Genomic DNA, 115,343 nt, shown 5'->3' with positions numbered 1-115,343 from the left:
TGGCGTTCGTCGGGCGGCGCAAACAGGGCTTGATGCAAACGTTCGAGCGCGACAGCGATGCCGTGGAACTGGCCATCCGGGCGGCCGAACATTTTGGCTGCGATGGCATCGTCAATGTGCAAACCCGTGATGACGCCAGCGGCCAGCCGCATTTGCTGGAGATTAATCTGCGTTATTCAGGTGGTATCGGTTACACACGAGAAACCGGCGTCAACCTGCCGGGAATTTTCGCCACCCGACGTCTGAATCTGCCGCAACCATTGGGCGTATGGCGTGACGATGTGCAGGTCAAGGCCATTACGGTGGCCGTTTCGGTTCGTGGGGAAGAGCTGTTAAGGTGAGCGCCTCTCATTAAGCGTACTGGCACAGGGGAATCAAGGAAGATGAAATTGATGCCGGGAGGCAATGCGCCTCTGCAATCGGTGCGTTGTGAATTTAACCTGGTTTGCGCGCGGGCCGGGGCGCTGGGCGATTACGCCGGGCTGGCCTTGCTGGCGCTGGATAACCAGCGTCAACTGGTGACTGAACCTGCGCTGCTGCATCAGCCCCAGCCCTGGGTGCAATGGCACGACACCTGTGGCCTGGCCAAGTTTGGCCTGGCGCTGGATCAACTGCCCGCCACCTGCGAGCGCGTGCTGCTGGTGTTGTATGTGTACGGCGCGCTGGGGCCGCTGCGTGAGCTGGGTTCATTTGAGCTAAGCGCCGAAGATCAGATCGAACATGGCCTGTCGCTGACTGATTTCGGCGACAGTGCGATGGTGATTGCCGAGGTGTACCGTCGCCAGGATCAATGGAAACTTCGCGCACTGGTTGAAGCATCGGCTTACGGTTTGAGTGCATTTGTCCGACGCCTGGGCAGCAGTCTGGATGATCGCCACCCGCAACGGGTCAGCACCGATGCGCCTGCCACAGACGCTCGACAAAGCGCGACTGGCACCGGGTTTGCGGTCAGTGCGCAGCATATTCTGACGTGCGCCCACGTGATTGAAGGTTTGAACCATTTGTACATCGCCTCGTTCGAGGGCCGTTTTCAGGCAGAAGCCGTGGTGGTGGATCGCACGAATGATCTGGCGCTGCTGCGGGTCAGTGGTGCGCCGCCTTTCAACCCGGTGACGTTTCGTGACGGCATTGGCTGCGAGCTGGGCGAAAGCGTCGTCACGTTGGGCTTTCCGCTGGCCGGGCTGGCGGGCGGCGGGGTGCAAGTCTCCCAAGGTGTGGTATCGGGGCTGTTCGGTCTGCGCGATGATGCCAGCCTGATGCAGTTCACCGCACCGATACAGCCGGGCTCCAGTGGCAGCCCGGTGTTTGACCCGTACGGTCTGGTGGGCGGGTTGGTCACGTCCAGCATGGCAGATGCGCAGAACATGAATTTTGCCGTGAAGGCTGCGCTGGTGCTGGCGTTTCTTGAGGCCGCCCGCGTACCCGCTCAGCGCGGGGGCAGTGAACGCGCGTTGAGCACACCCGAGCTGGTTCGGGCAGCGCAGTCCGGTTTATGGCGGATAGACGCCAGCCATCTCCAGTAACGATTTCGTGCTTGTCATAACCCGTTGACTCGCGAATCGTCTCTCACTTTTTTTGTATTTCCAGGTAATCAATTTTAATGAATAGCGGTAACCCCCTGACCGGCTCCAAGGCTTTGCATGCAAACCTTAAGCGTGGTCGTCTTGAGGTAGAGGTCAATGCATCGACCTTTGACCCGGAGGCACTTTTTAGTTTCGCTGAACGTCGTAATCCCAAGCGCGCTTTTTTGTTTGTTTCCCGTGTGCTCGGTCGCCATATACCGGCGCGTCCTTCGTTGATGGCTGACAGTTTCAACGCCCTTGCGGCAAAAATTCCTGCGGACTTACCCGGGCCAGTGCTAGTGATCGGTATGGCTGAAACAGCCGTCGGCCTTGGCGCCGGTGTGCACAGAGCCTTGAGCCAGACTCGCGATGACACCGTGTACCTGGTCAGCACCCGTCACCCGACCGGCAGTCAATTGTTTGCCCGCTTTGAAGAAGAGCACAGCCACGCCAGTTCGCATTTGCTGCACCTGCCCGCTGATGCGGTCACCCGTGAGCGGATGATGGCGGCGCGCTCGCTGGTGCTGGTGGATGACGAAGCCTCCACTGGCAATACCTTTATCAACCTGTCCAAAGCCTTGGTGGATGCCGGGCTTACGCGCATTGAGCGTCTGGTGACCGCGACCCTGACAGACTGGTCGCAAGACGCCGTGCGTCACGCGATGGGCGATCAAGTGACCAGTGTCTCGTTGCTCGACGGTCGCTACACGTTCCACGAAGATCCCACCGCTGATTTGCCGGACATGCCTGAAGTGGGCAGTGTTGCCCAAGGTGACTGGCCGCTGGACCCGCGTCGCGACTGGGGCCGCATGGGGGTGAGCGAACACCGCGATACGCTGGCGCCCGACCTGCACGTCACACCCGGCGAGCGCATTTTGGTCGTGGGCACCAGTGAGTTTGTGTGGCGTCCCTTTTTGCTGGCCGAGCGCCTGGAAAAGGCGGGGGCTGATGTGCATTTCAGTTCCACCAGCCGTTCGCCGATTGCCCTGGGCCATGCCATTGACCATGCGCTGTCTTTTTCCGATAACTACGGGCTGGGCATTCCTAACTTTTTGTATAACGTCGCCCCCGGCCAGTTCGACCGGGTGCTGATTTGCAGCGAAACGCCGGCCGCGGCCGTCGACCCGGCGCTGGTCAGCGCGTTGAATGCGCAGGTGATCGTTGATGACAACTAATCGTCCGCTGGTGTTCGTCGATCTTGACGACACCCTGTTCCAGACCGCCCGCAAAATGGGCGATGAGCCCCGTTTTACCGCCACGCTCGACGTTGACGGGCAGCCTAACGGCTTTATGAACGCCACCCAAAAGAGCTTTGTAGAGTGGCTGTTGGCCACCTCTGATGTGGTGCCGGTGACGGCGCGCAGCATCGAAGCCTATCAGCGGGTGCAGTTGCCGTTTGCCCATGGCGCGGTGTGCGCCCACGGAGGCGTGATCCTTGCCGCCGATGGGTCGCTGGACGCCGCCTGGCATGCACGCATGGGCGACTTGCTGGCGCAGGAACAAACCCGTTTGCACCAACTGAGCGAGCACACCCTGGCCATTGGCGCCGAACTGGGTTTTTCGCTGCGCGGCTGGGTGGTGGAGGAACAGGGGCTGGCCCATTACGTCGTCACCAAACACAACAACGAAACCGACGACGCGCTGCTGGCCGTGCTGGCCGAGGTCAAGGCGCGGGGTTTGCTGGACGGTTTGTATGTGCATGGCAATGGCAACAATCTGGCGTTTCTGCCGCTGGCGCTGCAAAAGCGCGAAGCCGTACGCGAATGGATTCGTCGCGATCAGGCGGTCAATGGCAAGCGGCCGATGCTGGGTTTTGGCGACAGTGTGTCGGACCTGGGGTTTATGGCCGAATGCGACTGGTGGGGCACGCCCCGTCGTGGGCAACTGGCCAGCCATGTGATGGCGAGTGTTGACCATGCGTGACGCGTTTGACGGTTTAACCACGGTAGGCAGTGGCAGCTATGCCCCGGATGACGTGCATTTCCTGTTGCGGGCGATGGACATCGACGTCACCGACGTAGAGGAAAAAGAGCGTCTGATACAGACCCGACAGCGCCACTATTCGGAAATGATCAGTCAGGAACACCCGCCGTCTGACACCCACAAAAGCCTTTACCTGCAAGCGCTGGCGCAAAACGGCGCACGCATGGCCGCCGATGTTCAGTCATTGGCCCTGGCCCTGAATGAGCGGTATCAGGGTTCCTCGATTGCGCTGGTGTCGTTTGTGCGCGCCGGGTTGCCATTGGGCGTACTGCTGCGTCGGGCGCTGGTTGACATGGGTCGCGACGCGCGGCACTACGGCATCAGCATCATTCGTGACCGTGGCATCGACAGCGTGGCACTTGAAGCTATCATCAAGACCCACGGCGCCGAGAACATCGTGTTCGTGGACGGCTGGACCGGTAAAGGGGCGATCAGCGGTCAGATTCGCGACAGCCTGGCGGGTGATGCGCGTTTCCCGTCCGAGCCGCGTCTCGTGGTATTGGCCGACCCGTGTGGTCGGGCGTGGTTGTCGGCATCCGCCGAAGACTGGTTGATCCCCTCGGGCATCCTGGGGGCCACCGTGTCGGGGCTGGTTTCGCGCTCCATCTGGCCAACTGATCCGGGCCTGCACGGGTGTGTGGTGTATGGGCATTTGGCCGAGCACGACGTGACGCAGGCATTTATCCACAGCATCGAACGCGAGCGCGCGCTATTGACGCCTCAGGCACCGGCCCTGCCGTGGACCTGCGAGCAGGCACATGCGTTGCAACACTCAGCCGTGGCTGCGGTCGAACGTATCTCGACGCGGTTCGGGGTAACCAACCCCAATCGCGTCAAACCGGGCATTGCCGAAGCCACGCGCGCGGTGATGCGCCGCGTGCCGGACCACGTGCTGGTACGCAGCCGTGACGATCAGGATGTGCAATTGCTGATGCACCTGACCCGTCAGGCCAACATTGACGTCGAAGAGGCAGGCGATGAGCTGGGGCCTTATCGGGCCGTGACCGTGATCAGGAGTGTTCGTTGATGATCAGACATTCCGCTTATGCCTTGGGCGCCACGCTGTATATGCCCGCCACCCGTGCGGACATTCTGGATGTGGTGTTTGGCGAGAAGATTCAAGGGTTGCGCTCATTGGTGGTGTGCCTTGAAGACGCTGTCGCCGAGACCGACGTGCAGCAGGCGCTGTCCAATCTCAAGCATCTGTTATTGGGGATAGAAGCCCGGGGCGGACGACCGTCCGGCGGGCCGATTCTGTTTGTTCGCCCGCGGGATGCGCAAATGGCGGCGGTGCTCAACGAGTGGTCGCTGATGCGTCACGTCGATGGCTTTGTGGTGCCCAAATTGCGCCTGAGCAACATTCGTCAATGGCAACAGGCCGTTACCCGTCACGAACTGATGCTGATGCCGACGCTTGAAACCCCGGAGGTGTTCGATCCGGGGGCTATGGTGGAACTGCGTGACGCCATGCTGGAACAGTTGCCGGGACGTATCATCGCCCTGCGCATTGGCGGCAATGACCTGATGGGCTGCCTGGGCTTGCGGCGCAGCCCGGCCCTGACGCTTTACAGTACGCCCATGAGTTATGTGATCCCGATGTTGTGCGGGGTGATGGGCGCGGCGGGTTTTGCGCTGACGGCGCCGGTGTTTGAACAGCTCAATACACCGCATCTGCTGGAGCAGGAGCTGGCATTGGACATGGCGCACGGGCTTGTGGGTAAAACCGCGATACACCCGTCGCAAATCACGGTTATCCACAAGGCGTTGCAAGTCACCCTTGAAGATTTGAACAGCGCACGCCAAATACTCAGTGAGTCGGCGCCCGCGGTGTTCAAGTTCAACGACGCCATGTGCGAGCCGGCAACACATTACAAATGGGCGCAAACCGTTATCGAACGCGCTCATTGGCAAGGGGTTCGCACAGAGTGCGGTAATCCTTCCGACACTTTTGGAGGCAGCCTGAGATTGGCTGAATGGGTAGGTTGAACAACGTTTTAAATAAACCGGTTACAAATAAACAGGTGCTGTCGGCGTTCGACTTCGACGGCACGCTGACGTATCACGACAGTTTTGTACCGTTTTTACGCTTTGCGTTCGGCAATCGGCTGTTCGCCATGCGTCTGTTCCGGATGATTCCAGCGACGCTCAGCTACTTGCTGGGTCAGATTTCCCGCAACGACCTGAAGGAAAAGCTCATCACGGTCTATCTGACAGGTGCCAAAGTCGCGTGGGTTGAAGAGCGTGCTGAAGCATTTTGTGACGTTTCGTGGCAGCGGTTAATGCGGCCTTTGGGCTTAACATCTGTCGCCCATCAACAAGAGCAGCAAGCGCTCGTGACCATTTGCTCGGCATCGCCTGAGTTGGTACTCAAACCGTTCGCCAAAAAATTGGGTATCGGCTTGATCGGCACTCAACTGGAGGCGGTAAACGGCGTGCTGACCGGCGAAATCAGCGGCACTAACTGCCGGTGTGAACAAAAAGTCATCCGTCTGGAGGCGCAATACGGGCCTTTGGACCAATACACATTGCGCGCCTGGGGTGACACCCGGGGCGATGAACAAATGCTCGGCGCCGCTCAAGAGCCCCACTGGCGTGAATTTCATGCGCTGTGGCGCCGCAAGCGGCCGCTTGACGTGTGCTTGCGTGAAGAACTGTAAGCACTGCTCGTCATATACAGGCGTTAGATTAGGTTAAACAGCACGTTGTGCATCGATGCAGACAAGGAGACGCTTCATGGCCATTTCGCTGTCCAAGAACCAAACCATTTCCCTCGAAAAAGAAGCCGGAACCGGTCTCAAGAAAATCCGCATGGGCCTGGGCTGGGACCCGGTCAAACCCAGCGGTTTTTTTGCCAAGCTACTGAATAGTGACAGCGCCATCGACCTGGATGCGTCGTGCATCGTGCTCGACAGCGACAAGCAATCGCTGGACCTGGTGTGGTTTCGCGAACTCAAGTCCAAGGATGGTTCCATCGTCCACTCGGGCGACAACCGCACTGGCGAGGGGGACGGCGACGACGAGTCGATTCAGGTCAACCTTGAGAAATTACCCGCCAACGTCAAGCACCTGGTGTTTACCGTGAACTCGTTCACCGGGCAGAACTTTGAAGCGGTCGAGAACGCCTACTGCCGTATCGTCGACGAAGTCAGCGGCAAAGAGCTGGCGCGTTTTGTTTTGTCGGAAAAAGGCCGTCACACTGGCCTGGTCATGGCGAACCTGAGCCGCACCTCTGCAGGTTGGGACTTCACCACGCTCGGAACCGTGGCCAATGGCCGTACTGCACAGGATCTGGTTAACGATGCAGCCAGGGCGGTGCGCGCATGAGCACATTGACGCCGGGTGCCAACACGTCCGTTTCTACGGGCGTGCAAACCGTCACCATCACCTACACCCCGGTTGCGGGCGCTGACCTGGACGTGTCGGCGTTCTTGCTCACCGATACTGGCAAGGTGCGTGGCGACAACGACATGTGTTTCTTCGGCCAGCAAAGCGTCAACAACGGCGCTGTCAAACTGGTCGAATCAGCGGCGGGGCGCACGGTCTTCAGTTTGAACCTGGAGGCGATCGATCAGGCCGTCGAGAAGGTCGCCCTGACGGCCACCATTTACGAGAACAAGGCCAAATTCGCGGCGTTCCCGGTTTTGAACGTGTCGGTCAGTGGCGGCATCGAAGCGCCGATCCCGACCCAGGGCATGCAAGAAACTGCCTTGATCCTGGGTGAGTTTTATCGTCGCCAGGGCGCGTGGAAGTTCCGTTGCGTGGCACAGGGCTTTGCGGGCGGGCTTGCCCCTCTGGCTCAGCACTTCGGGGTGGACATCGCGGCGCCTGCTCCGTCAGCAGCTCCGACCCCCGCACCTGCGCCCGTTGTCCCCCCTGCAGCCCCGGCGCCCGCGTCGAAAGTGAACTTGTCGAAAATCACCCTCGACAAACAGCGCCCGTCGATCAGCCTTGAAAAGAAAGACGGCGACTTCGGCGAGATCAAAATCAACCTGAACTGGAACCGCAGCTCTCAAAACAGTGGCGGCGGCGGTTTCTTTGCCTCGTTGCGCGGCAAGTCGGGCGGTATCGACCTTGACGTCGGTTGTCTCTATGAGATGGAAAACGGCAGCAAAGGCGCGGTACAGGCCCTGGGCAATGCGTTTGGCGATTTCCGTGACGCACCGTTTATCCAACTGATGGGCGATGACCGCACGGGTTCGGTCAGTGATGGCGAATGGCTGCGCATCAACGGTAAGGAATGGCGCCAGATTCGTCGCGTGCTGGTGTATGCATTCATTTACGAAGGCGCACCTAACTGGCAGGCGACGGATGGCGTCATCACCTTGTATATCCCCGGCGAAGCCCCGATTGAGGTGCGCTTGAGTGAAGAGGGTGGCAGCAAAGGCATGTGCGCCATCGCTTTGCTCGAAAACGTGGGTGGTAGCGTGCGGGTCAACCGCAAGGTGGAATTTTTCAAAGGGCATTCAGACATGGACAAAGCCTTTGGCTGGGGCATGCGCTGGGCTGCCGGATCCAAATGAGCGTTCTGTGAATGGCCGCCTGCCGGAGCAGGCGGCGCTCCCTCAATTTCTAACAAGGTAACTCCCATGCTCGAATGGCTGAAAACCAACGCGACGGCTGCCCGCGACAAACTCTCGGCAGAAGTCAGCAAGTTCAAGAACCGTGAATTCATGGAAGCCGTGGTTTCCGGGTGCGCGCTGGTGGCCGCTTCCGATGGCGACATCAGCAGCAGTGAAAAGCAAAAGATGGTCGGCTTTATCCAGAACTCGAATGAGCTGAAGGCATTTGACGTGAAAGACGTCATCAAATCCTTCAACGCCGTGTGCGAAAAATTCGAATTCGATCAACAGATCGGCCGTGCCGAAGCACTGAAGTCGATCGGTCAATTACGTAAAAAAGAAGATGCTGCGCGTCTGCTGGTGCGCGTGTGCTGCGCCATCGGCAGTGCTGACGGCAACTTCGATGAAAGTGAGCGGGCTGCTTGCCGCACCATCTGCAATGAGCTGGGGCTGAACCCTGGCGATTTTGATCTCTGAGGACATCATGGAAAACACGGCAATTGGCTTTCCGCCAACGACCATCGCGGTATTTGTGGCTTTGGCGGTCATTGCTCTGGCAATTGACCTGTTCACGCACAAAAGCGATAAACCAGTCACGCTGACCAATGCGGCCGTCTGGTCGATCTTTTGGGTGCTGATCTCCCTCGCGTTTGCGGGTTACTTGTACTACGCCCACGGCCCGAGCGTGGCCAGCCTGTTCGTGACCGGTTACGCGCTCGAAAAAGTGCTCAGCGTCGATAACCTGTTTGTGTTCATGGCGATTTTTGCCTGGTTCAAAATACCGGACGCGCTGCGTCACCGTGTTTTGTACTGGGGGATCATCGGCGCCATTGTCTTCCGTCTGATCTTCGTGGCTATCGGCACGGGCTTGCTGGCGTTCGGCCCATGGGTCGAAGTGCTGTTCGCCGTGGTCGTGGCCTGGACGGCGATCATGATGCTGCGTGGGAGCGAAGACGACGAAGACGAGGATTATTCCCAGCACATTGCTTACCGGTTTGCGAAAAAACTCTTCCCGGTTTGGCCGAAGCTGCACGGGCATAATTTCTTTGTTTCACGCACAGAGCTTGAAAAAGAGATCACGAAGCCGCAGAACAAGGGAATGACCCTGGTGGGCAAGGGTGCTTTGTTCGCAACACCGTTGTTTTTGTGTGTTGTGGTGGTTGAGGTGTCGGACATCTTGTTCGCCTTCGACTCCGTACCGGCCGTGATCGCCGTGAGCCGCGAACCGTTGATCGTGTACTCGGCCATGATGTTTGCGATTCTGGGCCTGCGGACCATGTACTTCGTACTCGAAGCCCTGAAGCGCTACCTCGTTCACCTGGAAAAATCGGTTATCGCGCTGTTGTTCTTTATTGCCGGCAAGCTGGCCCTGAACGCTACCGATCACCTGTTTGGCCATGGCATCAGCATCGATCCGAACACCAGCTTGATCGTTGTATTGGTGGTATTGGCCATAGGTATCGTGGCCAGCGTCATCTTTCCCGGTAAAGATGAAGAGCAATCTGACGTCAAAAACGACACGAACGCTTGATCGCATATTTATTAAGGAGAATCACTCATGGCACTTTCCCTCTCTAAAGGCGGCAACCTGTCTTTGACCAAAGAAGCCCCAGGGATGACCAAGGTCCTCGTTGGACTGGGTTGGGATGCCCGTTCCACGGATGGCCAGGATTTCGACCTGGATGCCAGCGCCTTCCTGCTCAAGGCTGACGGCAAGGTACGCGCCGATTCCGACTTCATTTTTTATAACCAGCTTAAAAGTGTTGATGGTTCGGTAGAGCACACCGGCGACAACCGTACCGGCGAAGGCGACGGTGATGACGAGGCGATCAAGGTCGACCTGTCAAAAGTGCCGGCTGAAATCGACAAAATCGCGTTTACGGTGACCATTCACGAAGCTGAAGCCCGGCGTCAAAGCTTCGGTCAGGTGCGCAATGCGTTTATCCGCATTGTGAACCAGGACACCAACGTCGAGGTGGGACGTTATGACTTGGCTGAAGACGCCAGCACCGAAACAGCGATGATTTTTGCCGAGCTTTATCGCCACGGCACCGAATGGAAATTCCGTGCGGTAGGCCAAGGTTTCAAAGGTGGCCTTAAGCCTCTCGCTGAAAGTTTCGGTCTGAAATTTTAATTGTCACCCCACCAACTCTCTCTATAAGGGTCCACGAACATGGCAGTAAGTCTGAGTAAAGGCGGTAACGTTTCCCTGACTAAAGAAGCCCCCGGTCTAACCGAAGTGGTTGTAGGTCTGGGTTGGGATCCACGTGTAACGGATGGTACGGAGTTTGACCTCGACGCCTCGGTATTCATTCTGGGTGAGAATGGCAAAGTGCTGAATGACGGCAGCTTTGTGTTTTACAACAACAAGACGTCGCCGGACGGCAACGTTGTGCACCAGGGTGACAACCGTTCGGGCGCGGGCGATGGCGATGACGAACAGGTCAACGTGAACTTGGCCGGCTTTGCACCGGAAACCAAGAAGCTGGTGTTCGCCGTCACCATTCACGACGCCGATGCACGCAAGCAGAGTTTTGGTCAGGTTTCGAACGCGTATATCCGTGTTCTGAACAAAGCGGATGGTAAAGAAATTGCGCGCTACGACCTGAGTGAAGATGCATCGACCGAAACCGCGATGAATTTCGGCGAGCTGTATAACCATAATGGCGAGTGGAAGTTCAAGGCCATCGGCCAAGGCTATGCGGGTGGCCTGGCGGCCCTGGCCTCAAGTTATGGCGTTAACTTGGGCTAAAGCGTTGAGTTAATTAAAAGGCTCTTTCCGGAAACGGAAAGGGCCTTTTTTATGCGGTCGCGAGGAGGGTGTCATCGGCTTGGTCGTGGGTGTCAGTCAATCAATGACTTCGGGTGTAGGCGTCTTGAACGCTCAAACGTAGCTTCTTCGACATCCCTCATTTGCGCAACTTTTCGTACTGCAAACCGGCTGTTTTTTACCGGCCTCGAGTTCGTCGAGTCTTTATAAACAGGGCCTGCAGCCTGTTGCGCCATTAATTGCAGAGGAGTGAGCCAATAGTTGCGCAATCGAAGGCATCAAGCGTCTGTACATATGAGTTTTTAGTTGCGCACAGCTTTGAAACCCCCGATGCATAAGGGGGTCAGCTGTTCTGGCACAAGTCTTGGATTACAGGGGCACCTGCAAACAGTATTCGCAGGTTTACCCTATGGATCCCAAGGAGAGAGTTATGGCTACGCCAGCGTATATGTCCGTCACCGGTGAAAAACAGGGGTTGATCACCAATGAAGCCTTCACGGCAGATTCAGTGGGGAACTCCTATCAGGAAGGGCATGAAAACCAGGTCATGGTCCAGGCGTTCAGTCACCAGGTCATCATTCCCCGTGACCCTCAATCGGGTCAGCCAACCGGGCAGCGCGTTCACAAGCCTGTGTGTGTTACTAAGGTTTTCGACAAGGCTTCTCCATTGCTGTGGGCGGCACTGACATCAGGTGAGCGCATGAGCGAGGTTGTCATCCAGTGGTACAGAACGTCTGCCAATGGCACTCAGGAGCATTACTACACCACCAAGCTTGAAGACGCGATCATCGTTGAGATCAATGGGTACATGCATAACTGTCAGGACCCGGAAAATGCTCATTTCACGCACCTGGAGGACGTGCATTTCACGTATCGCAAAATCACCTGGACGCACGAAGTGTGCGGCACTTCGGGTTCGGATGACTGGCGCTCGCCGAGTGCCTAAAGCTCGGGCTTCGCTCTAGCTTGTTATCGGCCCGTACAAGGGCCGATAACTGCCTCAAAATGGATGTCATGTTTTCACACCAGCGGTTCAATCAGCATCCTGAGACAGGCCCTCTCAAAGCCCCCCCCTTTTTTCGGTCAATCCCCTCCGATAACCTGTTGAATTGGCATAAAAAGAAGCCGACCCACTACGTTGCAGGTATCCTGCCTGCCGCACCTCAATGGCTCTGTGTTTCGCAGGATTCTCAGCAGCCTCGATTTTTTTATCGATTTTTTCAGCGTTACAGGTTGCGACAACGTCGCAGTCGGCCATTGTGTATTAGGCTTACCGGCACGCAATGCCCAGTGAGTCGTCCTGTGGATCGCTGGAGGGGACGCGACTTGATGTCCGCAAGGATCCTCTCGTCGAGGCTTGGCATTCGACAAGATGGTGTGGGACGGATGCTCACCGAATGTGTAGGAATTAAACATGCTCAAGCGTAAAGGGATCATTTTGGCTGGCGGATCTGGCACCCGCCTTCATCCGGCGACATTGGCTATTTCAAAGCAGCTATTGCCGGTTTATGACAAGCCGATGATCTATTACCCGCTCACAACACTGATGTTGGCCGGGATTCGCGATATTTTGATCATCTCGACGCCGCAAGACACCCCGCGTTTCTCTCAATTGCTGGGCGATGGCAGTCGTTGGGGCCTGAACATAGCGTATGCCGTGCAAGATTCACCCGACGGCCTCGCACAAGCGTTCATCATCGGCCAGGACTTTATTGGTAATGACCCATGCGCCCTGGTGTTGGGCGACAACATCTATCACGGGCACCAGTTCAATGAACTGCTGCACAGCGCCATGCTGCGTGAGACAGGCGCCAGCGTGTTCGCTTACCACGTAAAAGACCCGGAACGCTATGGCGTGGTGGAGTTCGACAAGCAGGGCAAAGCCATCAGCCTTGAAGAAAAACCGCTCCAGCCCAAGTCCAACTATGCCGTGACAGGCCTGTATTTCTACGACCAGCAAGTGGTGGACATCGCCAAGAGCATCAAGCCGTCAGCCCGTGGTGAACTGGAAATTACCGATGTCAATCGCATCTACATGGAGCGGGGCGAAATGTCGGTTGAGATCATGGGGCGCGGTTATGCCTGGCTCGACACCGGCACGCACCAGTCACTGCTCGAAGCGAGTCTTTTCATTGCCACGCTGGAACACCGCCAGGGCCTGAAAGTTGCCTGCCCTGAAGAGGTGGCGTTTCGACAAAAGTGGATCAGTGCCGAGCAACTTGAAGCGCTCGCTGAGCCGCTGTGCAAAAACGATTACGGTCATTACCTGAAACGCCTTCTGCTAGAGAAGATCTACTGATGAAAACCACCCCTCTGGACATACCCGACGTCGTGCGATTCGAACCCAAGGTCTTTGGGGATGATCGCGGGTTTTTCTTTGAAAGCTTCAACCACCGCCAGTTTGAAGACGCCATCGGGCGCTCGGTGCAATTTGTTCAGGACAACCACTCCCGCTCCGTGAAAGGCGTTCTGCGCGGCCTGCACTATCAGCTTCACCGCGCCCAGGGCAAATTGGTACGTGTGGTTCACGGCGAAGTATTCGACGTGGCCGTGGATATCCGGCGCAGCTCGCCGACGTTCGGCAAATGGGTAGGCTCGTACCTTTCCGCTGAAAACAAGCACCAGTTGTGGGTGCCAGAAGGGTTTGCCCATGGTTTTGTCGTGCTGTCCGACAGCGCAGAGTTCCTCTACAAAACCACAGACTATTACGCGCCCGAACACGAGCGTTGCATCAGTTGGAATGATCCTCAAATCGGCATCGACTGGCCCCTAAAGTGCGAGCCGGCATTGTCCGGTAAAGACCGTCAGGGCAAGTGCCTGGCGGACGCAGACGTTTTCTAGGATCGCCCCAAGGTTTAACCGCGGTCAGCCGCCGGTGGCGAGCCGGGAGACGCTTGTTTAACCAAGTCCCCCGGCTTCCACGTCTGATCAAAAAACGCCTGTTGCGGGCCGCACAAACGCACGATGACCAGAAAACCTTTATCCGGCAGGGTGCGAATCCAGTTTTTACCTGGCCCCGGCGCCTACCACATTCATAGCCCTGCCCGGGCTGTCCGAATAGACAGAAGTTAAAGAACCCCACGCGTTGTTCCAGATTGGTAAATGTGCCGCTGGACTGGAACTCATTGATGCGTCGGGACAGTCGCTTCACCGTCACTAGGCTGCCTTTGCCTTCGATGGGGCGAAGGCCCTTGATGATCATGGGGGAGGTGACGTCTGCGAGGGCAATGGTGTTGAGGCTTAGAAAACTATGCAGGGTGAGCGCGTGCCTGATGTCTTCGGCGTAGGCTGGGGTGACCAAGTGTTTGTTCAACTCGAACTTGGCAATAGCCACATTCTCTGACGTGTGTTCCGACTGTGCTCGCTTGGCTTCGTTATCTGCCCTGCGCTGGCGGTCGGCCAGGTGGTGGGTTTACGCAGGCATGGAGAGCTACTTCTGACACCGTTGTGGTATTCCAAACATTGGCACCAGCACGCTTGGGATACCAAAAGGAGCGGAACTCAAATGGCCTCTCTTGAAGCCAGTAGCCCCGAAGCTCTTGATTTTTCTGGATTCCAGGCACAAAAAAAGACGTCCGTGGACGTCTTTAGATGATGAAGTTGTGGGCCGGGGTAATTTGAATCCGTTTTATAAGTTATTGGTTTATAAGAATTTATATGGGTTTAAATTTTATTTTGGAATACCAATCGGAATGCGGAGTTCCGCTTGACCACCTGTTTGCATTCGATCTGACCAGCATAGGCCGGGGATGTCTACCGGAGCAGGGGTAGTCCAATCTGCCAATACATCGAGTACTAGCAAACCGCATGATGCATGGGCGGTAGAGGTATTCGCAGCCTGGCAGTATTAGAGATATCTCACGCCGACACAGCTTGCACTAACCCACCTCATCGCCCCTTGCCACCACGCCAGGGGCCCCCTGCTCAGTGATCTCCAGTACACTTACCCCCATCTCTAGCCTGCCCCAAGGCAGGCTACCCGAACGGCTGCACAAGATTTTTAAAAATGACCCTGATTAAGCTAAAAGACCTTGAAGCTCACCTATGGCACGCCGCTCATATCATCACCGGCCCCATCGACGCATCTGACTACAAGACCTACATCTTCCCGATCCTGTTCTTTAAACGGATCTGCGATGTCTACTACGAAGAGTTTCAGGATGTACTGGCCAAAGTCGGTAGTGCTGAGCTGGCGCGGGAGAAGATCTTCCACCGGATTCAAGTGCCTTTGGGCTGTCATTGGGATGACGTTTTCGCCAAATCCCACGACATCGGCAAGGCGCTTAAAGATGCCTTCCTAGGCATTGAGCAGGCTAACGCTCCGTTACACGGCATCTTCGGTGACGCCAACTGGACAAATAAAGATCGGCTGCCCGATGAATTGCTCGCCACACTGCTCAACCACTTCAACCAGGTCAATCTTGGGGTGGCCAGCGTTCGTAACGACGACATGGGCCGCGCTTACGAATACCTGATCAAACGCTTCGCCGACAAAGCCAACAAGAAAGCCGGTGAGTTCTATACCCCGCGCACCATCGTGCGGCTAATGGTCAATATCCTCGATCCCAAGGCCGGTGAAAGCGTTTATGACCCAGCCTGCGGCACCGGTGGCATGTTGTTGGAGACCATCCACCACGTTCGTGAAAACGCTGGTGATCCCCGCTTACTGAAACTCAAGGGTCAGGAAAAAAACCTGACCACCGAAGCCATTGCCCGCATGAACCTGTTTCTCCATGGCCAGGAAGACTTCGAGATCGTGCGCGGCGATACCCTGCGCGAACCCAAGTTCCTGATCTACGACCGGCTCGAAACCTTTGACTGCGTGATCGCCAACCCACCATTCAGCCTCAGCGAGTGGGGTCATGAGCAGTGGGCAGCAGACGCTTACAGCCGCAACAAATATGGCCTGGCACCGAAGACCAACGGTGACTTCGCTTGGGTGCAACACATGTTTGCCTCCCTTAACGGCAACGGGCGTATGGCAGTTGTGTTGCCCCATGGCGTGCTGTTCCGTGGCGCGGCAGAGGGCAGAATCCGCACCAGCCTGCTCAAGGAAAACCGCATTGAAGCCATCATCGGCGTAGCCCCCAATCTGTTTTACGGCACCGCTATCCCGGCGTGCATCCTGCTACTGCGCAAGCAGCGTCCTGATGAGCATCGTGACCATATTCTGGTCATCAATGCCGAGGAAATATTCACTAAAGGCCGTGCGCAGAACACCCTGAGCAACGCCCAGGCGGATCAGATCTACCAGACCTATCTGGAGCAGTATCAGCAAGGCCCTAGTGCCAAAGCACTGGACGGCGTGGCACGCTGGGTGCCATTGAGCGAAATCGCGGAAAACGACTTCAACCTGAACATCGCCCGCTATGTGCAAAAGCCGCTGGAAGAAGAGACCATCACCGTCGAAGAGGCGCTGAAGGACTTCCAGCAGAAGCTGGCTGCATTGGAGCAGGCTGAACAGGAACTTGAAGAACTATTGATCAAGGAAGGGTTTGAGCTATGAGCACGGATGATGCCGACAGCAACACCTCGCAGTTCATCATCTACCAGAGCGAAGACGGCAAAACCCGGCTGGATGTACGCTTTGTCGATGAGACGGTTTGGCTCACCCAGGCCCTGATGGCAGACCTATTCAGCACCACGCCAGAAAACGTGCTGATGCACCTGAAGAACATCTTCAGCGAAGGCGAGCTTGATCAAAATGCAACCACTAAGGATTTCTTAGTAGTTCGCCAAGAAGGCACGCGCCAGGTAAAGCGCAGCCTCAAGCACTACAACCTGGACGCCATCATCTCTGTGGGATACCGCGTGCAGAGCCACACGGCCACTCGCTTTCGCCAGTGGGCTACTCGGCAACTGCGTGAATACATCGTCAAAGGCTTTGTGCTCGATGACGAGCGCTTGAAAAACCCCGATCAGCCCTTCGACTACTTCGAAGAGCTGACGCGGCGCATCCAGGATATTCGCACCAGCGAAAAACGCTTCTACCAGAAGATCACCGATATCTACGCTACCAGCGTCGATTACGACCCCACCCAGGACGCCAGCATCAGCTTCTTCAAAACCGTGCAAAACAAGGTGCACTGGGCGATTACCGGGCAAACCGCAGCCGAGCTGATTCACCACCGCGCCGACAGCAGCAAACCGCATATGGGCCTCACCAACTGGCGCGGTGCAAAAGTGCGCAAGCAGGATATCGCCAACGCCAAGAACTACCTCACGGCAGACGAACTCAGCGCCCTCAATAACCTGGTCGAGCAGTACCTAGTATTTGCCGAGGGCCAGGCCATGCGCCGCATTCCCATGTCCATGGCCGACTGGGTGAAAAAGCTCGATGGTTTTCTGACCCTGAACGACCGCGACATTCTCGACAACGCCGGCAAGATCTCCCACGACATGGCCAAACAGCATGCCGAGACGCAGTACGAGCTGTTTCATCAGCAGCGCCAGCAGCTCGATACCGCTAACGCGGATAAACGCCTTGCCGACCTGAGCCAACTCGCTCACCAGCTATCAGACAAGACCCGCAAAAATGATTGAGCAACAAAAACACCAGGCTTCCCGCCTAGGCAAAAAGAAACTCGAAGACCTGCTCTGGGGAGCCGCCGAGTTTCTCCGCGGGCAGATCGATGCTTCCGACTACAAGCAGTACGTGTTTCCGCTGCTGTTCTACAAACGCCTGTCCGACGTTTACCTCGAAGAGTATGTCGAGGCCCTGGAGGTCAGCGAAGGCGACGTGGACTACGCGGTTATGCCCATGTTTCACCGCTTCCATATTCCCCAGGAAGCGCGCTGGGAGAAGGTGCGCCACACCAGCAAGAACATCGGCGAAGCGATCCAGAATGCCCTGCGCCTGATCGAGACCCACAACGAACGCCTGCACGGCGTATTCGGCGATGCCCAGTGGACGAACAAAGAGCGCCTGCCCGACCACCTGCTGGCTGACCTGATTCAGCACTTCAGCAAGATCCCTCTGGGCATCAAGTCCGTGGCTCAGGACGACCTCGGCGAAGCCTACGAATACCTGATCAAGAAGTTTGCCGACGACTCCGGTCACACTGCCGCCGAGTTCTACACCAACCGCACCGTGGTGCACCTGATGACTCGCATCATGGGTTTGAAGCCAAGTGAAACCGCCTACGACCCCACCTGCGGCACTGGCGGTATGCTGCTTAACGCGGTGATGGACCTGCGGGACGAAGGTAAGGAATGGCGCAGCGTCAAACTCTATGGTCAGGAAGTGAACCTGCTCACCTCCGCCATCGCCCGAATGAATATGTTCCTGCACGAGATCGAAGAGTTCGACGTGCTACGCGGCGATACCTTGGCCGAGCCTAAATTTATCGAGGGTGATCAACTCAAGCAGTTCGACGTGATCTTCGCCAACCCGCCGTACTCCATCAAAAAATGGAACCGCGACAAGTTCGCCGCCGATCCCTATGGTCGCAACCTCTATGGCGTACCGCCCCAGGGCTGCGCGGACTACGGCTTTTACACCCATATCATCAAAAGCCTGAAACCCGACACCGGCCGCGCGGCCATGCTCTGGCCCCATGGTGTGCTGTTCCGCGACTCCGAGCAGTCCATCCGTAGGCAGGTGATCGAGTCCGACATTATTGAAGCCGTGATCGGTCTCGGCCCAAACCTGTTTTACAACTCGCCGATGGAATCCTGCGTGGTGGTGCTCAACTGCAACAAGCCAGCCGAGCGCAGAGGCAAGATTCTGTTTATCAATGGCGTTGAGCATGTCACCCGTGAACGCGCCCATAGCCGACTCTCGGACGATGACCTCGCCGTGTTATCCGAGGCCTATTTGGCACCTGACAAGCATCCGGCCATTACCGCGCTGGTAGATGTCGAAGCGATTCGTGAGAACCAGCACAATTTGTCTATTCCGCTTTATGTGCAGGCCCGCATTGATGAAGAAGTGCACGATGTTGAACATGCCATCGAGGTCTGGAAAATCAGTCGAGTTCAGCTGAAAAAGCAGACCAGTAAATTGTTTAAAAGCCTCGCAGAGTTGGGGTATGAGGTGAGTAGCACATGACAGCGCAGCAGTTACCCGAAGGCTGGCAGATGGTGAAGTTTGGTGAAATTGCTAACCACATTTCCAAGCGCGTAGAGCCCAGTGAAACCGAACTGGATATTTATGTGGGCTTGGAGCATTTGGACCCAGATAGCTTAAAAATCAAACGTCACGGCGTGCCCAGTGATGTAGCCGGGCAAAAGCTGCTGGTAAAAAAGGGGCAAATTATTTTTGGTAAGCGCCGGGCTTATCAACGCAAGGTTGCAGTAGCGGATTGGGATTGTATTTGTTCTGCGCATGCGATGGTCTTGGAGGCGAACCGCGACAAGGTACTTCCAGAATTCCTTCCATTCTTTATGCAGTCCAATGCATTCATGAACCGTGCGGTAGCCATTTCAGAAGGATCTCTTTCTCCTACGATTAAATGGAAAGGCTTAGCAGATCAACTCTTCCTCATTCCTGACTCTGACGGACAAAAAAGCCTAGTAACTGTCATGAAGGCAAGATTGCACGCCATTGGTGCTGTGGAGAATGCTATCAATGATGCCAAGAAACTTTTAGAAACCCTGCTAAAAGATTGTGTGTGCAACGGGGTTACCGAAAGAAAATCGGAAAATCTCAAAGTTGATGGTTGGTCTCTAAAAAAATTAACTGACATCGCGAGCTACCAACTAGGCCGTGCGTTTCCGTCGACTGACTATGCAGGCTCTGGAATTAAATTGCTTCGCCCCGGAAATCTTTATGAAACGGGAATAGTTCAGTGGTCTGATTCCGACACCACATATCTGCCAGAAATATATAAGACAGAAAGTGTCGATTATATTGTAAGAGGCGACGAGATAGTGATGAATTTGACAGCACAGAGCTTGGATGATGGATTTCTCGGCAGGGCCTGCATTACGCAGCCAGGCGAAGAGTGTCTACTAAATCAGCGGCTAGCAAGAATTTCACCAAAAAAAGGTATTGACAGAAAATATTTGTATTGGGCGCTTCAGAGCAGGCTGGCTCGCGAGTATCTACATCGAGTCCCAGTCGGGACTAAAGTTAAACATCTATACAACTCAGAGCTTGAAAATATCCCTCTATTTGTCCCTGACTGCGAAGATATTCAGCGAGGCATAGCGGAGAGTATGAGCGGCCTTGCAAACTCCATAAGCCTTCTTCTGGAGAAAAGAAAAAAACTAATGAACCTTATGTTTTTCGATAAATAAATACTGAGGATGACATCTGGTGTTTAACGAACAAACCGTCACCGAAAATGGAATTATCGACCGCTTAAAAAACTTAAGCGGGGTAAAGTGGACTTACTGCCACGGCGAGAGCCTGCCGAAGGAGGCGCAGGATATCTTTGTCGATGAGTGGCTAAAAGACGCGTTATGTTCGTTAAACCCAGCGATTGGCCAGCAGCCGGATTATGCCGATGAAGTGATCCACAAGCTGCGCGGCGTGCTATTGGAGGCTCCGCATAGCGGCCTGGTGCGGGCCAACGAGAATTTCCAGGCTTGGCTGCTGGCCGAAAAAACCTTGCCCTTTGGCGAGAACGGCGAACACGTCACCATCAACCTGATCGACTTCGAACATATAGAGAGCAACCACTTTGTGGTGGCCCAGCAGGTGCACTATGTGGCAGCGGGTGAGGTGTTCTTCGATATCGTGCTGTATGTAAATGGCATTCCGCTGGTAGTCGGCGAAGTCAAAAGCGCCACCCGCCCCAGCGTTAGCTGGCAAGACGGCGCTGCCGACTTTATGGGCGGCAAGAAGCACTACTGGCAGCATGTGCAGGCCTTCTTCGTACCCAACCTGCTGTGCTTCGCCAGTGAGGGCAAAACCTTTGCCTACGGCGCGATCAATGCGCGGGTCAAAGATTGGGGCCCTTGGCACCACACCGACCAGCGCGAGGATATTCCCGCCACTCTGGCCTCCGTGCTGGCGAGTGCCGAGGGGCTGCTGAACCCGCAAACTCTGCTGCAACTGCTGACCTCATTTGCGCTGTTCTCGACTCATAAAGCCGGTAAAGACACACCGCCCAAGCGCATCAAACTGCTGCCGCGCTACCCGCAGTTCGAGGCCGCCAAGCAGATCGTTGAACGGGTGAAAAAGGGTTACCCGAAGAAAGGCCTGATCTGGCACTTCCAGGGCTCCGGCAAGTCGCTGCTGATGCTTTACGCAGCGAAGATGCTGCGAGCCGATAAGGATCTGAAAAACCCTACCGTACTGATCGTGGTCGACCGCCGCGACCTGGACAGCCAGATCAGCGAGACCTTTGGCGGCGCCGACGTAAAAAACCTGATCAAGGTACAGAGCTGCAAAAAGCTCGGGGCCCATATCGAACAGGACAGCCGTGGCATCCTGATCACCACCATCTTCAAGTTCAAGGATGTCGAGGTTGATGAACACAACCCGGACGGCTTGAACAATCGCGACAACATCATCGTGCTGGTGGACGAAGCCCACCGCACCCAGGAAGGCGGCCTGGGCGAGAAGATGCGCTGGGCGCTGCCCAATGCCCACTTCTACGGGCTGACCGGCACGCCGATCTCCGGTATCGAGCGCAACACCTTCAAACTGTTCGGCGCCGAGGACGATCCCGGTCGCTATATGAACCGCTACAGCTACAAGCAGTCGATCCGCGACGGTGCCACCAACCCGGTGAAATTCGAACCACGTCTGGCTGAACTGCGGGTCGACCGGGAGGCGATCAACCAGGAATTCGAGCAACTGGTTAAAGACAACAACCTGGACGAAGATGAGAAGACCGCTCTGTCCAAGCGTGCCGGCAAGCTGGCGGTGATGCTCAAGGCACCGAAACGCATGGAGGCCATCAGCGCCGATATTGCCGCGCACTTCACCAGCCATGTGCAGCCGAAAAAGATGAAAGCCATGGTGGTGGTCTATGACCGCGAAACCTGCGTGCAGATGTACCACCTGCTCGGCAGCAAGCTCGGTTTCGACGCATTAGAAGTGGTGATGAATGTCGACCAGGCCCAGGTCAAGGATGAGAACGGCAAGATCAACAAGGACTGGATCCGTTGGCATGCAGAGCTTGGACTGCCAATCAAACAAGCCGATTTTGAGCGTTGGCAGAAATTTGATGGTGACGAGCAGGCGCAGAAAAACCTGCTGGAAACCTACAGAGACCCGAAGCAGCCCCTGCAACTGCTGATCGTCACCGCCAAGCTGCTCACCGGCTTCGATGCCCCCATCTGCTACTGCATGTACCTGGACAAGCCCCTACGCGATCACACCCTGCTGCAGGCCATGTGCCGCACCAACCGTCTATATGAGGCGGATGGTGTGGTCAAGCGTATGGGCCTGATCATCGATTACCTGGGTGTATTCGAAAACCTGCGCACGGCGCTGGCCTACAACCCGGAAGAGATCGACGGCATTGTCGAGGGCATCGAGAAATTCAAGGAACTGCTGCCGGAACAGCTGAAGCAGTGCCTGGCCTTTTTCCCGAATGTGGACCGTACCCTGGAAGGCTTCGACGGCATCATCGCCGCCCAGGAATGCCTGCCTAACAACAAGAAGCGCGATGAATTTGCCGCTGCCTTTGGCGTGCTGGCCAAGCTCTGGTCGGCCATCAACCCAGATCCGTTCCTGACGCCCTACCGCCAGGACTACAAATGGCTGGCGCAGATTTATGAATCCGTGCGCCCGGTCGGCCAGACGGGAGCGCTGGTCTGGGCCGCTCTGGGCCCGGAGACCATCAAAATGATTCACGAGCACACCGATATCAAGCGCATCCGCGATGACATCGATGAGCTAATCATGGATGAACATGCGATCTTCACCCTCACTGAGAAAGAGCAGGAGAAGCGCGCCCGCCGCCTGGAAATCGACCTGATGGGACGCCTGCGCGGCAGCGGCGAACCTGTATTCGTCGAGCTAGGCGAACGCTTAGAGAAGCTCCGCCGAGACTATGAAGCCGGTGTAATCAAGGCCATAGATTGGCTCAAAGGTTTGCTCGAAGCGGCCAAAGATACGGTGCAGGCCGAGCGCGAAACCGGCGAGAAGGTGGTGACAGAGGAAGACAACAAGCAAGCGCTGACCAAGCTCTTCCTGGAAACCCGCCCGGAAACCACCCCGAAACTGATTGGTGATGTGGTCGAGCAGATCGACAAGATCGTGAAAGCCACCCGCTTTGAGGGCTGGCAGAACTCCAACAGCGGCCCGCGTGAAATCCAGAAAGCACTGATGCTGACCCTGGCGCAGTTTGGCCTAAGCAAAGACAAGGACCTCTTTGAAAAGGCATACGCCTACATTGAAGAGCATTACTAATACGAATACCTGCGAGCGGAACAACCGCAGCTGGGGCGCTCCAGTTTTTAAACTGGGAGCTTTCAGTAATCGATGACCCGCAGTGGCCGAGTTAGAGCGCCTGGCAATGCTTTCGCCCACTGCTGCTTACTTTCGGTAATATCCGGGATATCTCAGGATTGCCGAAGGTTAAGAAATGGACGTCACCCAGATGTCGGTATCGCTGCACGATCTCGGCCTTGCCTACCGCAAGGCCAAGGTTGATCTCTACTACTCAACCAACCCCTCGCTGTTCGACATCGCCAACTATGAAGACGACCTGAGCCAAAACCTCACTCGCCTGAAAGAACAGATCGAAGCCGCGAGCGAGGATTGGGTGAAAGGCCCTGCATTTCTCGGCACTTGGACGCTAGCCCCCAAAGAAATCCAGACAGTAAAGGGAGAGCAGGACCAAAGCCTGATCTTCGCCTCACCGGAAGCAGAGTGGCTAAGCGCGACTGAAGCCGGTAACCACCCCACAGCCGTATTCCGCCTAATGGCCCGCTGCAGCATCGACTTTCACGTGCTGTCATCGCTATGGATGATGGAAGTCGGCGATCTCTTCGACAAGCAGCTCAGCAGTAACGTCTTTGGCAGCCGCCTGCGCCGTAACCGGCACGACGAGATCAACACGTGGGCCCTTGGCTCCTTCAAGCCTTACCTCAGACCATTTCGCGAATGGCGTGACGGTGGCATCAAGGCGATGCGCTCAGCCCTGAGCGAGAAGAAAAAAGTATTGGCCCTGACAGCCGATGTGAGCAGTTTCTATCACGAGCTAAGCCCGGGCTTTATGCTCGACGACGGCTTCCTTAAATTAGCCAAAATTGAACTGAGCGAATCGCAGTCAAAACTTAATCGCCTGTTCATCTCTGCCCTGTTGGCTTGGGCAAAAGAAACGCCACTGAAAAAAGGTTTACCTGTAGGTTTGCCCGCGTCGGCTGTTGTCGCAAACGCCGCGCTGCTCAAACTCGACCAATTCATCGAGCAACAAGTAGTACCGCTGTACTACGGTCGTTATGTAGACGACATTCTGCTGGTCATGGAAAACGCTAGCGACGTCAAAACTACTGAGCAGTTTTGGGAGTGGGTCTTCAGTCGCGACGGCGGCAAGGATCTGCTCAAAAAAGATAAAGGCAGCATCCTGTTCAAGCCTGACTATCTCAAAAAAGACCGCATCGCTTTTGAAAACAGCAAAAACAAGCTGTTCATCCTTGCAGGCTCTGCAGGCACCGCTCTGGTCAATGCCATTTCCGAACAGATCAACCAACGTGCAAGCGAATGGCGCGCCCTACCTGATCTGCCCAACTCGCCCTACACCGTGGCCACGGACCTGCTCAAAGCTACCAACCTTGCAGGTGAGCAAGCAGATAATCTGCGCAAAACAGATGCCCTGACGCTACACCGCGCCGGCTTTGCTCTCAGCCTTCGCAACTACGAAGCCTTCGAGCGCGATATTCCCCCAGGGGATTGGCAAGCACATCGTCATGCCTTTTTCGCCGCAGTCATCGAGCACCTGCTCACGCCGGTTAAGTTCTTCGAACTGGCTCAATACCTGCCACGCATCATCCGCATGGCTACCGCCTGTGAAGATTTTGAGTACCTAGACAAAATCATCAATGCACTGGGCGGACTAATCAACAACGTCGAGAAGGACTGCATTCTGGGGATCAAAAGCCTGGCCGCGGCTGACGTGCCAGCCGAAGCCCGCCATTTATGGAAACGATCCATCTGGGAAGTTACAACGCAGAGCATCGTCTCAGCGTTCCCTTCCCGCCTCAGCAAGACGGGAGCTACCGCCTGGAAGAACCAGATGACCATCCATATGGAGAGCCTTGCCAGCATCCTATGGGGGAGCCTTCTGGACAGTCCGATGAACATAACCAGCCATCACCTTCAGAAGCTCCACGCACGCCTGTTCAGCTTCGACCTCGCCCATATTCCCTTGCGCTTTGCAGGCCTTCCTAAGGAAATGGTCAGCCAGCGCGGTATTCCACTCCGTAAAAACCTCACAACTACTGACTTAGAGAAACTGCTGCCTGATGAGATGACCGACGGCATCGCCACGCTGGCGAATTGGCTCAGGTTTAAACGCGGCACCCCGGCTGGACTAACCTTCGCCACTCGCCCATTCAGCCTCAATGAGCTCTACCTCATAGCGCCCACCCCTTTTGCCGCCACCAGCCGCCAAACGCTGGGGCTGGTGGTGCAGGCACTACGAGGCTTTGAGCTGACTGAGCACAAGATGCCGCACCTCGACAAAAAGCAGGTTTTGCATATCCCCGACGGAGAACCCAAAGCCAAGCAGACTATCGCTGTAGCCAGCTTGGAAACCAAAGATGAAAGCTTTACCGCCGCCATCATGGGGTTGCCCGACCCGGACGGCCTGCACCGTTACCAACGGATCAATCGCCTGATCAACGAACTGATCTCTCGCCCTGACGGCGCTGGTTACTTGATCCTCCCGGAAGTGGCGCTACCACCCCAATGGTTTATGCGTATTGCCGATAAGCTCAAGGGCCGTGGCATATCTTTGATCACCGGAGTGGAGTACCTCCACGCGCCGAAAAAACATGTACGCCACCAGGTTTGGGCGTCGCTGACCCACGATGGTCTTGGATTCCCTTCGCTGATGCTCTACCGCCAAGATAAACAGCGCCCAGCATTCCATGAGGAGCAAGAACTCTTTCGCCTGGCCGGCCTGCAGATGCAGCCCACCCAAGAGCAGCAGTGGCAAAAGCCCCCGGTCATCCAGCATGGTGACTTCCGCTTTGCCATCATGATCTGCAGCGAGTTGACGAATATCCGCTACCGCGCTGACCTACGCGGCCAAGTCGATGCGCTGTTTGTTCCAGAGTGGAACAGCGATACCGACACATTCAATGCGCTGGTGGAGTCTGCAGCGCTGGATATTCACGCCTACATCATCCAATGCAACAACCGCCGATTCGGTGATAGCCGTATCCGCGCACCCTACAAGGACCGCTGGAAACGCGACATATTGCGCGTCAAGGGTGGCAACCACGACTACTGCATTACAGGTGAAATCGACGTATTGAGCCTGCGCCAGTTCCAGTCTAGCCACCGCTCGCCGGCATCAGGTTTCAAGCCGGTACCAGATGGTTTTAACGAGGATATGGCAGCGGATCGGAAAGTATTGCCCAAGGCATAAATCAGAAAATGAGTAGGTATAGAGAGCAACGCTTTGCACTGCTGGTGGCACGATAGATTTGTCGAGTCTCATCAGTTCAACGCACTACATTCGCCGGCACTCGGATAGTCGGCCTTAGCCGCAGGGAAAGGGAGAACGCCTTGAGCGTGAAGATTAGCTTCGACGATGAATTGGCAGTTGCCAGCATACTGTTGGCCGATTGGGCTCCGGTGCTGGTCGAGTATCTGGGACGATACTTTGACGTCCGCGAGGGCACGCTTCGGCTGGACTACGCCCACCTGCCCGACGAGTGCATTGTCGATGCATTCGATTGGCTATCGAGTGTGCTATCTGTTCGTCAGCGCTTTGTGTACCACCTCGAGAGCGTCGCAAAGGAGGGGCCGATTGCAATGGTCCTCACATTGCTCGGGCACGAATCTACCGAGATCAAGGATTCATCGTCCATTCTGGACCAAGATGCCTACCGGTCTGCGGTGGAGGACTTCAGGACGAATATACTTCAAGGCGACTTGCCGGCCTTACGCGAAACCATCCTGGCGGACATAGCTCCCTGTGCAATATGGATGAGTTGGCTGCTAGATGCCGACCGGGATCGTTTTCTGGACGATCGGGAGATCATGGCGGCGCTGGTGGCCAGCACGTCGGGGGACGATTGCATCCATGGCCTTGAACTAGTCGCCCCCCGTCCCGGCCAGAATAATTGGGCTTTCGAGCAGCTGGTCGAGAAGCATTGGCAGCATGTACGCCACTACCTAGAGACCCATCTCGGCATCTCCGCGGGCAAAGTGCCTGATCTCGTTTTCTCGCTGTTTGCGATTTCGCCGACGGTCCAGGCGTCCCGGTGGGCCTGTGAGCAGGTTCTTAGTCGAGCCAATCCAACGGTCTTTCCTCGGCTGATCCAACATTGCAGCGTGATTGAGGCGGGCGATGTGCGCAGCCTGTTCCTGCGCTGGCACAGCCGTCCGAAGACAGAGAAGAAAGACGACTTCAGGGAATGCGTTGCCAAAGCCTGCTCGACGCTTGCTACCTTGTTGACCGATACCATGCCCTCGGACCTCGCGCTTGCTGCGATCTGGCACAAGTTCGTGGCCCCCGCGCGGCTCGTCCAGCAAAGCATTGCTGAAAGCCTCAGAGAATTACCATCCGGGGCGTGGGACCGAGAGGCTTTGTGGTACCAACTAGGCCCTGCAGCCCGCGAGGCCTGGCGGCAGGATCTTTTTGGCCAAGTAAAGGGAGAGCCGGAGTTAGCTCAGGGTCTGCTCTATTTCGCTTGCCTTTGGCTCGAGCAGACTGTGTTCGCCGAAGTAGAGCCGGTACTGCTGCGATTGTTGGATGACGAGGATAACCTGGCTTTTACGAACCGGTTCTCCGGCACAGGTCCAAGGCAGATGCAACTGAGGGCCAACGGGCTGGTGCGGTCCAGGCAAGGTGCACCGGACTTGGAGGGCGCAGTAGGCCAGGCCGACGACGCCACTGCGCTGCCCAGCGTCGGCGCCCAAACCTGGCTGGGCGACGCGTCCGTGGAGCGCGTCATCCATAGAGCGCTCAGCCAGATTGAGGAAAAGTTTTGTCGCGAGTATTCGGTGACCTGGGGTGAAGACGAGGAGGCCCATACAGCGCGCCTCCTGGCCCTGACGCAGGAGGCAGTTGGCAACGCGAGTCACCAGTTGCGCCAGCTATCGGCCACGACCCGGGCGACGTATCCGTGCCTCTCGGTGAAGGTACGCCAGCCCAGCAAGCGGGAGGAAGGTGCTCGCACGCCTGCCGGGGCTCCGCTGGGAGCGGATGTGCTATTCCTGACCCGTATCGTGGACGAGGGCAAAACGGTGATCGAGCGAGCTACCCTTGTGCAGGTGAAAAAGCGCAGCGGCACTGGATCGGGGAGGGGCTTCAGTTCGACGATAGGCGTCGACCTGCAGCAGTGCGAGGACATGCTCAAGCAGTCAGAGCATGCCTACTACCTGTTCGCGACGCCGGCCTCGCCGCGCCCGACGCTCTGGGTTGCCCCGGCCCGGCTCGTCAGGAACTTGACCCAGCTGCACACGAGCAAAGCCTCGGTCGTGGCGATTCAGGTGCGGGACGCTAGTTGCTCCTATGCGGATTTTTTCCTGCACGACCTAGTCGGCCTGTGGGCTGGCGACGAAGATGAGGGCGTCGTCGCCATCGCCAACGGCGATCCCCGACGTGGGCGAACGCCTCGTCACATCGTCGACATCGAGGTTCGCCGCCAATCTGAGGTAGGCGATCTGCACTGAGCATCTGCTGAAGGAAGAACATATCGTTGCCCAAAGCGACCGTGTGGCCGGCTTCGGTTACGCAGTGATCTTCAACAGGTCGGCAGGATGGTAGGCGGGCCGGCCTGTTTCAGCCGGGACGACCCCCTCAAAACCCAGTTGGCCAAGGTCGAGTTCATCGACGAAAACATCGATCACCCGCACCGGGTTGGTGTCCGCCACATAGTCATCCAGGCTCTCGGGAAGCAGCGCGCTTTGGCCTCGGTGCTCTCCCTGGATAAAACGCTTCATTGGTGTCCCCTGCTAATTTCGAATCCATCAAATCATAGCGAGGTCGATGCCAGCGTTTTTACACAGCCTGGGCCGAAACTAGCCCTTCGAATCTCTGTTGCATAGGGTCAGACGAAAAGGGGGCTAGACGAAAAGGGGACGGTTTTATTTATAGGGTAGATCGCCCGCTCTTGGCCGATTGTTGCCTGTCGCGAAAAGCCGAGATGGGCGGTTTTTTGCCATTGCTGCGGCAGTTATCGAGCAGCTTTATCCGCAGGCGAATATCCACGCTGAGATAGATGGAGGCGGGTAAGCGAGCCTGTAGGGTGTCTAGCCACGATCCGAGCGTTAGATCAGCCTTTCTCGGTCATGCCCTAATCGTTTCCAGATCAATAGGGTGGTGAGGCGATAGTAGTACCGGCTGGCGTCGGAATGGTCTTTCAGGTACTGAGTGAGAAACCAACGCACGTGCTTGAGCTGCCAGGTCCAGGGGTTATCGCGTTGCCATCGCTGTTGAATGGCCGCTTGCATGATTCGGGCTTGGCGTAGGTGGCGTTGCTGCGTGGCCGTCGAACCGGTCAGTACGCCGCTCAGGAACAGCGCCATATCAAAGGGCTTGGTCACTCCCGACCTCCTATGTAGGCCGAAACCACATCGATCCGGTTATGCCCGAGCTCAAGGCTGATCTGTTGGCGCGCCTGTTGATCGAGGTCGCGGTCGATGCGATGGCAGTGGCCGCCATTGACGGGGGCTGCGTGGCCCGTGAGCTGCTCATAACGCTTGCAGGCGTAGGCCGCGCGCAGTTCATGGAAACCTTTAAGCCCCTGTTCATGCAGCGTTTCGCGGGCGGGTCGCACGGTCTGTTGCAGGAACGCGGCGTAGCTTTCGCCTCGGGCCAGCAGGTTGCGGCTGCCAGTCGGCGCCGCCTGACGAGCCGACCGCAGCGCCGTTTTCACTTCTTCATTGGCCGCGATCCAGCGCGGTGCCGAAGCCCCCGAACGGCCGCCTTTGGTGCCGTCCTGGATATTGATGCGGCCTAAGCGTTCGGCTTCGCGTTGCAAGCGGGGCAGGTCGGCCAGGATCGCTTCGCGCAGGCGCATGCCGGTGGCTCGGGTCAACAGGACAATCGCGGCCACCCGCTCGTGGTGCTGTTCGCCAAGCCGCTCAAGCACGCGCTGCAGCTGTTGACGATCCTGGCCATCCGGCGCATGGGTGCGCACGTTCGAACGCTGTAGTCCTAACGCCTGGCTCGGACTGGCAAGCCTCACCTGCTGATCACCGCGCAGCGCCGCGAGGGTGCGGTTGACGCTGCTCAGGCGGTTCTGCGCGGTGGCGATGCCGAGTTCACCTTGCTGGATCTGCTGGCGCAGGTACGCAGCGTAGGCTTGCAGCGTCTGCCGATCGATCTGGCGCGCATCGTTGTAACCGGGGCCGTCCTCTGACCGACACCAACGCACGAACGCTTGCCAGCGATCGCTATGCGCTTTGACCGTGGCGAAGTGGCCACCGGCAAACAGGTCCTTGAGCGCTTGCGGGCCGGCGTAGCTCAGCTGGCGGCCGTAGCCGAAGTTGCGACCATCACGCCGACCGACCAAGGCCATCGTCATCACCGTTTTTGTTTGTTTGCAGAAAGAGCAGCAAGGCTTTCCAATGAGGTCTGAGCCTGTCCAGCTGCTGCCAGTGTGTCGGGCGGATCAGGAGGGAGTTCTCTTGGTGTTGCAGCAGTGCCCCTTCCTCCCGCAGTTGCTCAATCAGCAGGGCGAGGTTGGTAGGCTCCTGGGGTGGGGCGGCGACAGCGGCGACAGTGGCGACAACCCGCGTCGTTTCTGGCCTGGGGCGTGGCGACAGGGTGGCGACGGAGGCGGCGACACGTCGCGATTCTGGTTGCGATTGATATTGCGCCTGGTAGCGGCGCACCGCGTCATTGAGGCGGAACATGGCGTACCTCGAAGGTTCTTCCATCGCGACTGCTCAGCCAGCGATGAGTGATCAGTACGACCAATAAAGAGGCGGTATGGTCAGCGCTCTTGCGGGCAAAACGAGGGCCGTTGCGATTGACGTCTCGGATGCTGAAGTGGGTCCAGCCTTTCTGCACCAGCCAGCGCAACAGCCGATCCGCCTCTTCGCGTCGGCTATTGACTGGCTCCTGTTCGGTCAGGCGCTGGATCTCGGCCAGGTAGTAATCCATCAACGTGGAGGCGCGCTGGATGTGTGCTTCATCCAACTGACTGGCCTCTTCAACCATGGCCAGCACGCCCGCGATGCGCAGCACATTCGCCGGGGCTTTGCCCGCGAAAGGCTGGACGCCGGCTAGCTCGCCGAACTCGCCAGACTGGCACTCGATGGTGTCGTGAATATCAATCCAGGCACGACGGGCACGGGCGGTCAGTTCGAGCGTGGCGGGATTGAGTGAGCCATCCTTGTGAAGCGACCAGGGCTTTTGCAGCAGGGCGGTGATCCGCTGTTGGTAGCCCTGGACTTTGGCATCTCGGGTCAGGTCGATTGCCTTGTAGAGTCGCTGGCCAGCCAGGCGCTCGGGCCAACTGATCAGGCAACGGCCGAGGATGCCTTGGCCATTGATCACCGGGTCTTTGAACAGTTGGTTGGCCAGGTAGGGCTGCAGCATCAGATGCAGACTGAGGCGGCGGTCATAGGCGCGCAGGCTTTCTCCGGCCATGGAACGCGCCCGGTCGATCGGGCTGCCATCCCACAGGGTCGACAAGGTGGTGATCGCCTTGAGCAGATTCTCTTTGCTCATGGTGCTGCTACCCAGGAACTGACCCCCTTCATCATTGAACAAGCCCATGCTGGGCAGGCCATGGCACAGGCTTTTGACCAGGGCCTCAATGGTGGGCTCGGCAATGATCAGTCTCGGCGGCACCGGTTCGGATAGCTCAGCGCCTTCCGCCTCCGAGGGTTTCTTTGAGGTTTTGGCTTTGCTCATGATGCGGGTCGCGGCGCGATAAGCTTTGAGCTTTTCCGCATACAGGGTCCACTGCTGTCGCTCCCAATCGCGCGCCGCCTTCAGTGCCAGCTGATCCACCGCGCTTTTGCGATCACCCGAGGACGCCACCGTCAGCAGGTAGAGGGACAGCGGATAGGTTCGACCGTCAAGTTGGACATTGGCATGACCCTGGCTCACCAGAGCAGCGCTGGCCAGCACCGACTGCGCGGCCATGGCGCAGGGCACGCCGATCACCTCGGCCAGTCGCTCGACCGCGGGGCCCAACAGACCCCCGAGTGCTTCGACCGGATAGGGCAGTGGCGCCTGTTGGTGTTCGAGCAAGGGTTGCGGTGGCTTGAACGCTTCACACGGTTGCATCGCCATTCTCCTGAACTTGTCGACTTCGCCCTCACTCATCCCGCCATGGTTGTTGAGTGTTGTCAGGGATCAAGGCCCCTGCGGCCTGTGAGGGTTGTCCACTGACGCGGGACTGGCGGCTCTTTACGACCGGGAGCTTGGGCATCTCATGATCTGGCCTCCTGAACACCGATAGCGGTGGGCGGGTGGAGGCTGCACCGGCTGACGAGACCGGCGCCGCGAGATCCTGAGTCAGGTGAAGGCAGCGATGCGATGACCAGGGCATGCCTGACTGTCAGTCAGGTGCAGTCCATTCCGTGGGCTGCGGCACCATCATCGGTATCGCTGTTGCGGGTGACTTCGGCGTTTGTCACGCCGATTGTCACGCGGGGAATTGCCGCAATGCCTCGTACTGCGTGGGTTGCAGCAATAGTGGGAGCGCCCGTCTCTTTCCGGGGAGAAAGAGACGGGCGCGGGTTTGCGCAAACTTAATGGCCAATTGGATAGGTTGCTGCAGAACAGCTGAGCAGGGTATGTGCTGCCGCAATGGGCAAGATGTGAAGTAGGCATCCATCACCCGGGAGGAGTGATCGTGCGAGCTTCCGAACGCTAATCGCACTTGGGCAGAACCACCACCGTGTGGCGTAGCCTTAAAGATTCTGGCTACCTGGGTTGCTGTCAACGACAGCGCTTTGCGGCTTCTTTCTATCGCCCGCGTATGGCTGGGGTCAACCGCGTTGCGCGCAGTCGCTTGCGCCAATCAGCGGTGCTGGAAGACCTTGGTCGTGTGTGGTATTGGATAGATGAGTAGCCGTCCGTCGTCTTTTTAATGTGAGCCCCTGAACATGGGAATGCGGAGCCTTCCCATGTTCAGGGGCTTGGCCGGAGGAGCGCGGGCATTCAGGCGATGCGGCGACAGCCGCCACTTCTGTCGCCATGCTGCACGCCACCTATTACGGGGTTGTCGCCGGTGTCGCCGCAGTCGCCAGGGCGCGATACAGGCCTTCTTGAAGAGGGGGTGAATAAATCAGCGTATTGGGAAGGTTTTCCTGTCTCGGCTTTCATTGACAGCGGTTACGAGCAGGCTGCCGGTAGCCGCTTTTTGAATGTAATCGCTCCACCAGGCCATCATGGGGCGTCGGCGCTCAATGTACTCCGCTCGGTTGTAGGCGCTCCGAACCTCGTCTTTGTCGACGTGAGCAAGGGCAACTTCGATCAACTCCGGCTCCCAGCCGTTCTCGTTGAGAATGGTACTCGCCATGGAACGCATGCCATGGCTGACCAATCGACCTTCGAAGCCCATGCGTTTCAGTGCCATGTTGGCTGTTTGGCTATTGGTGTGGGTTCGCGGATTTCTGTCTGCCGGGAATACATATTCCCTGTGGCCGCTGTAGGGCTTCATGACCTCTAGCAGAGCGAGCGCCTGCTTAGTCAGCGGGATGCTGTGAGCGCGTCTTTTTTTCATGCGCTCTGCTGGAATCGTCCAGATGTTCCTCTCGAAGTCGATGTCTGCCCAACGAGTTGTGGCGGCCTCTGCAGGGCGTGTCATGGTGTGGAGCTGCCATTCGAGTAGACAGCGTGTGGTTCTTTTAATGCTGGCATTGGCGATTTCCACCATGAGCTCTGGGAGTTCATCGGTAGGTAGCGCAGCCATATTTTGTTTTTTCGGTTTTTTGAAGACGGCCCGGATACCGCTGAGGGGATTGGCAAAAATCAGTCCCGAGTTAACGCCATAGGTCATGATCTCGTTGAGACGTTGGGCCAGCCGCTTCACGGTTTCTAGGCTGCCTTTGGTCTCAAGGGGGCGAAGAAGCCTGATTACCATGGGGGCGTTGATGTGCGAGAGCGGCGTTGTTTTTAAATCTGGAAACACATGCAGTGTGAGCGAACGCCAGATGTCTTCGGCATAGGCGGGCGTGACGGAATCCTTCTTCAGCTCAAACCAGGCGGTGGCTACGTTCTCGAAGGTGTATTCGGTAACGGCCCTTCTGGCTTGCCGCAACATATTGCGTTGTTCTTTGGGATCGATGTCCTGTGCCAGGAGCTCTCTGGCTTCAACCGTCCTCTTCCTGGCTTGGGTAAGCGAAGTCGCGGGGTAGGTGCCGAGTCCCATGTTGATGCGCTTCTTCGTCACGGGGTGCCGGTAGTTGAAATTCCAGTGCATCGAGCCATTGACCCGTACCCGCAACTGCAGCCCGTCGCCATCGGTGAGAACGTAATCCTTGCCTCTTGCTTTGACAGCCTTGAGCTGTAGATCGGAGAGGCGGGTGGCCTTGGCGCGCATGAGAAGTACTCCATGACACTATTTTTGGTATTCCTAAAAATAGCATGGAGCGCAGGACATGCTAACTGGAATACCAAATTGGCTAGATCTTGGAAAACGTCTGTAGACGCCAATAGCGCTTAAGTGATTGAGTTTACTGGATTTCAGGCACAAAAAAAGACGTCCGTGGACGTCTTTAGATGATCAAATGGTGGAGCCGGGGGGATTTGAACCCCCGTCCGCCAGTACTCCGCTGTCGGTACTACATGCTTAGCCGTTTCTATTAAGTTAACCCTCAGCGACCCGAAGGGCAGGGTGCTTTGGGCGAGTTGTGTAAGTTTTAGCCGCTTCGTCCACAACGTACTGCACGGCGATCCTGTTCTATATGACAATCACTTCAGGTTTACAGGCATCCCCTAGTGATTGCTGGACCCGAAGGTACCAGGAGGATGGCTAAGGCAGCTTACGCTGCGAGAGCTTGACCCTCGTAGGTTTCGTCATTGGCAACTATAGAAAGTTGCAACAGTGGATTTACGAGTTCTGTTACCAACTCGGCATGCACCTAGAGTTTCGCAACCGGCGTCGAATCCTAAACGGCCCCGATGCTTGCTGTGCATAACCAGCAAGCTTGCGGAGTCTACGCCAATCTGACGCAGAAGGCCAACCTCAAGGCTTATTTGCTTGCGCCACCCTTGTTGATGTCCTGGATACGCTGGAGCAATTGTGTGGTGGTGGCGATGCAAGCCTCATTGTCACCCTTGGCTTGTTCGGACTTTGCTTTCTCTATGCCCGTCTTGATGTCGTCGCTGGTGTTTTCGCTGGTTTGCCCAGAGGTGGCCATTGCATCGTTGATTTTTTGCAGATTGATGGCACACAGGTCATCTTTTGCGGGCTCATTGGCGAACACCGGAGAGGCCAACATTGCAGCAGCCACAAACAGGCCAGCAAGCGCGGTACGTTTCATGGGGAAAACTCCTTGTGCAGACGTTAGGCCCGGTGGCTCCGGGCTCGGTTATAAGCCCAAAACAATGGGGCTCAAGCCAATTGACTATAGCCGTGCTCAAGGGTTCTGCTTTTAATTGGCCATCATGGGATTATTTTTTTGTCCTGCGGTGAGCGACGGTGTGAGGGCGCGATCATGCGTGACTTCGCAGGCACCCGCAGACGCTGAAATTGAGGGTTTCGTAGGCCTCATCCCTTTCATTCCGTCGAAACTTCCTAGAAAATCCCGTTCGCTTGCGCCAGTCCAGTTCAGGGCATAGTCTCGGCCCATCGCTGCTCATCAGCGGTCGGGTTTAGTAGCCTGGCTTTCAAACTTGGCGCAAGGCGCCACCTTCCAGAGGCGCTTTTTTTGGCCTCCGCGTTATGGTGGCCGTGCGCAGGGCGCCTTCGGGTGCGCCGGTTTCCAAGTTTGCCGGTCTACTAACCTGCGTACGGCTGCCACCCCCAATCGTTTAGTAGCGACTGTTGGCAGCTCCCTAAATTTGGAGAGCCCCATGAGCAAGATCACCCCTGATCCACCCCTGTTTCCCCTGCAAGATGCTGCCCCGTGCGATTCACAGTCGCTGGACCGGGCCGCCGCCGAACGCGCCCTTCGTTATTACCGGCTCGACCTTAAGCCCACGTGGCACACGGGCACGCACCCGTATGCCGCCCCCAGCAGTGTCAATTTAGAAGCGGCTTTGGCCCAAGCGTCAGACTTGTTGCGCTGCGCGGGCGCTTCGGCGAGTGAGGCGGGGAATGGTTTGAGCGGGCACACGCGCCATTTGGTGTTGTCGGTCATGCACCTGGTGGAGCTGGCCAGGGAGCATGTCGACAAATCGCTGGACGGTTTGACGACGCACTGAGCAGGACGCGCCTGAGTGCAAGCAGGCGCGTCACATTGACCGAACGCCCTAAGGCTGTAGCGCTTTAGCCGTGGTGACCCGATCCACCAAATACACCAACCCGTGGTAGTCGATACCGCCGTGTTGCGTGAGTCCAATCTCGCACGTGCGGCTGGTGGAAATGCCTTCACTGCAGTGCTGCACGGCGTCTTTCAAGCTGCGCAGCGAGTGGGCATTGAGCTCCGGCGTGGTAAAGCCTTTATCTCCCGCAAAGCCACAACAGTGAATGCCTTCTGGGATGACCACTTCCTGGCTGCATAACCGCGCAATATCGATCAGTGCCTGACTTTCGCCCAAGTGCTGCGTGCTGCACGTGACATGCACGGCAATCGGCGCCGGTTGCGGGGTGAACCGCAACTTATCCACAAGGTGGGTGCGAATGAAGCGCACCGGGTCGTACAGGTCGAGGCGGGTGTCGCCCAGGTCTTGCACCAGTCGCAGGGTGCACGGGCTGGTGTCGCAGTAGATCGGGTCAAGCCCGCCACGGCTGGCGTGCAGCAAGGCGCCAATCAGTTCCTGACGCTTGTGTTCTGCCTGTTCGGCATACCCTTTTGAAGCAAACGGCTGGCCGCAACACAGGCTGTCCAGGTTGTCGGGGAAGACGACTTGGTAACCGGCTTTTTCCAGCAGCCCCCGGGTTTTGTCCGACAGGGACATTTGTTCGCGGTCGCCTGCTGCGGGGCCCATGACACGGGACACGCACGCCGCCAAGTACACCACGCGCGGGCGTGCATCGTTGATCGGCGGGGTGAAGCGTATCGCCCGCTCAGGTTGCGGCATGGCGTTGGTCCACTGGGGCACGCGCCCTTTACTGGCCTTGGTCAGGGTGGCAGACAGCCGGGCCAAACGCGGCGCGCCCAAGAGCATGCGCGCGCCATTGGCCACATGCAGCGTAAAACGCGCCCCTTGCAGCGTGGTTGCAAAGTGATTGCCCAGCCAGTCGGCCGTTTTGACATGATCGGCGTTGCGGGCGCGCAGTTTCTTCACCAGTTCGCCGGTGTTAATGCCGACCGGGCAACGTTGCGCACACAAACCGGTCGCCGCGCAGGTGTCGATGCCTTGGTATTCGTAGGCTTTTTCCAGCTCGCGGGTGTCCACCCCGGCGCGTTTTTTAGCCTGAATGTCACGCCAGATCACGATTCGCTGGCGCGGGCTAAGTGTCAAACCCTTGGCCGGGCACACCGGTTCGCAAAACCCGCACTCAATGCACTTATCCACAATCTCGTCGGCGGCGGGCAGGGGTTTGAGGTGTTTGAGGTGGATCTGTGGGTCGTCGCTGAGTACGACGTCCGGGTTCAGGATGCCTTGTGGGTCGAGCAAACGCTTGAGCGACCACATCAGTTGATAAGCATCGCTGCCCCATTCCAGTTCCACGAAGGGCGCCATGTTACGGCCGGTGCCGTGTTCAGCCTTGAGCGAGCCGCCGAATTCCACAGCGACCAACTGGGCTACGTCATCCATGAACGCCTGATAACGTGCGACTTCTTCCGGGCTGTTGAAGCCTTGGGTGAAGACGAAGTGCAGGTTGCCCTCAAGCGCGTGTCCGAAAAGGATCGCTTCGTCGTAGTGATGTTTGTCAAACAGCTCAATCAGGCGGTTTACGCCGATGGCCAATTGTTCGACGGGGAAGGTCACGTCTTCGATGATGACTGTGGTGCCGGTTTTGCGCACGGCGCCCACGGCGGGGAAGGTGTCTTTGCGGATGGCCCACAGCTTTGCGTTTTCGACCGGGTCTTCAGTGAAATCGACTTGTTTCTCGATAGGAAATGCCGACAGCGAGCCCATGATGTGCGCCAGTTGTTCGTGTAACAACGTCTGCGTGGCCGCCCGAGATTCGATCAAGAGTGCGCAGGCATTGGCCGACAGTTGCTGTACGAAAGCAGGCATGCCGGGCTTGTCCTGCACAGAACGCAGGCTGCGCCGATCAAGCAGTTCAACGGCGGACACCGGTTGGCTTTTCAACACCGTCACGGCGGTACAGCAGGTTTCCACGTCCGGGAACACGATCAGCGCCGAGGCTTTGTTGGGGTGGTCGATGACCGTGTCGTAGGTGACCGAACTGATAAAGCCCAGGGTGCCTTCACTGCCCACCAACAAGTGGCTGAGGATATCCAGCGGGTCGTCGAAATCCACCAGGGCATTGAGCGACAGGCCGGTGGTGTTTTTCAGACGGTATTTGTGGCGAATTTTTGCTGCCAATTCAGTGTTTGCGCGGGTCTCGCGGGCCAATGTCGCCAGCTGTTCGAGCAGTGCGCTGTGGCTTTGACGAAACGCGGCTACGTTGGCGGCATCTTCGGTGTCGATACGTGTGCCGTCAGCCAGCACAACTCGCATGCCCGCCAGCGTGTGGTAGGTGTTTTGAGCGGTGCCGCAGCACATGCCGCTGGCGTTGTTGGCCACGATGCCGCCAATCTTGCAGGCGTTAATCGAGGCCGGATCCGGACCGATTTTGCGCCCGTACGGCGCCAGCCATGCGTTGGCTTGGGCGCCAATCACGCCCGGTTGCAAACGGATTTGCGTGCCCTGACCGCGAATTTCTTTAGCGTTCCAGTTATCCCCCAGCACGATCAGTACTGAATCACTGATGGCTTGGCCGGACAAACTGGTGCCCGCTGCGCGGAAGGTCACCGAGACGTTGTCGCGCCGTGCCAGACGCAGCAGTTCAACCACTTCGTCTTCGGACTCAACCCGCACCACCAGTTTCGGGATCAGCCGATAGAAGCTAGCGTCGGTGCCAAAGGCCAGGGTCGACAGGGCGTCGGTGAAACGCCGGTCTTGCGGGATCAGGCGTTCGGCGTCGCGCAGAAAAGCAGCGGGCAGGCTCATGCGTCCTCCAGGATTAACACCACCAGGTCTTTCGGGCCGTGGGCGCCGTAGGCCAGAACTTGCTCGATGTCGGCCGTTTTTGACGGGCCGGACACCAGCAGTGCATTGGTCGGCATGCCGGCGGCCCAGTTCATTTCACGTTGCACCTGATAGAAGTTGTCGCGGATCTCACTGGCCTTGAGCAAGGCGAAATGCACCGGCGGGACGAGGCTCATCAAGCGGGGTTCTTCGGGGGTCGGCCACAGGATCAGGCTACCGGTGGCGGCGATGGCGCCCAAGGTGGTGGTCAGGCTGGCAGGCGTGTCATTGAACAGTTCGTCTTTCCAGTCTTCAACCCGGCGGTCGTAGGCTTTAAGTGCTGGTAGCGCAGGATTTTGCGCCCAATGCGCCGTCACTTTTTGCCCATGAGGGGTCGTCGGGGCAATCAGCAGGCTAGGCAGTTGCCGGTCCGTGACCAGTTGCGCCAACAGGGCAGGCCAACCGTGCTCGCTGCTGAGGTGAATCTCGGTGTGTACGGCTTCCATCAGCTTGCGCAATTGCGGGATGCGTTGCTCCTGGGTGTAGGTCCAGGGTTGCGTCACCAGCACTTCGTCAAAGTTGTCAGCCACAGGCGTTGTGCCCGTCAGACTTTTGCGCAGTTTGTTGAGGATATTGTGTTTGGCGCTCATCACTGGTCTCCCGACTTTTTCGCCAAATGCTCGCGGGCCATGTCGTGCAGCGAACGGGCGGCGGGTTTAGGGGCGCTGTGGTTTTGGGTCCACGGTCCTACGTTGCTCGGGGTCAAACCGCGCAGGCGGGTGGCGGCTTTCAAGAACAATCGATAGAGGTTGGGCGAGCTGTTGAGCTTGGCCCAGGCGTTCCAGATGAAACGCTCTTTGCGTGAATACTTGCTGCCCTGACCGCGCATGATGCGCGGCTGGGTGTCGGGCGCTTTGACGTTTTCTTCGCGCAGTCGGCGCAGCAACGCCGGGATCGGGATTTTGACCGGGCAAACTTCGCCGCAGGCGCCGCAGAGCGAGGACGCGCTTGGGTGATCCGGGACGTTGGCCAGCCCGACCATGTGCGGTGTGATGATCGCGCCGATAGGACCGGGGTAGACCTCGCCGTAGGCATGGCCGCCAATGCGCGTGTAAACCGGGCAATGGTTCATGCAGGCCCCACAGCGAATGCAGTTCAGGGTCTGGCGCAGTTCGCTGTCGGCAAACGCTTGGCTGCGGCCGTTATCGAGCAAGACCAAGTGCACTTCTTCAGGGCCGTCGAGTTCACCGGGTTTGCGCGGGCCGGAGATCATGTTGACGTAGGTGGTGATGGGTTGGCCGAGGGCGGAGCGGGTCAGCAGTGATACCAGCGGCACCACATCGCGCAGGTTTTCGACGACTTTTTCGATGCCGGTCACAGCGATGTGCACGGGTGGCACAGTGGTCGACATGCGGCCGTTGCCTTCGTTTTCCACCAGCAGCAAGGTGCCGGTTTCAGCCACGGCGAAGTTGACGCCGGAGACGCCGATGTCGGCTTCAAAGAATTTTTGCCGCAGTACGCGACGACCGATCTGGATCAGTTGGTCGACGTCCTTGGTGTATTCCACGCGGAGTTTTTCGTGAAACAAGTCGGCCACTTGCCCGGCGTTCTTGTGGATCGCGGGCATGATGATGTGGGAAGGCTTTTCGTTGTCGAGCTGAACGATGTATTCGCCCATGTCGGATTCCAGGCATTCAATGCCTTGGGCGCCGAGCACGTGGTTCATTTCCATTTCTTCGCTGACCATCGATTTGCCTTTGATCACTTGCTTGGCCGCGCGACGGCGAGCAATCGACAAGACAATTTCGTTGGCTTCTTCGACGGTCTCGGCCCAATGGACCTGCACGCCGTTACGGGTCAGGTTGGCTTCCAGTCGTTCCAGCAAGTCGGGCAGTTTGGACAGGGCGCGGGCGCGAATGGCGTTACCCAAGGCGCGCAAGTGCTCGCGCTCGTGGGCATCACTGAAGGCCACGGCGCGTTTGGTCATCAGAGAATCCATGGCACTGCGAAAGTTATTTCGCAGTTGTTTGTCAGCCAGGGCTTCGTGGGCGCGTTCGCGGAAGTCTTCTTCGACGGCGACAGTCGGGATCAGTGTGCTGGTGCTCATTGTTCACCTCCGGTGCGCTGCCACAGAAAACTGGCCAGATGCTGGCCGCGCAGTGATTGCTTCTGTTTTTCCAGCGAGCCGTTGATGTTCATCAGGCAGCCGCAGTCGGCGGTGAGCACTTGGTGTGCGCCGGTTTCGATCAGGGACCGGGTCTTGTCGGCCACCATGGCGCCGGAAATGTCCGGCATGCGTACGCTGAATGTCCCACCAAAGCCGCAGCATTCACTTTCGTGGCTGTGGTCGATGCGTTCAACGTTGCTCAACTGGGCCAGCATTTCGCGGCCGTGCAGGTGGGTGTTCATTTCGCGGCGGGCGGAGCAGGAGGTGTGCAAGGCGACTTTGACCGGGGCGCCGTGGTCCTTGAATTGGACCTTGCACACGAACAGCAGGAATTCGGTGAGTTCGTAGGTGCGTTCGGCTAGGGCGTGAACGCGCTTCAGGGTGTCGGGTTCGTCTTTGAACAAGTCTTCATAGTGCTCGCGCAGCATGCCCGCACAGGAACCGGACGGCACCACGACCGGGTAGTCCTCGGCAAACAGGGCCAGTTGCGAGCGAGCGACATCGCGCGCCTGTTGGGTGTAACCCGAGGTGTAGGCCGGTTGGCCGCAACAGCTTTGCCCTTGCGGGTAGTCGACTTCGATGCCTTCGCGCTCCAGCAAATGGATCGCGTCCATGCCGGCTTCGGGGAAGAACAGGTCGACCACGCACGTGCCAAACAGGTAAACCTTGGCTGGTTTTTGCGTGGGATACATACGTGGCACAGGCAGGGGCGGGGCGACACGGGTCGCGTTGGGCACGGCGTTGTAGAAAAGCTCGCTCATCAGGCGTCTCCGGGTGGTCCCGGTTATGTGTCCGCCAGGCGTTGAGCCAGGCAGACCGGGTCGTGAATGGCTGTCGCCGGGGCGAACCCCGGCGATTTTAACGTGCGATAACCATAGACCTATTAGTGCACCAGCATGCCGGTGAACCAGTAGGCTTGAGCCAGCGTGATCAACCCCACGATGGTGGCGAAGAACAGGCTGTGTTTCAGGGTGAAGCGGAACAGGTCGGATTCTTTACCCACCAGGCCAGTGGCCGCACAGGCGACGGCGATCGACTGCGGGGAAATCATTTTCCCGGTCACGCCGCCGCTGGTGTTGGCGGCCACCATCAAGGTGTCGCTGACGCCGATCTGGTGCGCGGTGGTGGCTTGCAACGAGCTGAACAGGGCGTTGGACGATGTGTCGGAGCCTGTCAGGAATACGCCCAGCCAGCCCAGGAACGGCGAGAAGAACGGGAAGGCTGCGCCCGTACCGGCCAACACCAGTGCCATGGTCGAGGACATGCCCGAGTAGTTGGTGACGAAGGCGAAGGCCAGCACCATGCCGATGGACAGGATTGGCCAGCGCAGCTCGTAGAAGGTCTCTTTCAAAGTGGTCAGACCAGTCTTGACGTTGATTTTCAGCACCAGCATCGAGATCAGCGCCGAGAAGAAAATCGCAGTGCCGGTCGCGGATATCGGGTCGAGCTTGAACACGGCCGCAATGGCAGTCGGTGCGTTGACGATGGGAGCCGTCTTGATGACCAGTTGATCAAGGTGCGGGATTGCAAAGTTGAACACCCAGCCGTACATCGAACCGCCTGGCGAAAACATGGCCTTGAACGGTTTGAGTGTCCAGATGGTGACCAGTACGGTCAGGATCAGGAACGGGGACCAGGCTTTCAGAATCTGCATCAGGCTGTAAGGCGATGCCATCAGGTTGCTTGGCTTGCCGAATCCACCTGCGCTGGCGGTGACGATTACGTCTGAGGTGACGCCCGCAATCTGCGCGCCTGCGGTGCGTTTTGGCTGCCAGACTTTCAGAAACAGGGTCAGGCTGACGAGGCTGGCGAGGGCCGATGTGATGTCCGGCAGCTCGGGGCCAATGTAGTTGGAGGTGAAGTATTGGGTGATGGCGAAGCTCAAACCGGCCACCAGTGCTGCGGGCCAGGTTTCACGCACGCCACGCAGGCCGTCCATCATGAACACCAGCCAGAACGGCACGAACAGTGACAGCAAGGGCAGTTGGCGACCGGCCATGGCGCCGATTTTGAACGCGTCGATGCCGGTGACCTGGCCTGCCACGATGATCGGGATACCCAGTGCGCCGAATGCCACCGGTGCGGTGTTGGCGATCAGGCACAGGCCAGCGGCGTACAGCGGGTTGAACCCCAGGCCTACCAGCAGTGCGGCAGTAATCGCGACCGGGGCACCGAAACCGGCTGCACCTTCGAGGAAAGCGCCGAAGCAAAAACCAATCAACAGCACTTGCAGGCGCTGGTCATCGGTGATCGACAGGACGGAGCTGCGGATGATTTCGAATTGACCGCTTTTTACGGTGAGTTTGTAGAGGAACACCGCGGCCACGATGATCCATGCAATTGGCCAGAGGCCGTAGGCAAATCCATAGCCCGCTGCTGCGAACGCCATGTCGACCGGCATCTGGAAGGCAAAAATCGCCACCAGAATCGACAAGGCAAGGGTGATGCTGCCGGCGACGTGTCCTTTGAGACGGAACACGGCCAGGGCCAAAAAGAAGAACACGATCGGGATGACGGCGGCGAGTGCGGACAGGCCGAGGCTGCCGAGCGGACTATAGAGCTGTTGCCAGGTTTGCATATGGGGTGGCCCCTAATTGTTATTGGTCGTTGCTGCTGGTCGCGCTTGGCTAATTGGTATTACCAATTTACAACCGCTGTCGGCTAGGTTAAAAGCCTTATGAGGCATGTGTCAATTTGCCGCCCTAAATCTTTTGTCTGACAAAACGTCGGCATGGCATCTGATGGGGTGTTTGCGATTGCGTCTGGCAGGTGTCTGAAGCGCGCTAATCAGCGAGAATGGCGGCCCCGGCGCGTGGTCGGGAAGGGTGGAGAGGGTTATGGGGTTTGATCAGATTCGTCAGCGCCGTTTGTCTGACGATATTGTCGAGCAGCTTGAGGGCATGATCCTTGAGGGCACGTTGAAGTCGGGCGAGCGGTTGCCTGCTGAGCGTGCACTGGCTGAACAATTCGGGGTATCGCGCCCGTCGTTGCGCGAGGCGATCCAAAAGTTATCGGCCAAGGGGTTGTTGGTCAGTCGCCAGGGCGGCGGCAATTATGTCGCCACGTCACTGGGGTCGACCTTCAGTGATCCCCTGTTGCAACTGCTTGAAAGCAATCCCGAGGCGCAACGCGACTTGTTGGAGTTTAGGCATACGCTGGAAGCGTCCTGCGCGTTTTATGCCGCCTTGCGCGCCACAGACGTGGACCGCGAGCGGCTGCGCCTGGCATTTGAACGGTTGCAGGATTGTTACGCGCGGGTCGATGAAGTCAGTCGTGCCGAAGAGGGCGAGGCGGACGCGAGTTTTCACTTGGCGATAGCCGAGGCGAGCCATAACGCGGTGTTGTTGCACACGATTCGCGGGTTATTTGATTTGCTCAAACGTAACGTGGTGACGAATATCGGCGGGATGTACAAGCAGCGCAGCGAAACGCGAGACATGCTTATCAGTCAGCACCGGGAGTTGTACCTGGCGATTATTGAGGGGCGTGCTGAGGATGCGCGGGAAGTGGCCAGTCGCCATCTGATGTATGTGCAGGAAGTGCTGGAGGAGGTGCGCCAGGAGGTTCAGCGAACGGCGCGTGCTGAGCGGCGCAATGGTTTGTAGGGGTAAAACCTTCAGCAACAGCAATGCTCGCGATTGAGATCACCCCAGTCATCGGGTTGAACTCATCGCGAGCAGGCGGGCAGCAGGAGAGGTTAGTCTTCCTTGCCCTTGTTGCGTACCGCGCGTTGCAGCTCGCGATCGGAGTCGCGCTCGCGTTCGGTATGACGCTTGTCGTATTCCTTTTTGCCTTTACCGAGGGCAATTTCACACTTGATCAAGTGCTTGCTCCAGTAAAGGGAGAGGCAGACGCAGGCGTAACCCTTCTGCTGCACCGAGGCAAACAGCTTTTCAAGCTCGCGCTTGTTGAGCAGCAGTTTGCGGCTGCGCGTCGGGTCGGCAATAACGTGCGTGCTGGCGGTCGTCAGGGGGGCAATGTGGCTGCCGAGCAACCAGGCTTCACCGTCCTTGAGTAGCACGTAGCTGTCGACCAGCTGTGCCTTGCCTGCACGCAGACTTTTTACTTCCCAGCCGGCCAGGACCAGACCAGCCTCGAACCGATGTTCGATGAAGTAATCGTGTCGCGCTTTTTTGTTCTGCGCGATGGTCCCTGTTGGGTGTTTCTTCTGTTTAGCCATAGGGGCGGCATTATAGGCAGTTGCGAGCAAGTCGGCTACGGGCACCTGCGTGCTTGAGCACGTAGGTTGAATCCCGGACAATGCGCCCTCTTTTTTATCGGTTGGGCGTAGTAACGATGTCGACAGACAAGGTTTCTGTCCACGGCAGTTGGGCAAGCCGTTGGGTCTTTATTCTCGCTGCGACCGGTTCTGCCGTGGGTTTGGGCAGTATCTGGAAATTCCCCTACATGGTTGGCGTCTACGGTGGTGGCGCGTTTGTGCTGGTGTTTTTGGCGTGCATCGCGTTGATCGGTGTGCCGGTGATGCTGGCTGAAACCTTGATCGGACGCCGTGCGCGGCTCAGCCCGGCAAATGCCTTGAAGGTGCTGGCGGTAGAGGCGGGTCATTCGGCGCGGTGGTCCTGGTGGGCTTTCGCCGGGATGATTACGGCACTCCTGATTCTGTCTTTTTACAGTGTGGTCGGCGGCTGGTCGCTGGATTACATCCTCAATATGGGCAAGGGCGACTTTCAAGGGGCGACGGCCGATCAGGTCGGGGCGTACTTCGGTCACGTCATCGCTGACCCGTGGCGCCTGACGTTTTGGCATACCGCGTTCATGGTGTTGTCTGCTTTTGTCATCGCCAAAGGCGTGGTGGCGGGGCTTGAACGCAGTTTGCGCATCATGATGCCCATTTTGTTTGTGCTGCTGCTGGTGTTGCTCGGCTACAGCATGACCACTGGGCATTTCATGGAAGGCGTGCATTTTATGTTCGACTTCAACCCGGATCGGGTCATGGACGGTCTACTGGCGGCGATGGGCCATGCGTTCTTCTCTCTGAGCGTGGGTGTGGGTTCGATCATGATCTACGGCGCGTACATGCCGAAGAATGCGTCGATCTCCGGTACGGTTGTAGGCGTTGCGCTGATCGATACCTTTGTCTCATTGCTGGCGGGCCTGGCTTTGTTTCCAATTGTGTTTGCGTCGGGATTGAACCCGGGTGAAGGGCCGGGCCTGATGTTTGTGACCTTGCCTTTTGCTTTCGGCAACGTCGCATTTGGCCAGTTGATGGGTGTGGTGTTTTTTGTGCTGGTGGCTGTCGCGGCCTGGAGTTCGGCGATTTCGTTGCTTGAACCGATGGTGGCTTATCTGGTTGAGCGCACCAAAATCCGTCGGTTGTGGGTCACCTTCTGGTTGGCGTTCAGTTGCTGGTTTGTCGGTCTGGGCACGGTGTTCTCGTTCAATATCTGGAAGCAGGCCAAATTTTTCGTGAACGAAGAATCCGGTTTCCACCTCTACCAATGGGGCGCGGAGCAGGGGCTGGACTTCTTTGGTGTCGTCGATTTCCTCACCTCGCGTATCATGCTGCCTTTGGGTGGACTGTGTTTCGTAGTCTTTGCGGGCTGGATCATGGGCCGTGGTGCTGTACGCGACGAGTTGTCGATGCGCAGCCCGGTGTTGTTCGCCTTGACTCTTTTTTTGATGCGCTATGTGGCGCCACTCGGCATCCTGATCGTGTTTGCCGCCCAGCTGTGGAAGTAACGCTGACATGACTACCCATATCCAACGCTCCGCCTTGCTGCCTTATCCTGCGCAGGCTTTGTATGACCTGGTCAATGATGTGGCCAAGTACCCCGAGTTTTTGCCATGGTGCTCATCGGCCGAGATACTTGAGAGTACCGAAGTGCTGATGCGTGCCAGTCTTGGCGTGGCCAAGGGCGGCTTGAGCCAGCACTTTGTAACGCGCAATACGCTGGTGCCGGGCCAGTCGATTGAGATGAATCTGGAGGAAGGCCCGTTTACCAAATTGCATGGTGTATGGGTGTTCAAGCCGTTGGGCGAAAAAGCCTGCAAAATCAGCCTGGACATGACGTTTGATTATGCGGGCGCGATTGTGAAAGCCACGCTGGGGCCGTTGTTCAATCAGGCGGCCAATACGTTGGTTGATGCTTTTTGCCAACGTGCCAAGCATTTGTATGGCTGAGCCAATGATTGCCATTGAGGTGGTGTACGCCTCGGTTGAGCGTCAGCGTTTACTGACGATGACCGTTCCTGAGGGTACCAATGTGCGTTCAGCTGTTTTGGCATCGGGTTTGGGTGAGGTGTTTCCAGAACTGGATTTGACGAGTTGCCCGGTCGGCATTTTTGGTAAACAGGTCAGTGATTCTGAAAACCGTCTGTTACAAGCCGGTGATCGCATCGAAATTTACCGACCGCTGCTGGCTGACCCCAAAGAAATTCGTCGCCAACGGGCGGCGAGAGCCGCTGAGGCCAAGCGTCTTAATCCTTAAGCCTGGTTTTTCGCAGGCAACAAAAAGCCCGGCATGCCGGGCTTTTTTGTACCGAACGTTTATTGGTCGGTGGTATCCAGAGGTTCTGGTGTCGGGACAGGTACTGTTTCGACCCCGTCGACATCCTTCTGGATCTGGTCGAGCAATGATCCAGGCTTGGCCGGAACTTCGCTCTTCTCGGTCGGAGCAGCCGGTGTGGTCACATTTGCGCCACCGTCTTTGCCGAGAATGGCTTCGTCTTTGCTGACGCCAGGCATGAAGTCACCTGACAAGCTGACGAGCTGGTCGTTTTCATTGAAGAACACGCTGACGCGTTCCTGTTGGCGTTCACCGCCGCCTGGTTGGAGGCTATACAAATAATCCCAACGATCCGGATGGAATGTATCGGTCAGCAGGGCGTTCCCCATGATAAACCGCACTTGCCGGCGGGTCATTCCCGGGCGTAACTGGTTTATCATGTCCTGCGTGACGACATTGCCCTGCTGGATGTCGATTTTGTAAACCCCGGGGAATGAACAACCGGCGAGTGCGAGCAGTCCCACAAAGGTGAAACTGGTTAGCAAGAGCTTGGTGTTTTGCATCGGTGGGCGACTTCCACTATCTTGGCTGGGACAACGTAAACGCCGATCATACCCGTATTAAGAGAAGCTGCGAAGCGGCTTCCGCGAGAAAGCTAACCATGGTTGAAAATAGCGAACTACGTAAGGCCGGACTTAAGGTGACTCTGCCACGAGTCAAAATTCTACAAATGCTTGATTCTGCTGATCAGCGTCACATGAGTGCCGAGGACGTTTACAAGGCGCTTATGCAGGCAGGCGAGGACGTCGGTCTGGCCACGGTTTACCGTGTGTTGACCCAGTTCGAGTCAGCCGGGCTGGTGATCCGCCATAATTTCGATGGCGGTCATGCCGTGTTTGAGCTGGCCGACGCAGACGGTGGTCATCACGACCATATGGTCAACGTTGAAAGCGGCGAAGTGATTGAGTTTTTCGACGAAGACATCGAAAAATTGCAGCATGCAATTGCCGAGAAGCACGGCGTTGAGCTGGTGGATCACAACTTGGTGCTCTACGTACGTAAGAAAACCAAGTAAGCAGGTCACGCGAATTTCGGTTTGCGAAACGATCGAAGGCGACCTTAGGGTCGCCTTCGTGCTGTCTGCTGAATGACCGTTCGTCGTTAAGCGGTCTGATTCTTGGCTGAAACGACCATTTTCTTCGCGTGCGCCAAAGACTCTTTAGTCAGGTCGATGCCGCCGAGCATGCGCGCTACCTCTTCCACACGTTCTTTTTGGCTCAGTTTGGATACTGCTGTGCGGGTAGCCTCGCTGTCTCGAACTTTGTGCACGAACAGATGCTGGTGGCACTGCGCAGCGACTTGAGGCAAGTGTGTCACGGTCAATACCTGGCCGCGATCGCCGAGGCGGCGTAGCAGTTGACCCACGATCTCGGCTGTTGGGCCGCCGATACCGACATCCACTTCATCGAATACCAGTGTCGGAACGCGCGAGGTTTGTGCGGTGATCACCTGAATCGCCAAACTGATACGTGACAGCTCACCACCGGACGCTACTTTAGCCAGTGCTTTGAGCGGCTGTCCGGGGTTGGCGCTGACCAGCAGTTCGACGTGTTCCAGGCCGAAAGGCTGTGGGTCGGAGCTGTTTTGCGGCTTTAACTCAATGACGAAGCGGCCTCCCGGCATGCCAAGGCGCTGAATTTCTTCTTCTACAGCGCTGCCCAGACGCGTAGCGGCCTGAGTGCGAATGTTGCTGAGTTCGCGCGCGCACTCTTGATAATGACGTGCAAACGCTGTCAGCTCGTTGGCCAGCCTTTCGATGGATTCATCATTGGCGTTCAGCGTTTCAAGCTCATCCATCAATTTTTGTTGCAGGGCATAGACCTCGGTAGGCTGAACGCGATGTTTGCGTGCCATGGTGTAGATCGAGTCGAGACGCTCCTCCAGGTACTGCAGGCGCCGCGGGTCAGCATCGAAATGATCGAGAAAACGATTGAGCTCACCGACCGCTTCTTCAACCTGTATCTGGGCACTGGCAAGCAAATCCGAGGCTTCATTCAGTGCGCTGGTGTTGTTATTGACGCTGGCCAAACGATTAAGGCTGCCGGTCAGGGTGTTGAGCACGTTGCCTGCGTCGCTTTCACTGCATTGCTCAACCACTTGGCGGCAAATTGAAAGTAACGCTTCAGCATTAGTGAGGCTTTTGTGTTCCTGCTCCAGTTCTTCCAGTTCGTTTTCAGCAAGCGCCAGGTTGTCCAGTTCTTCGAGTTGATAGCTCAATAACTGATGGCGAGCTTGCTGTTCATCCCCGGAATTGGAGAGGTGCTCGAATTCTTGTTTGGTTTGGCGCCAGCGTTGTGCCGCCAGCTGGACTTGCCGCGCCAGGTCGGTGGCGCCGGCATATTCATCCAGCAGTCGGCGGTGCGTTTCGGGCTTTAGCAGCGACTGGTGTTCGTGCTGGCTATGAATGTCGATCAACAACTCGCCAAGGGCTTTGAGATCGCCTTGGGGGCAAGGTGTGCCGTTGATATAGCCGCGAGATCGACCTTCGCTGGTAATGACGCGGCGCAGAATGCAGGGCCCGTCGTTCTCAAGATCCCGTTCGGCCAGCCATGCCTGGGCTTCTGGAATTGCCTGCAGGTCGAAGGTGGCTAGAATGTCTGCCTTGTCGGCACCAGGACGTACAACGCCACTGTCCGCACGGTCGCCCAGCGTTAACCCCAGCGCATCGAGCATGATCGATTTACCGGCGCCGGTTTCGCCAGTGATTACACTCATACCGCGATCGAGTTCCAGATCGAGATGTTCAACGATGGCGTAGTTGTGTACGGACAGGTGCACCAGCATGGGGGCCGCTCCAAAACGTAATGTCTGGTTATTTATACAGTGTTTTTGAGCGGGCTGACAATGGGCAGTCTTAGTTCGATTTACACCCGAATTCCTGTTTTTTAGCTCGTTTTGTTTTTTGTGATCGAAAGCACCGGGTCGAGATAACTCATGTCTTCCGTTTTTTTGGCTCTTGAACCTGAGAATTGCGACCCCATATACCTTGGCACAAGCGCGAACTTGAATTCGCGGACAAAGTTTGAAAGGAGAAATCTATGGCAGACGAACAGACTATGGATACGCAGAACCAAGACGCTAATCAGGCCGCCGATGCATCAGGCGAAGATCTGGTAGCCCGCGTGCAGGTGCTTGAAGAGCAACTGGCAGCCGCCAATGATCAGGCTCTGCGCGTAGCTGCCGATCTGCAGAACGTCCGCCGCCGTGCCGAGCAGGACGTTGAGAAAGCACACAAATTCGCTCTGGAAAAATTTGCAGGCGATCTGCTGCCAGTGATTGACAGCTTGGAGCGTGGTCTTGAGCTGTCGAGTCCTGATGACGAGAGCATTCGTCCGATGCGTGAAGGCATCGAACTGACGCTCAAAATGTTCCAGGACACCCTTAAGCGTTATCAGCTGGAAGCCATTGATCCGCACGGCGAACCGTTCAATGCCGAGCATCATCAGGCAATGGCGATGCAGGAAAGTGCTGACGTGGAGCCCAATAGCGTGCTCAAGGTGTTCCAGAAGGGTTATCAGCTCAATGGTCGCCTGCTGCGCCCGGCGATGGTCGTGGTAAGCAAGGCGCCAGCACCGGTTTCGCCTTCAATTGATGAGCAGGCTTGAAATCGGTCGCAAGGCCCCCATTTAGAAGTCAAGCGTTTAAGTAATGCCGCAGTTGGTCATTACTGCTGCGGCAAAAAAATTCAAATTTAGGGAGAGTTAACATGGGCAGAATTATCGGTATTGACCTGGGCACCACCAACTCGTGTGTGTCGGTTCTGGAAAACGGCAAGGCAAAAGTTATTGAAAACGCAGAAGGCGCGCGCACTACGCCGTCGATCATTGCGTACGCCAACGATGGCGAAATTCTGGTTGGCCAATCGGCCAAGCGTCAGGCAGTGACCAATCCGCATAACACCCTATACGCGGTGAAGCGTTTGATCGGTCGTCGTTTTGACGAAGAAGTTGTACAAAAAGACATCCAGATGGTGCCTTACAAAATCGTCAAGGCAGACAATGGTGACGCTTGGGTTGAAGTGAACGGCCAGAAAATGGCACCGCCACAAATCTCGGCTGAAATTCTGAAAAAAATGAAGAAAACCGCCGAAGATTACCTCGGCGAGCCAGTGACCGAAGCTGTTATTACAGTTCCGGCTTACTTCAACGACAGCCAGCGTCAGGCAACTAAAGACGCAGGTCGTATTGCCGGTCTGGACGTTAAGCGCATCATCAACGAACCTACCGCGGCTGCTCTGGCTTACGGTATGGACAAAGCGAAGGGCGACCACACTGTCATCGTTTATGACTTGGGTGGTGGTACGTTCGACGTGTCGGTCATCGAAATTGCTGAAGTGGATGGCGAGCATCAGTTTGAAGTGTTGGCTACCAACGGTGATACGTTCCTGGGTGGTGAGGACTTCGACATCCGCCTGATCGACTACCTGGTTGACGAGTTCAAGAAAGAAAGCGGCATGAACCTTAAAGGTGATCCGCTGGCGATGCAGCGTCTGAAAGAAGCTGCTGAAAAAGCCAAAATCGAACTGTCTTCGAGCCAGTCGACTGACGTGAATCTGCCTTACATCACTGCAGATGCCACCGGTCCTAAACACTTGAACGTGAAGATCTCTCGCGCCAAGTTGGAATCGCTGGTTGAAGATCTGGTTCAGCGCACGATCGAACCTTGCCGTCTGGCGCTGAAAGACGCCGGCATTGATGTGGGTGCAATCAACGACGTCATTCTGGTGGGTGGTCAGACCCGTATGCCGTTGGTGCAGAAGCTGGTAACCGAGTTCTTCGGCAAAGAAGCACGTAAAGACGTGAACCCGGACGAAGCGGTTGCCATGGGTGCTGCTATCCAAGGCGCGGTACTGGCTGGTGATGTTAAAGACGTGCTGTTGCTGGACGTAAGCCCGCTGACTTTGGGTATCGAAACCATGGGCGGTGTAATGACGCCTCTGATCGAGAAAAACACCACGATTCCTACCAAGAAATCGCAAGTGTTCTCGACAGCTGACGATAACCAGGGCGCAGTAACAATTCACGTGCTGCAAGGTGAGCGTAAGCAAGCGGCTCAGAACAAGTCGTTGGGCAAGTTCGACCTGGCTGACATTCCACCTGCTCCACGTGGCGTGCCTCAGATCGAAGTGACTTTCGACATCGATGCCAACGGTATCTTGAACGTAAGTGCGAAAGACAAGGCGACTGGCAAGTCTCAGTCCATCGTGATCAAGGCTAACTCGGGTCTGTCCGAGGAAGAGATTGCTCAGATGGTGCGTGATGCTGAAGTCAACGCTGAAGAAGATCGCAAGTTCGAAGAGCTGGCAGCTGCGCGTAACCAGGGTGATGCACTGGTGCACTCGACCCGTAAAATGGTCGCCGATGCGGGCGATAAAGTAACCGAGGAAGAGAAAGCTGCGATCGAAGCTGCTGTAGTGGCTCTGGAAGCTGCTGTTAAAGGCGACGACAAAGCGGCTATCGAAGCCAAGGTTGAAGAGCTGTCCAAGGTGTCGGCTCCGGTTGCTCAAAAGATGTACGCTGAGCAGGCGAACCCTGCGGACGCAGCGTCCAAGCCAGCTGATTCGGCTGAAAAAGCGGATGACGTTGTCGACGCTGAGTTCGAAGAAGTTAAAGACAACAAGTAATCAGCTTGTTTGTCGGCCGGTTGACCGTGTGTAAGCGGTGACTGGTAGGATGTCGCCGCGCGGGAGCTAGCTCCCGCGTTGGCGTGTCTGGAGTTGAAGAATTTTTACAGCATGCGACAAGGTCGGGTGCTGGCGGTCTGGTTCGAAACTTTCTTGTATTTCGGCCTGAAGTGACCGCTCCTGTCAGCCAATGCTTTGGCTGTTAATCAGAAACCAAAATCGTTGAAAAAGACGTGAGTCGAGACTGATCTCTATCGGGCTTGGCGGGTTTGGTGAGGCTCGGGAGGGTTTTGCCGAACGTCCTTGAGAGTGCAAAGAATTATGGCAAAGCGCGACTATTACGAAATTTTGGGTGTTGAACGCACCTCTACCGAGGTGGAGCTGAAAAAAGCTTATCGCCGTCTCGCAATGAAGCATCACCCGGATCGCAATCCGGATGACAAAGCTTCTGAAGAGCTCTTCAAGGAGGCCAATGAGGCCTATGAAGTGCTTTCGGACTCAAGCAAGCGTGCTGCTTACGACCAGTACGGCCATGCTGGCGTAGATCCGCAGATGGGTGGCGGCGGCGGTGGTTTTGGTGGGCAGAACTTCTCCGATATTTTCGGTGATGTGTTCAGTGATTTCTTTGGTGGTGGTCGTGGCGGCTCCCGGGGCGGTGCTCAGCGCGGTAGCGATTTGCGCTATACGCTGGAGCTGGATCTGGAAGAGGCTGTTCGCGGTACAACCGTCAATATTCGTGTTCCGACGCAGGTTAATTGCAAGCCGTGCGACGGGTCGGGCGCCAAGAAGGGTTCTTCGCCGGTCACGTGCCCAACGTGCGGCGGCATTGGTCAGGTGCGTATGCAGCAGGGCTTCTTCGCCGTGCAGCAGACCTGTCCGCGTTGCCATGGTCAAGGCAAGATCATTTCCGACCCTTGCGACAGCTGCCATGGTGCGGGTCGTGTCGAAGAGTACAAAACCCTCTCTGTAAAAGTGCCTGCTGGCGTTGATACGGGTGACCGCATTCGTCTTTCCGGTGAAGGTGAGGCGGGGGTTCAAGGGGGCCCTACCGGCGACCTGTATGTTGTGATCGATGTGCGTGAGCACGCGATTTTTCAACGCGATGGCAAGCATTTGTTCTGCGAGGTCCCAATCAGCGTGGCGGACGCGGCACTTGGTGCTGAGCTTGAAGTGCCGACGCTGGATGGTCGGGTGAAGCTGAAAATTCCGGAAGGTACTCAGACCGGCAAGCAGTTCCGTTTGCGCGGTAAGGGTGTTGCGCCCGTGCGTGGCGGTGGTGCGGGTGATTTGATGTGCCGCGTTGTGGTTGAGACGCCTGTCAAATTGAGCCGTCGTCAGCGCGAGCTGATGGAGGAGTTCCGCACAACGCTCGAAGGCGATAGCAGTCATTCGCCGAATGCCACGGGCTGGTTTGAGGGCGTCAAGCGCTTCTTCGGCGATTTGTAAGGGGCGAGACATGCGACGTATAGCTGTGATGGGCGCTGCCGGGCGCATGGGTAAAACGCTGGTCGATGCCGTTCAGCAGCGCTCGCCGCTGGGTGGGCTTACGGCGGCTATCGTTCGACCGGGGAGCACGCTGGTGGGTGCCGATGCTGGCGAACTGGCATCTCTTGGGCGCATTGGTGTGCCGTTGTCGTCTAGCCTGGAGGCGGTCATTGACGAGTTCGATGTGTTGATCGACTTCACGTTGCCGGAGGTAATGCTAAAAAACCTCGAAATGTGTCGTCGCTCGGGCAAAGCCATGGTGATTGGTACGACCGGGTTGACACAGGCTCAAAAGAACTTGCTGGCCGAGGCGGGTAAAGACATTCCGATCGTGTTTGCGGCGAACTTCAGTGTGGGGGTCAATCTGTCGCTCAAGCTGCTGGATATGGCGGCGCGAGTGATGGGGGATGATGCGGATATTGAAATCATTGAAGCGCATCATCGTCATAAAATCGATGCGCCGTCGGGCACTGCGTTGCGCATGGGTGAAGTGATTGCGGATGCACTGGGGCGTGATTTGGAGAAGGTCGCGGTTTACGGTCGCGAAGGTCATACCGGTGCTCGTGAGCGTGAAACCATTGGCTTCGCAACCGTGCGTGGTGGCGATGTGGTGGGTGATCACACCGTGTTGTTCGCTACTGAAGGCGAGCGACTCGAAATTACCCACAAGGCTTCCAGTCGCATGACCTTTGCAAAGGGTGCCGTTCGCGCTGCGTTGTGGCTGGAAGGGCGCAAGCCCGGTCTCTACGATATGCAGGATGTGCTCGACCTGCGCTGATTCCCCCCTGTAAAATCCGGCTGTTGCTGTACCAACAGCCGGATTTTTAACCGCTAAGCGATTTCCTGTCGCATTCCCCTGCCTTTAAGGCTTTTTAGCGGTAGACCAAAAAAGCATTTTTCTGTAACCTACAGCTTTAGTGTGTCCACTAAAAGCGCGCAGATAATTCGATGAAGAAGCGGGGTGACGTGTCCATACGTCACTCCGCTTTTTTACAACCTGCGATCGCCCTTTCAGGCTTTATTTACGGGAGGTCTTCTTGACTAAGCAAGCCATACTCGCCCTTGCTGATGGCAGCATTTTTCGCGGCGAAGCCATTGGAGCCGACGGTCAAACCGTTGGTGAGGTCGTTTTTAACACCGCAATGACCGGCTATCAGGAAATCCTTACCGATCCTTCCTACGCTCAGCAAATCGTTACCCTGACTTACCCGCATGTAGGCAATACCGGTACTACTCCGGAAGATGCCGAGTCTGATCGTGTCTGGTCCGCAGGTTTGGTTATTCGTGATCTGCCTTTGGTTGCGAGCAACTGGCGTAACACGATGTCGCTGTCCGATTACCTGAAGGCCAATAATGTTGTGGCGATTGCAGGCATTGATACCCGTCGCCTGACCCGTATCCTGCGCGAGAAAGGTTCGCAAAACGGCTGCATCATGGCGGGCGATAACATCTCGGATGAAGCGGCCATTGCAGCTGCGCGTGGTTTCCCGGGCCTGAAAGGCATGGACCTGGCGAAAGTCGTCAGCACCGAAAAAACGTACGAGTGGCGCTCCAGTGTCTGGAACCTGGCGACCGACAGTCACCCGACTATCGACGCCTCCGAGCTGCCTTATCACGTTGTGGCATACGACTACGGCGTGAAGTGGAACATTTTGCGCATGTTGGTAGAACGCGGTTGCCGCGTAACCGTCGTGCCGGCTCAGACCCCTGCCAGCGATGTACTGGCGTTGAATCCGGATGGCGTGTTCCTGTCCAACGGCCCGGGCGATCCAGAGCCTTGCGATTACGCAATCAAAGCCATTCAGCAAGTGCTGACAACCGAAATTCCAGTATTCGGCATTTGCCTTGGTCATCAACTGTTGGCGCTGGCCTCCGGTGCGAAGACGGTGAAGATGGGTCATGGCCACCATGGTGCTAACCACCCGGTGCAGGATCTGGACACGGGCGTTGTGATGATCACCAGTCAGAACCACGGTTTTGCGGTGGATGAAGCGACGTTGCCTGCCAACGTGCGTGCGATCCACAAATCGCTGTTTGACGGCACGCTGCAGGGCATTGAGCTGACCGACAAAAGCGCATTCAGCTTCCAGGGACACCCTGAAGCGAGCCCGGGCCCGAACGACGTAGCACCGCTGTTCGACCGTTTCATCAACGAGATGGCCAAGCGCCGCTAATCCTTTTCCCAAGGTGAAGTCGTCCAAGGCGGCCCCGAATACCGGCGGCCCTTGGAGGCTTCAGGAAAAAGACTACCGGCTTGCCCACTGACCTGCGGATTTGAGTGACAAACCCATGCCAAAACGTACAGACATAAAAAGCATTCTGATTCTCGGCGCTGGCCCGATTGTTATCGGTCAGGCGTGTGAGTTCGACTACTCCGGCGCTCAGGCCTGCAAGGCACTGCGTGAAGAGGGTTACCGCGTCATTCTGGTGAACTCCAACCCGGCCACCATCATGACCGACCCGGACATGGCCGATGCCACGTATATCGAGCCTATCAAGTGGCAAACGGTCGCCAAGATCATCGAAAAAGAACGTCCTGATGCCCTGTTGCCGACCATGGGTGGGCAAACGGCGCTGAACTGTGCATTGGACCTGGAGCGCGAAGGCGTTCTGGAGAAATTCAATGTAGAGATGATCGGTGCCAATGCGGACACCATCGACAAGGCTGAGGATCGTTCGCGTTTCGACAAGGCGATGAAGTCGATCGGCCTTGATTGCCCGCGCTCCGGCATTGCTCACAGCATGGAGGAGGCTAATGCCGTTCTCGAGAAGCTGGGCTTCCCGTGCATCATTCGTCCGTCCTTCACCATGGGTGGCACGGGTGGTGGTATTGCTTATAACCGCGAAGAATTTGAAGAGATCTGCTCCCGTGGCCTGGACTTGTCTCCAACCAAAGAGCTGCTGATCGACGAGTCGCTGATCGGCTGGAAAGAGTACGAGATGGAAGTTGTCCGCGATAAAAAGGACAACTGCATCATCGTCTGCTCGATCGAGAACTTCGACCCGATGGGTGTGCACACCGGTGACTCGATCACTGTTGCGCCTGCACAGACACTGACGGACAAGGAATACCAGATCATGCGTAACGCCTCGCTGGCGGTACTGCGTGAGATCGGCGTCGAAACGGGCGGCTCCAACGTTCAGTTCGGTATTTGCCCGGATACTGGCCGTATGGTCGTCATCGAAATGAACCCGCGCGTGTCTCGTTCGTCCGCGCTGGCCTCCAAGGCCACGGGTTTCCCGATTGCGCGTATCGCTGCCAAGCTGGCGATTGGCTATACCCTTGACGAGTTGCAAAACGAAATCACGGGTGGCAAGACGCCAGCCTCTTTCGAGCCTTCTATCGACTACGTCGTGACCAAGATGCCTCGCTTCGCCTTCGAGAAGTTCTCCAAGGCTGATGCGCGACTGACCACGCAAATGAAGTCTGTTGGCGAGGTTATGGCCATTGGCCGGACTTTCCAGGAGTCTCTGCAAAAGGCGTTGCGTGGCCTTGAAGTCGGTGTGTGCGGTCTGGATGAAAAACTGGACCTGAGCAACCCGGAAAGCATGGCCGTGCTCAAACGCGAGCTGACAGTGCCGGGCGCCGAGCGCATCTGGTACGTAGCTGACGCGTTCCGTGCGGGCATGACGGTCGAAGACATCTTCGGCATGAACATGATTGATCCTTGGTTCCTGGTGCAGATCGAAGACCTGATCAAGGACGAAGAGAAAATTAAGACGCTGGGTCTTGCCAGCATCGACCGCGACATGATGTATCGCCTCAAGCGCAAGGGTTTTTCGGATCAGCGTCTGGCCAAGCTGCTGGGTGTTACTGAGAAAAACCTGCGTCGCCATCGTCACAAGCTGGAAGTGTTCCCGGTTTATAAGCGGGTTGATACCTGCGCGGCTGAGTTCGCCACCGACACCGCCTACATGTACTCGACCTATGAGGAAGAGTGCGAAGCGAATCCTTCGGGTCGCGACAAAATCATCATTCTGGGTGGTGGTCCGAACCGTATTGGTCAAGGTATCGAGTTTGACTACTGCTGCGTACACGCGGCTCTCGCGTTGCGTGCTGATGGTTACGAAACCATCATGGTCAACTGCAACCCGGAAACAGTTTCGACGGACTACGACACTTCGGATCGTCTGTATTTCGAATCTGTCACTCTGGAAGACGTTCTGGAAATCGTACGGGTCGAGAAGCCAAAAGGCGTGATTGTTCAGTACGGTGGCCAGACGCCACTGAAGCTGGCGCGTGCACTTGAAGAAGCTGGCGTGCCGATCATTGGCACCAGCCCGGATGCAATCGACCGTGCAGAAGATCGTGAGCGCTTCCAGCAAATGGTCGAGCGTTTGAACTTGCGTCAGCCGCCAAACGCAACCGTGCGCAGTGAAGATGAAGCCATCCGCGCGGCTAGCAAAATCGGTTACCCGCTAGTGGTTCGTCCTTCCTACGTGCTGGGCGGCCGTGCGATGGAAATCGTGTACGAAGAGGAAGAACTCAAGCGCTACCTGCGTGACGCGGTGAAGGTGTCTAACGACAGCCCGGTTCTGCTGGATCACTTCCTGAACTGTGCCATCGAGATGGATGTTGACGCGGTTTGTGATGGTACGGATGTCGTGATCGGCGCGATCATGCAGCACATTGAGCAGGCAGGCGTTCACTCGGGCGACTCCGCTTGCTCGTTGCCTCCTTACTCGCTGCCACTGCACATCCAGGACGAGATGCGCGAACAGGTCAAGAAGATGGCGCTGGAGTTGGGTGTTGTCGGCCTGATGAACGTTCAACTGGCACTGCAAGGGGAAGACATCTACGTAATTGAAGTGAACCCGCGCGCTTCGCGCACCGTTCCTTTTGTCTCCAAGTGCATTGGTGTCTCACTGGCAATGATTGCTGCGCGCGTCATGGCAGGTAAAACCCTGAAGGAAATCGGTTTCACCAAAGAAATCATTCCTAACTTCTACAGTGTGAAAGAAGCGGTGTTCCCGTTCGCCAAATTCCCGGGTGTTGACCCGATCCTTGGCCCTGAGATGAAGTCCACCGGTGAAGTGATGGGGGTAGGTGATACCTTCGGTGAGGCATTTGCGAAGGCTCAAATGGGCGCGAGCGAAGTATTGCCAACTGGCGGCACCGCCTTTATCAGTGTGCGTGATGACGACAAGCCTTTGGTGGCAGGTGTTGCGCGTGACCTGATCGCTTTGGGCTTTGAGGTGGTTTCCACGGCGGGCACGGCCAAGTTTATTGAGGCGGCAGGATTGAAAGTGCGCCGCGTCAACAAGGTGACCGAAGGTCGCCCTCACGTTGTCGATATGATCAAAAATGACGAAGTCACGCTGATTATCAACACGACCGAAGGTCGTCAGTCGATTGCTGACTCTTATTCCATTCGTCGTAACGCCTTGCAGCACAAGATTTATTGCACCACGACCATTGCTGCTGGCGAAGCGATCTGTGAAGCGCTTAAATTCGGCCCTGAAAAAACCGTACGTCGCTTGCAGGATCTACACGCAGGATTGAAGGCATGAGCATAACCAAATACCCAATGACGGTTCAGGGCGCCAAAGCCCTCGAAGAAGAGCATGCGCACCTGACGAAGGTTGTTCGGCCCAAGTTGAGCCAGGACATTGGCACGGCACGGGAGCTGGGCGACCTGAAGGAAAACGCTGAATATCATGCAGCTCGTGAACAGCAAGGCATGGTGGAGGCGCGCATTCGTGACATCGAAGGCCGCATGCAGAACGCAGTCATTATCGATGTGACGACCATTCCGCATACCGGAAAGGTCATCTTTGGCACGACGGTTGAAATCGCTAACGTCGAAACTGACGAAAGTAAGACTTACCAGATCGTTGGTGAAGATGAAGCTGACTTCAAACTCGGAAAGATCTCTGTCGGGTCGCCGCTTGCTCGCGCCTTGATCGCCAAGGAAGAGGGCGATGTGGTGGCTGTGAAGACGCCAAGCGGTGTGATTGAGTACGAGATTGTTGAAGTTCGCCACATCTGAACACAGGCGCCCGCTTCGAGCGGGCGCACTGGTTTGGCAGCTAGCCCAGGTGTTGTGGGTTGGCGGTCTGTGGTTGATGCATTTAGGATTGATGCCGGTGCTGGCCCAAATCGGACTGGCGCCGTTGTTGGTAGAAGAGATCGGCAATACGCTTGAAGTGCTGCTGGTCATGTTTTCAGCCGTCTGCGTGTTTGTGCAGGCGCTGGTATTGGCCAGGACTGAGGGCGTTGAGAGTATTTGGCGCGACCTGCGTGGGCAGCTGTTGCTGATGGCGCTGGTCGGTTGTGCGTTGTATCTCGCAGGGCATTCATGGCTGACTGAAGCATTGCACTGGCAGTCGTTTTTTTACTGGTTGGCTGGCTTTTCGGGTTTGATTCTGGTGCTTCAGCCTATTCCGGGTGAGAGTATCAGGGCGCGCTTTGCACGCCCTTGACCCTTGTCGACATTACTTGAAGCGGTGGATGTTCGACAGTTGCTTGTTTACATTGACGTTCTTGCGGTACAGAAGCGCCATTTTGCCAATCACCTGAACCAGTTCTGCTTTGCCGCTTTTGCAGAGTTCTGCAATGGCAGCCAAGCGAGATTCGCGGTCCAGGATGTTGACTTTGATTTTAATCAGCTCGTGATCGCCCAATGCGCGTTCGAGTTCGGCTAAAACACCTTCAGTCAAACCATTGTCAGCCACAGTCAATACTGGTTTCAGATGGTGGCCAATGGATTTGTACTGTTTCTTCTGCTCTTGAGTGAGCGGCATAATCTGACCCCTGTGTCTGATCTTGTAAAAAGCGGCGGCCAGTTTACCCGAGCGAGTCCCAGACCGCCCAGTTAATCACGACCCGTTTATATTTTTTGAGGTGGCCCGTGGCCCGTTCCAAAACTAGCCTGAATTGGCTGAAAGAACATTTCAACGATCCTTACGTCAAAATGGCGCAGAAAGACGGATACCGTTCGCGTGCCAGCTACAAGCTGTTGGAGATCCAGGAGCGTGATCGGTTGATTCGCCCCGGCATGACGGTGATTGACCTGGGCGCAGCTCCAGGTGGATGGTCGCAAGTGACCAGTCGTCTGATCGGTGGTCAGGGGCGCTTGATTGCTTCCGACATCCTGGAAATGGACAGCATCCCTGACGTGACCTTCATTCAGGGGGATTTCACTCAGGACGATGTGTTGGCCCAAATACTGGAGGCCGTCGGAAATACGCAGGTAGACCTTGTGATTTCAGATATGGCCCCCAATATGAGTGGATTGGCCGCTGTTGATATGCCGCGCGCGATGTTCCTGTGTGAATTGGCACTGGATCTGGCAGGGCGCGTATTGCGACCAGGTGGTGATTTTCTGATCAAGGTCTTCCAGGGCGAAGGCTTCGACCAGTACCACAAAGACATCCGCAAGCTGTTCGAAAAAGTGCAGATGCGCAAGCCATTGTCATCGCGTGACAGGTCCCGGGAGCAGTATTTGCTGGGTCGTGGCTTCCGCGGTATTGAAGGTTCTGCCAGCGATGAGCGTCTCTGACCAGGGCGATAGTTTTATTTGTATCGCTTTACAGATCTGGCATAACGAATATTGTGTAGTCAAAGTTTCACAAAGGGTTACAGACGGAGCCTGCAAGCCTTGTAGGCAATGTAGTAAGTTATGCCGGTGAATATCATGCGAAGCACGCTTTCAGTAGCGGAGCTTGCTTCAGAGGGTAGCTAATTGAACGATATGGCAAAGAATCTGATCCTGTGGTTGATCATCGCCGCTGTCCTTGTGACCGTGATGAACAACTTCTCCAGTCCAAACGAGCCACAAACCCTCAACTATTCCGACTTCATCCAGCAAGTTAAGGATGGCAAGGTCGAGCGCGTAGCGGTTGACGGCTACGTGATTACCGGCAAGCGCAGTGATGGCGATACCTTCAAGACCATTCGTCCGGCAATTCAGGACAACGGTTTGATTGGTGATCTGGTGGATAACCACGTCACTGTCGAAGGCAAGCTGCCAGAGCAGCAAAGTATCTGGACGCAGCTTCTGGTTGCGAGCTTCCCGATTCTGGTGATCATTGCGGTTTTCATGTTCTTCATGCGGCAGATGCAGGGCGGCGCTGGCGGTAAAGGCGGCCCGATGAGCTTTGGCAAGAGCAAAGCGCGGTTGCTGTCTGAAGACCAGGTCAAAACGACCTTGGCAGATGTTGCGGGCTGCGACGAAGCCAAAGAAGAAGTGGGCGAACTGGTTGAGTTTCTGCGGGATCCGGGGAAATTCCAGCGCTTGGGCGGTCGCATTCCGCGTGGTGTGCTGATGGTAGGCCCGCCTGGTACGGGTAAAACCCTGATTGCCAAGGCGATTGCTGGCGAAGCCAAGGTTCCATTCTTTACGATTTCAGGCTCTGACTTTGTCGAGATGTTTGTAGGTGTGGGTGCAAGCCGTGTTCGCGACATGTTTGAGCAGGCTAAAAAGCACGCACCGTGCATCATCTTTATCGACGAGATTGACGCGGTAGGTCGCCATCGTGGTGCTGGCATGGGTGGCGGTCACGACGAGCGCGAGCAGACGCTCAACCAGTTGCTGGTTGAGATGGATGGCTTTGAAATGAACGATGGCATCATCGTAATTGCAGCGACCAACCGTCCTGACGTGCTTGACCCGGCTCTGTTGCGTCCGGGGCGTTTCGACCGTCAAGTGGTGGTAGGTCTGCCAGATATCCGTGGTCGTGAGCAGATTCTCAAAGTTCACATGCGCAAAGTGCCGATTGGGGATGATGTTCAGCCAGCCGTCATTGCGCGGGGTACGCCCGGCTTTTCAGGGGCTGACCTGGCTAACCTGGTGAACGAGGCTTCGCTGTTCGCAGCTCGCACCGGTAAGCGTGTTGTGGAGATGAAAGAGTTCGAATTGGCCAAAGACAAAATCATGATGGGTGCCGAGCGCAAATCCATGGTGATGTCGGACAAGGAAAAGCGCAACACGGCTTACCACGAAGCGGGTCACGCTATTGTTGGTCGTGTAGTGCCTGAGCATGACCCTGTTTACAAGGTTTCGATCATCCCTCGTGGTCGGGCATTGGGTGTCACGATGTTCCTGCCTGAAGAGGATCGTTACAGCCTGTCCAAGCGTGCGCTGATTAGTCAGATTTGTTCGCTGTATGGCGGTCGTATTGCAGAAGAAATGACGCTGGGGTTTGATGGTGTCACCACAGGTGCATCCAACGACATCATGCGTGCCAGCCAGATTGCCCGGAATATGGTTACCAAATGGGGCCTTTCCGAAAAACTGGGTCCTTTGATGTATGCCGAAGACGATGAGTCCTATCTGGGGCGTGGCGGCGGTGGTCAGGGTGCCAATGTTTCGGGTGAAACAGCCAAGTTGATCGACTCGGAAGTGCGCAGCATCATTGATCAGTGCTACGGCACGGCCAAGCAGATCCTGACCGATAACCGCGACAAGCTGGAAGCCATGGCTGATGCCCTGATGAAGTACGAGACGATCGATGCAGATCAGATTGACGACATTATGGCGGGTCGACCTCCGCGTGAGCCGCGTGATTGGGGTGATGGTTCGGGCACACCGACAGCGCCGACGCTGGATAAAACCGAGCGTCCGGAAACACCGATCGGTGGTCCGGCAGCAGATCACTAAGGCTTGAAATGACTTCTGTAGAGTCCTCGACCCGGTTGCCTTGCGGCAACCGGGTTCTTGATTTGGCCCGCACGCACGTGATGGGCATTCTCAACGTAACCCCTGACTCTTTCTCTGATGGTGGCCGGTTTGCGCGCCTGGATGCGGCTTTGCGTCATGCGCAGGCGATGGTTCAGGCGGGAGCAACGCTCATCGATGTGGGTGGCGAGTCAACCCGTCCGGGTGCGCGTGCCGTCACAGCACAGGAAGAGTTGGAGCGTGTTGCGCCTGTTGTTGAACTCATCAGTCGTGAGCTCGATGTCATTATTTCTGTGGACACCTCCACGCCTGTCGTAATGACCGAGTCGGCGAGTCTTGGTGCCGGCTTGATCAATGATGTGCGTTCATTACGCCGAGAGGGTGCGCTGGAGGCGGCCGCTGCAACAGGATTGCCTGTGTGTCTGATGCATATGTTGGGTGAGCCCGGCGACATGCAGAATGACCCGCATTACGGTGATCTGGTGGGCGAGGTATCCGCATTTCTTGCGGATCGAATGAAAGTTTGCGCTTCAGCCGGCATTGAGGTTGAGCGGATCATTCTTGATCCGGGGTTTGGCTTTGCCAAAACCCTTCAGCACAATTTGAGCCTGTTCAAGCACATGGAGGCATTGCATGCGTTGGGGCGGCCCTTGCTAGTGGGCGTATCGCGCAAAAGCATGATCGGGCAGGCCTTGAATAGGCCTGTTACAGATCGCTTGTCCGGCAGTCTGGCGTTGGCGGCATTGGCAGTGACCAAAGGTGCGCGTATCTTGCGTGTCCATGATGTAGCCGAAACGGTTGATGTGGTACGGATGATCGCAGCGGTAGAGTCCGCCGACCAAGAATGATGGAGCAAGTATGACGAAGAAATATTTTGGTACCGACGGCATTCGCGGTCGGGTCGGCGTTTACCCCATTACCCCTGATTTCATGCTCAAGCTGGGCTGGGCGGCGGGTATGGCGTTTCGCAGTATGGGGGCTTGCCGGATTCTGGTCGGTAAAGACACGCGGATTTCCGGTTACATGTTTGAGTCTGCACTAGAGGCCGGGTTGTCGGCTGCAGGGGCGGATGTCATGTTGCTGGGGCCGATGCCTACACCGGCAATCGCATACCTGACACGCACCTTTCATGCGGAGGCCGGGATTGTAATCAGCGCTTCACACAATCCTCATGATGATAACGGCATCAAGTTTTTCTCGGGTGAGGGTACCAAGCTCCCTGATGAAGTCGAGTTGATGATCGAAGAGTTGCTTGATGCGCCGATGACTGTGGTTGATTCCGGTAAGTTGGGCAAAGTCTCGCGCATCAACGACGCGTCAGGGCGATACATCGAATTCTGTAAGAGCAGTGTCCCGACAAGCACCAATTTCAATGGTCTGAAGATCGTTGTCGATTGTGCTCATGGTGCGACTTATAAAGTTGCGCCCAGTGTGTTCAAAGAGCTGGGTGCCGAGGTGACGGTGCTATCAGCTCAGCCGAATGGTCTCAACATCAATGACAATTGCGGCTCGACCCATATGGGGCAACTGCAAGCAGCCGTACTCGCTGAGCATGCGGACCTGGGCATTGCCTTTGATGGTGATGGCGACCGGGTGCTGATGGTCGATCACACGGGGGCGATCGTGGATGGTGATGAGTTGCTATTCATCATTGCGCGAGATCTGCATGAGCGTGGCAAGTTGCAAGGTGGTGTGGTCGGCACGCTGATGAGCAATCTCGGGCTTGAGTTGGCCTTGGCTGATCTGGGTATTCCTTTTGTGCGTGCCAATGTGGGTGACCGTTACGTTATTGCGGGTCTTCAAGAGCGCGACTGGCAAGTGGGTGGCGAAAACTCGGGTCATATTGTCTGCTTTCAGCACACAACGACCGGTGATGCGATCATTGCTGCGCTTCAGGTGTTGCTGTCTTTGCGTCGTCGTGAGGAAAGCCTTGCCCAGTCGCGTCAGGCCGTTCGTAAATGCCCTCAGGTTTTGCTTAATGTTCGGTTCTCGGGCGGGGTAAATCCTGTCGAGCATCCGGCCGTCAAGGAGGCCTGTGCGCAAGTTACGGAGGCGATGAAAGGCCGCGGCCGTGTGCTTTTGCGTAAGTCGGGTACAGAGCCATTGGTGCGGGTCATGGTCGAAGGCGACGACGAAATCATGGTCCGTGGCTATGCAGAAGAGCTGGCAAAACTTGTAAGTGAAGTTTGTGCTTGAATTCGGCTTGCCAGCGCGGATGTGGTTGGGTAACATCTGCGCCCACTTTGACCGACGAGGTAAAGCATGCGCCGCAAGATGGTAGCTGGTAACTGGAAAATGCACGGTACCCGCGCCAGCGTCGCAGAGCTGATCGATGGTCTGCGTAAGCTGGACTTGCCGAGTGTTGTTGAAACTGCAGTTTTCCCATCTGACTTGTTTATTGAACGTGTAATCAATGGCTTGAAAGATACGCCAATCTCGGTTGGTGCTCAGGATGCAGCGGTAGATGCAAAGCAAGGTGCGCTAACTGGTGAGATATCTTCAAGCCAGTTGGTGGATGCGGGTTGTAAGCTGGTGCTGATAGGGCACTCTGAGCGCCGCCTGATTTTGGGTGAGTCGGACGAGACGCTGAATCGCAAGTTTGCAGCTGCTCAGTCTTCAGGTTTGACGCCAGTGCTGTGTATAGGGGAGACCCTGGAGCAGCGTGAAGCAGGGCAAACGCTTGAGGTTGTAGGGCGTCAGCTGAACGCTGTGATTGATGAGTTCGGTATTGATGTTTTTGCAAAGGCAGTGATTGCGTACGAGCCGGTCTGGGCCATTGGCACCGGGCGGACCGCAACACCGCAGCAAGCGCAAGATGTGCATGCGGCCATTCGCGCACAGCTGGCGCAGAAGAATTCTGAAGTGGCACAAGGTGTGCGGCTTCTATACGGCGGCAGCGTGAAGGCGGCCAATGCGGTCGAACTGTTCAGCATGCCGGATATCGATGGGGGGCTCATTGGTGGGGCTTCCCTGAATGCAGATGAGTTCGGTGCGATCTGTCGCGCCGCGGGAAACTGAGAAAATGCTGGAAACAGTCGTAGTCGTTTTTCATCTGTTGGGTGCATTGGGCGTCATTGCTCTGGTATTGCTGCAACAGGGTAAGGGTGCGGATGCTGGAGCATCTTTCGGAGCAGGTGCTTCAAATACTGTGTTCGGAAGCCAAGGTTCCTCTACCTTTCTTAGTAAGTTTACTGCTATACTTGCCGCAGGTTTTTTCATAACCAGCTTAGGGTTAGGTTACTTTGCTAAAGAGAAAGCTCAAGAGCTGACTCAAGTAGGTTTGCCAGATCCAGCGGTATTGGAAGCACCAAAGCAACAACCGGCTTCAGATGATGTGCCGGTGCTTCAAGAGCAAAAGTCGGCTTCTCCAGCGACTGACGTACCTCCAGCTCAAGAGCAAAAGTAAAACGGGTTTCATGATGTAACGTAGTATTGCCGAGGTGGTGGAATTGGTAGACACGCAACCTTGAGGTGGTTGTGCCCATAGGGTGTAGGGGTTCGAGTCCCCTTCTCGGTACCAATTATCAGGAATGCCCGCAATAGCGGGCTTTCTTGTATGTGGAAGGTTGGATTGACCCTGAAAGGGATCAACCGTATACTTCCGCTCCAGCTTTGTCGCGGGATGGAGCAGTCTGGTAGCTCGTCGGGCTCATAACCCGAAGGTCGTCGGTTCAAATCCGGCTCCCGCAACCAGTTTTAGCGGAGCCCCTAATTCAGGGGCTTTTTGTTAACTGGACACTTTATAACGTCGGTATTCAACGGCGTTTCAGGGATGGGCGCTTCGCCCATTTTTTTATTCTGCATAGCATGCACAAACATGCACTAGGGGGTTCAGGTGTCGAGCAAGCTAGAACAGTTGCAGGCCTTGTTGGCCCCGGTGGTCGTGGCCCTTGGCTATGAATGCTGGGGTATTGAATTTTCGGCTCAAGGCCGCCATTCAATGTTGCGTGTGTATATCGACAAGGAAGGCGGTGTATTGGTGGACGATTGCGCCATCGTGAGCCGTCAGATCAGTGGCGTACTGGATGTTGAAGATCCTATCGCCGTTGAATACACCCTTGAAGTTTCCTCTCCTGGCATGGAACGCCCGCTGTTCACGCTTGAACAGTTTGCCAAGTATGCCGGTGAGCAAGTGAAGATCAAGCTGCGGTCGCCATTCGAAGGGCGTCGCAACTTTCAGGGCCTTCTGCGCGGCGTAGAGGAACAGGATATCGTGGTGCAAGTTGAAGACCATGAATTCCTGCTGCCGATCGATATGATCGACAAGGCCAACATTATTCCCAGTTTTGACTGAGACGCGGATCCCGCGGATCCAATGGCTTGCGAAAGGCGAGGCGTACGATGAGCAAAGAAGTACTGCTGGTTGTTGAGTCGGTGTCCAATGAAAAGGGCGTACCGGCAAACGTTATTTTTGAAGCGCTGGAGCTGGCTCTGGCCACTGCTACCAAAAAGCGTTTTGAAGACGAAGTCGAACTGCGTGTGGAGATCAATCGCCACACCGGTAACTATGAGACGTTCCGTCGCTGGACCGTGGTCGAAGACGAAGATCTGGATGATCCAGCAATCGAGTTGGCGGTTGACCAGGCGCAGGCGAAACAGCCAGGCGCGGTGGCCGGTGACATTATCGAAGAAAAAATCGATTCCATCGAATTCGGCCGTATTGCTGCACAAACTGCCAAGCAGGTTATTGTGCAAAAGGTCCGCGAAGCTGAGCGTGCTCAAGTCGTTGATGCCTATCGCGAGCGTCTTGGCGAAATTATTTCCGGCACTGTCAAGAAAGTAACGCGTGACAATGTGATCGTCGACCTGGGCAATAACGCTGAAGCGTTGCTGGCCCGTGAAGACATCATTCCGCGTGAAACTTTCCGTGTTGGCGTAAGACTTCGTGCGTTGTTGAAAGAGATTCGCACCGAGAACCGTGGTCCTCAGCTGATCCTGTCGCGTACCGCGCCTGAAATGCTGATCGAACTGTTCCGGATCGAAGTACCTGAGATCTCCGAAGGCCTGATCGAAGTGATGGCGGCCTCCCGCGATCCTGGATCTCGCGCTAAAATAGCCGTTCGTTCCAAAGACAAACGCATTGATCCGCAAGGTGCTTGCATTGGTATGCGCGGCTCGCGCGTCCAGGCAGTGTCCGGCGAATTGGGCGGGGAGCGAGTGGATATCGTTCTGTGGGATGAGAATCCGGCGCAGTTCGTGATCAACGCAATGTCGCCTGCTGAAGTGGCGGCAATTATTGTCGACGAAGATGCCCATGCAATGGACATCGCCGTTGGCGCAGACAATCTGGCCCAGGCGATTGGTCGCGGCGGTCAGAACGTACGTTTGGCTAGCCAGTTGACTGGCTGGACCCTGAACGTGATGACCGAATCGGACATCCAGGCTAAGCAGCAAGCAGAGACCGGTGACATTCTGCGCAACTTCATCGAAGAACTCGAAGTTGATGAAGAGTTGGCGCAGGTGCTGGTTGATGAGGGCTTCACCAGCCTGGAAGAGATTGCCTACGTACCGGTGGAGGAGATGCTCAACATCGACGGTTTTGACGAGGATATCGTCAACGAGCTTCGCGCTCGGGCCAAGGATCGTTTGTTGACCAAAGCCATCGCTACTGAGGAAAAGCTGGCAGACGCCCATCCGGCCGAAGACCTGCTCTCGCTTGAGGGTATGGACAAGGATTTGGCGATGGAACTGGCGGTGCGCGGCGTAATTACCCGCGAAGACCTGGCCGAGCAGTCTATTGACGACCTGCTCGACATCGACGGCATTGACGATGATCGTGCCGGCAAGTTGATCATGGCCGCCCGAGCCCATTGGTTCGAGTAATTAGGCGCGGCCTGAGGAGAGAAATGCATGACGCAAGTCACGGTGAAACAACTGGCCGATGAGGTCAAAACACCGGTTGAGCGCCTGTTGCAGCAGATGCGTGAGGCAGGTCTGCCGCACACCGCCGCCGAGCAGAATGTAACCGACAGTGAGAAGCAAGCTCTGCTGACTCACTTGAAAAGCAGCCACAAGGCGAAAGTGGAAGAACCGCGCAAAATCACTTTGCAGCGTAAAACCACCAGCACCCTGCGTGTAGCTGGCAGCAAAAGCATCAGCGTTGAAGTACGCAAGAAGAAAGTCTTCGTACAGCGCAGCCCGGAAGAAATCGAAGCTGAGCGCAAGCGTGAGCTGGATGAACGCCGCGCAGTAGAAAATGCTGCACGTCAAAAGGCTGAAGAAGAATCCAAGCGTCGCGCCGAAGAAGAAGCGCGCCGTCAGCCTGCCTCGACTCCGGCCGCCGCGGCACCTGCCGCGCCTGCTCCGGCGCAAGCTGCTCCTGCAGCAGCGCCAGCACCTGCGCCAGCCGCCGATGCACGTAAGCGTGATGAACAGCGTCGTCCGGACAAACCACGCGCAGACGACAACAATCGTCGCGGCAGTGGTGATGGCGAGCGTAAAAATGCTCCTCATCGTGCATCGGTTAAAGAAAAAGCCCCTGCACCACGTGTTGCTCCGCGCACTTCTGACGAAGAAAGCGATAGCTTCCGCCGTGGCGGTCGTGGCAAAGGCAAGCTGAAAAAACGTAACGCTCACGGTTTCCAGAGCCCGACCGGCCCGGTTGTTCGTGACGTACAGATTGGCGAGACCATCACTGTCGGCGATTTGGCTGCGCAGATGTCGGTCAAGGCTGCTGAAGTCATCAAGTTCATGTTCAAGCTGGGTACTCCGGCCACCATCAACCAGGTTCTGGATCAGGAAACTGCCCAGTTGGTTGCTGAAGAACTGGGCCATAAAGTGACGCTGGTCAGCGACAACGCCCTGGAAGATTCCCTGGCCGAGTCCTTGAAGTTCGAAGGCGAGTCGTTCTCCCGCGCTCCGGTTGTGACCGTAATGGGTCACGTTGACCACGGTAAAACGTCCTTGCTCGACTACATTCGTCGTGCCAAGGTTGCGGCTGGCGAAGCAGGCGGTATCACCCAGCACATCGGTGCATACCACGTTGAAACCGAACGCGGCATGGTCACGTTCCTCGATACCCCGGGTCACGCTGCGTTTACCGCAATGCGTGCACGTGGTGCCAAGGCAACTGACATCGTGATTCTGGTTGTGGCTGCTGACGACGGCGTCATGCCGCAAACCATCGAAGCTGTACAGCATGCGAAAGCAGCTGGCGTGCCGCTGGTGGTTGCAGTGAACAAAATCGACAAGCCAGGTGCTGACCTCGATCGCATCCGCAGCGAGTTGTCCGTCCACGGCGTGACCTCGGAAGAGTGGGGTGGTGACACTCCGTTTGTTTCGGTCTCGGCGAAAATGGGTACTGGCGTTGACGAGTTGCTCGAAGCTGTCTTGCTGCAAGCTGAAGTTCTGGAACTCAAAGCCACTCCATCGGCTCCAGGCCGTGGCGTAGTTGTCGAGTCCCGTCTGGACAAAGGCCGTGGCCCTGTTGCGACCGTGCTGGTTCAGGACGGTACCCTGCGTCAAGGCGACATGGTTCTGGTCGGTTCCAACTATGGCCGTATCCGCGCCATGCTCGATGAGAACGGTAAGGCCATCAAGGAAGCCGGTCCATCCATCCCTGTCGAGATTCTCGGCCTGGACGGTACGCCAGACGCTGGCGACGAGATGAGCGTAATGACTGACGAGAAGAAGGCACGTGAAGTTGCCCTGTTCCGTCAAGGCAAGTTCCGCGAAGTGAAACTGGCGCGTGCTCATGCAGGCAAGCTGGAAAACATCTTCGAGAACATGGGCCAGGAAGAGAAGAAGACGCTTAACATCGTCCTCAAATCTGACGTCCGTGGTTCGCTGGAAGCTCTGCAGGGCGCCCTGAGCGGCCTGGGTAACGACGAAGTGCAAGTGCGTGTAGTGGGCGGCGGTGTCGGTGGTATCACCGAAAGCGACGCAAACCTGGCACTGGCCTCCAACGCTGTATTGTTCGGCTTCAACGTGCGTGCTGATGCTGGCGCTCGCAAGATTGTCGAGCAGGAAGGCCTGGACATGCGTTACTACAACGTCATCTACGACATCATCGAAGACGTCAAGAAAGCCCTTACCGGCATGCTTGGCAGCGATGTCCGCGAGAACATCCTGGGTATTGCTGAAGTTCGCGACGTATTCCGTTCGCCGAAGTTTGGTGCCATCGCAGGTTGCATGGTGCTCGAAGGTGTTGTTCACCGTAACCGTCCAATCCGCGTACTGCGTGACGACATCGTTATCTTTGAAGGCGAGCTGGAATCTCTGCGCCGCTTCAAGGATGACGCTGCCGAAGTGCGTGCCGGCATGGAATGCGGTATCGGCGTCAAGAGCTACAACGACGTTAAAGTCGGTGACAAGATCGAAGTGTTCGAGAAGGTCCAGGTTGCTCGCAGCCTCTAAATCGCGAGCCTCAAGAGCCAGGACGTCCCGCGGCATACCCATGCACGTGGCCCGTCCCGGACTCTAAACGCAACGCCCGGTCCGGCTTCTGTCTGGCCGGGCGTTTGCCGCTTTCAGAACGCATGGGTTTCCCATGGGTGAGTAACAGGTAACAAGACATGGCAAAAGAATACAGCCGTACCCAACGTATCGGCGATCAGATGCAGCGAGAGCTGGCACAGCTGATCCGTCGTGAAGTCAAAGATCCGCGTGTGGGTCTGGTCACCATTACTGCTGTTGAAGTCAGCCGTGACGTTGGTCACGCCAAGATCTTCATCACCGTAATGGGGCAGGACAACGCTGAAGATATCGCTCAGACCATCAAGGTACTGAACTCGGCGGCTGGTTTCCTGCGTATGCAACTGGCGCGTGAAATGAAGCTGCGCAGTGTTCCTCAGCTGCACTTCCACTACGACGAAAGCGTCGTGCGTGGCGCGCACCTGTCTGCGTTGATCGAGCGTGCAGTGGCTGAAGACAATCAGCATCCCGATGCGACTGCTCCCGAAGACACCAAGGAGTAACCGGTGGCTCAGGTCAAGCGTATCCGTCGTAACGTCAGCGGCATCATCCTGCTGGACAAGCCATTGGGCTTCACGTCCAACGCGGCTTTGCAGAAAGTCCGCTGGCTGCTCAATGCCGAGAAGGCAGGGCACACTGGTAGCCTGGACCCATTGGCCAGCGGCGTACTGCCGCTGTGCTTTGGCGAAGCCACCAAGTTTTCGCAATACCTGCTCGATTCTGACAAGGGTTATGAAACCTTGATGCAGTTGGGCAAAACCACCACCACGGCCGATGCAGAAGGCGAGGTTTTAAAGACCCGTCCGGTGACCGTTGGTCGCGCCGATATTGAGGCAGTCTTGCCGAAGTTTCGCGGGCAAATCAGTCAGATACCGCCAATGTACTCGGCGCTCAAGCGTGATGGGCAACCGCTTTACAAGCTCGCCCGTGCAGGTGAGGTGGTGGAGCGCGAACCGCGTTCTGTTACTATTACCCGCCTCCAATTACTGGCCAGCGAAGGTGACACTGCCCGCTTGGCTGTGGATTGCACCAAAGGCACCTATATTCGTACCCTCGTGGAAGATATCGGTGAAGAGCTGGGTTGCGGAGCCTATGTTGCGCAACTGCGCCGCACCCAGGCAGGCCCTTTCAGTTTGGCCCAGACGGTAACGCTGGAAGAACTGGAAGCCGTGCATGCTGAGGGTGGCAATGAAGCCGTAGACCGCTTCCTGATGCCATCGGACAGCGGCTTGCTTGACTGGCCTTTGCTGCACTTCTCGGAGCACAGCGCGTTCTATTGGCTCAATGGCCAACCGGTTCGCGCTCCCGATGCGCCAAAGTTTGGCATGGTGCGGGTACAAGATCACAATGGTCGCTTCATCGGTATCGGTGAAGTGAGCGAAGACGGGCGCATTGCGCCGCGTCGACTGATTCGGTCGGAATGACCGGAGCCAGGCCAAGCCGGCTATTGCCTGTGAGGACTGGAACGAGGGTGGCTGTTATTAGGCACGGTCACATCTCACATTTAAATACGAGGATTTGTCCTCGGCCTATTGGATCTGTTTGCGTGCAGACAGACCCCTGAAGAAAGGAAAGCCACATGGCACTTACAGTTGAACACAAAGCAGAAATCGTAGCTGACTACCAGCGTGCTCCAGGTGATACAGGTTCTCCAGAAGTGCAAGTTGCACTGCTGACCTTCAACATCAACACGCTGCAGGGTCACTTCAAGGCCAACGGTAAAGATCACCACTCCCGTCGTGGTCTGATCCGCATGGTAAACCAGCGTCGCAAGCTGCTGGACTACCTGAAAGGCAAAGACATCAGCCGTTACGCTACGCTGATCGCTCGCCTGGGTCTGCGTCGCTAATAGCGATGTTGCTGGAGGCTGGTTGTCTGTCGTCCACCTGCGCGTTTCTCGCGGGCGGGCGGCGGGCTTCCAGCCTCAAGTTTTATCTGGACTCACCGGATGTTTACGAAAGCGCCCCCCGTCGGCCGTTTTCGTAAGCATCCTGATCGGGCTGACACCCGGCATTGCACCCGTATTTCGCAAGAAACCCGTTCCCCAAGAGCCACAAAGAGAAGGTAGGACACCGTGAACCCGGTTATCAAAAAATTTCAGTTCGGTCAGTCGACCGTTACCTTAGAGACTGGCCGTATCGCCCGTCAGGCCTCCGGCGCAGTATTGGTCACCGTTGACGACGACGTCAGCGTGTTGGTGACTGTCGTCGGCGCCAAACAAGCTGATCCAGGCAAGGGCTTCTTCCCTCTGTCGGTTCACTACCAAGAAAAAACCTACGCCGCCGGTAAAATCCCAGGTGGTTTCTTCAAGCGTGAAGGTCGCCCTTCCGAGAAAGAAACCCTGACCTCGCGCCTGATCGACCGTCCGATCCGTCCGCTGTTCCCGGAAGGCTTCATGAACGAAGTGCAGGTTGTCTGCACCGTTCTGTCCACCAGCAAGAAAACCGATCCTGATGTGGCTGCAATGATCGGTACTTCGGCTGCCTTGGCAATCTCCGGCATTCCTTTTGATGGTCCGATCGGTGCTGCCCGTGTTGCATTCCACGAAAGCACCGGTTACCTGCTGAACCCGACTTACGAACAACTCGCTGCGTCCAGCCTGGACATGGTGGTTGCCGGTACGTCGGAAGCCGTATTGATGGTTGAGTCGGAAGCCAAAGAGCTGACCGAAGACCAGATGCTGGGTGCCGTACTGTTCGCCCACGACGAATTCCAGGTTGTTATCCAGGCTGTTAAAGAGCTGGCTGCCGAAGCTGCCAAACCGACGTGGGACTGGGCTGCTGCTCCAGAAGCCACTGAACTGCTGGGCGCAATCCGTGCCGAGTTCGGCGAAGCGATCTCCCAGGCTTACACCATCACCGTCAAGCACGAGCGCTATGCACGTCTGGGCGAGTTGCGTGACCAGGTGGTTGCCAAGCTGTCGGGCGAAGAAGGCCAGCCTTCGGCGTCTGAAGTCAAAGCTGCTTTCGGTGAAATCGAATACCGCACCGTTCGCGAAAACATCGTAAACGGCAAACCGCGTATCGATGGTCGTGACACCAAGACAGTTCGTCCTCTGAACATCGAAGTGGGCGTCCTGCCGAAAACTCACGGTTCTGCACTGTTCACCCGTGGCGAGACCCAGGCGCTGGTTGTCGCGACATTGGGTACTGCCCGTGACGCTCAGCTGCTGGACACGCTGGAAGGTGAAAAGAAAGACCCGTTCATGCTGCACTACAACTTCCCTCCGTTCTCGGTAGGCGAGTGTGGTCGCATGGGTGGTGCTGGCCGTCGCGAAATCGGTCACGGCCGTTTGGCGCGTCGTTCCGTTCAGGCCATGCTGCCTGCTGCTGACGTGTTCCCGTACACCATTCGTGTCGTATCGGAAATCACCGAATCCAACGGTTCCAGCTCCATGGCATCGGTGTGCGGTGCTTCCCTGGCACTGATGGACGCCGGTGTACCGATGAAGGCACCGGTTGCCGGTATCGCCATGGGTCTGGTTAAAGAAGGCGAGAAGTTCGCTGTACTGACCGACATCCTGGGTGACGAAGACCACCTGGGCGACATGGACTTCAAAGTAGCCGGTACCTCCAAAGGTGTGACCGCGCTGCAGATGGACATCAAGATCAAAGGCATCACCGAAGAGATCATGGAGATCGCCCTGGGCCAGGCCCTGGACGCTCGCCTGAACATCTTGGGTCAGATGAACCAGATCATTGGTCAATCGCGTAACGAACTGTCTGCCAATGCGCCGACCATGATTGCGATGAAAATCGACACCGACAAAATCCGTGATGTTATCGGTAAAGGTGGCGCAACCATCCGTGCAATCTGTGAAGAAACCAAAGCGTCGATCGACATCGAAGACGACGGTTCGATCAAGATCTTCGGCGAGACCAAGGAAGCGGCAGAAGCGGCGCGTCAGCGCGTTCTGGGCATCACCGCTGAAGCTGAGATCGGCAAGATCTACATCGGCAAGGTTGAGCGCATCGTCGACTTCGGCGCATTCGTGAACATCCTGCCGGGCAAAGACGGCCTGGTTCACATCTCCATGCTGAGCGATGCTCGCGTAGAGAAAGTGACTGACATCTTGAAAGAAGGTCAGGAAGTGGAAGTGCTGGTACTGGACGTGGACAACCGCGGCCGTATCAAGCTGTCCATCAAGGACGTTGCTGCCGCCAAGGCCTCGGAAGCTTAATCGCGACCTGAGCGTGTGATGAAAAAGGATCCTTCGGGATCCTTTTTTTATGGGCGGTGATAACGACAGGGGATCTTTTAGCAGGTGGGCTAAAGGCCATGATCAAAAAACCGCATCTTGCATGCAGTCACTGCGAGCGTTCATGCATTCTGCACGAAGCTGAAAAATAGATGTGCCTATAAGTGCTTGATAAATAAATGTTTTATTTTTTCAAAAAGTTGGCACAGCGCCTGCAATAGTACTGATAACCCTGCAGCCGCACGCCGGCGCAGATCTTAAAGAAGACAGGAGTTACTCGTATGAAGAAGTTCGCTATCGCTGCTGCAACTGCCACCGCTCTGACCCTGACCATGGCTAACGCAGCATTTGCTGCTCAATCCACTGCTCAGGCGCCTATGGTCGTCGCTGCTGGCGAAATGACTCAAGCCAAAGAAGCCACTTCTGATACCTGGATCACCACCAAAGTTAAATCAGACCTGCTGACCGAAAAAGGTATTCCAGGCACTGACATCAAAGTTGAGACCAACAAAGGTGTTGTTTCTTTGTCCTCCACCGTTGCAGTCACTGACGCGCAAAAAGAAATGGCAGTTAACATCGCCAAGAAAATCAAAGGCGTAAAAGCTGTTTCGGCTGATGGCCTGAAAGCTCAGTAAGTTTACTTTTCTCGTAGAACCGGGGGAAAGCCGGAGCAGATGATCTAACCGATCATCTGCAGCTTTCAAAATGGGTTCATGCGACGGCCACATGGATGTGGTCATTACAGCCCTCGACGCTTGCGTCGGGGGCTGTTCTATTTGGGGGAGATAAAAGCATCGATCTGGTTTGCTGACCCATCAAGTGCAACGGGCAAGCCACATACAGCCCTGCCTCGCGCTGACCTTCATGTGTGAACAGCGATCATTCACTGTCCAGATGCAAAGGAGAGATCACGCGACCGTCGCTTTGTGCCTCACCCAACGTGGCGTCCACAAAGTAGACGCGTTCATCGGCCAGTTGGCCTTTGTCCACCAGGAAATCCTTGATTCGGCTGGCGCGCTCCTGCCCCAACTGACGTAACAGCACCTCACTTTTGCTCCAGAAGTCGATCAACGCGTCGCTCATTTTTTGCGCGCGCTCATCACGGCTCAATTTCGCCCACTCGGCCGGCGGCTGCTGCTTGAGTCGGGTGCGATAGATGCCTTCGAGTAACGGGCCTTTCTCGTCATCAGGGACTTTAAGCAGTGACGCTTGCGCAGGCACTTTCTCGCCGCGGCGCTGCAGGATTTTGTAGTAGTTGTACTGGAATTCACGCTCCAGGCGTTCCTTGGCAATGAACGGGCCATCACTGCTTTGCGCGGCAGTGCCTTCAATCTCCAGGCGCAGCGCAGGGCGTTCCTTGAGCGCTGCAGCCAGGGTTGTCAGGGCTTTCTGGGCCTCAGGGCTCAGCTCACTGGAGCCAGGCGCGAAGGACACGGTGCCGAGGTCCTCGGCACCCCCACCGCTGATCAGTCCGCCAATGAACTTGAAGGGCGCTTGTGCTGCCCGCAGCACAAGATTGCGCAAGGTTTGCCACACAATCGGCATCACACTGAACTGCGGGTTATTGAGGTCACCTGTAACCGGAAGCTCGATGGAAATCTTGCCGTCGGTGTCCTTGAGCAATGCGATGGCCAGTTTGATGGGCAGATCCACGGCATCAGGGCTGTCGACCTTTTCCCCCAGCTGCAATTGTTCAACAACCAGTTTGTTCTCGGCCTTGAGCTGACCTTTGGTGATCAAATAGTGCAAATCCAGGTTCAGGCGACCCTTGCGGATCCGATACCCTGCGAATTTGCCGGAGTAGGGCGTCAGTGTGGTCAGTTCTACGCGTTTGAAGCTGGTGGCGATGTCCAGGCTCGCCATCGGGTCGAAAGGATTGACGCTGCCCTTGATGGTGACGGGCGCGTAGCGGTCCACTTTACCGGCTACATTGACGCTGGCCGGTTTGGCCTGTCGGCTATCAATGGTGCCAATCTGGCCGTTTAGCTGTTGAATCGCTGTCGCAAAGTTGGGGGTCAGGCTGAAATCGGCAAAGTTAGCCGAACCGTCATTGATTGCGATGCCACCCACGTGAATGCCCAAAGGCTTGTCTTTGCCGGCCGCTGGTTTGGCGTCGCGTTTACTGGCGCTGCCAGCGGGTTGCGCAATCAACAGGTCATCAATGTTGGTGGTGCGATCATCGTTGATCATGAAGCGTACATACGGCTGTGCAACGTTGACCTTGGCGATGGACAGGCTGTCACCGTGTTGATAATTCAGCTTCTCCAGCCCCAAACGCTGCCACTTCAGGAAGTCGCGATCTTTCATGGTGTCGAGGGTGTGTAACTGAGCTATCTGTACGTTGCCCTGGACCGTGAAGGCCAGCGGGTCGATACGTTTAAGGTCAACGACGAGATCGCTGTCCAGCATGCCACTGCGCAGCTCCAGACGGATAAATGGGTCGATGTAAGCCTGCGCCACCCGCAAGTCGATGTCTTGGGTGGTGACATTTAATGTGGCGCTGACCGGGTTCAGGTTCACGTCGCCGCTGGCGGTGAGCTTGCCTTGTTTACCGATGCCGGTATCCAGCTTGAGGTTGAAGGGTGACTGGTTCAGGCTGTCGAAGTTCTTCACGTTCAGATTCAACGGGCCTACTTCAAGCGCAACGGGTGTTTTAGGCACTTTGTCAGCCAGATGAACGCGGTAATCGCGCAGCTCCACGTCTTTGAGCAGCACTTGCCAAGGTTTGCTCGGTGCGACCGGTCCGGGCTTGGGGGCTTCAACTGTCACCGGGTCATTGGCTGTTGGCTTTGCCCGGCCAGCGGGCTGGCTGGCAAACAGTTTTTGCCAATCCAACTGTCCGTCTGCTTCGCGGGTAGCCCAGGTTTCAAGGTTCTTGCTGTTGATCTTGCCGACCACGACGTGTTGCTTGGCGAGATCGACCGTGGTGTCGCTGACATCAAGGCGCTCAAGACGCGCCAGTGGTCGGCCATCGGGCGCATTGAGCTTGAAAGGCGCAATGCTGGCCGAGGCATTGCTCAGGATCATCTCGGTTTCTTTAGCCAGGTTCAATTTGTAGTCGGTACTGAAATTGAGGACGCCGTCTTCCAGGACCAGCGGCAAGGCATCCCGAACATAAGGCCACCATACTTTCATTTTGCCATCAGTCACTTTAAGCGTGCCCTCGGACGCTATTGGCACAATGCTCAACGTGCCGGTCCAGTCGATCCGGCCGCCTTCAGGGCCTGCTGCGACCAGGGTCATGTCAGCGTTGTCGTCAGGAAGCGTGCTGAGGTTTTTCAGCTCCACATTCATCGAGTCATACAAAAACTCAATTGGCTCGCTAGGCCGTACGTCAGCAAAGTGCAGATAGCCGTCCGCCAGCTTGATGCGATCGATGCGCAGCGGGAAAGGTTTGCTGTCAGGGGTGGCAGGTGTTGGTTCGCTGGCGGGGAGTTTGAACAGCTGCGTCAGGTTGAGCGTGCCATCCTTGCTGAACACCAATTCTGTCATGGGCTTGTCGAGCTGTACGTCGGCAAGGTGCAAGGCTTTGGTCCACAGGCTGTCAGCCTGCAAATTGGTGTACAGGCGTTCGAATCCGACCTGCTCCTTGCCCGGTTCGCCTATCTTCAGCCCCCACAGCGTCAGCTCAAGGCTGAACGGGTTGAACTCAAGGCGATCAAGCCGGGCGGGGGTGGTGGCGTAGTTGGCCAATTGCTGGTTGATGATGCGCAAACCGATGCCGGGTACGATCAAAAAGCCGAGCAAGCTATAAAGTGCGAGGGCAGTCAGCACGGCGCCAATGGCGCGAATCAATCCTTTGGGCATGTGAGGCGTCGTCTATTACAGTCGGAGGTGCCTTGGAGTATGGCACGCGTTTCTGGTTCCGAGACGATCGCCTTATATTTGATCAGGGTTTTACCCAGCAGGATGAGGGGCTTAGAACTGCAAGACCAACGTCTTGAGGGGAGGCTGTCGGTCCATTGACGGGAAGTCGCAGGCCGGGGTCAGCACCTGCCAGTCACGTACCGGACGTCCCGCTTTTTCGGCACAACGCAGCACGTTTTCTCGCCAGTCGTCCATGCTGACTTTCGCCAGGTTGTTGCAGCAAATCAGCACACCGTCGGGCGCGGTGGTCAAAACGGCGGGTTTGAGCAGGCTTTGATAGTCACGCAGCAGGTCGACCGTGCCAAACGCACTTTTGGCCCACGCGGGCGGGTCCAGCAAAACCAGATCGTATTCGCGTTGCTCCAGGCGCGGGTAAGCCGGCAGCTTGTGGCGACGCTGAATGATCGGCAAACCCGCCAGCTGGCGGATCGCTGCGAAATAGTCAGACTGCACAAAATTCATGGTGGGCAACGTCGGGTTCAACAGCCCGTTCTCGCGACCCACGGCCAGATTGCCTTCGGCAAAGTCCAGGTTGCAGACTTCGCTTGCGCCTCCTGCGGCGGCACTCAGGCCAACCCCGCAGGTGTAGGCGAACAAGTTGAGCACGCGTTTGCCGGCGCTGTGTTGTTTGACCCACCCGCGTGCGTTACGCAGATCAAGAAACAGCAACGGGTCCTGACCGGCATGGCGGCCGCGCACACGGTAGTTCAGCCCCCATTCATGGCCCACCAGGTCTTGCAGGGCGGCCTCGTCGGCGCGGTAGACCGTGTCTTCACGATCAATACGGGAATTGCCCTGAGAACGGTCGTTGTAGACCAGCAGCAGTTCCAGCCCCAAATGACGATTGATGGCTTCATGCAGTTGCAGCAAATCATCGCGCTCAAGACGCTGGTGGAAGCTTTGCACCAGCAATTGCGGGCCGTAACGGTCGATGGTCAAGCCCCCGGCACCTTCCTGGCTGCCGTGGAACAGGCGATAACAATCTGTGCCTTGAGCGTGCAGCTCGGCCAGCAAGTCGTGACGGTTATCGAGGGCGGCGCGCAGCGCCTGATTCAAGAAAGACATGCGTTGCGCCTTGGGGGACAGAGAAGGCGCGGGAGTTTACCAGAACAACGCGGGTGGTTTGGTGCAGGAGCGAGCAGGTTCGCTCCTGCGATGCGACGATAGTTACGCGCGCTCAATCGCCAGCGCTACACCCTGACCACCCCCGATGCAGAGTGTTGCGAGGCCTTTTTTGGCATCGCGCTTGAGCATTTCGTGGAGCAGGGTGACGAGGATTCGGCACCCTGACGCACCAATCGGGTGACCAATGGCAATGGCGCCACCGTTCACGTTGACCTTGCTTGCGTCCCAGTCCAGTTCTTTACCCACGGACAAGGCTTGGGCGGCGAACGCTTCGTTGGCTTCGATCAGGTCCAGTTGTGCCAGCGTCCAGCCTGCCTTGGCCAGGCAGCGTTGGGTCGCGCTCACCGGGCCAATACCCATGATGGCCGGGTCGACGCCTGCGTTGGCGTAGGCCGCGATTTTAGCCAGGACTGGCAAGCCCAGCGACCGGGCTTTGTTCGCGCTCATCAACATGACCGCTGCAGCGCCGTCGTTGAGTGAGGATGCATTACCCGCCGTGACAGATCCGTCTTTTTTAAAGGCAGGACGCAGTTTTGCCAGCGATTCAGCCGTTGTGCCCGCGCGCGGTTGTTCGTCCGTGGCGAAGGCAATCGGGTCACCTTTGCGCTGCGGGATCAATACGGGCGTGATTTCATCCACAAAGCGGCCGGTTTCGATGGCTTCAATGGCTTTTTGTTGAGAGGCAGCGGCAAACGCATCCTGAGCTTCACGGCTGATGCCGTACTTATCCACCAGGTTTTCGGCGGTTATACCCATGTGGTAATCGTTGAACGCATCCCACAAACCGTCGCTAATCATGGTGTCGACGATCTGACTGTGCCCCATGCGCAGGCCGGTACGGGCGCCGGGCACGATGTAGTTGGACAGGCTCATGTTCTCCTGGCCCCCAGCAATGATGACCTCGGCATCGCCACAGCGAATGGCTTGCGCGGCAAGGTGCAACGCCTTGAGGCCAGATCCGCAGACCTTGTTCAGGGTCATCGCAGGTACGGCAAACGGTAAGCCGGCCTTGATTGCGGCCTGACGGGCCGGGTTCTGGCCGGCGCCGGCGGTCAGCACCTGGCCCATGATCACTTCATCAACGTGGGCACCGTCCAGGCCGGTCTGTTCCAGCAGTTGACGAATGACTGCCGCCCCCAGATCAACCGCAGGTACGTGGGCCAGTGAACCTTGAAAGCTGCCAACGGCAGTGCGGGTGGCGGCAACGATTACGACGTCTTGCATGGCGCGAATCCTCATTATTATTGGCGTGTGTCGCTCGGAATCAGGCGCGCATGGTGTCACAAATATTCTTCCCTCGTGTAGTCGCCGAACATGGCTGCGAGCGTCCGGGGCTGGTTCGCCAGTGTAACTCCCCGTTGGCTACCAGGCTGTACGTGTCAGGTGATTCCCATTCGCCGCCGCGCCCTCTGCACCGAGCCATCACGCACGGCCCAGCGCAAAAGCGGCGCGGTGCGGTTCACGCTGGCGCGAATCAGCGTGCGCGTCATGGGACGTTGAGACAGCCCCAACTGATCGCTGGCCCAATCTGGCAGCAAATCGATTCCGGCCTGCATCATCAGAGCACCAAACGGCTTGGCCAGCACGCTGGGAGAGGGGGCATCCAGCAGCAGGCGAATGACTTCATGGCTGCGCGCGTCACATAACAATTGGGGACGAACCTGTTGCAGGTAATCAGCGATTTGCTGGCGCGAGCGCGGCACATCCGTCGCGCCCAGTCGCTCAGCGACCACAGCAATTTCGTCGTAGTACCTGTCTTGATCCTCGGCTGACAAATCGGGGTTTCGGTAACGTAAATGCGCGGCCAGAAAGTTGCTGACCTCCGCGACATGCACCCACATCAGCAATGCAGGGTCGCTGGCGGCATAAGGGCGGCCATCGAGGCCAGTGCCCGTGACCTGCTCGTGAATGGTGCGCACCTTGTCGATCAGCCAGTCGGCGTCTGCCGTCGAGCCAAACGTGGTGCCGGAAATGAACTGCCCGGTGCGACGCAGCCGCCCCAGCATGTCCTGTCTGAAATTGGAGTGATCCCATACCCCGGCAAGCGCCAACGGGTGCAAGGCTTGCAGCATTAAAGCGCTGATGCCGCCAATCAGCATGCTGGTGAAATCACCATGCACTTGCCAACTGATGGAATCGGGGCCGAAGAGGCCGGGATCGCCTTTGGGGTTTTCGAGGTCGAGTTGGCCGAGTGAAAGACCGGTCAGGCTCATGATTTGACGTTCGATGGGGCGACGGATGATGTCCATGCTGCCTCGGTTGTGCCAGCCAGTCGGGGTGACTGGCTGGCGCTCAATCAACCGCGATGGCGACCGCGGAAATAATTGATCAGGCCTTGGGTCGAAGCGTCATCGGCCGGCTCTTCCAGGCTGCCGGTGAGGCGGTAGTAGACGCCCTTGCCCAGCTCTTTGCCCAACTCTACGCCCCATTGGTCGAAGGCGTTGATGCCCCAGATCACGCTTTGCACGAACACTTTGTGCTCGTACAGCGCAACCAGAGCGCCGAGGCGGCGAGGGCTGATGCGTTCGACCACCAAGGTGTTGCTCGGGCGGTTGCCCGGAATCACCTTGTGCGGCGCGAGTTTTTGCACCTGCTCTTCTGGCATGCCTTTTTCGCGCAGCTCGGCCTCGGCTTCTTCGCGGGTTTTACCCAGCATCAGGGCCTGACTTTGGGACAGGCAGTTGGCATACAGCCACTGATGGTGGTCGGCGACCGGATTGAAGCTGACAATCGGCACGATAAAGTCGGCCGGAATCAGTTGGGTGCCTTGGTGCAGCAACTGGTGATACGCGTGCTGGCCGTTGCAGCCCACACCGCCCCAGATCACGGGGCCTGTGTCGGTCGACACGGGCGTGCCGTCCTGGCGCACGCTCTTGCCATTGGACTCCATGTCCAATTGTTGCAAGTGCTTGGTGATGTTACGCAGGTAGTGGTCGTACGGCAGGATCGCGTGACTCTGCGCACCCCAGAAGTTGCCGTACCAGACGCCCAGCGCGGCCATCAGCACGGGCATGTTTTGCTCAAACGGAGCGTTCTGGAAGTGCTGGTCCATGCTGTAGGCGCCGGACAGCAATTCCTTGAAGTTGGACATGCCGATGGCCAGCGCGATGGGTAAGCCGATAGCCGACCACAGCGAATAACGACCGCCGACCCAATCCCACATCGGGAAAATGTTTTCTTCGCGAATACCGAACGCGACCGCCGCTTCGTTGTTGCTCGACACCGCAATGAAGTGACGATGCAGCTCCGCTTCGGAGCCGCCTTGCGCCAGATACCAAGCGCGGGAGGCTTGGGCGTTCTTCAGGGTTTCGAGGGTGTTGAACGATTTGGACGAAACAATGAACAGGGTGGTTTCGGCGCGGATCTTGTGCGACAGCTCGTGGAATTCACTGCCGTCGATATTCGCCAGGTAATGGCAGCGAACACCTTTTTGCGCGTAGGACAACAGCGCCTCAGAGACCAGCTCGGGGCCCAGGAACGAGCCGCCGATACCGATGTTCACAATGTCGGTGATGGGCTTTTCGGTGTAACCGCGCCACAGGCCTTCATGAATGCGACCGACCAGTTCGGTCATCTTGTTCAGGACTTTATGCACCTCGGGCATGATGTCCGCGCCATTGACCGACAGCTTGTCGGCCACCGGGCGCCGCAGCGCCGTGTGCAAGGCCGGACGGCCTTCGGAGGCGTTGACGATTTCGCCCGAGAACAACGATTTGATTGCACCGTTGAGGTCGACTTCGTTGGCCAGATCGACCAGCAGCGAGCGGGTTTCGTTGGTGATCAGGTTTTTCGAGTAGTCCAGGAACAGCCCGCAGCTGCTCAGGGTGAAATCTTCAAAACGTTTGGGGTTGCTGTTAAACGCGTCGCGCATGCTGAAATGTTGCATGCCGGCGCGGTGTTGCTTCAACGCTTGCCAAGCGGGCAGAGCGGTAACGTCATGAGGAGTGCGGTAGTACGCCATCGCTGCGGATATCCTTTTTGCTTGAACTGCCTGTTGGACACTGAAAACACCGAATCCTCCACATTAAAGACGGGTGGACTGCGGTTCGCCTGCTTAAACGCATCAGACACAAGCAGGGCGATCACATTAACCCTAGCGCCTGCATCTGTCTCGGCTTTGTCTGACACGTAACGGTAACTTTTGTCACCGCTACGTGACTTCAGGTGAAACGTTTCAGTGTTTTTGTATCGATTGCGAGACCTTTATCGCCCGTGGCTCACAGTGCGTTATCAAGGTTCAAATGCACGTTATCGATCAGGCGGGTAGTGCCCAGGAAGGCGGCAACCAGAATCACCAGGTCGCGATCACTGACGTCGGCTGGCAGCAACGTCGATGCGTGGCGAACTTCAAGGTAATCCACACGCAGCCCGAGCGCTTCCAGTTGAGCGGCGTGTTGGCTCGACAATGCCAGATAGTCGCGCTCGCCGTTCTGGATGGCCGTGGCCATTTCGCGCAGGTGGCGATACAAGGCCGGGGCCAGCGCTCGCTGTTCTTCGCTCAGGTAGCCATTGCGCGACGACAGGGCCAGGCCATCTTCGGCGCGCACTGTGGGCTCTCCGATGATTTGAATGGGCATGTTCAGGTCATGCACCATCGCCCGGATGACGGCCAGTTGCTGATAGTCCTTTTGCCCAAAGATCGCCAGGTCAGGCTGAACCATGTTGAACAGTTTGCTGACCACTGTGGTAACACCGTCGAAGTGACCGGGGCGACGGCTGCCGCACAGCTCGTTGCTCAAGGCGGCAGCGGTGACGCGGGTCAGGCCCTGCATGCCGTGGGGGTACATTTCTTCCACGGTCGGGGCGAAAAGCAGGTTACAGCCCGCTTGCAGGAGTTTTTCCTGATCGGCGGCGAGCGTGCGCGGGTAGGTGTCGAGGTCTTCGTTGGCCCCGAACTGCAGCGGGTTCACGAAAATACTGGCCACGACGAAATCGACCTGCTGGGCTGCTTTCGTGACCAGTGCCGCGTGGCCGCTGTGCAGGTTGCCCATGGTCGGGACAAGGCCGATTTGCTTGCCTTCACTGCGGGCGCGGGCGCGGGCGACAGCAGCACGCAGCTCGCGGACGGTTTTAACAGTGTTCATGCAGAGAATCCGTGTTCGGCGCCAGGAAAGCTGACGGCTTTGACTTCGGTCACATAAGCGCTGAGCGCCGATTGTATGTCTGGCTGGCCTGTCATGAAGTTTTTCACGAACTTGGGTACACGCCCGGTGAGGGACAGTCCGAGCATGTCATGCAGTACCAGCACCTGGCCGTCAGTGTCGCTGCCAGCGCCAATCCCGATAACCGGGATCTTCACCGCGTGGGTGATTTCTTTCGCCAGCTCGCTCGGTACGCACTCAAGCAGCAACATGGCGGCACCCGCCTGTTCAAGGGCGATGGCATCTGCACGCATCTGGCGCGCCTGGTTTTCATTGCGGCCCTGAACCTTGTAACCGCCCAACACGTTAACGGTTTGTGGCGTCAGGCCCATGTGGGCACACACGGGAATGCCGCGTTCGGTCATCAGGCGAATGGACTCGGCCAACCAGACAGCGCCCTCGACCTTGACCATGTGCGCACCGGCTTTCATCAGTTGGGCGCTGTTGTTCAAGCTTTGCTCAAGGGTGGCGTTCGCCATGAACGGCATGTCGGCGAGAATCAGGGCGTCCTGATTGCCGCGTTTGACGCAGGCCACGTGGTAGGCCATCTCGTCATTAGTAACTGGCAGTGTGCTGTCATGCCCTTGCAGGACCATGCCCAAGGAGTCGCCCACCAGTAACACTTCAACGCCAGCCTGATTGCAGGCGTGCGCGAAGGTGGCGTCATAGCACGTCAGCATGGTGATTTTTTCACCTTTTTGCTTAAGGCTTTGCAGGGTGGTCAGGGTGATAGCTGGCATGAAAAGGATCCTCGTCAGGCAGTGCGATAACCACTGCGAGTCACGCGCGTGATTCATCGTTATAAGCAGGCGCACCTTTATAGCGGTGCTTTGAATGCCGGCTTTTCACATTGCGCCGCCGGGTAGGCGGCAGCGGGATGCCTATAGTCGTGACGAGCACACGGGAAGTCAATTAGAGGTGTTACCGCGTGAGTGTTACCGCGGTTATTGATTCGATTCAGCGCCGGGAGCGAGGCGCTCAAGACCGACATATGGGCAGTCGTTCAAGAGCTGTTGCAGGCTGCGGCCATCGGCAAGGATCAGCGAGGCGGGGGCCAGTTCGGCAAGGGGGTACAGCACGAACGGACGAGCGTGCATGTGGTAATGCGGGACCTTGAGACGCGGTTCGTCAATCAGACGATCGCCAAACAGCAGGATGTCGAGGTCGAGGGTGCGCGGCCCCCAGCGCTCAAGGCGCTCGCGGCCTTGATCCGTTTCGATGGCTTGCAGCGCATCGAGCAACGCAAGCGGCGCCAGGTTGGAGTCGATGGCGGCCACGGCATTGGTGTAGCGCGGCTGCCCCGGCAGTAACGAATCGCTTTGGTAGAAGGCTGACACCCCGACCCAGCGGGATTGAGGCAGGTGCGCGAGCGCTTCGACAGCGCTGCGCAGTTGTTCGGCCGGGTCAGCCAGATTGCTGCCCATCCCAATGTAGATGCGTTCCATCACTTACTCGTCAGCGCCTGCGCTGCGTTTACGCTTGTTGGCGCCAGTGCGTCGGCGTTTGCGGGGCGCTGGGCCCGCGCCGTCCTCCTTGGCGTTGCTCAAATCACGGATCATGTCGCGGCGACCACTGTCGTTGGCGTCTTGATATTCGGTCCACCACTCGCCCAGGCCGTTTGTCTGCTCGCCTGCGCTTTCACGCAACAGCAAAAAGTCGTAACCGGCACGGAAACGCGGGTTGTCGAGCAGCATGTCGGCGCGTTTGCCACTGCGACGCGGCAAGCGCTCCTGCATGTCCCAGATTTCGCGAATGGGCAGGGTGAAGCGTTTAGGAATGGCGATGCGCTGGCATTGTTCGCTGATAAGCTCGTGCGCGGCTTCCTGCATCGCAGGAATAGGCGGCATGCCTTGGTCCTGCAGGCGCAGAATACGCGCTGGCAGTGCAGGCCACAGCAGGGCGGCAAACAGGAACGCCGGGGTCACCGGTTTGCCCTGTTTGATCCGCAGGTCCGTGTTGCGCAAGGCTTCGCTGATCAGGGTGTGGGTGTACGTCGGGTTGTGTTCCAGTGCTTCGGCGCTGGCCGGGAACAGTGGATCGAACAACTCAAGGTCAACCAGCATTTCGAATGTGTCAGAAGCATTCCCCGAGAGGAACAGCTTGAGCACTTCTTCGAACAGTCGCGCAGACGGAATTTCGCGCAGCATGGGCGCCAGATCGCGAATCGGCGCCGCTGTGTGCTTCTCGATGCCGAAGTCGAGTTTGGCGGCAAAGCGCACGGCCCGCAGCATGCGCACGGGGTCTTCCTGATAGCGCTGTTGCGGGTCGCCAATCAGGCGCAGCAAGCGATTGCGGATGTCGTGTACACCGTTGGCGTAATCGAGAATGCGTTCGCTGACCGGGTCGTAATACAGGGCATTGATCGTGAAGTCGCGACGCTGGGCGTCTTCTTCCAGTGTGCCGTATACGTTGTCGCGCAAAATGCGCCCGCTTTCGTTACGCGAGGACTGATTGCTGTCTTCCTCTTCGTCATTTTGCGGATGATTGGCGCGGAAAGTGGCGACCTCAATGATCTCGCGACCAAAGTGGATGTGTACCAGCTTGAAGCGTCGGCCGATGATGCGCGCATTACGGAATTCCGCACGCACTTGTTCAGGCGTGGCGCTGGTGGCGACGTCAAAGTCTTTGGGGGTGATGTTGAGCAACATGTCGCGTACACAGCCGCCAACCAGGTAAGCCTGGTAACCGGCGTTTTGCAGACGCTCGACAATGTTGACCGCGTAACGGCTGAACTGGGCACGTTGCAGCGAGTGTTGGCTGCTGTTGAGCACTTCTGGGGTGCTGCGCAGTTGTTGCGTACGACGCTTGGGAGAACGGAATGACTGGAACAGCTTCTTCAGCATGGGATGCACTGTTTGAAGGAATGTTCGGCCAAAACGAAGAATGACCGCATGATGGGCGGGGATTCTAGCATTTAGTCAGGGGATGGTGTAGGACGCTTAACCTGTCGATTGCCACGCACGCTCAGAACCTGCGCAAGAGGGCCGTGTTAGAGAGGCTAAATGATTTTTGTCGAATCGCAGGAACCACAAGGGGAGCCGAAGCTCCCCCAGAATTAGTTGCGTGCTCTATTTTTATTATTGGTTGCGGGCTTCTTGTTTTTGTTGATCGCCCTGGTTACCCGGGTTTGCCGGTGTAACCCTCCCAATCGGGAGATAAGAGCAAACGGATTGCTTTGGTCGCTGTGTTGATGTGATCCATGATCCAACTAGTTCAGGGTCTGCTTTACATGCAGTTTTTGTTGTTCTCTGCCTAGTCGTGGGGCAAGCCCCAATGACAACACCTCTCCAAAAGAATCAGTTAGCTGCGCCTCCGCCGTGTTGTTTTTGTTATGCGTGAGCCGATACGTCTTATTTTTATTGTGTGTTGCTGTGATTCTTATTGTTCTTGTACGAATACATATAGCAGGTGTCGTGCCAACTTTTGCCAAGCCCAGCAAACGCTGGGCTTTTCCCGCATTTCACCTTTTTCAGGCCAAAAAAAAGCCGGGTCTTCGTTACCGTAAGACCCGGCATTTGTTACGTGTTTAGCGTGAGGTAACAGTTTTTTCACGTGAATGAGTGTTACCTGAAGCGTTACCCCTCGCTGGCAACCCCTGTTTTCCTGCGCGGGATGCCCAGGCGCTGGCGGCGTTCCCACAGGCATTTACGGCTGACACCCAGTTTGCGAGCCAACTCGGTTTCAGTCATGTGATCCTGATGCTCCAGTACGAAATGCTGGAAGTAGTCTTCCAGTGACAAATCTTCGGTCGGGTCCAGGCTGGTGTTACCGCTGCTGATGCTCTGTTGTGGGGCAAGACCGATAAAATCGTCGTCTTGTAGATCACTCAGCTCGATATCGATGCCTAGCAAGTCGGCGGAAATTTCCGGGCTTTCACACAGAATCACCGCGCGCTCTACAGCGTTCTCCAGTTCACGCACGTTACCTGGCCAGGCGTAATGTCGAATGGCTTGTTCGGCGTCCGCCCCGAATTTCAGGTCGGTGCGGCCCACGCGGGCGCTTTGGCGGGCAAGGAACGCGTGGGCGATCTCGTTGACGTCTGCGCCACGTTCTCGCAGCGCGGGCAACTTGAGCGCAATCACGTGCAGGCGGTAGTACAGGTCTTCGCGAAACTGGCCGATCTTGGCGAGGCTTTTAAGGTCACGGTGAGTCGCGGCAATCAGGCGTACATCGACCTTTTGAGATTGCACCGAGCCTACGCGGCGGATTTCGCCTTCCTGAAGCACCCGCAGCAAGCGCGCCTGGGCTTCGAGGGGCAGTTCACCGATCTCGTCAAGGAACAGGGTGCCGCCATCCGCCGCCTCGACCAACCCGGCCCGGCCCGCGCTGGCGCCCGTGAAAGCGCCTTTTTCATGGCCGAACAGTTCCGATTCGATCAGTGATTCAGGAATCGCCGCACAGTTAACCGAGATCATCGGTGCCTTGGCACGCTTGGACAGGTTGTGCAGGGCACGGGCCACCAGCTCTTTACCCGTACCTGATTCGCCTTGAATCAGTACGTTGGAGTCTGTGGGGGCCACTTTGCGGATCTTGCTGTACAGGTCCTGCATGGGCGGGCAAGAGCCAATGATGCCGATTTCGCCATTGCTGTTATCCACAACATTTTTGTCAGCAGCCGCAGCTTTGGCCGGGCGCTCGACGGACTGGCTCTCGGCGTTCTGACGATCACGCAAAATGCGCGCGACCGCTTGCAGCATTTCGTCGTGATCGAAGGGTTTGGCGATGTAATCGACCGCGCCCATTTTCATCGAGTCGACGGCCGAGCGCAGGCTGGCATAACTGGTCATGATCAGCACCGGCTTGCCTTCTCCGAGCTTGATCAGCTCGGTGCCTGGCGCGCCCGGCAGGCGCAGGTCGCTGACAATCAGGTCGAACGAGGGAATGCTGAAACGCTCCTGCGCTTCCTGCACCGAGCCCGCTTCGCTGACTTGGTACTGATTACGCTCCAACAAGCGGCGCAACGCGGAGCGGATGATGGTTTCGTCTTCGACGATCAAAATATGCGGCATTGATTCGGTTCTCTCGACGGTCTCAGTTCACAGCGGACGTCGCTTCGACATGGCGCGGTAGTGTCACCCGGATACGGGTTCCGCGCTGGCTTTGAATGTCAGCCGGGCTGTCGATGGTGATTTGTCCATAATGCTCTTCAACGATGGAATAGACCAGTGCAAGGCCCAGACCGGTGCCTTCGCCAGGGTCCTTGGTGGTGAAGAAAGGTTCGAACAGACGATCCATGATGTTCTTCGGAATGCCCGAGCCTTCGTCTTCGACGATCAGGTCGACGGTGTGCTCGCTGGCTTCCGTCTTGACCCGTACCGCACTGCCGGCCGGGCAGGCGTCACGGGCGTTGGACAGCAAGTTGATCAGCACCTGCGCCAGTCGCTGCGGATCGCCGTCGACCCAATGATCGGGGTCGCACAGGTTGTAAAACTGCACTTCAAAGTTGCGCCGGTTCAACGCCAGCAGACCGATGGCATCCTGTGCGACTTCGGCCAGGCACACGGGTTCGTCATTGTGTTGATGGCTGCCTGCGTGGGCAAAGCTCATCAAGGACTGCACGATGCGCGAGATGCGTTTGGTCTGTTCGAGTATTTGGCTGCTGATTTCCGTCAGTTCGCTATCGTCTTCGCGTTCTTCGCGCAGATTTTGCGCCAGGCAGGCAATACCGGTCACCGGGTTGCCGATTTCATGGGCCACGCCCGCGGCAAGGCGGCCGATGCTGGCCAGTCGTTCGGAGTGCACCAGTTTGTCTTCGAGCATCTGGGTTTCGGTCAGGTCTTCCACCAGCAGGACCAGGCCGCTGTTGCCGGGCGCCAAGGGCTCATCAATCGCCGCCTTGTGCAAGTTCAGCCAGCGCGTCTGTCCATCCAGTGCCAAGTGCTGTTTGTGCAAGTGCTCATCCGGCAGTTCGATAAAACCTTGCAACAGCTGGCGCCACGGATCGCCCAATGTGTTCAGACGCGAGCCCACGACCCGTTGCGCCGCAATGCCGGTCAATTCTTCCATGGCTTTGTTCCACATCAGGATCTCTTGATCCTTGGCCAGTGAGCACACGCCCATCGGGAGTTCTTGCAGGGTCTGACGGTGATAGCGGCGCAGGGCATCGAGTTCGGCTGCCAGCCCGGTCAGGCGCGAATGGTAGTCCTCAAGCCGGCTTTCGATGAAGTGGATGTCTTCGGTGACGTAATTTTCGCCACCCGACTTGTAGGGCAAAAAGGTTTCAACCATGTCCTGAGCAACACTGGGGCCCATCAGGCCCGAGAGGTTGGCTTCGATGCGATCGCGCAGGCGGCGCAGGGCGTAAGGTCGGCGTTCATCGAAGGGCAGGTACAAGTCGCGCAAGGCTTGCTCGACTTCTTTTTGCGCAGCCTTGGCGCCTAACGGTTTGGCCAGTTGCGTGGCGAACTCTTGCGGTGAGGCCGCGTGCAGTTCACGCCGTTGCGGGCGACGCACATTGTCCACCGCGCAGGCTTCAGCTGCGCTGGCTTCTTCGGTGCTGGCGTTGGTGAACAGGGAAATCAGGGTGAACATCAGGACGTTGGCCGCCAGCGACGCGATGGCCGCCATGTGCCAGCTGGTGTCATCCAGCACGTAAATCATGTCCAGCCACGGGATGTAGAAGCCCTGGAAATTGCCGATCAGCGGAAACAACATGCTGACCATCCACACCACGATTCCGGCCAGCAAACCGGCAATGAACCCCCGGCGATTGGCGGTCGGCCAATACAACACGGAGAGCACGCCCGGCAAAAACTGCAGCGTCGCCACAAACGCGACGATGCCGAGGTTGGCCAGATCCTGCTCGGCGCCCAGCAGCAGGTAAAAGCCATAGCCGGCCATGATGATGGCTACGATCAGTGCGCGGCGGGTCCACTTCAGCCAGCGGTAAATATTGCCTTCGGCCGGTGGCTGGTAAAGCGGCAGTACCAGATGGTTCAGGGCCATGCCTGAGAGTGCCAGCGTGGTCACGATGATCAGCCCGCTAGACGCCGACAGCCCGCCGATATACGCCAGTAAGGCCAGAGATTTACTGTTGGCTGCGATCCCGATGCCGAGCGTGAAGTATTCCGGGTTGGTGGTAGCACCCAGTTTGAGTCCGGCCCACAGAATCAGCGGCACGGCGAGGCTCATCAGCAGCAAGAACAGCGGCAGGCCCCAGCTGGCGCTGACCAGAGCCCTTGGGTTGAGGTTTTCAGTGAAGGTCATGTGATACATGTGCGGCATCACGATGGCCGAGGCAAAAAACACCAGCAACAGCGTGCGCCACGGGCCTTCTTGAAGCGGTGTGTGCAACGAGGCCAGTGCGGTCTGATTTTGCTGTAACCACACTTCGAGCTGTTGCGGGCCGTCGAAGACCCCGTACAGCGCATAAAGGCCCACGCCACCAATGGCGGCCAGTTTGATCACGGATTCGAAGGCAATGGCAAACACTAACCCTTCGTGTTTCTCGCGGGTCGCAATATGCCGTGAGCCGAAGAAAATGGTGAACAGCGTGATCATCGCGCAGAAGCTGAGGGCTACGCGATGCTGCACCGGCTCACGGGTGAGAATGCTGATGGAGTCGGCCACGGCCTGGATTTGCAAGGCCAGCAGCGGTAACACGCCGATCAGCATGAAAATTGTGGTCAACGCGCCCGCCCAAGTGCTGCGAAAGCGAAACGCAAACAAGTCGGCAAGGGAAGACAGTTGGTAGGTACGAGTGATCTTCAGGATCGGGTAAAGCAGCACGGGCGCCAGTAGAAAGGCGCCCGAGACTCCGAGGTAACTGGAGAGAAAGCCGTAGCCGTATTCGTAGGCCAGACCGACGGTGCCGTAAAAGGCCCATGCGCTGGCGTAAACGCCCAGTGACAGGGTGTAGGTCAGCGGGTGTCGGATGATCGCGCGCGCAATCATGCCCCGTTCGCTGATCCACGCCACGCCAAACAGCACCAGCAGGTAAGCGGCGCTGACGAGCACCATCTGGGTCAGGCTAAAGCTCATCGGCATCTTTTTGGCTCTGCAGAATAAAGGTCACCACGATCAGAATCAGCCAGAGCAGATAAGGCCGGTACCAGGCGCCCGTCGCGTTGATCCACCAATCCATGATGGCGGGGGAAAACAGGTAGATCCCGACAACCAGCAACAGGACCAATCGATAGATGTACATCCCGCCCTCACTTAACGGGCCGCATGCCCCAAAAACGTGCGGCGATGGTAACGGATGGCTGGCAACCTGCAAGGGCTGTCAGCGTAAATGCGCTTCTTGCAGGGTGTGGGTGCGCGGTATCAGCGCGGCGTCCCAGTGCGCTATTGCACAGTCTAGAACCTGGCGCGGACTCGCGTGCTCCAGACGGTCGTCAGTCGGTTGGCCCAGCGTGCGCAAGGCGCGTAGTAACAAGGGTGTGGCTTGCTCGGGCGTCAGTGCAGGCGAACGGTAGGATTTGCCGAGTTTGTGGCCATCGGGTTGCACGATCAGCGGCACGTGCAAGTAGCGCGGCTGCGACAGGCCGAGCAACTCTTGCAGGTAGAGCTGGCGCGGTGTGGAGTCCAGCAAATCGGCACCGCGCACGATATCGGTCACACCTTGGGCGGCATCATCCAGTACGACGGCCAGTTGATAGGCGTAAAGCCCGTCACGGCGACGGATGATGAAATCCCCCACGTCGCGGCCCAGGTGTTGGCGGTACTCACCCTGGACGCGATCCGTAAAGGCATATTCCAGTTCCGGGACCCGCACGCGGATGGCCGCGTTTTCCATGGAGTGGCCGGCGTTACGGCAGAACCCCGGATAGACGCCGTTATACCCTTCAAGTTGTTTGCGCGAGCAGGTGCAGGCATAGGCCAGGCCTTGGCTGAACAGGCGCTCTACAACTTGGGCGTAGGCGTCATGACGATCGCTCTGTCGGATCCATTCACCGTCCCACTCAAAACCATAGCGGTGCAGCGCTTCAATAATCGCGGCTTGGGCACCGGGCATCTCGCGGGGTGGATCAAGGTCTTCCATGCGCAATAACCAGCGGCCACCTGCCGAGCGGGCGTCCAGATAGGAGGCAAGGGCTGCGACCAGTGAGCCAAAGTGCAAATGACCGCTGGGGGTAGGGGCAAAGCGCCCGATGTAGGAGGGGGATGATGCAGCCGTCATGGCATGGATCCTGTAACCGCTGGCGCTAGGTGCGAAGTGCGAGGGGAGGCCGTTGTGCTCGTATCTTCAGGGCGCCTGACCGCTGTTGCAGTGTCAGCAGGGCAGTGCTGTGTGAGCACGCTTCAGAAACGAAAACGGGGCGTTCGCACGCCCCATTTGGTCAAGCCGGCGATTACTTGCCGACTTGTTTTTCCTTGATTTCAGCCAAGGTTTTGCAGTCTACGCACATGTCAGCGGTTGGGCGTGCTTCAAGGCGGCGGATACCGATCTCGACACCACAGGACTCGCACCAGCCGTATTCTTCGTCTTCGATCAATTGCAGCGTCTTGTCGATTTTCTTGATCAGCTTACGCTCGCGGTCGCGGGCACGCAGTTCCAGGCTGAATTCTTCTTCCTGGCTAGCGCGGTCGGCCGGGTCAGGAAAGTTTGCCGCTTCGTCTTTCATGTGATCAACGGTGCGGTCGACTTCCTGCATCAAGTCCTGTTTCCACTTTTGCAGAATCTTGGTGAAGTGTTTGCGCATGGGCTCGCCCATGTACTCTTCACCCTTCATTTCAACGTAGGGCTCGAAGCCGCTAAGCGTTTGAGTATTCTGTTGCTTTGCTTCTGTGGGCATGAAATGGACCGCCTCTCATTCTTCTAATCCATTGCGCAGGATTGCAACATCACCGACACCTGCCGGCCCTGCGGCTGCAAGCGGCCGAACTTACCAGATCAAATCGGGCCGCGCTACTCCCTGTTGTCTGGCCTGTTGCCGGTGTTTGTGCACAAACCCTGTAGTGCTTGAGATTAATGGCTGAATATTAAATTTAGTCGAGCTATGACCGGAGCTTGCGCCGTTTGGTTCTACCGGGGCGGCTGCTAAGACCTTATTTAGCTCTCCCTCTTGCGTGGGCTTGGGTAGAATCGGCCTTTTGCTCACTCAGGAAGGCAGGCTCATGGCTCAGTCTTACAGTGCGCGCAGTCGCGCAATCGAACCGTTCCACGTCATGGCATTGTTGGCGCGTGCCAATGAATTGCAAGCGGCGGGCCATGATGTGATTCATCTGGAGATCGGTGAGCCTGACTTCACCACAGCCGAGCCCATTATCGCGGCCGGGCAGGCGGCGCTGGCAGCGGGAAAAACCCGCTATACCGCGGCCCGCGGGCTGCCTGAACTGCGTGAAGCCCTATCAGGTTTCTATCAGCAGCGTTACGGGCTGAGCATTGATCCTGGCCGCATTCTGATAACCCCCGGCGGTTCTGGTGCACTGCTTTTAGCCAGCAGCCTGCTGGTCGATCCGGGAAAACACTGGCTACTTGCCGATCCGGGCTACCCCTGCAACAGACACTTCCTGCGCTTGGTGGAAGGCGCTGCCCAGTTGGTGCCGGTCGGCCCGGAGGTGCGTTATCAACTGACCGCTGATTTGGTGGACCGCCATTGGGATCAGGACAGTGTGGGCGCGCTGGTGGCTTCGCCTGCCAATCCGACGGGCACGCTGCTCAGCCGTGACGAACTGGCGTCGCTGTCGGCGGCCGTCAAGGCGCGTAACGGACATTTGGTGGTGGACGAGATTTATCACGGTCTGACGTACGGCTGTGATGCGCCGAGCGTGCTGGAAGTGGATGACAGCGCCTTTGTGCTGAACAGTTTTTCCAAATACTTCGGCATGACCGGCTGGCGCCTGGGCTGGCTGGTGGCTCCACCCGAAGCCGTCGCGGACCTCGAAAAGCTGGCGCAGAACCTCTACATCAGCGCCCCGAGCATGGCGCAATACGCCGCGTTGGCGTGTTTCAAACCCGAGACGTTGGCCATTCTCGAGGCGCGTCGGGTCGAGTTTGGCCGCCGTCGTGACTTCTTGCTGCCCGCCTTGCGCGAGCTGGGCTTCAAGATTGCGGTCGAGCCTGAAGGCGCGTTTTACCTGTATGCAGACATCAATGCGTTTGGCGGCGATGCCTTCGCGTTCTGCCGCCACTTTCTAGAAACCCAACATGTCGCCTTCACGCCCGGTCTTGATTTCGGTCGTTTTCAGGCCGGCCATCACGTGCGTTTTGCTTACACCCAAAGCCTGCCGCGTTTGCAGGAAGCGGTAGAGCGCATTGCCCGTGGACTACAGAGCTGGAACCGCTGATGCAGTTTTCTCCCGCGTTGGAAGAAGGACGTTTGATCAAGCGCTACAAGCGTTTTTTGGCAGATATCGAAACGGTGAACGGTGAGTTGATGACCATTCACTGCCCTAACACCGGTTCCATGCTCAATTGCATGGTCGAGGGCGGGCAGGTCTGGTTCAGTCGCTCCAATGACCCCAAACGCAAGTTGCCGGGGACGTGGGAAATCAGTGAAACCCCGCAAGGCCGGTTGGCCTGCGTCAACACCGGCCGTGCCAATCGCTTGGTCGAAGAAGCCCTGCTGGCCGGGGTGATCACTGAACTCAACGGCTTTACGGCGCTTAAGCGTGAAGTGGCGTATGGCCAGGAAAAAAGCCGGATTGATTTCCGTCTCGAATACCCCGACGGCTTTGCCTTTGTTGAGGTCAAAAGCGTGACCCTGGGATTTGACGGTACATCCATCGCTGCTTTTCCGGATGCGGTGACGCAGCGCGGTGCCAAACACTTACGAGAACTTGCGAGTTTGGCCCGCGACGGCGTACGCGCAGTGCAGCTGTATTGCGTCAATCTCACTGGTATTGATGCCGTAAGGCCGGCTGCAGAGATTGATCCTGGCTATGCCGCCGCCTTAAAAGAGGCGGTCGCAGCGGGCGTGCAGGTGTTGGCGTATGGCGTAAGCCTGACACCTGATGCTGTACGAGTGGACCGCCGTTTAGCGGTCATCCTCTGACATTTCAAGGCTGAGCCAGATGCCTTGGCTGTCTTCGTGGCAGTCAAGGCCGGTTAGAAATTGCCCGGCGCAAGGCCCGGCCACGCACTCGCCGGACTCGATCAAGAACAGGGCCGCGTGGGTGGCGCATTTAATCAGGCTGGCGCTTTCGTCCAAAAATTGGTCGGGCTGCCACTCCAGGCGGACACCCCGGTGCGGGCAGCGGTTTTTGTAGGCATAGACCCGGCCCTTGCGTCGCACGACAAGCACGTCTGATTCGTCTATTTGAAAGCCGCGACTGTTGCCTTCTTTCAAGTCCTCAGAGGGGCATAACCACTTCATGGCAATCCTTAATGGCTGCTGATACTCGCGTAGATGACGCGGGTGACAGGGTGTTAATAGGTTGACGCGCAAATGCAAACAATTATCAAATGGCTGGCTACTCCGCGATGTGCTGTGTCCACGGCGCGGGATTTTACTGTTCCCGCTGACCCACTTATTAAAGGAACGCCTTTGTATGCGCTTGCATCTTCGCCTGATTACGCTCTTTGCTGGCCTTGTGATCACGACTGTCAGCTCGGCTGCCGAATTGCCACACCGTTGGGTCAGTGCCGGTGGGGCACTCTCGGAATGGGTCTGCGTGTTGGGGGCGGAGTCTAAATTGGTTGGGGTCGATACCACTAGCCAACATCCTGAATCACTTAAATCCCTGCCCAGCATCGGCTATCAGCGTCAGCTGTCGGCAGAGGGCATCCTGAGCCTCAGGCCTGATGTGTTGATCGGTACGCAAGAGATGGGACCCGCCGAGGTCTTGAAGCAGATTAAAGCGGCCGGAGTGCCGGTTAAAATGTTCTCGGCGCAGGCTGATCTGACCACCCTGCGAGCGACGCTGACGCATTTGGGGCGATTACTTGGCGATAAAGCTCACGCCAAGGACGTTTTTGAGCGTTTTAAGCAGCGCATGGATCAGCAGCAGGCTCAGGTCAAGCACTTGCAAGCAACGCATAAGGCGCCGGGCGTCCTGCTGTTGCTGGGTCATGCGGGTGGCAAACCGATGATTGCCGGTAAGGACACCGCTGCCGATTGGTTGCTGACGCAAGCCGGTGGAAGAAACCTTGCCACCCATTCCGGCTACAAGCCTTTCTCGGTCGAGGCGTTGGCCGGGCTGAACCCGGAGGTTCTGGTGTTTGCAGATCGCAGTCTGAGCGGTGAGGCCGCCCGTGCAGCCCTGTTGAAAGAAAACCCGGTGCTGGCATCGATTCGCGCAGTCAAAGCAGGGCGGCTCTATGAAGTGGACCCAACCCTGCTGGTCGGCGGGCTGGGGCCGCGGTTGCCGGAGCGTCTCAAGCAACTCACGGTTGAATTTTATCCCGAGGCCGCGGCCGCTCAATGAAAACGCTGGTAAAACCCCGTTCTTTGTTTATTGGTTTGACCCTTTTGTGTTTGCTGGCGACCTGGTTGTCGCTGGCGCTTGGGCCGGTGAGTTTGCCGCTGTTCGATACGTTGCGCGCAGCCATGCGGTTGATGGGGTTGCCGGTACAGGGGGAAGGTCTTGAGCAGGCGGAGTTGATTCTCGGGCAGATCCGCTTGCCGCGTACCTTGCTTGGGCTGGCGGTCGGCGGTGTGCTGGCGCTGTCGGGCGTTGCGATGCAGGGCTTGTTCCGCAACCCGTTGGCCGACCCCGGCCTGGTCGGGGTCTCCAGCGGTGCAGCCCTGGGAGCGGCGATTGCCATCGTAGGCGGCGCTGCCTTGGGTGGGTTGCCTGACTTCATCGGGCCGTACTTGCTGTCGCTCTGTGCGTTTTTGGGGGGCTTGGGAGTCACTGCGCTGGTTTACCGACTGGGGCGGCGAAACGGCCAAACCCATGTGGCCGTGATGTTGCTGGCGGGGATCGCCCTGACGGCATTAGCGGGTTCCGCAGTAGGGCTTTTCACTTATCTGGCGGATGATGCGACGCTTCGTACGCTGACGTTCTGGAACCTGGGCAGTTTGAATGGCGCCAGCTATGCGCGGTTGTGGCCGCTGCTGCTGGTCACGGCTGGCGTTGCGCTGTGGCTGCCACGCCGGGCAACGGCGCTGAATGCATTGCTGCTGGGCGAGTCTGAAGCCAATCACTTGGGGATAGACGTGGAGGGCCTGAAGCGCGAACTGGTGTTTTGTACTGCTTTGGGCGTCGGTGCGGCTGTGGCGGCAGCGGGCATGATTGGCTTTGTAGGGTTGGTGGTGCCCCATCTGGTGCGGCTGTTGGCCGGGCCCGATCATCGCGTGTTACTGCCCGCATCCGTCTTGGCGGGGGCGAGTTTACTGCTGTTTGCTGATCTGATTGCGCGTTTGGCGCTTGCCCCCGCTGAGCTGCCCATCGGTATTGTGACGGCCTTTCTGGGGGCGCCTTTCTTCCTGTATTTACTGCTGCGGGGGCGCCACTGATGTTGCGAACGGAAAATCTGCAGATCCGTCGTGGGCAAAAAGCCGTGTTGTCGGCTGTCACGCTTGAGGTCCGCCCGGGCGAAGTCCTCGGCGTACTTGGGCCTAACGGTGCGGGAAAAAGTACGTTGTTGGCCGCATTGTGCGGGGAGTTGACGCCTGCCGAAGGCGAAGTCTGGCTCGATCAGCGTGCGCTGAGTCAATGGAAAGGTGGTGAGCGGGCCCAGCGACTGGCCGTGTTGCCGCAAACCTCGACGCTGGATTTCGCATTCAGGGTTGAGGACGTTGTCGGCATGGGCCGTTTGCCGCACCAGACAGGCCGCATACGCGATGCCGAGATTGTTCACGCCGCCTTGCAGGCTGCGGATGTTGAACACTTGGCGGGTCGCAGTTACCTCGACTTGTCGGGTGGCGAACGACAGCGCGTGCACCTTGCGCGCGTGCTGGCGCAATTGTGGCCGGGGCAGAGTGGGCAAACGCTGTTGCTGGATGAGCCGACCTCGATGCTGGACCCTTTGCATCAACACACCACGTTAAAGGCCATTCGGGCGTTCGCCGACCGTGGCGCGGCGGTCCTGATCATCCTGCATGACCTTAATCTGGCCGCACGCTATTGCGACCGGTTGTTGCTGTTGGAAGACGGCAAACCGCGTGCGCTGGATTGTCCACAGGCGGTGTTACAGCCTGCGTTGCTCAAGGCTGTCTTCGGGCTGGATGTGCTGGTGCAGCCGCACCCGGAATTAGGGCATCCGCTGATCATTGCGCGCTAAGCCCAAGGCTGAATAACAGCGCTACACACGTTTTGCGGGCAAAAAAAGACCCGGCAAGAGCCGGGTCAAATAACCGTGATTAGCCTGATGAGGAGATTTTCTGAGAGTCCGAACCAAGGGCCTTTCAGAAGATCGACTGGCCTCGCGACCAGATGGCGTAATAATAACAATTCTCATTATCGAGTCAACAGCAGTTTGTCGCTTTTTTTACTGCGGTTGAAAAAAATCAGACTTTGCGCGCAGCGAGCAATCCTTCGACCTGTTTGTTGAGGGCTTCTTTGCGTTCCGCGGGAACATCGTTCCAGTGGACATCCAGCAAGGCTCCCTCAATGGCATAAAGCAAAACTTTGGACGCTCTGAACCCTCGAGCCTTTACCGCACGATAGGCATCTGCCGCACCAAGCCGTTTCAAGTCCGAAAGGTTATGAATACCCACAGCGTGCAGCCATTGCGCCGACGTCTTCCCAAGATTTCTCAAATGCTGGAGTTCATCGTTCATCAAGCCTCCTTGCGACGGCGCGAGCGCAGTGTTTACTGGATCAAGTCAGTCTTTCAGGAGTGTAGCGCTCTGTAGGAAAACCGCTCTTCTTTAGTCGGTTTTGGAACAAGCAGGGTGTTTTAAGGGTGAAATGCAGGGGTCGAGGAAACCCGCCGAGAGGAAGTGAAACGATGAGGGTAGAGCCACCAGGCAAGGTCAACAAGCCGGGTTCGCGCCGACGCAAAAGCGCTCACCCGGATGTCGTATTTTTCTACTTTGTGCGGTAACGCAGACGAGTGCCGAAGTTAACCGACATCAAAATTTCGTCCGCTGTCAATTCAACCGGGAAGTAGGCCCCTGAAATCTGCGCATGGGCCAGACTCGCACCCTCGATACAGGCTGTACGCAAGTCCACCCCCCGGAGATCGGCAGAGCGGAAATAGCTGTCGGTGAAATCCACGTCCTGGGCGTTCAACTGCCGTAAATCCAAGCCTCGAAAATCGCCGCCGCGCATATCGATGGGCCCTTGCGGACGTTCCTGATTGAAACCGGCGATATCGTCTTTGTGCAACAGCGCGTACAGCGCCGAATCAAGCAATTGTGGGCGGCTCATGGGGCGTCTCCTGTTGGATTTATGACGCCATTATAGTGCCACTATTGAGTGGCCGCGAACCTTTAGCGCCTCGCGGTCACTCGGCCTTATTACAGGCCTGGCAAGCGCTGACGAATGTCCTCGATCAAGGTGTCCAGACTCTTGCTGTTGTTGGTTTCAATACGCTTGCTGCGCTGCACTTCGTCAGCGCCCAGCGGCTCGCGACTGGCACGTTGAGCGTGCACCACGTCGAGGGTGGCATCGGACGGGTCGGTGCCTTGAGTCTGACGATGAGCCAGCCAGCCTTCGATCACGGCGTCCGGTGCGTCGCAATCGATGATCAGGTACGGCACACCGGTGGACTCGGCCACGCTGGCAGCGGCGTCACGTTGTTCGCGTTTCAGGTAGGTGGCATCAATGATGACCGGGAAACCTGCGCGCAGCACGGTTGCGGCCAGCTCATGCATTTTTTTGTAAGTGGTTTCGCTGGCGTCGGTGCTGTAGATCCCTTCACCCACAGCATTTTCAGGCTGCTGTTCACCGAACAATTGTTTGCGGATGACATCGGAGCGCAGACGGATAGCGCCCAGCGCTTCGACCAGACGCATGGCGACCGAGCTTTTGCCGACGGCTGAAACACCGTGAGTGATTGCCAGAAAGCGCGATGGAATCGTGCTGTAGCTTTCTGCGAGGTTGGCGTAGTTGCGGTATTGGCGCAGGGTGGCAGCGCGTTGAACGCCGGTGGCATCGGCGGGCATGCTGAACAGACTGACCTTGGCGCGCACCAGCGCGCGGTAGGCTTTATAGAAATTCAGCAGTTCAAGGCCCTGATAGTCGCCGGTCAGCTCCAGGTATTGGCTGACAAAACGCCGTGCCAGACACTTCAAGCCGCGGTCTTCAAGGTCCATGGCCAGAAACCCTACATCACCGTAGACGTCGGTGAAGCGGAAGGGCTCGTTGAATTCGATGCAGTCGAAAATCACCACCTTGCCATCGATCAACGTGGCATTCCCCAGGTGGATGTCGCCGTGGCATTCACGGATAAACCCCTCGGCTTTACGTTGTTTGAACAGTGGTTCAAGGCGGATGAAACTGCTCTCAGCCCAGGCTTGAAGGGCATCAAGTTGTTGCAAGTCAGCTTTATCTGTCAGAAACGGCCGAATTTGATCGAAGTTCTGGCGCACAGGCTCCATGACGGCTTCTGGGGTGCCTTGGTAGTGTTCCAGCGGTACATGGGGCGCCTGGATATGAAAATGAGCAATTTGTTGGGCCATTTCGTCAATGTGCGCGGCAGTCAGTTCGCCATTGGCTTGCAGCGTGCTCAGCAATTGGCTCTGAGGGAACTGAAGCATTTTCAACGCGTACTCGATCGCCACCCCGTCACCGCCGATCACAGGCGCATCGGGTGTGCCGGTGATCGGCAGTACGTCGAGATATAACCCTTCAGTGAGGCGCTGGTTCAGGCGCAGTTCTTCATTGCAAAAGTACTGGCGTTGATCGAGGTCGGTGAAGTCGAGAAAACCGAAGTTGACCGGTTTTTTCAGCTTGTAGGCATACGGGCCAGTGAGGATTACCCAGGAAATGTGCGTTTCGATTACCTGAAACCCATCGACTTCATGCGGGTATAGGCTCGGGTTCTGTAGCGCGGCGATCAGGTTCTGGCTCACGGTTGGTCCTTCAAGACGGGGAAAATTCAATGGGCCATTATGGCTCCTGACGGCGGTACTGCAAACCGCCGGGCTGCGCATGTTGAACATGAACAAAGTGCGTATAATCCGCCGCCATGACTCGTACCCGATCCCCCCGTTCCCGTTCCAAACGTCCCTCCCGTGGCGGCCTGCGCCCATGGCTGGGCTGGGCGCTCAAGCTCAGTCTGGTCGGCCTGGTTGTACTGGCAGGTTTCGCCGTCTACCTCGATGCGATCGTTCAGGAGAAGTTCTCCGGCAAACGCTGGACCATCCCGGCCAAGGTTTACGCCAGGCCGCTGGAGCTGTTCGTCGGCCAAAAGCTGGCCAAGAACGACTTTCTCACCGAACTTGATGCCTTGGGCTATCGCCGCGAGAGCGCGGTCAGTGGCCCGGGTGCCGCGTCGGTCAATGGCAATACGGTTGATCTCAACACCCGCGGCTTCCAGTTTTATGAAGGCGCTGAAAAGGCGCAGCCGGTGCGTGTGCGCTTCTCCGGTGATTACGTAGCCGAACTGTCGACCTCCAATGGCGCCAAGCTGCCCGTGGTGCGCCTTGAGCCGCTGCTGATTGGCGGCCTGTACCCGAAGAACCTCGAAGACCGCATTCTGATCAACATCGATCAGGTGCCTCCGTTTCTGCTGGAAACCCTGGTAACGGTTGAAGACCGCGATTTTTACCATCACTTGGGGGTGTCGCCGAAGTCGATCGCCCGTGCTATCTGGGTCAACTCGTCTTCCGGGCAAATGCGCCAGGGTGGCAGTACGCTGACTCAGCAATTGGTGAAAAACTTCTACCTGACCAACGAGCGCAGTCTTAGCCGCAAGCTGACCGAAGCGATGATGGCGTTGCTGCTGGAGTTGCACTACGACAAGCGCGAAATCCTTGAGGCTTACCTCAACGAGGTCTTTGTCGGGCAGGACGGACAGCGAGCGGTGCATGGTTTTGGTCTGGCCAGCCAGTTCTTTTTCAGCCAGCCATTGTCTGAGCTCAAGTTGCATCAAGTGGCTTTACTGGTGGGGATGGTCAAAGGGCCGTCTGCCTATAACCCGCGTCGTTACCCGGAGCGTGCGCTTGAACGACGCAACCTGGTGCTCGATTTGCTTGAGCAGCAAGGTGTCGCCACCGCAGAGCAAGTGGCGGCAGCCAAGAAGATGCCGCTGGGCGTGACCAAGCGCGGAAGCCTCGCAGACAGTTCGTTCCCGGGTTTCTTGGATTTGGTTAAACGTCAGTTGCGTGAAGACTATCGCGACGAAGACTTGACTGAAGAAGGTCTGCGGATTTTCACCAGTTTTGATCCGATCTTGCAGATGAAGTCCGAGGCCGCTGTCGGAGAAACCTTCAAACGGTTGGCCGGGCGCAAGGGTTCCGATGAGGTTGAGGCCGCGATGGTGGTGACCAACCCCGAAACAGGTGAAGTGCAGGCGCTGATTGGCAGCCGCCTGCCGGGTTATGCCGGCTTTAACCGGGCACTGGATGCGGTGCGGCCGATTGGCTCGCTGATCAAACCAGCGGTTTATCTGACCGCGCTTGAACGTCCGAGCCAGTACACATTGACCAGTTGGTTGTCGGACGAGCCGTTATCGATCAAAGGCGCCGATGGTCAGATCTGGAAGCCTCAGAACTATGACCGTCGTTCCCACGGAACGGTGTTCCTGTATCAGTCGATGATGAATTCCTACAACTTGGGCACTGTGCGACTGGGGCAGGAAGTGGGCGTTCCCAATGTGCTCAAGACCCTGGCGCGGCTTGGGGTGGAGCGTGAGTTCCCGGCGTTCCCTTCCATGTTGCTGGGCGCCGGTGCCTTGAGCCCGATGGAAGTGGCGACGATGTACCAAACCTTGGCCAACGGTGGTTTCAATACCCCGATGCGCGGGATTCGCAGTGTGCTGACGGCCGAAGGTGAGCCGCTCAAGCGCTACCCGTTCCAGATCCAGCAGCGCTTTGATCCGGGGTCCATCTACCTGATTCAAAACGCCATGCAGCACGTCATGCGTGAGGGGACAGGGCGTTCGGTTTACAACGTTTTGCCCAAGAGCCTGGCGTTGGCCGGCAAGACCGGTACCAGTAACGATTCACGTGACAGCTGGTTTGCCGGGTTCAGCCAGGATCTGCTGGCTGTCGTTTGGCTGGGGCGTGATGACAACGGTAAAACACCGTTCACCGGTGCAACGGGCGCCTTGCAGGTATGGACCAGCTTTATGAACAAAGCCGACCCTCTGCCGCTGGATATGCCGCAACCGGATAATATCGTTCAGGCCTGGATTGACCCTCGTACCGGCCAGGGTTCCGATGCGAACTGCCCTGGGGCTGTGCAGATGCCGTATATTCGCGGCAGTGAGCCGCCCGCCGGAGCCAGTTGTGCAGCCGAAACGCCTGCAAACGGTGAAGCGGTGATGGATTGGGTCAAGGGCTGGTTGAATTAAGCAAAGAGGAATTGACGTGAATAAGTGGTGGGTTCCGGCTGTTACAGCCCTGGCTTTGCTCAATGGTTGCGCCAGTGTTCAACAGGGTTCTATCCCTGTGGTCGACGCGGGCGTTCCTGTATCCAATAACGAGCGTGTTTCTGCTCAGCGTACGGCGAGTCATTATCCGCAGGCGACTGCACCGCGTGCCGCGCAGACTCAGGCGATCCCTCAGGATTCCGGCGTCGTGGTGATGATTCCCGGTGGTGCGTCGGCGGTGTCCACACCGATCAGCACCGAGCCGTTTACGCCGGGGCCAATCACACCGGGCCCGGCGGCGGCGCCTATCAGCACTGGCGACTACACACCTGGCGCTGCTTACCGTGCACCGACCTCGGTGACGCCAAGCGGTATTCCGTCCAGCAGTGGTGGACTGGCAGCTGATGAGCAATTGGATGGCCCGGTGCTGGCTTTGCTGACCACCGCTCAGCAACAGCAAGCGACCGGTGATCTGAATGGCGCGTCGTCGAGCCTCGAACGCGCGCAGCGTGTAGCGCCCCGTGAGCCGCAAGTGCTTTATCGCCTGGCGCAGGTGCGTATGGCCCAAGGGGATGCTGCGCAAGCGGAGCAGTTCGCACGTCGCGGTCTGACATTCGCTGGCGGCCGTCCGGATCTTCAAGCCAGCCTGTGGGGTTTGATCGCTCAGGCGCGTGAGAAACAGGGTGATGCAGCCGGCGCTGCATCGGCACGTCAAAAAGCCAAGGTGAGTCTGTAATGGATGTACGCTTCCCGGCCATTGCCGAACAGTTGTTGCTGATTGAGCGCGAATTGCGCGTACAAGGCTGGTGGGACGAGGTATCGCCCACTGCTGAGGCGTTGAGCAGTGTTGAGCCTTTTTCAGTGGATACGCTGGACTTCCATCAGTGGCTGCAATGGATCTTTCTGGTGAGAATGAAACAAATCCTCGAACAGGATCTGCCGCTGCCCAATGCTTCGGGCATTCTTGAAATGGCTGAAATGGTATATGCCGACAAGCCGTCAGAGAGTCTTGGCCTGCGTAATGCGCTGAAAAAGTTCGACCAATTGATCGTCGACGCTCGTTAATTGCCTGGCTGCCGGTTTTTCCGGCAGTCGTGCGCATATTTCTACCGCTTTGCGCCATTCAGGCGAGTTTTATCCCTCATCAAGCCCGTTTCTTCTATGTTCAGATGCGCGTAGTTGGAAAAAAGCGCAATTATTGCTTGACTTGGGTGGGGTGAATGAGAAGAATCGAAAGTCCGCTGTAGAGGGACTGCCAGAAGCAGACTCTCTCAGCAGATCATGAGGCGCACACCCGCGCCGACCTGTTACACCCGCAACGCGTTACCTCGCGCTGGGTGGGAAAACCCCGCAATACTTGGGGAGCTCCCAATACTTGCTCAGTCAGTGCTGACGTAGTCGGCGACCACCGTCGCTCATGCTCTGCTGAAAAGTAAACCTATTAAGACCCGTTCGTTTTTTGCGATCGGTATTCTGGCGTTTTAGAGGTGAACAACGTGGAGCTTTTATCTGGCGGTGAGATGCTCGTCCGCTTTTTGCGCGACGAAGGTGTCAAACATATCTACGGGTACCCTGGTGGTGCTCTCCTGCATGTCTACGACGCACTGTTCAAAGAACCGGAAGTGTCCCACATCCTGGTTCGTCACGAACAAGCTGCTACCCATATGGCTGACGGCTATGCCCGTGCCACCGGTAAAGCCGGTGTGGTTCTGGTCACGTCCGGCCCGGGCGCTACCAATGCCATAACGGGTATTGCGACCGCCTACATGGACTCCATTCCGATGGTCATCATCTCCGGTCAGGTGCCTAGCACCATGGTCGGGACCGATGCTTTCCAAGAGACCGACATGATCGGTATCTCTCGGCCCATCGTGAAGCACAGTTTCATGATCAAGCATGCTTCGGAGATCCCGGAGGTCATGAAAAAGGCGTTCTACCTGGCACAGTCCGGTCGCCCGGGGCCTGTGGTGGTTGATGTTCCCAAGGACATGACCAATCCGGCCGAGAAGTTCGAATACGTTTTCCCGAAAAAAGCCAAGCTGCGTTCCTACAGCCCGGCGGTTCGCGGTCACTCCGGCCAGATCCGCAAAGCGGTGGAAATGCTGTTGGCGGCCAAGCGTCCGGTTGTTTACGCAGGTGGCGGCGTTATTTTGGGCGGCGGCTCTGCTCCGTTGACCGAACTGGCGAAAATGCTCAACGTGCCGGTCACTAATACGTTGATGGGCTTGGGGGCCTACCCTGGTACAGACCGTCAGTTCATCGGCATGCTGGGTATGCATGGCAGCTTTACGGCCAACATGACCATGCATAACGCTGACGTGATTCTGGCAGTCGGTGCGCGCTTTGATGATCGCGTGATCAATGGTCCGTCCAAGTTCTGCCCCAATGCCAAGATCATCCATGTGGATATCGACCCTGCGTCTATTTCCAAGACCATCAAGGCGGATGTGCCGATCGTAGGTCCGGTCGAAAGCGTCATGACCGAAATGGTCTCGATCCTCAAGGATATTGGCGAAAAACCCGATGCTGAAGCGGTCGCTGCGTGGTGGAAGCAGATTGATGAGTGGCGCGGTGATCGCGGTTTGTTCCCGTACGACAAGGGCGATGGCAGCAAGATCAAGCCTCAAGCCGTCATTGAGATGCTTTGCGAAGTGACCAAGGGCGACGCCTATGTGACGTCCGATGTGGGTCAGCATCAGATGTTTGCGGCTCAGTACTATCGTTTTAACAAGCCTAATCGCTGGATCAACTCAGGCGGCCTGGGCACGATGGGCTTTGGCTTCCCGGCGGCCATGGGTGTGAAGTTGAGCTTCCCGGATGCTGATGTCGCCTGTGTGACAGGCGAGGGCAGCATTCAGATGAACATTCAGGAATTGTCGACGTGTTTGCAGTACGACTTGCCCGTAAAAATCATCAGCCTCAATAACGGCGTACTGGGAATGGTGCGTCAATGGCAGGACATGAACTACGGCAGCCGTCATTCGCATTCCTACATGGAGTCGCTGCCTGACTTCGTGAAGCTGGCTGAGGCTTATGGTCATGTAGGCATCCGGATTACGGACCTGAAAGACCTGAAGCCAAAAATGGAAGAAGCGTTCGCCATGAAAGACCGTTTGGTGTTCCTGGATATCCAGGTCGATACCAGCGAGCACGTTTACCCGATGCAGATCAAAGATGGCTCCATGCGAGACATGTGGCTGAGCAAGACGGAGCGTACTTAATCATGCGGCACATTATTTCTTTGCTTCTTGAAAACGAACCGGGTGCATTGTCTCGTGTTGTAGGGCTTTTTTCGCAACGTAACTACAACATTGAAAGCCTGACGGTAGCGCCAACTGAAGACCCGACCTTGTCGCGTCTGACGCTCACGACCGTAGGGCACGATGAAATCATCGAACAAATCACCAAGAACCTGAACAAGCTGATTGAAGTGGTCAAGCTGGTCGACCTGTCTGAAAGTGCTCACATTGAGCGCGAGCTGATGCTGGTCAAGGTCAAGGCAACGGGGGCGCAGCGCGCAGAGATCAAGCGAACTACGGACATCTTTCGTGGCCAGATCGTTGATGTCAGCGCCAGTGTGTATACCGTGCAGTTGACCGGTACCAGTGACAAACTCGACAGCTTCATTCAGTCGATTGGAACCGCCTCGATCCTGGAAACAGTTCGCAGTGGCGTCACCGGGATTGCCCGTGGCGACAAAGTACTCAGCATCTAAAACTAATAAGTGCTAATGGCCTGAATGGCCTGGATATAAGGGAAAATCATGAAAGTTTATTACGACAAAGACTGCGACCTTTCGATCATCCAGGGCAAAAAAGTAGCCATCATTGGTTACGGCTCCCAGGGTCACGCTCAAGCCTGCAACCTGAAAGATTCGGGTGTAGACGTGACTGTCGGTCTGCGTAAAGGTTCGGCCACTGTCGCCAAAGCTGAAGCTCACGGCCTGAAAGTCACTGACGTTGCTAGCGCGGTGGCCGCGGCTGACGTGGTCATGATTCTGACCCCGGACGAGTTCCAGTCGTCGCTGTACAAGAACGAAATCGAGCCGAATATCAAGAAAGGCGCCACCCTGGCTTTCTCCCACGGTTTCGCGATTCACTACAATCAGGTAGTTCCGCGTGCCGACCTCGACGTGATCATGATCGCGCCGAAAGCACCAGGCCACACTGTGCGCTCCGAGTTCGTGAAAGGCGGCGGCATTCCTGATTTGATCGCTATCTACCAAGATGCTTCGGGCAACGCCAAAAACGTTGCGCTGTCTTACGCTTCGGGTGTTGGTGGCGGTCGTACCGGCATCATCGAAACCACGTTCAAGGACGAAACCGAAACCGATCTGTTCGGTGAGCAGGCTGTTCTGTGTGGCGGTACTGTCGAGCTGGTTAAAGCAGGCTTTGAAACACTGGTTGAAGCGGGCTACGCGCCAGAAATGGCTTACTTTGAGTGCTTGCACGAACTGAAGTTGATTGTTGACCTCATGTACGAAGGCGGTATCGCGAACATGAACTACTCGATCTCCAACAACGCTGAGTACGGCGAGTACGTGACAGGTCCGGAGGTCATCAACGCCGAATCCCGTCAGGCAATGCGTAATGCATTGAAGCGTATCCAGGACGGCGAATACGCCAAGATGTTCATCAGCGAAGGTGCCACTGGCTACCCATCGATGACCGCCAAGCGTCGCAACAACGCGGCACACGGTATCGAAGTGATTGGTGAGCAACTGCGTTCGATGATGCCTTGGATCGGTGCGAACAAGATTGTCGATAAAGCCAAGAACTAAGTTTGTAGCGTGAAGAAAAACGCGGCCTCGGCCGCGTTTTTTCGTTTAGAGGGTGGCTTCTGGTATAAAGCATCACTGTTTGCGTGTCCGTGTTGGCCGTGAACCTTTATCGAAACTTTCCATATCGTTGCAAGGTAATGTCCATGAGCGAACGTCCCGAAGAGCCAAAACAGGCCTCTGACGCCGATAGTCTGCTGCCTATCGATGAGCATGTCGAAGAAGGACATGACGCCGAAGGCCGTAAAGTCCGGCATCGTGGTATCTATCTGCTACCCAACCTTTTCACGACGGCGAACCTGTTCGCGGGTTTCTATTCGATTATTAACTCGATGAGCGCGCAAAGTGCCATGAGTGCAGGTGATGCGGCAGGTGCAAGCAAGTACTTTGCCTTTGCCGCGATCGCAATTTTTGTGGCCATGGTGCTCGACGGTCTTGATGGCCGGGTTGCCCGCATGACCAATACGCAAAGTGCTTTTGGCGCCGAATACGACTCTTTGTCTGACATGGTTGCCTTTGGGGTCGCCCCCGCACTGCTCGCGTTTGGCTGGGCGCTGGGGGATATGGGCAAAGTAGGCTGGATGGTCGCTTTCATTTACGTGGCTGGCGCGGCATTGCGTCTGGCGCGTTTTAATACTCAGGTGGGTACGGCTGATAAGCGGTACTTCATCGGGCTGGCGAGTCCGGCTGCTGCGGGTGTTGTGGCCGGGATCGTGTGGGCATTCAGCGATTACGGCATTCAGGGTTCCAAAATGTCGTTCCTGGTGGCCTTGCTTGTAGCTGCTGCAGGCATGTTGATGGTCAGCAATATCAAGTACAACAGCTTTAAAGAGCTGGACTTGAAGGGGCGTGTACCTTTTGTCGCCATTCTGGCAGTGGTACTGGTCTTTGCAGTGGTTTTCAGTGATCCGCCGCGCATTCTGCTGCTGGTCTTCCTTGCCTATGCGGCGTCCGGCCCCATTCAGTATTTATTGCATCTGCGCCGGAACAAAAGCGCCGAGTGATGTAATTTCTCCCATACTCCGTAGTCTATTGGGGCATCAGCCTTTCAATGCTACGGAGTTGCCATGCTCATCAAGCTCCCCTCCACGTCAGACAGTAAAGAGTCTGACGTCACGCCTGAATCCTTCTATCTATCGCGGCGAACTTTGCTGGGAAGCTCGCTAGCCGGGCTTGCCGTGAGTGCATTTCCTCGTATTGGGCTTGCGCAAGACCCCAGGATGTACCCTGATGTGGAGGCGGGCACGCCGCCCGCATGGTTTGCCGAAAAGCTGCCCAAAACCAAATGGCAGGCGGTGAATGTACAGGGAGAGTCAATCACGCCTTTCAACGACGCCACTCACTACAACAATTTCTATGAGTTCGGGACCGCTAAAGGTGATCCGGCGCAATATGCTGGCGCATTAAAGACTGAGCCATGGACGGTGGTTGTCGATGGTGAGGTCGGTAAACCGGGCCGATATGCGTTGGAAGACTTCATGAAGCCCTATCAATTAGAAGAGCGGATCTATCGGCTTCGCTGTGTAGAAGCATGGTCAATGGTCATTCCTTGGCTGGGCTTCCCGCTTTCAGCATTGCTTAAGCAGGTGGAGCCCACCTCGAAAGCAAAATTCATCCGCTTTGAGACGTTGCAGGATCCTAAGGTCATGCCCGGGCAGCGTTCCGGGTTCGCTTTGATTGAGTGGCCTTATGTGGAGGGGCTGCGGTTGGATGAGGCGATGAATCCATTGGCAATTCTGGCAGTAGGGATGTACGGGCGGGAATTACCGAATCAAAACGGTGCGCCATTGCGGCTAGTGGTGCCTTGGAAATATGGCTTTAAAAGCGTGAAGTCCATTGTGCGCATCAGCCTTGTTGAAGATCAGCCCAAGACAACCTGGCAAAGTATCGCGGCCGATGAATATGGTTTTTACGCCAATGTTAATCCGCAAGTGGACCATCCGCGCTGGAGTCAGGCGCGTGAGCGTCGTCTGCCAAGTGGCCTGTTCAGTCCGAATGTACGCGAGACGCAGATGTTCAACGGTTACGGCAACGAGGTGGCTTCTTTATATAGTGGGCTGGATCTGCGGAAAAACTATTGATGCGATTTCCTTATTGGCGCTCGTTTGTTTTTGTATGGGTGATTATTTGGCCGCTGCTGTGGGTATTCCAAGCGTGGAGTTCAGTGCTGGGACCTGATCCTGGCAAGGTGCTGGTTGATCGCTTGGGGTTAGGCACCCTGATCTTGTTGCTGATAACGCTTTGCATGACGCCTCTGCAAAAAATGACAGGATGGGCTGGCTGGGTTGCTGTGCGACGTCAAATCGGTCTGTGGTGTTTTGCTTACGTAATACTGCATCTGTTGGCTTACCTGGCTTTTGTGTTGGGTTTCGATTGGTCTCAGCTGGGGGTGGAGCTGCGCAAGCGTCCCTACATTATTGTGGGCAGCCTTGGTTTCTTGCTGTTGTTCGTACTTGCGGTGACATCCAACCGTTACAGCCAGCGTCGCCTGGGCGCGCGATGGAAAAAATTGCACCGCCTTATCTATGTGGTTTTGGGATTAGGGCTACTGCATATGCTCTGGATCGTTCGTGCAGACCTTAAAGAGTGGGCAGTTTACGCGGCGATTGGGGCGGTGTTGATGGTGGTGCGTATACCGCTTGTGATGCGGCGCATACCACGTCTCTATAAGAAGAAAACGGTTTCTGCCTCATGAGTCAAAATTAGGGCTTGACTCAGAATTTCAGCGGCCTATAATTCGCCCCACTTCCGGCGCAGTCGAAACGGAAAACTCCTTGAGTTTCAATGAGTTAGGCGGTTTTGACGATGCCAGCTTCAAATCATCGAAGCAGGAAATGAGGTGTTGACAGCAGCGTGTAACGCTGTAGAATTCGCCTCCCGCTGACGAGAGATCGAAAGCGCAAGTGGTTGATGTTGCAGAG

Annotated in this window: 98 protein-coding genes, 2 tRNA genes, 1 other RNA gene and 2 pseudogenes (1 of these 103 running past the window's edge); 67 read left to right on the top strand and 36 right to left on the bottom strand. The window is 56.9% G+C overall.

The annotated features are described in order from the left end of the window. The 16 genes from V6F78_RS19835 to rfbC all read left to right on the top strand — a co-directional run. Window positions 1–341 carry the final stretch of an ATP-grasp domain-containing protein gene (locus V6F78_RS19835; protein WP_047295640.1) on the top strand. Its footprint begins 673 nt before the window's first position, so 341 of the gene's 1,014 nt are visible here — the last part of the coding sequence; the start codon falls outside the window, past its left edge; it ends in the stop codon at window positions 339–341. Window positions 342–383: 42 nt separating this feature from the next. After that, window positions 384–1,523, top strand: coding sequence for a trypsin-like peptidase domain-containing protein (locus V6F78_RS19830; protein ID WP_332728027.1), 1,140 nt, complete (start codon window positions 384–386; stop codon window positions 1,521–1,523). 77 nt (window positions 1,524–1,600) lie between these two features. Beyond that, the gene (locus V6F78_RS19825) at window positions 1,601–2,737 is read left to right on the top strand and encodes a phosphoribosyltransferase domain-containing protein (RefSeq protein WP_047295601.1); all 1,137 of its coding nucleotides are present in this window, start codon (window positions 1,601–1,603) and stop codon (window positions 2,735–2,737) included. Then, window positions 2,727–3,485 carry a trehalose-phosphatase gene (locus V6F78_RS19820; RefSeq protein ID WP_047295603.1) on the top strand — a complete coding sequence of 253 codons (759 nt, stop codon included), beginning with the start codon at window positions 2,727–2,729 and terminating at the stop codon, window positions 3,483–3,485. The genes V6F78_RS19825 and V6F78_RS19820 overlap by 11 nt, the downstream gene beginning before the upstream one ends. After that, a complete protein-coding gene (locus V6F78_RS19815) occupies window positions 3,478–4,572 on the top strand; it encodes a cysteine protease StiP family protein (RefSeq protein ID WP_047295604.1) in 1,095 nt (364 codons plus the stop codon). Before V6F78_RS19820 ends, V6F78_RS19815 begins: the two co-directional genes overlap by 8 nt. Then, on the top strand, window positions 4,572–5,531 hold the full coding sequence (locus tag V6F78_RS19810) for an HpcH/HpaI aldolase/citrate lyase family protein (protein WP_047295607.1): 960 nt from the start codon (window positions 4,572–4,574) through the stop codon (window positions 5,529–5,531). Before V6F78_RS19815 ends, V6F78_RS19810 begins: the two co-directional genes overlap by 1 nt. Then, a complete protein-coding gene (locus V6F78_RS19805) occupies window positions 5,528–6,202 on the top strand; it encodes an HAD family hydrolase (RefSeq protein WP_047295609.1) in 675 nt (224 codons plus the stop codon). The genes V6F78_RS19810 and V6F78_RS19805 overlap by 4 nt, the downstream gene beginning before the upstream one ends. Before the next feature lie 76 nt (window positions 6,203–6,278). Beyond that, window positions 6,279–6,869 carry a TerD family protein gene (locus V6F78_RS19800; RefSeq protein WP_047277603.1) on the top strand — a complete coding sequence of 197 codons (591 nt, stop codon included), beginning with the start codon at window positions 6,279–6,281 and terminating at the stop codon, window positions 6,867–6,869. After that, the gene (locus V6F78_RS19795; RefSeq protein WP_047295611.1) at window positions 6,866–8,065 is read left to right on the top strand and encodes a TerD family protein; all 1,200 of its coding nucleotides are present in this window, start codon (window positions 6,866–6,868) and stop codon (window positions 8,063–8,065) included. The genes V6F78_RS19800 and V6F78_RS19795 overlap by 4 nt, the downstream gene beginning before the upstream one ends. Window positions 8,066–8,131: 66 nt before the next feature. Then, window positions 8,132–8,581, top strand: coding sequence for a tellurite resistance TerB family protein (locus V6F78_RS19790; RefSeq protein ID WP_047277599.1), 450 nt, complete (start codon window positions 8,132–8,134; stop codon window positions 8,579–8,581). A 7-nt stretch (window positions 8,582–8,588) separates the two neighbouring features. Then, entirely contained in the window at window positions 8,589–9,635 is a 1,047-nt protein-coding gene (locus V6F78_RS19785) for a TerC/Alx family metal homeostasis membrane protein (protein ID WP_047277597.1), read from the top strand. Window positions 9,636–9,662: 27 nt separating this feature from the next. Next, the gene (locus tag V6F78_RS19780; RefSeq protein WP_169839444.1) at window positions 9,663–10,238 is read left to right on the top strand and encodes a TerD family protein; all 576 of its coding nucleotides are present in this window, start codon (window positions 9,663–9,665) and stop codon (window positions 10,236–10,238) included. A gap of 39 nt (window positions 10,239–10,277) precedes the next feature. Further along, window positions 10,278–10,856 carry a TerD family protein gene (locus V6F78_RS19775; protein WP_047278509.1) on the top strand — a complete coding sequence of 193 codons (579 nt, stop codon included), beginning with the start codon at window positions 10,278–10,280 and terminating at the stop codon, window positions 10,854–10,856. Between the two features lie 448 nt (window positions 10,857–11,304). Then, window positions 11,305–11,820 (top strand): Hcp family type VI secretion system effector, encoded by a 516-nt coding sequence (locus V6F78_RS19770; protein WP_047295617.1) that lies wholly within the window; start codon window positions 11,305–11,307, stop codon window positions 11,818–11,820. A gap of 468 nt (window positions 11,821–12,288) precedes the next feature. Further along, window positions 12,289–13,173 carry a glucose-1-phosphate thymidylyltransferase RfbA gene (rfbA, locus tag V6F78_RS19765; protein ID WP_047295619.1) on the top strand — a complete coding sequence of 295 codons (885 nt, stop codon included), beginning with the start codon at window positions 12,289–12,291 and terminating at the stop codon, window positions 13,171–13,173. Continuing rightward, window positions 13,173–13,715 carry a dTDP-4-dehydrorhamnose 3,5-epimerase gene (gene rfbC, locus V6F78_RS19760; protein WP_047295621.1) on the top strand — a complete coding sequence of 181 codons (543 nt, stop codon included), beginning with the start codon at window positions 13,173–13,175 and terminating at the stop codon, window positions 13,713–13,715. The genes rfbA and rfbC overlap by 1 nt, the downstream gene beginning before the upstream one ends. Window positions 13,716–13,729: 14 nt before the next feature. Here the strand turns inward: rfbC and V6F78_RS19755 are convergent. After that, window positions 13,730–14,265 (bottom strand): annotated as a pseudogene (locus V6F78_RS19755) (phage integrase central domain-containing protein); the annotation flags it as partial. A 615-nt stretch (window positions 14,266–14,880) separates the two neighbouring features. Here V6F78_RS19755 and V6F78_RS19750 point away from each other — a divergent pair. From V6F78_RS19750 to V6F78_RS19720, 7 genes are all read left to right on the top strand, one after another. Further along, on the top strand, window positions 14,881–16,380 hold the full coding sequence (locus V6F78_RS19750; RefSeq protein ID WP_332728026.1) for a type I restriction-modification system subunit M: 1,500 nt from the start codon (window positions 14,881–14,883) through the stop codon (window positions 16,378–16,380). Beyond that, the gene (locus tag V6F78_RS19745; RefSeq protein ID WP_169876941.1) at window positions 16,377–17,417 is read left to right on the top strand and encodes a virulence RhuM family protein; all 1,041 of its coding nucleotides are present in this window, start codon (window positions 16,377–16,379) and stop codon (window positions 17,415–17,417) included. Before V6F78_RS19750 ends, V6F78_RS19745 begins: the two co-directional genes overlap by 4 nt. After that, window positions 17,410–18,924, top strand: coding sequence for a type I restriction-modification system subunit M (locus V6F78_RS19740; protein WP_169876942.1), 1,515 nt, complete (start codon window positions 17,410–17,412; stop codon window positions 18,922–18,924). The genes V6F78_RS19745 and V6F78_RS19740 overlap by 8 nt, the downstream gene beginning before the upstream one ends. Then, window positions 18,921–20,114 carry a restriction endonuclease subunit S gene (locus V6F78_RS19735; RefSeq protein ID WP_169876943.1) on the top strand — a complete coding sequence of 398 codons (1,194 nt, stop codon included), beginning with the start codon at window positions 18,921–18,923 and terminating at the stop codon, window positions 20,112–20,114. Before V6F78_RS19740 ends, V6F78_RS19735 begins: the two co-directional genes overlap by 4 nt. Window positions 20,115–20,133: 19 nt before the next feature. Continuing rightward, on the top strand, window positions 20,134–23,184 hold the full coding sequence (locus V6F78_RS19730; protein WP_169876944.1) for a type I restriction endonuclease subunit R: 3,051 nt from the start codon (window positions 20,134–20,136) through the stop codon (window positions 23,182–23,184). Between the two features lie 175 nt (window positions 23,185–23,359). Then, complete coding sequence (locus V6F78_RS19725; protein WP_222936289.1) at window positions 23,360–26,371, top strand: RNA-directed DNA polymerase; 3,012 nt, start codon at window positions 23,360–23,362, stop codon at window positions 26,369–26,371. Between the two features lie 140 nt (window positions 26,372–26,511). Further along, window positions 26,512–28,626 carry a hypothetical protein gene (locus V6F78_RS19720; RefSeq protein WP_169876945.1) on the top strand — a complete coding sequence of 705 codons (2,115 nt, stop codon included), beginning with the start codon at window positions 26,512–26,514 and terminating at the stop codon, window positions 28,624–28,626. A 66-nt stretch (window positions 28,627–28,692) separates the two neighbouring features. On the opposite strand, the pseudogene V6F78_RS19715 reads toward V6F78_RS19720, so the two are convergent. From V6F78_RS19715 to V6F78_RS19680, 8 genes and pseudogenes are all read right to left on the bottom strand, one after another. After that, a pseudogene (locus tag V6F78_RS19715) lies at window positions 28,693–28,896 on the bottom strand (transposase); the annotation flags it as partial. A gap of 327 nt (window positions 28,897–29,223) precedes the next feature. Next, complete coding sequence (locus V6F78_RS19710) at window positions 29,224–29,499, bottom strand: hypothetical protein (RefSeq protein ID WP_169876946.1); 276 nt, start codon at window positions 29,497–29,499, stop codon at window positions 29,224–29,226. Next, a complete protein-coding gene (locus V6F78_RS19705; RefSeq protein WP_169876947.1) occupies window positions 29,496–30,476 on the bottom strand; it encodes an integrase domain-containing protein in 981 nt (326 codons plus the stop codon). Before V6F78_RS19705 ends, V6F78_RS19710 begins: the two co-directional genes overlap by 4 nt. Further along, window positions 30,454–30,813, bottom strand: coding sequence for a hypothetical protein (locus V6F78_RS19700; RefSeq protein WP_169876948.1), 360 nt, complete (start codon window positions 30,811–30,813; stop codon window positions 30,454–30,456). Before V6F78_RS19700 ends, V6F78_RS19705 begins: the two co-directional genes overlap by 23 nt. Then, window positions 30,797–32,197 carry a YfjI family protein gene (locus V6F78_RS19695; RefSeq protein ID WP_169876949.1) on the bottom strand — a complete coding sequence of 467 codons (1,401 nt, stop codon included), beginning with the start codon at window positions 32,195–32,197 and terminating at the stop codon, window positions 30,797–30,799. The genes V6F78_RS19700 and V6F78_RS19695 overlap by 17 nt, the downstream gene beginning before the upstream one ends. Window positions 32,198–33,203: 1,006 nt before the next feature. Beyond that, window positions 33,204–34,460 (bottom strand): integrase domain-containing protein, encoded by a 1,257-nt coding sequence (locus V6F78_RS19690; protein ID WP_169876950.1) that lies wholly within the window; start codon window positions 34,458–34,460, stop codon window positions 33,204–33,206. A gap of 188 nt (window positions 34,461–34,648) precedes the next feature. Then, window positions 34,649–35,040, bottom strand: a transfer-messenger RNA (tmRNA) gene (gene ssrA, locus V6F78_RS19685). A 72-nt stretch (window positions 35,041–35,112) separates the two neighbouring features. After that, window positions 35,113–35,403, bottom strand: coding sequence for a hypothetical protein (locus tag V6F78_RS19680; protein ID WP_070413335.1), 291 nt, complete (start codon window positions 35,401–35,403; stop codon window positions 35,113–35,115). Between the two features lie 532 nt (window positions 35,404–35,935). On the opposite strand from V6F78_RS19680, the gene V6F78_RS19675 reads away from it, so the two are divergent. Continuing rightward, window positions 35,936–36,286: a DUF6124 family protein gene (locus V6F78_RS19675; RefSeq protein ID WP_047277584.1), complete on the top strand. Its 351-nt coding sequence runs from the start codon at window positions 35,936–35,938 to the stop codon at window positions 36,284–36,286. A 48-nt stretch (window positions 36,287–36,334) separates the two neighbouring features. On the opposite strand, the gene V6F78_RS19670 is transcribed toward V6F78_RS19675, so the two are convergent. The 5 genes from V6F78_RS19670 to V6F78_RS19650 form a co-directional block, all read right to left on the bottom strand. Next, window positions 36,335–39,151, bottom strand: a complete 2,817-nt coding sequence (locus V6F78_RS19670) for an FAD-binding and (Fe-S)-binding domain-containing protein (protein WP_332728025.1) — start codon at window positions 39,149–39,151, stop codon at window positions 36,335–36,337. After that, a complete protein-coding gene (locus V6F78_RS19665; protein ID WP_047277579.1) occupies window positions 39,148–39,819 on the bottom strand; it encodes a LutC/YkgG family protein in 672 nt (223 codons plus the stop codon). Before V6F78_RS19665 ends, V6F78_RS19670 begins: the two co-directional genes overlap by 4 nt. Beyond that, window positions 39,819–41,276: a LutB/LldF family L-lactate oxidation iron-sulfur protein gene (locus V6F78_RS19660; protein WP_332728024.1), complete on the bottom strand. Its 1,458-nt coding sequence runs from the start codon at window positions 41,274–41,276 to the stop codon at window positions 39,819–39,821. Before V6F78_RS19660 ends, V6F78_RS19665 begins: the two co-directional genes overlap by 1 nt. Further along, the gene (locus V6F78_RS19655) at window positions 41,273–42,097 is read right to left on the bottom strand and encodes a (Fe-S)-binding protein (protein WP_047277576.1); all 825 of its coding nucleotides are present in this window, start codon (window positions 42,095–42,097) and stop codon (window positions 41,273–41,275) included. Before V6F78_RS19655 ends, V6F78_RS19660 begins: the two co-directional genes overlap by 4 nt. 122 nt (window positions 42,098–42,219) lie before the next feature. Next, window positions 42,220–43,914 (bottom strand): lactate permease LctP family transporter, encoded by a 1,695-nt coding sequence (locus tag V6F78_RS19650; protein WP_070413823.1) that lies wholly within the window; start codon window positions 43,912–43,914, stop codon window positions 42,220–42,222. Window positions 43,915–44,173: 259 nt separating this feature from the next. Between V6F78_RS19650 and V6F78_RS19645 the strand changes: the two genes are divergently transcribed. Further along, window positions 44,174–44,941: a GntR family transcriptional regulator gene (locus V6F78_RS19645; RefSeq protein ID WP_047277571.1), complete on the top strand. Its 768-nt coding sequence runs from the start codon at window positions 44,174–44,176 to the stop codon at window positions 44,939–44,941. Window positions 44,942–45,033: 92 nt separating this feature from the next. Here the strand turns inward: V6F78_RS19645 and smpB are convergent, their stop codons facing one another. Beyond that, window positions 45,034–45,516, bottom strand: a complete 483-nt coding sequence (gene smpB, locus V6F78_RS19640; RefSeq protein ID WP_016783457.1) for an SsrA-binding protein SmpB — start codon at window positions 45,514–45,516, stop codon at window positions 45,034–45,036. Window positions 45,517–45,632: 116 nt separating this feature from the next. Between smpB and V6F78_RS19635 the strand changes: the two genes are divergently transcribed. The 3 genes from V6F78_RS19635 to V6F78_RS19625 are packed head-to-tail and all read left to right on the top strand — an operon-like array spanning window position 45,633 to window position 47,785. Next, a complete protein-coding gene (locus V6F78_RS19635) occupies window positions 45,633–47,036 on the top strand; it encodes a sodium-dependent transporter (protein WP_047278451.1) in 1,404 nt (467 codons plus the stop codon). A 7-nt stretch (window positions 47,037–47,043) separates the two neighbouring features. Continuing rightward, the gene (locus V6F78_RS19630) at window positions 47,044–47,478 is read left to right on the top strand and encodes a type II toxin-antitoxin system RatA family toxin (protein WP_047295580.1); all 435 of its coding nucleotides are present in this window, start codon (window positions 47,044–47,046) and stop codon (window positions 47,476–47,478) included. Beyond that, window positions 47,471–47,785: an RnfH family protein gene (locus tag V6F78_RS19625; protein ID WP_080960244.1), complete on the top strand. Its 315-nt coding sequence runs from the start codon at window positions 47,471–47,473 to the stop codon at window positions 47,783–47,785. Before V6F78_RS19630 ends, V6F78_RS19625 begins: the two co-directional genes overlap by 8 nt. 59 nt (window positions 47,786–47,844) lie before the next feature. On the opposite strand, the gene V6F78_RS19620 is transcribed toward V6F78_RS19625, so the two are convergent. Then, the gene (locus V6F78_RS19620) at window positions 47,845–48,366 is read right to left on the bottom strand and encodes an outer membrane protein assembly factor BamE (protein ID WP_047277563.1); all 522 of its coding nucleotides are present in this window, start codon (window positions 48,364–48,366) and stop codon (window positions 47,845–47,847) included. Window positions 48,367–48,464: 98 nt separating this feature from the next. Between V6F78_RS19620 and fur the strand changes: the two genes are divergently transcribed. Further along, window positions 48,465–48,878: a ferric iron uptake transcriptional regulator gene (gene fur / locus V6F78_RS19615; RefSeq protein ID WP_047277561.1), complete on the top strand. Its 414-nt coding sequence runs from the start codon at window positions 48,465–48,467 to the stop codon at window positions 48,876–48,878. An 86-nt stretch (window positions 48,879–48,964) separates the two neighbouring features. On the opposite strand, the gene recN is transcribed toward fur, so the two are convergent. Next, window positions 48,965–50,647 carry a DNA repair protein RecN gene (gene recN / locus V6F78_RS19610; protein WP_047278443.1) on the bottom strand — a complete coding sequence of 561 codons (1,683 nt, stop codon included), beginning with the start codon at window positions 50,645–50,647 and terminating at the stop codon, window positions 48,965–48,967. Window positions 50,648–50,901: 254 nt separating this feature from the next. Between recN and grpE the strand changes: the two genes are divergently transcribed. From grpE to V6F78_RS19570, 8 genes are all read left to right on the top strand, one after another. Next, on the top strand, window positions 50,902–51,468 hold the full coding sequence (gene grpE, locus V6F78_RS19605; RefSeq protein WP_047277558.1) for a nucleotide exchange factor GrpE: 567 nt from the start codon (window positions 50,902–50,904) through the stop codon (window positions 51,466–51,468). A 101-nt stretch (window positions 51,469–51,569) separates the two neighbouring features. Further along, window positions 51,570–53,486, top strand: coding sequence for a molecular chaperone DnaK (gene dnaK, locus V6F78_RS19600; protein WP_047277556.1), 1,917 nt, complete (start codon window positions 51,570–51,572; stop codon window positions 53,484–53,486). Window positions 53,487–53,807: 321 nt separating this feature from the next. After that, window positions 53,808–54,932 (top strand): molecular chaperone DnaJ, encoded by a 1,125-nt coding sequence (dnaJ, locus tag V6F78_RS19595; protein ID WP_047277553.1) that lies wholly within the window; start codon window positions 53,808–53,810, stop codon window positions 54,930–54,932. Between the two features lie 10 nt (window positions 54,933–54,942). After that, the gene (gene dapB, locus V6F78_RS19590) at window positions 54,943–55,749 is read left to right on the top strand and encodes a 4-hydroxy-tetrahydrodipicolinate reductase (RefSeq protein WP_047278441.1); all 807 of its coding nucleotides are present in this window, start codon (window positions 54,943–54,945) and stop codon (window positions 55,747–55,749) included. 259 nt (window positions 55,750–56,008) lie between these two features. Next, a complete protein-coding gene (gene carA / locus V6F78_RS19585) occupies window positions 56,009–57,145 on the top strand; it encodes a glutamine-hydrolyzing carbamoyl-phosphate synthase small subunit (protein WP_047278439.1) in 1,137 nt (378 codons plus the stop codon). Between the two features lie 115 nt (window positions 57,146–57,260). Next, entirely contained in the window at window positions 57,261–60,482 is a 3,222-nt protein-coding gene (gene carB / locus V6F78_RS19580; RefSeq protein ID WP_047278437.1) for a carbamoyl-phosphate synthase large subunit, read from the top strand. Window positions 60,483–60,484: 2 nt separating this feature from the next. Continuing rightward, window positions 60,485–60,961, top strand: coding sequence for a transcription elongation factor GreA (greA, locus tag V6F78_RS19575; protein WP_047278569.1), 477 nt, complete (start codon window positions 60,485–60,487; stop codon window positions 60,959–60,961). Between the two features lie 28 nt (window positions 60,962–60,989). Beyond that, the gene (locus V6F78_RS19570; protein ID WP_095008241.1) at window positions 60,990–61,394 is read left to right on the top strand and encodes an MFS transporter; all 405 of its coding nucleotides are present in this window, start codon (window positions 60,990–60,992) and stop codon (window positions 61,392–61,394) included. 12 nt (window positions 61,395–61,406) lie between these two features. Here the strand turns inward: V6F78_RS19570 and yhbY are convergent, their stop codons facing one another. Further along, window positions 61,407–61,715 (bottom strand): ribosome assembly RNA-binding protein YhbY, encoded by a 309-nt coding sequence (gene yhbY / locus V6F78_RS19565; protein ID WP_047278435.1) that lies wholly within the window; start codon window positions 61,713–61,715, stop codon window positions 61,407–61,409. A 107-nt stretch (window positions 61,716–61,822) separates the two neighbouring features. Here yhbY and rlmE point away from each other — a divergent pair, with 107 nt between their 5' ends. The 16 genes from rlmE to V6F78_RS19485 all read left to right on the top strand — a co-directional run bounded on the left by rlmE (window position 61,823) and on the right by V6F78_RS19485 (window position 77,836). Beyond that, complete coding sequence (gene rlmE / locus V6F78_RS19560; RefSeq protein WP_047277544.1) at window positions 61,823–62,473, top strand: 23S rRNA (uridine(2552)-2'-O)-methyltransferase RlmE; 651 nt, start codon at window positions 61,823–61,825, stop codon at window positions 62,471–62,473. Window positions 62,474–62,665: 192 nt separating this feature from the next. Beyond that, window positions 62,666–64,573: an ATP-dependent zinc metalloprotease FtsH gene (ftsH, locus tag V6F78_RS19555; RefSeq protein WP_047295573.1), complete on the top strand. Its 1,908-nt coding sequence runs from the start codon at window positions 62,666–62,668 to the stop codon at window positions 64,571–64,573. A gap of 8 nt (window positions 64,574–64,581) precedes the next feature. Beyond that, window positions 64,582–65,439 (top strand): dihydropteroate synthase, encoded by an 858-nt coding sequence (gene folP / locus V6F78_RS19550; RefSeq protein ID WP_332728023.1) that lies wholly within the window; start codon window positions 64,582–64,584, stop codon window positions 65,437–65,439. A gap of 10 nt (window positions 65,440–65,449) precedes the next feature. Beyond that, window positions 65,450–66,787: a phosphoglucosamine mutase gene (glmM, locus tag V6F78_RS19545; RefSeq protein ID WP_047277537.1), complete on the top strand. Its 1,338-nt coding sequence runs from the start codon at window positions 65,450–65,452 to the stop codon at window positions 66,785–66,787. A gap of 66 nt (window positions 66,788–66,853) precedes the next feature. After that, window positions 66,854–67,609, top strand: coding sequence for a triose-phosphate isomerase (tpiA, locus tag V6F78_RS19540; protein ID WP_047283052.1), 756 nt, complete (start codon window positions 66,854–66,856; stop codon window positions 67,607–67,609). Between the two features lie 4 nt (window positions 67,610–67,613). Beyond that, on the top strand, window positions 67,614–67,997 hold the full coding sequence (gene secG, locus V6F78_RS19535) for a preprotein translocase subunit SecG (protein WP_047277533.1): 384 nt from the start codon (window positions 67,614–67,616) through the stop codon (window positions 67,995–67,997). A gap of 28 nt (window positions 67,998–68,025) precedes the next feature. After that, window positions 68,026–68,111: transfer RNA gene (locus V6F78_RS19530), tRNA-Leu, on the top strand. Between the two features lie 96 nt (window positions 68,112–68,207). Then, window positions 68,208–68,284, top strand: a tRNA-Met gene (locus V6F78_RS19525). Between the two features lie 142 nt (window positions 68,285–68,426). Next, on the top strand, window positions 68,427–68,885 hold the full coding sequence (gene rimP, locus V6F78_RS19520; protein ID WP_047277531.1) for a ribosome maturation factor RimP: 459 nt from the start codon (window positions 68,427–68,429) through the stop codon (window positions 68,883–68,885). Window positions 68,886–68,932: 47 nt separating this feature from the next. Beyond that, on the top strand, window positions 68,933–70,414 hold the full coding sequence (nusA, locus tag V6F78_RS19515; protein WP_047277528.1) for a transcription termination factor NusA: 1,482 nt from the start codon (window positions 68,933–68,935) through the stop codon (window positions 70,412–70,414). Between the two features lie 27 nt (window positions 70,415–70,441). Beyond that, window positions 70,442–72,946 (top strand): translation initiation factor IF-2, encoded by a 2,505-nt coding sequence (infB, locus tag V6F78_RS19510; RefSeq protein ID WP_047277526.1) that lies wholly within the window; start codon window positions 70,442–70,444, stop codon window positions 72,944–72,946. A gap of 158 nt (window positions 72,947–73,104) precedes the next feature. Further along, on the top strand, window positions 73,105–73,506 hold the full coding sequence (gene rbfA, locus V6F78_RS19505; RefSeq protein ID WP_047277524.1) for a 30S ribosome-binding factor RbfA: 402 nt from the start codon (window positions 73,105–73,107) through the stop codon (window positions 73,504–73,506). Between the two features lie 3 nt (window positions 73,507–73,509). Continuing rightward, window positions 73,510–74,427 (top strand): tRNA pseudouridine(55) synthase TruB, encoded by a 918-nt coding sequence (gene truB, locus V6F78_RS19500; RefSeq protein WP_047277522.1) that lies wholly within the window; start codon window positions 73,510–73,512, stop codon window positions 74,425–74,427. Window positions 74,428–74,582: 155 nt separating this feature from the next. After that, complete coding sequence (gene rpsO, locus V6F78_RS19495) at window positions 74,583–74,852, top strand: 30S ribosomal protein S15 (RefSeq protein WP_047277520.1); 270 nt, start codon at window positions 74,583–74,585, stop codon at window positions 74,850–74,852. A gap of 225 nt (window positions 74,853–75,077) precedes the next feature. Further along, window positions 75,078–77,183, top strand: a complete 2,106-nt coding sequence (gene pnp, locus V6F78_RS19490; protein ID WP_047277518.1) for a polyribonucleotide nucleotidyltransferase — start codon at window positions 75,078–75,080, stop codon at window positions 77,181–77,183. A gap of 299 nt (window positions 77,184–77,482) precedes the next feature. Next, a complete protein-coding gene (locus V6F78_RS19485) occupies window positions 77,483–77,836 on the top strand; it encodes a BON domain-containing protein (protein WP_047295569.1) in 354 nt (117 codons plus the stop codon). A 244-nt stretch (window positions 77,837–78,080) separates the two neighbouring features. On the opposite strand, the gene V6F78_RS19480 is transcribed toward V6F78_RS19485, so the two are convergent. The 14 genes from V6F78_RS19480 to dksA all read right to left on the bottom strand — a co-directional run bounded on the left by V6F78_RS19480 (window position 78,081) and on the right by dksA (window position 97,071). Further along, window positions 78,081–81,008 (bottom strand): DUF748 domain-containing protein, encoded by a 2,928-nt coding sequence (locus V6F78_RS19480; RefSeq protein WP_047295567.1) that lies wholly within the window; start codon window positions 81,006–81,008, stop codon window positions 78,081–78,083. A 111-nt stretch (window positions 81,009–81,119) separates the two neighbouring features. After that, entirely contained in the window at window positions 81,120–82,133 is a 1,014-nt protein-coding gene (locus V6F78_RS19475) for a class I SAM-dependent rRNA methyltransferase (RefSeq protein ID WP_047295565.1), read from the bottom strand. Between the two features lie 102 nt (window positions 82,134–82,235). Next, window positions 82,236–83,417, bottom strand: a complete 1,182-nt coding sequence (locus V6F78_RS19470) for an acetyl-CoA C-acetyltransferase (protein ID WP_047295563.1) — start codon at window positions 83,415–83,417, stop codon at window positions 82,236–82,238. A 155-nt stretch (window positions 83,418–83,572) separates the two neighbouring features. Beyond that, a complete protein-coding gene (locus V6F78_RS19465) occupies window positions 83,573–84,442 on the bottom strand; it encodes an oxygenase MpaB family protein (protein WP_332728022.1) in 870 nt (289 codons plus the stop codon). A gap of 47 nt (window positions 84,443–84,489) precedes the next feature. After that, window positions 84,490–86,154 (bottom strand): glucose-6-phosphate isomerase, encoded by a 1,665-nt coding sequence (gene pgi / locus V6F78_RS19460; protein ID WP_047295559.1) that lies wholly within the window; start codon window positions 86,152–86,154, stop codon window positions 84,490–84,492. A 256-nt stretch (window positions 86,155–86,410) separates the two neighbouring features. Further along, entirely contained in the window at window positions 86,411–87,277 is an 867-nt protein-coding gene (gene panC, locus V6F78_RS19455; protein ID WP_332728021.1) for a pantoate--beta-alanine ligase, read from the bottom strand. Next, window positions 87,274–88,074 (bottom strand): 3-methyl-2-oxobutanoate hydroxymethyltransferase, encoded by an 801-nt coding sequence (gene panB, locus V6F78_RS19450; protein WP_047277503.1) that lies wholly within the window; start codon window positions 88,072–88,074, stop codon window positions 87,274–87,276. Before panB ends, panC begins: the two co-directional genes overlap by 4 nt. 204 nt (window positions 88,075–88,278) lie before the next feature. Then, window positions 88,279–88,779, bottom strand: a complete 501-nt coding sequence (folK, locus tag V6F78_RS19445) for a 2-amino-4-hydroxy-6-hydroxymethyldihydropteridine diphosphokinase (protein WP_047295555.1) — start codon at window positions 88,777–88,779, stop codon at window positions 88,279–88,281. Window positions 88,780–88,782: 3 nt separating this feature from the next. After that, window positions 88,783–90,177 carry a polynucleotide adenylyltransferase PcnB gene (locus V6F78_RS19440; protein WP_047295553.1) on the bottom strand — a complete coding sequence of 465 codons (1,395 nt, stop codon included), beginning with the start codon at window positions 90,175–90,177 and terminating at the stop codon, window positions 88,783–88,785. A gap of 732 nt (window positions 90,178–90,909) precedes the next feature. Further along, a complete protein-coding gene (locus V6F78_RS19435) occupies window positions 90,910–92,343 on the bottom strand; it encodes a sigma-54-dependent transcriptional regulator (RefSeq protein ID WP_047278412.1) in 1,434 nt (477 codons plus the stop codon). A gap of 22 nt (window positions 92,344–92,365) precedes the next feature. Beyond that, window positions 92,366–95,320 carry a sensor histidine kinase gene (locus V6F78_RS19430; RefSeq protein WP_169839418.1) on the bottom strand — a complete coding sequence of 985 codons (2,955 nt, stop codon included), beginning with the start codon at window positions 95,318–95,320 and terminating at the stop codon, window positions 92,366–92,368. After that, on the bottom strand, window positions 95,304–95,480 hold the full coding sequence (locus V6F78_RS19425; RefSeq protein WP_047277492.1) for a hypothetical protein: 177 nt from the start codon (window positions 95,478–95,480) through the stop codon (window positions 95,304–95,306). The genes V6F78_RS19430 and V6F78_RS19425 overlap by 17 nt, the downstream gene beginning before the upstream one ends. A gap of 78 nt (window positions 95,481–95,558) precedes the next feature. Continuing rightward, window positions 95,559–96,455 (bottom strand): tRNA glutamyl-Q(34) synthetase GluQRS, encoded by an 897-nt coding sequence (gene gluQRS, locus V6F78_RS19420; RefSeq protein ID WP_047295545.1) that lies wholly within the window; start codon window positions 96,453–96,455, stop codon window positions 95,559–95,561. A gap of 172 nt (window positions 96,456–96,627) precedes the next feature. Next, complete coding sequence (dksA, locus tag V6F78_RS19415) at window positions 96,628–97,071, bottom strand: RNA polymerase-binding protein DksA (protein ID WP_047295543.1); 444 nt, start codon at window positions 97,069–97,071, stop codon at window positions 96,628–96,630. A gap of 322 nt (window positions 97,072–97,393) precedes the next feature. Between dksA and V6F78_RS19410 the strand changes: the two genes are divergently transcribed. Next, window positions 97,394–98,566 carry a pyridoxal phosphate-dependent aminotransferase gene (locus V6F78_RS19410; protein WP_332728020.1) on the top strand — a complete coding sequence of 391 codons (1,173 nt, stop codon included), beginning with the start codon at window positions 97,394–97,396 and terminating at the stop codon, window positions 98,564–98,566. Next, window positions 98,566–99,273 carry a DNA/RNA nuclease SfsA gene (gene sfsA / locus V6F78_RS19405; protein ID WP_047277485.1) on the top strand — a complete coding sequence of 236 codons (708 nt, stop codon included), beginning with the start codon at window positions 98,566–98,568 and terminating at the stop codon, window positions 99,271–99,273. Before V6F78_RS19410 ends, sfsA begins: the two co-directional genes overlap by 1 nt. On the opposite strand, the gene V6F78_RS19400 is transcribed toward sfsA, so the two are convergent. Then, window positions 99,256–99,594 (bottom strand): Rieske (2Fe-2S) protein, encoded by a 339-nt coding sequence (locus V6F78_RS19400; protein WP_047295541.1) that lies wholly within the window; start codon window positions 99,592–99,594, stop codon window positions 99,256–99,258. The genes sfsA and V6F78_RS19400 overlap by 18 nt on opposite strands. A 175-nt stretch (window positions 99,595–99,769) precedes the next feature. On the opposite strand from V6F78_RS19400, the gene V6F78_RS19395 reads away from it, so the two are divergent. The 3 genes from V6F78_RS19395 to V6F78_RS19385 are packed head-to-tail and all read left to right on the top strand — an operon-like array spanning window position 99,770 to window position 102,446. After that, complete coding sequence (locus V6F78_RS19395) at window positions 99,770–100,645, top strand: heme/hemin ABC transporter substrate-binding protein (RefSeq protein WP_169858906.1); 876 nt, start codon at window positions 99,770–99,772, stop codon at window positions 100,643–100,645. Between the two features lie 50 nt (window positions 100,646–100,695). Further along, entirely contained in the window at window positions 100,696–101,679 is a 984-nt protein-coding gene (locus tag V6F78_RS19390; RefSeq protein ID WP_169839465.1) for a FecCD family ABC transporter permease, read from the top strand. After that, the gene (locus V6F78_RS19385) at window positions 101,679–102,446 is read left to right on the top strand and encodes a heme ABC transporter ATP-binding protein (protein WP_047295536.1); all 768 of its coding nucleotides are present in this window, start codon (window positions 101,679–101,681) and stop codon (window positions 102,444–102,446) included. Before V6F78_RS19390 ends, V6F78_RS19385 begins: the two co-directional genes overlap by 1 nt. Before the next feature lie 226 nt (window positions 102,447–102,672). Here the strand turns inward: V6F78_RS19385 and V6F78_RS19380 are convergent, their stop codons facing one another. The 3 genes from V6F78_RS19380 to V6F78_RS19370 form a co-directional block, all read right to left on the bottom strand. Next, entirely contained in the window at window positions 102,673–102,945 is a 273-nt protein-coding gene (locus V6F78_RS19380) for a TfoX/Sxy family protein (RefSeq protein ID WP_047278395.1), read from the bottom strand. A gap of 250 nt (window positions 102,946–103,195) precedes the next feature. Beyond that, window positions 103,196–103,537 carry a pentapeptide repeat-containing protein gene (locus tag V6F78_RS19375; RefSeq protein WP_047295534.1) on the bottom strand — a complete coding sequence of 114 codons (342 nt, stop codon included), beginning with the start codon at window positions 103,535–103,537 and terminating at the stop codon, window positions 103,196–103,198. Window positions 103,538–103,626: 89 nt separating this feature from the next. Continuing rightward, window positions 103,627–105,183: a bifunctional aminoglycoside phosphotransferase/ATP-binding protein gene (locus tag V6F78_RS19370; RefSeq protein ID WP_169858905.1), complete on the bottom strand. Its 1,557-nt coding sequence runs from the start codon at window positions 105,181–105,183 to the stop codon at window positions 103,627–103,629. A 116-nt stretch (window positions 105,184–105,299) separates the two neighbouring features. Between V6F78_RS19370 and mrcB the strand changes: the two genes are divergently transcribed. The 9 genes from mrcB (at window position 105,300) to msrQ (ending at window position 115,117) form a co-directional block, all read left to right on the top strand. After that, window positions 105,300–107,627: a penicillin-binding protein 1B gene (mrcB, locus tag V6F78_RS19365; RefSeq protein ID WP_332728019.1), complete on the top strand. Its 2,328-nt coding sequence runs from the start codon at window positions 105,300–105,302 to the stop codon at window positions 107,625–107,627. Window positions 107,628–107,643: 16 nt separating this feature from the next. Beyond that, the gene (locus tag V6F78_RS19360; protein ID WP_332728018.1) at window positions 107,644–108,381 is read left to right on the top strand and encodes a tetratricopeptide repeat protein; all 738 of its coding nucleotides are present in this window, start codon (window positions 107,644–107,646) and stop codon (window positions 108,379–108,381) included. Next, a complete protein-coding gene (locus tag V6F78_RS19355) occupies window positions 108,381–108,710 on the top strand; it encodes a YqcC family protein (RefSeq protein ID WP_047277467.1) in 330 nt (109 codons plus the stop codon). Before V6F78_RS19360 ends, V6F78_RS19355 begins: the two co-directional genes overlap by 1 nt. 431 nt (window positions 108,711–109,141) lie before the next feature. Then, complete coding sequence (locus tag V6F78_RS19350; protein ID WP_047278567.1) at window positions 109,142–110,866, top strand: acetolactate synthase 3 large subunit; 1,725 nt, start codon at window positions 109,142–109,144, stop codon at window positions 110,864–110,866. A gap of 2 nt (window positions 110,867–110,868) precedes the next feature. Beyond that, window positions 110,869–111,360 carry an acetolactate synthase small subunit gene (ilvN, locus tag V6F78_RS19345; protein WP_018609360.1) on the top strand — a complete coding sequence of 164 codons (492 nt, stop codon included), beginning with the start codon at window positions 110,869–110,871 and terminating at the stop codon, window positions 111,358–111,360. Window positions 111,361–111,408: 48 nt separating this feature from the next. Then, the gene (gene ilvC / locus V6F78_RS19340) at window positions 111,409–112,425 is read left to right on the top strand and encodes a ketol-acid reductoisomerase (RefSeq protein ID WP_047277462.1); all 1,017 of its coding nucleotides are present in this window, start codon (window positions 111,409–111,411) and stop codon (window positions 112,423–112,425) included. A 143-nt stretch (window positions 112,426–112,568) separates the two neighbouring features. After that, on the top strand, window positions 112,569–113,426 hold the full coding sequence (gene pssA / locus V6F78_RS19335; protein WP_047277460.1) for a CDP-diacylglycerol--serine O-phosphatidyltransferase: 858 nt from the start codon (window positions 112,569–112,571) through the stop codon (window positions 113,424–113,426). Window positions 113,427–113,489: 63 nt separating this feature from the next. Further along, window positions 113,490–114,503 (top strand): protein-methionine-sulfoxide reductase catalytic subunit MsrP, encoded by a 1,014-nt coding sequence (gene msrP / locus V6F78_RS19330; RefSeq protein WP_047295529.1) that lies wholly within the window; start codon window positions 113,490–113,492, stop codon window positions 114,501–114,503. Further along, entirely contained in the window at window positions 114,503–115,117 is a 615-nt protein-coding gene (gene msrQ, locus V6F78_RS19325) for a protein-methionine-sulfoxide reductase heme-binding subunit MsrQ (RefSeq protein WP_047295527.1), read from the top strand. The genes msrP and msrQ overlap by 1 nt, the downstream gene beginning before the upstream one ends. Window positions 115,118–115,343 lie beyond the last annotated feature (226 nt).

The sequence above is a fragment of the Pseudomonas sp. ESBL9 genome, from assembly GCF_036668715.1.
GTDB classification, from domain to species: Bacteria; Pseudomonadota; Gammaproteobacteria; order Pseudomonadales; family Pseudomonadaceae; genus Aquipseudomonas; species Aquipseudomonas lundensis.
This window is presented reverse-complemented; position numbering and strand designations above follow the sequence as displayed.

Excerpts from the sequence above, each read along its gene's own strand:
- pgi (WP_047295559.1), bottom strand. The coding sequence starts at position 86,154 with ATGGCGTACTACCGCACTCCTCATGACGTTACCGCTCTGCCCGCTTGG.
- V6F78_RS19815 (WP_047295604.1), top strand. The coding sequence starts at position 3,478 with ATGCGTGACGCGTTTGACGGTTTAACCACGGTAGGCAGTGGCAGCTAT.
- V6F78_RS19355 (WP_047277467.1), top strand. The coding sequence starts at position 108,381 with ATGGATGTACGCTTCCCGGCCATTGCCGAACAGTTGTTGCTGATTGAG.
- smpB (WP_016783457.1), bottom strand. The coding sequence starts at position 45,516 with ATGGCTAAACAGAAGAAACACCCAACAGGGACCATCGCGCAGAACAAA.
- V6F78_RS19625 (WP_080960244.1), top strand. The coding sequence starts at position 47,471 with ATGGCTGAGCCAATGATTGCCATTGAGGTGGTGTACGCCTCGGTTGAG.
- V6F78_RS19475 (WP_047295565.1), bottom strand. The coding sequence starts at position 82,133 with ATGTCTTTCTTGAATCAGGCGCTGCGCGCCGCCCTCGATAACCGTCAC.
- yhbY (WP_047278435.1), bottom strand. The coding sequence starts at position 61,715 with ATGCCGCTCACTCAAGAGCAGAAGAAACAGTACAAATCCATTGGCCAC.
- V6F78_RS19670 (WP_332728025.1), bottom strand. The coding sequence starts at position 39,151 with ATGAGCCTGCCCGCTGCTTTTCTGCGCGACGCCGAACGCCTGATCCCG.
- gluQRS (WP_047295545.1), bottom strand. The coding sequence starts at position 96,455 with ATGACGGCTGCATCATCCCCCTCCTACATCGGGCGCTTTGCCCCTACC.
- V6F78_RS19795 (WP_047295611.1), top strand. The coding sequence starts at position 6,866 with ATGAGCACATTGACGCCGGGTGCCAACACGTCCGTTTCTACGGGCGTG.
- folP (WP_332728023.1), top strand. The coding sequence starts at position 64,582 with ATGACTTCTGTAGAGTCCTCGACCCGGTTGCCTTGCGGCAACCGGGTT.
- V6F78_RS19725 (WP_222936289.1), top strand. The coding sequence starts at position 23,360 with ATGGACGTCACCCAGATGTCGGTATCGCTGCACGATCTCGGCCTTGCC.
- V6F78_RS19680 (WP_070413335.1), bottom strand. The coding sequence starts at position 35,403 with ATGAAACGTACCGCGCTTGCTGGCCTGTTTGTGGCTGCTGCAATGTTG.
- ftsH (WP_047295573.1), top strand. The coding sequence starts at position 62,666 with ATGGCAAAGAATCTGATCCTGTGGTTGATCATCGCCGCTGTCCTTGTG.
- V6F78_RS19400 (WP_047295541.1), bottom strand. The coding sequence starts at position 99,594 with ATGAAGTGGTTATGCCCCTCTGAGGACTTGAAAGAAGGCAACAGTCGC.
- pssA (WP_047277460.1), top strand. The coding sequence starts at position 112,569 with ATGAGCGAACGTCCCGAAGAGCCAAAACAGGCCTCTGACGCCGATAGT.
- glmM (WP_047277537.1), top strand. The coding sequence starts at position 65,450 with ATGACGAAGAAATATTTTGGTACCGACGGCATTCGCGGTCGGGTCGGC.
- rpsO (WP_047277520.1), top strand. The coding sequence starts at position 74,583 with ATGGCACTTACAGTTGAACACAAAGCAGAAATCGTAGCTGACTACCAG.
- V6F78_RS19830 (WP_332728027.1), top strand. The coding sequence starts at position 384 with ATGAAATTGATGCCGGGAGGCAATGCGCCTCTGCAATCGGTGCGTTGT.
- V6F78_RS19810 (WP_047295607.1), top strand. The coding sequence starts at position 4,572 with ATGATCAGACATTCCGCTTATGCCTTGGGCGCCACGCTGTATATGCCC.
- dapB (WP_047278441.1), top strand. The coding sequence starts at position 54,943 with ATGCGACGTATAGCTGTGATGGGCGCTGCCGGGCGCATGGGTAAAACG.
- V6F78_RS19695 (WP_169876949.1), bottom strand. The coding sequence starts at position 32,197 with ATGCAACCGTGTGAAGCGTTCAAGCCACCGCAACCCTTGCTCGAACAC.
- V6F78_RS19780 (WP_169839444.1), top strand. The coding sequence starts at position 9,663 with ATGGCACTTTCCCTCTCTAAAGGCGGCAACCTGTCTTTGACCAAAGAA.
- V6F78_RS19425 (WP_047277492.1), bottom strand. The coding sequence starts at position 95,480 with ATGTACATCTATCGATTGGTCCTGTTGCTGGTTGTCGGGATCTACCTG.
- V6F78_RS19655 (WP_047277576.1), bottom strand. The coding sequence starts at position 42,097 with ATGAGCGAGCTTTTCTACAACGCCGTGCCCAACGCGACCCGTGTCGCC.
- ilvN (WP_018609360.1), top strand. The coding sequence starts at position 110,869 with ATGCGGCACATTATTTCTTTGCTTCTTGAAAACGAACCGGGTGCATTG.
- mrcB (WP_332728019.1), top strand. The coding sequence starts at position 105,300 with ATGACTCGTACCCGATCCCCCCGTTCCCGTTCCAAACGTCCCTCCCGT.
- dnaJ (WP_047277553.1), top strand. The coding sequence starts at position 53,808 with ATGGCAAAGCGCGACTATTACGAAATTTTGGGTGTTGAACGCACCTCT.
- V6F78_RS19770 (WP_047295617.1), top strand. The coding sequence starts at position 11,305 with ATGGCTACGCCAGCGTATATGTCCGTCACCGGTGAAAAACAGGGGTTG.
- msrP (WP_047295529.1), top strand. The coding sequence starts at position 113,490 with ATGCTCATCAAGCTCCCCTCCACGTCAGACAGTAAAGAGTCTGACGTC.
- V6F78_RS19660 (WP_332728024.1), bottom strand. The coding sequence starts at position 41,276 with ATGAGCACCAGCACACTGATCCCGACTGTCGCCGTCGAAGAAGACTTC.
- V6F78_RS19785 (WP_047277597.1), top strand. The coding sequence starts at position 8,589 with ATGGAAAACACGGCAATTGGCTTTCCGCCAACGACCATCGCGGTATTT.
- msrQ (WP_047295527.1), top strand. The coding sequence starts at position 114,503 with ATGCGATTTCCTTATTGGCGCTCGTTTGTTTTTGTATGGGTGATTATT.
- tpiA (WP_047283052.1), top strand. The coding sequence starts at position 66,854 with ATGCGCCGCAAGATGGTAGCTGGTAACTGGAAAATGCACGGTACCCGC.
- grpE (WP_047277558.1), top strand. The coding sequence starts at position 50,902 with ATGGCAGACGAACAGACTATGGATACGCAGAACCAAGACGCTAATCAG.
- V6F78_RS19790 (WP_047277599.1), top strand. The coding sequence starts at position 8,132 with ATGCTCGAATGGCTGAAAACCAACGCGACGGCTGCCCGCGACAAACTC.
- V6F78_RS19435 (WP_047278412.1), bottom strand. The coding sequence starts at position 92,343 with ATGCCGCATATTTTGATCGTCGAAGACGAAACCATCATCCGCTCCGCG.
- V6F78_RS19800 (WP_047277603.1), top strand. The coding sequence starts at position 6,279 with ATGGCCATTTCGCTGTCCAAGAACCAAACCATTTCCCTCGAAAAAGAA.
- V6F78_RS19820 (WP_047295603.1), top strand. The coding sequence starts at position 2,727 with ATGACAACTAATCGTCCGCTGGTGTTCGTCGATCTTGACGACACCCTG.
- V6F78_RS19735 (WP_169876943.1), top strand. The coding sequence starts at position 18,921 with ATGACAGCGCAGCAGTTACCCGAAGGCTGGCAGATGGTGAAGTTTGGT.
- V6F78_RS19430 (WP_169839418.1), bottom strand. The coding sequence starts at position 95,320 with ATGCCGATGAGCTTTAGCCTGACCCAGATGGTGCTCGTCAGCGCCGCT.
- V6F78_RS19440 (WP_047295553.1), bottom strand. The coding sequence starts at position 90,177 with ATGCTGAAGAAGCTGTTCCAGTCATTCCGTTCTCCCAAGCGTCGTACG.
- panC (WP_332728021.1), bottom strand. The coding sequence starts at position 87,277 with ATGAACACTGTTAAAACCGTCCGCGAGCTGCGTGCTGCTGTCGCCCGC.
- dnaK (WP_047277556.1), top strand. The coding sequence starts at position 51,570 with ATGGGCAGAATTATCGGTATTGACCTGGGCACCACCAACTCGTGTGTG.
- V6F78_RS19470 (WP_047295563.1), bottom strand. The coding sequence starts at position 83,417 with ATGCAAGACGTCGTAATCGTTGCCGCCACCCGCACTGCCGTTGGCAGC.
- V6F78_RS19485 (WP_047295569.1), top strand. The coding sequence starts at position 77,483 with ATGAAGAAGTTCGCTATCGCTGCTGCAACTGCCACCGCTCTGACCCTG.
- V6F78_RS19395 (WP_169858906.1), top strand. The coding sequence starts at position 99,770 with ATGCGCTTGCATCTTCGCCTGATTACGCTCTTTGCTGGCCTTGTGATC.
- V6F78_RS19380 (WP_047278395.1), bottom strand. The coding sequence starts at position 102,945 with ATGAACGATGAACTCCAGCATTTGAGAAATCTTGGGAAGACGTCGGCG.
- V6F78_RS19825 (WP_047295601.1), top strand. The coding sequence starts at position 1,601 with ATGAATAGCGGTAACCCCCTGACCGGCTCCAAGGCTTTGCATGCAAAC.
- V6F78_RS19645 (WP_047277571.1), top strand. The coding sequence starts at position 44,174 with ATGGGGTTTGATCAGATTCGTCAGCGCCGTTTGTCTGACGATATTGTC.
- V6F78_RS19700 (WP_169876948.1), bottom strand. The coding sequence starts at position 30,813 with ATGTTCCGCCTCAATGACGCGGTGCGCCGCTACCAGGCGCAATATCAA.
- V6F78_RS19385 (WP_047295536.1), top strand. The coding sequence starts at position 101,679 with ATGTTGCGAACGGAAAATCTGCAGATCCGTCGTGGGCAAAAAGCCGTG.
- V6F78_RS19410 (WP_332728020.1), top strand. The coding sequence starts at position 97,394 with ATGGCTCAGTCTTACAGTGCGCGCAGTCGCGCAATCGAACCGTTCCAC.
- V6F78_RS19690 (WP_169876950.1), bottom strand. The coding sequence starts at position 34,460 with ATGCGCGCCAAGGCCACCCGCCTCTCCGATCTACAGCTCAAGGCTGTC.
- V6F78_RS19745 (WP_169876941.1), top strand. The coding sequence starts at position 16,377 with ATGAGCACGGATGATGCCGACAGCAACACCTCGCAGTTCATCATCTAC.
- V6F78_RS19635 (WP_047278451.1), top strand. The coding sequence starts at position 45,633 with ATGTCGACAGACAAGGTTTCTGTCCACGGCAGTTGGGCAAGCCGTTGG.
- V6F78_RS19620 (WP_047277563.1), bottom strand. The coding sequence starts at position 48,366 with ATGCAAAACACCAAGCTCTTGCTAACCAGTTTCACCTTTGTGGGACTG.
- V6F78_RS19465 (WP_332728022.1), bottom strand. The coding sequence starts at position 84,442 with ATGGACATCATCCGTCGCCCCATCGAACGTCAAATCATGAGCCTGACC.
- V6F78_RS19705 (WP_169876947.1), bottom strand. The coding sequence starts at position 30,476 with ATGGCCTTGGTCGGTCGGCGTGATGGTCGCAACTTCGGCTACGGCCGC.
- V6F78_RS19665 (WP_047277579.1), bottom strand. The coding sequence starts at position 39,819 with ATGAGCGCCAAACACAATATCCTCAACAAACTGCGCAAAAGTCTGACG.
- V6F78_RS19675 (WP_047277584.1), top strand. The coding sequence starts at position 35,936 with ATGAGCAAGATCACCCCTGATCCACCCCTGTTTCCCCTGCAAGATGCT.
- ilvC (WP_047277462.1), top strand. The coding sequence starts at position 111,409 with ATGAAAGTTTATTACGACAAAGACTGCGACCTTTCGATCATCCAGGGC.
- V6F78_RS19750 (WP_332728026.1), top strand. The coding sequence starts at position 14,881 with ATGACCCTGATTAAGCTAAAAGACCTTGAAGCTCACCTATGGCACGCC.
- V6F78_RS19650 (WP_070413823.1), bottom strand. The coding sequence starts at position 43,914 with ATGCAAACCTGGCAACAGCTCTATAGTCCGCTCGGCAGCCTCGGCCTG.
- nusA (WP_047277528.1), top strand. The coding sequence starts at position 68,933 with ATGAGCAAAGAAGTACTGCTGGTTGTTGAGTCGGTGTCCAATGAAAAG.
- carB (WP_047278437.1), top strand. The coding sequence starts at position 57,261 with ATGCCAAAACGTACAGACATAAAAAGCATTCTGATTCTCGGCGCTGGC.
- V6F78_RS19630 (WP_047295580.1), top strand. The coding sequence starts at position 47,044 with ATGACTACCCATATCCAACGCTCCGCCTTGCTGCCTTATCCTGCGCAG.
- V6F78_RS19480 (WP_047295567.1), bottom strand. The coding sequence starts at position 81,008 with ATGCCCAAAGGATTGATTCGCGCCATTGGCGCCGTGCTGACTGCCCTC.
- folK (WP_047295555.1), bottom strand. The coding sequence starts at position 88,779 with ATGGAACGCATCTACATTGGGATGGGCAGCAATCTGGCTGACCCGGCC.
- secG (WP_047277533.1), top strand. The coding sequence starts at position 67,614 with ATGCTGGAAACAGTCGTAGTCGTTTTTCATCTGTTGGGTGCATTGGGC.
- sfsA (WP_047277485.1), top strand. The coding sequence starts at position 98,566 with ATGCAGTTTTCTCCCGCGTTGGAAGAAGGACGTTTGATCAAGCGCTAC.
- fur (WP_047277561.1), top strand. The coding sequence starts at position 48,465 with ATGGTTGAAAATAGCGAACTACGTAAGGCCGGACTTAAGGTGACTCTG.
- rfbA (WP_047295619.1), top strand. The coding sequence starts at position 12,289 with ATGCTCAAGCGTAAAGGGATCATTTTGGCTGGCGGATCTGGCACCCGC.
- panB (WP_047277503.1), bottom strand. The coding sequence starts at position 88,074 with ATGCCAGCTATCACCCTGACCACCCTGCAAAGCCTTAAGCAAAAAGGT.
- infB (WP_047277526.1), top strand. The coding sequence starts at position 70,442 with ATGACGCAAGTCACGGTGAAACAACTGGCCGATGAGGTCAAAACACCG.
- V6F78_RS19775 (WP_047278509.1), top strand. The coding sequence starts at position 10,278 with ATGGCAGTAAGTCTGAGTAAAGGCGGTAACGTTTCCCTGACTAAAGAA.
- rbfA (WP_047277524.1), top strand. The coding sequence starts at position 73,105 with ATGGCAAAAGAATACAGCCGTACCCAACGTATCGGCGATCAGATGCAG.
- V6F78_RS19375 (WP_047295534.1), bottom strand. The coding sequence starts at position 103,537 with ATGAGCCGCCCACAATTGCTTGATTCGGCGCTGTACGCGCTGTTGCAC.
- V6F78_RS19740 (WP_169876942.1), top strand. The coding sequence starts at position 17,410 with ATGATTGAGCAACAAAAACACCAGGCTTCCCGCCTAGGCAAAAAGAAA.
- rfbC (WP_047295621.1), top strand. The coding sequence starts at position 13,173 with ATGAAAACCACCCCTCTGGACATACCCGACGTCGTGCGATTCGAACCC.
- dksA (WP_047295543.1), bottom strand. The coding sequence starts at position 97,071 with ATGCCCACAGAAGCAAAGCAACAGAATACTCAAACGCTTAGCGGCTTC.
- recN (WP_047278443.1), bottom strand. The coding sequence starts at position 50,647 with ATGCTGGTGCACCTGTCCGTACACAACTACGCCATCGTTGAACATCTC.